Origin of the sequence: Lactiplantibacillus xiangfangensis (assembly GCF_001438845.1) — a bacterium.
GTDB lineage: Bacteria > Bacillota > Bacilli > Lactobacillales > Lactobacillaceae > Lactiplantibacillus > Lactiplantibacillus xiangfangensis.
The window spans coordinates 1-113,879 of sequence record NZ_JQCL01000029.1; the positions used below are offsets into that span (position 1 = coordinate 1).

The following is a 113,879-nucleotide window of genomic DNA, read 5'->3' on the forward strand; positions in this document are numbered from 1 at the left end:
TTGCTTGTCTACTTAAGTAGGAGTATAGCCAAATTTCTGGTTGGCTTTTCCTATTGTTATGACCGAAACGTGCGCCAAAAGGCAGTTTGCTCCGCTTAACTCGGCGCGTTATTTAATGTCCAGGTGATCTTGCCAGAATACGATCCCGGCGTTGCCGCCGCGTTCGTCTTATAAAACATTCCGGAATCAGCCGTCCAATTCTTTGTGACATCGTATTCATCGGTGTCGCTGGTCGTCTCACGGTCATCAATCAAAGCACCCGTACCGTTTAAGACCGTCGTTTTACCATCCCGTTTGAATAGTAATTCGCCCGGAAGCTTCTTACCGTCCGTGGTTGTAAAATCGCCCACACTGGCTTGTAATTGCCAGCTTGAGCCCTTACCACGTTGGTCACTGACAACAACTTCCCAGTCACCTTCCCGACCCGTTGTTTGGGACTTACCATCTAAGGTAACTGGTTTAAACGTACTGGCACCCGCAACGGTTTTGAAACCTAGTTGCCCCCCCTGAACAATAATCGTCGTTTTAATTTCTTCAGACTCGTTATCATCCATATCAGAGAACCATGCGGTCAACGTATTTTCACCAACGTTTAACTGTTCGGGCTTAATCTTGACAACAAAGTACCCGGATTCGTCATCGTCATTCATTTGGAAATCATCCAGCGGCTTCCCGTTTAAAGATGGGTGCACCGTAACTTTACTGTTGGCGAGCTGTTCTGAATCTTCAGCGATAACTAGCCCGGTCACTTTGGCTTCCTCACCCTTAGCCACCGTATAGCTTGGCTTCATGAAAGTCGCTGAAAGCTTCTGATCCACAGTAATCGTGTAATCCGGCGCATCCGCCTTGGTTTCAAACTGCTTGTTTTTAAACGTGCTCGTGGTGGTAGTCGTCCCACTGTTGATGGCCACGTCGTCAGCCTTCCCCGTTAAGGTGATCGTTGCCGTCGGATTCGTATTAGAAATGGCTTTCTCAAGGCGGTATTCGATATCTTCAGCACCAGCTTCCGGCGCATCTAAAGCCTGTTCTGTCCCGTCTGCATACTTGATTGTCGCCCCACTGAACGTCACGTACTTAGGCAACTTCAGTTGGGCGTCAATGTTATCCCAGTCCAAATGACCGCCGGTATAAGTGAGCTGGTAGTCATATTGCAACTTATGATTCGCCTTAACTTTACTGTCGGCCGTCACCGTCTTGTCCTTAGTCACATCCGTCACTTTAACATCGGCCTTAGCCGCCACTAAATTGGGCATGCTTTCAATCACGACCATGTTGCTCGTTGAATTACCACCCGTGGCTCCCATGATGCCCCAACGAACCAGGCCGTCGGCACTCTTGAACTGACTCGTGTCAATGACTTCGCTATTCGTATAGCTGGCAGCATTATCAGTCCCATCAGGATTAACATCATCAAACGTATAAGTCATCGTTTTAGCCGTAGCACTCCACTTCAAAACTAAGTGATGCCAAGCACCGTTGGACAAGTTTTTCCAAGTCATCAGGTTATTGTGATTTTGTGAGAAGTAGTACCGGGTCGACCAGATAATCCCTGTCAGGTCCCAGCTACCAACCGATTCACTTTTATATTGGCTTGCTAAGCCAGGGTATCCCGTTGCTAAATGCTGATTTTTATTTCCTTTGTCAAAGGCACCCCCATTACCAGCATCACTATACGACGTGGCCGTATTCGCATAGGTATCAAACTCTAAGGCCCAACTATTTTGAATCGCAGTATCTGCAATGGCTTGCGGATCCTGCTGCTTATTATTGGTATCCAGACCCCAAGTGCCGAGGGTCTCCCCAATGATACTCCCCGGTTTAATTTGAGCCGCGGCACTCGTGCCGCTCGGATCATTTTGTAACACGAAGGCCATGCCATCGCCGGTACTTTTAGCGGTTCCCAAGTAGAGCCACATCTTGATGGTCGCATCTTGATTTAGATCCAACCGACTGGCGTCATTCGACCAGAAACCACCAACTTGCTTTTTACTACTAATCACGTTGACGGCTTGCGTGTTCGGTGCACCACTATTAGTCGTATCCACGATCGTGGCATTATTGGCTACCCCGCTACTAAACGCACTCGGCAACGTAATGACCTTATCTAACTGGTTGATCCCAGACGGCGCCGTTGCCAAATTAGCACTAACCGTGACGTTCTGCGTGGTACCAGCCCATAAACCAGCTAACGCCAACAAACTCATCATTAACAGTTTCGGTACCTTCCGCATATTGAAAACTCCTCTCGTTAGTGATCCTGACGACGGCGATTTTTCAAGAGTAACCAGATAATGGCACTTAGTAGCGCTAAAATAACGACGCCTAACGCGACAAACCACCAGAAGTAGTTTGGCTGGGTCTGATCACCGACAGCCGTATCATTCAAGTGTTTGGCTTCTTTATCCGTAATCGTAAAGTTGCGCGTAAACTGCCACTTCCCCTTATCCGCGGTTGCGGTCAAATGGAGGGTGTACTTGCCAGCTTTGAGCTGTTTTGACCCATCGCCCATCGCAAAATTAAAGTTACTGTTGGGCGCCATGGCTAAGTTATCTTTACTCATCACCATTAATTTTTTACTAGCACCCGCGGCCGTAACGTAGCTCTTGATCTTGAGACCGTGCATAATAACGGACCGGTCGTTTTGTAAATTAGCCGTGACATAGTTGCGATAATTTAACTGCGTCGCCTTAATTTGGTGTAGCTTCATGTTTGGCTTTATTTTAATTGAATTGGACTCGCGAAGCTGAACACCTAACACGTAGGCGTACTGGTTATCGATTGCCATCCCGCTACTTTTCTCTTTAGTCGCCTTCAACTCTTGAATCACATTGATGCCACCTAAGGCAATCCCCTCAAATTTTTTCTGCGGGACCGTTAACTTCACGGTAACCCGCTTACTCGATTTGGCAGGAACGGTAACCACCTGCTTTTCAGATAATGCCGTTTTGACATTGAACGCTAAAGAAGAATCCGCCTTGGCTTTGCTCTGACTGTAGTCAATGATTCCGTTATCGTTAGTCACAGCCAGGTTTGGTGAAATCGTATAACGATGCGTCTGCTGATCACTGTTCTTGATCGTCAACACCAAGTTTTGCTTTTGCCCCGGCTTCACCTTTAAATCAAAATAAGACACCTTTTGATTAATTTGGTTAGTTGGTAATTCTGCCTTGACCGTGTAATTTAAGTTATCAGCTTGTGCGGTTACCGTTAAACCACCCAACACAACGCTTACGAGTAATACCAGTTGCCAAAACGTCTTTTTCATTTAGAATCCCCTTCCTTTCAGCAATCTGAACGAACTATGTACTGATAAACGGCCCGTGAGCATCACTCAAGTAGCCGTTTACCCTGTTGCTTTAACTCGGCGCGTTTGTCAACGACCATGCGAGGGTCCCAGTGTAATCGCCCGCCGTTAACCGTTGATTATTAATAGTCAACGTCGTTGGTTTTGACCCGCGATTTAGGACCAGTAGCCAAGTACCAAGCCCCGTCTGGCGATCCGCGACAACGACGTTATTGGCAATTCCCGGGGTTAACGTGCCCGTATTGACCATCGTTGGCGCCGCACTGGCATTACCGTCACCGGCGCGCAACTGGGCTGAACCGAGACTCAACGTTGTACTTAGCGTCTGCTGACGACTTCGTAACGGGCTGGGCGTTACTTGTAGTGTCCAGCCGCTGCCAGTACTTCGACGATCGGTGACTTGAATCATTGCGCGCTGGTTAATCGCGTTCGTTGTCACCGGACCTTGTCCAGTGGTAGTCGCATCAAACTTGAGGTTACTAATGTAATCAATCGTCAATTGTCCCCGCGAACCAGTCCCGGTAACGTTGCCCGCATCAGCGGAATCCCCGGGATAAGGTTTGCTCGGATCATCTGGATCAACTGGTGCGACCGCACCATTGTCATCGGTCGGGGTGAGCCCGACCTGCACCTGCGATCGTGAAGCCGCCTGACCAGTCGTCCTATCCAGACTATTGAGTAACAGCGTTGCTAACAATATCATTAGTAACCCACTCGCCAGTGACAGTCCCTTGACCATGGTCACACCTCAATTTCTACAGTGATGCGCTTAACTTGGGGCGTTGCTTAAAGTCCAAGTTAATTTTGCCGTGTATGCCCCAGCAGAGTTACCAGCTGGAACTAGCAGACTCACATCGTGCGCGTCATGCGTCGTTGTGAATTGTCCAATCCCTTCGCCAGCGGTTGCCGTCACGATTGACTGATTAGTGTCATTCACAACAACCTTGCCACTCGTTGGGGCTTCCGAAGCGTTCTGAGTATCATCGGCAACGGTTTTCCCGTTAGCCAAGGTCAGCTTAGCGCCCCGTAACACCTTGTCGCCGTCCATAAAATCAGTGCCAGAAACCTGAACTTTCCACCCATCATTATTCCCAGGGTTGGTCACCTTGATTGCATCGGTGACGGTAACCGCATTGTAAGTCTGGGTCGTATTACTATTTGTATGTTCACCCATATCGAAAGCGGGAACTTGGTCCAATGTAATCGCTTTATTTTCTTCGTCTTGATTTAACTGTACTTTTGCTTCGGTATCCTGCGTATTCGTATCCGCAGCTTTAGCAGCCATTGGTAAAGCTGACATTAAAGTAACTCCAGCAAGTAACGTTCCTAAATATTTCTTCATCACGGTTGCTCCTTTATTAATTGACGGTTGCGCCACCAGATTATGGTTAGAGAAGTTAACAAAATTAGTCCAGCTAGGCCGATGACCAGTAACCACCACTGCTCAGTTGCATTCATTTGTGGTAGGATTCCGCTCAAAGGTCCTGCGTTGGTACGATCACCCGCAAACGTGCCAGAAGCATTTCTGACCGTCAGTCGATACTGCCCGGGTTGGGCATCCGCCAGCCCAGTTAAGGCTAGCGGTCCTATCCAGAATATCAGTAGGCTCATTAATCCAATTCGCCATCGCAAGTGATCACCCCCTATCAGGTCCCAGAGTATAATTTTTCAACTTAACTAAAACTAAATTACTAATAGTGAATCGTTTGAGTAACCCTATCAGCAACGAGAATATAGCATGCTGATGTAAGGGCTGTCAATTGATGACAGGGCTTAACTATGTAGTGGGGGCTCCATTTTCAGACTTCTCTGAGATGTTTCTAATTTTTGGAAAAATACAAAAATATTAATATAAACTGTTCGAATCAGTTTGCTGATAAGGCTTTCAACACCCCGTTTTAAGTTCAAACCTCCAGTAACAGTTGCCCTATTTAACTAAACAAATCGCAAACATTATATTATCGTGAGATTTTAATTAGTATACTTATTAGTTAAACTTTCACATTACTATAAATAATATCAGTCTATATAAAAACGGAATAATGCCTGATAATCCCCATCATCAATCAACATTCGTTTCAATTGACTCAACACCAATTCATTGTAAAGATCCCGCTTTTGTCAATTAACTTTTACTTGTCGTCAATCCTTATATTAAAAAAGGCTGACAGATAACTAAGTCCTTCACCACTGCACCATTCGCTCATGCTTAGATATTCGGCTGTAATCAGCCTATGTTATACTGTTGATAATCACTTCAAACCTTGAAAGGGGGCCATTTCTTGCCCGCAAAAAAGACATTTGATGACGACCAAGTCATTGAACAAATCATGCATTTATTTTGGCAACAAGGGTACTACCATACCTCAATGGATGAAATTGTCGCCACGAGTGGCGTTAAAAAGCAAAGTCTGTATAACGCTTTGGGTGACAAACACACCCTCTATTTGAAGGCCCTCCAGCGCTACCATCAGCAAGCACTGACCGCTTGCGCCCAAGAAACGCAACGCTTGGAACAGGCTGGCGAACCCGCCCTCACCATTTTGGGCCACTTATTTAGCTGGGGGCTGACGTCAACTGACCACCCGGCTGGCGATTTAATGGCTAACGCCGTGGCAGAGTTTGGAACGACCGACCCCGACGTTCAGCACGCCACGACTTGGTTTTACGACGACTACCTCACCCTGATCGCCGCCGCCATTTTAAAGGGCCAGGCCAACCAACAGATCACCAACCACCAATCCAGCATGACGTTGGCCCAAAGCCTACTGGAGGCCCGCATTGGCTTACAGACACGGCTACGTCAAGGTAGTCTGCAGGACGTTGACCAACGACAACAAGTTTGGCTAGATTTTTTAAAAGCTTAATGAACACGAAATCTAAAAAACCGTAGGAACGATTCGGCGCGCTGCCGATCAAGTTCCTACGGTTTTTTGCTAAGGGTTGAAAAATCAAATTTAGAAGCGCGGTCACCGACCGCACCGAGGCTGTTCGCCGAAGCGGTAATTTTTGCTCTTTCAACCTTTAAGGCTAAACGTAGTCGTGCACCAGCCACCGCTGCGCCGCACCACTCAACAGGTTCCCGTAGTGTTGGCGGAGCGTTTGCACACCCGCGTAGCTCCCAAAATTGAACCGACTCGTTAACGTCCCACTTCTGAGCAAGGCCCGCGCAAACTGCAAGTCTGCCGGGGCGATTTGCTGGCGGTACGCTAACGTCTCATCAGCCATAATGAGTTGCCACTGATCCTTTAAAATGGCCACTGCACGCTGATAGCGCCGGTTATGGGTCAACAAAGCCTGCATGTCATCGGGATTAAGTGGTTCACTCATCTTCATCGCTTCCTAAGTTTAAATTGATGACTTGTCCAACGACCGGTTGGACGGATAAATGGTCACCTGCTTTTGCCAATAACCAGATGATATTTTTAAAGTGATGGGTATCGACGCGGTGTTCGCCACGCCCATCGGTCAAAATCAATGCTAACGTTGTCTGATTCGTTCGGTGGTTTGCCGCCAAGTCATCAAAGATACTTTGATAAACGGTTCCGCCACCACCGGAACGCATAAACCGCACGCGGTGGGGCAAATTTGCCTGGTAAGACTTTCCGGGCTGAACCACAGCGTCAAACGGTTTAATGGTAATTGTCGCGTTGACCACCCGCGTTAACGCCGCAACTTGCGCCAACAAGCGTTGGAGCGTCGCGTCACTAATCGATCCCGAATGGTCCACGTAGACTTGTAAGTCCAACTGAGTATCACTGATTTGACCCGGCAATTCCATTCGTGCGGGCTGCCGGCGGTTGAACCGTGCGTATGAAGCCTTCTTTCCAGTTGGCAACTGCCCGATTCCCCGTGCCAACACGCGGCGCCAGTCAACGGCCGGTTTTGACCGTTGCCGTTGCAATTCAGCCGCCACATGACCCGCGACCAATCCCCGGCCCACTTCATTAGTTGCCGTCCAAGCATCGCGGGTCAATTGTTGGGTGCGACTCGCCGCCAGATTCGGGTTGGTCAGCTGACCACCACTTCCCGACCAGTTCGCCGGATCATCAATTAGCGATTGAGACCGTTGCCCCGTACTACGTTGTGGCTGCTGGTTCGGGGCGTGATCCTTTGTCGAATGACCAGACGAATCCGCTGGTTGCGGTTGCGACTGTTGCTGTAACAGCCGTAGATAAGTCCCGGAATCGGCTTTAAGTGGCAAGCGGGTCTTGACGAGTGGCTGCACGTCAGCCAAACTTGTCGCACTTGCCGGTAATCCGGTCACATACTGGTTGACCGCCAAATCGGTCGCTAACGTTACCCGTTGCGGCTGGGACACTACCTGCTGGCGGTAGCGCAAGGGGTGTTGCCAAACAACGTGTAACGCCACGTGTTTCAGCCCAGCTTGCAGGCTGTCAAAGCGGTTAAATGTCTGGGCAATTTTGACCGGTTCGTACTGCAGGACCAAGCGATTTTGACGCCAGGTTAAGGCAAATGGCGCCGTCAATTCAGGGGCAACTTCGCGTGGTAGTCGCGTCAGTAGTTCCCCGTAAAATTGGTCCGCGGCCAACAGCTCAATCACGGCACGGGTCACCATCGTCGCACCGGCCCCTAAATCAGCCTGACTTGGTTGGGTCAAAATGGCCCGGCGCCAACGATCATATTCGGCTGCATTATTTAGCACCAAACCCCTCCTTACTGATTAGACCAGCTCGCCACCTGCTGCAAATACTGATACAACGCGGTCACGTACGGACTACTTTTAGCCACGTTAACCGTATATAACTGTTTGAGTAGTTCCCGATCCTGACCAATCGTTTGCACTAATGCAAACTGACCATCCTGGCTGAGCGTCTGCAGTAGCTGTAAAAAACGCCCCGCATGCTGATCAAGCGTCAGTGGGTAGGTGCTCGTTAACTGCAAGTAACTGCGTAACACGGTCGCTTTTTGCGGCTCGCTCATCGCCTGAAACTGCTTTAACATCGGCGTGGGAACGACGGCGCCTTTAGGCTGACTACCGAATAAATCGGCCGGTGTCAGGTGAATCGCCTGTTGTTCTAAAAAGGCTTCAAAGCTACGACCCAGGTCGATTCCGACGTCCCCCTGAAAAATATCTAAGGCCACCGTCGCCTGGGTTGCTGGTGGTAGTTTTTCCAACTCATACAGGTTAGCTGAGACCCGCTCCCAAGCACGTGGCGTCGCGGTAATGTCTTCCTGTTGATCCGTCTGATTCAGGCGCGTCACGTCTTCGCTGATAAACCGTTCGACTAACGGATGAATGTTGGGGCGGTCAGCCGTCGTGGCAGTCTGGTGGGCCCACTTTAGCCAATCAGCCGCGTCCGTCCGCATGATCAAGCGAACGGTTCGGTCCTTAATTGCCGCATCACCAGCAACGACACCGTACGCGCTGTCTTCAAATCCCGTCATACTGGCATCTGGGTTCTCAGCTAAGATCAGTTGGACCTGCTCCGGGAGTTTTAACGTGTTGATGGTCCGTTGTAAGACCAAATTCATTAATTCGCTCTGTACCGCTTGCGTGCCCCGGTTAAATTCATCTAAGAACCACAAAATGGGCTGGTGCGGATGCGCCTCCGCGTACTGAATGATCTCGATCAACGTATGGGCGTAGCCAAATTGGACATCGGCTAACTGGCCGTATGCTTCCGTTTGGATGAACGATTCACTGGTTAAAGGCGGCACCGGGATCGCCAAATCACCCTTTTCCGACAAACTCACTACGGTTGTAAATAACCGTGCGTGCATTTGCGCGGCCACATCACCCACCAGTGCAGACTTACCGATACCAGCCTCCCCCACAATGTTAGGGACGTTGCCCGCCCTTAAAATCACCGGAACGGCTGTCAGCAGTGCTTGATACGATAACGCCATTACTTCACCCGACCTTTCTTGTTTCACGTGAAACAATTAGGCAAGTCCTAATTGATATTTCACAATACTTTCCCCATTACCTTCTGGAATCACCCGTAATTGGGCTGGCAATTGATGTTCTAGCTCACTCACATGACTAATAATACCAATCATGCGTGACTTACCTTCAACTTGCTGTAACGTTTCCATGGCCATATCCAACGCGTCTTCATCCAATGATCCGAAGCCTTCGTCAATAAACAGTGCGTCGATTTTAATGCCCCCGGCCTGCTCCTGAATCACAGTCGCTAGGGCCAATGCTAATGACAACGCCGCAACAAAGCTTTCACCACCCGACAACGTATGCACACTACGAACTTTACCAGCATTGTCATCGTAAATGTTGATTTCCAACCCCGTCCCATTACGAAAAGTGCCTTGGGAACGGTCTAACTGGAACTGATACCGACCATTCGTCAACTGTTTCAATCGCTGATTGCCAGTTTGTAAAACTTTCTGCAAGTACGTTTGCAAGACGAAGCGTTCCAAGCTTAGTTTTTGAGAACTATTACCACTCGCCACGTTGGCTAATTGGGCCAATTCAGCTAATTGCTCCTGCTGTTTATGGGACGTTGCTAACATCGCCTGCATCTTTTCAACCACGTCCTGGTTACCTTTTAACTTGCGGTCACAATCATAGTAACGCTGTTCAACCGCCTGTTCAGTCTCAGTCGCGGCCTTCACTTGTGCCGTTAATTGTTGCAGATTGGGTTGCGGATGCTCCCCGATAGTCGTCTTTACTGTCAGCAGTTGCCCGTTCAATGTGGCAACCTGCTGATCATACGTTTCAACCGCCGCACGCAAATCTGTTAGATGACCAAGTTGAACCATCAAACCATCCAAGCGGTCGAAATCGACCGTTTTCCAAGCTGATTGCATGACGTCCGTTAATTGGGTCATTTGCTCCTGAATGGCCGCCTTCGTTGCTGCCAAATGGTCACGGGTCGTCGTTAGCCGCGCTTCCGTTGCTGACAGCCCTTCCTTGGTTTTCGCCAATTCTTGTTCGGCAGCTTGTTTAGCTTTACGATACTCATCCTGTTCTTCAGTCAAGGCCTGGAGGTGCGCGTCTAGCGTTGGTAGGTCCGGATAATCCGCTGAACGTTGCTGCTTCTTATCAGCCAACTTCGTTTCAAGTTGCAAGGCCTGATTTTTTACCGTGGTTAACGCCGTCACGGCCGCGTCATGATCAGTAGTTAAGTTTTGCGACTCGGTTTGAACCGCCTTTAGCCGTTCCTGCGCATCCTGATCCGTTTGAACGCGCTGCTGGTTGGCCTGAATATCTTGTTCCAGCTTAGTTTGTGCCTGGGCTAACTGTTCGGCCACGTCCAGCGCTTCATCGGCCGTTGCCAATTTGGTGGCTACCGCTTGACGGAAGGCCTGTTCCTCATCATCTAGTTCAGCTTGAGCCGTCTGAACTTGCTTTTCGTCAGCCTTCAGCTGATTTTCGGCCGCCGCCAAGGTTTGGGCAGCCTGCGTACTAGCTTTCTGTGCCTGCTTGACCTCTGCTTCAGTGACCGTCAATGTGTCGGTCGCCGCTGGGTGGGGGTGCGTTGTTGACCCGCAGACTGGGCATGGTTGGTCTGGCAACAATCGCTGACTTAGGATGGCGATTTGTGCACTGGCCCACTCACTATCTAATTTTTGGTACACCGCCGTCTGTTCCGCAGCTTCAGTACGCCGGGTTGCGACGACCGCTTGCTGAGCCGTAACAGCCTTACCATATTTGGCAACGGTCCGTTGCTGCTGATTGACCCGCGTTGCTTGTTGGGTCAACGCTTGTAAGGCATGGTCCCGCTGATCCAATTCGCGCTGGGCTGCTAACGCCGCGGTCAAATCAGTACCCTGTGGGCCAAGCTGTTGCTGTTCTTCAGCCAACTTGTTCAGTTGTTGTTCAAGCTTCGTAACGGCTTGCTGTTGAACTTGAACACGTTGCTGGGCCTGCTGGTAAGCCTGCTGCGTCTGCGCCAGTTGTTCGTAGATTGGTCGTTTTGCCGTCAACATGGTCAGTTGTTCTTGTCGTTGTTCAGCTAAGGGAGCCTGCGCCGTCAACTTCTGAACACGAGCCATCGCCGTATCACGGGTGGCTTTCAACCCAATCAGCTCAGTCGTTAACGTCGTAACCTGTTCAGTCTCGGTTTTACTTCGTTGCTGATTAGTCTGAAGTTGTTGGTAAATAGGCGCCGATTCTTGAGCCCAATCAAGCGTCTTAATTTGCTGACGCTGCTCATCAATCGTCTTTTTTTGTTCGTCGAGGGTCGCAAGGTGTGCGGTCAACGCGGCCCGTTCTTCATAATTTCGTTGCAAAGTCTGACCCGCAGTCTGTGCACGTTGCACTGCCGTTAGGGCTTCTTTCGCCTGATAAAATTCCTGCTTTAACGTGGCAAGTGTATCAGCCTGAGCCGCCTGTTCCGTTGCTTGGGCCTCAAGGGTCGCTTGCGGTGAGAGTGTTAATGCTTCGGTCGCATTCCGGGTTGTCCACGTCAATTGGCCCTGTAACGTTTTCAAACTTTGCGCAACCTGATTATTTTCAGCCTGTTGCCGTTTCAACTGTGATTTTAATTGCTGCGACCACCGGCTGTATAAACTCGTCCCAAAAATGTCGCGGAGCACTTTTTCCTTATCATCACTATTTGCCATCAAAAATTGACGGAACTGGCCCTGCGGCAATAACACGATTTGCGAGAACTGCTCCCGCGTCAATTGTAATAGCTCATGAATATAGTTTTGAACCGCATTGACCTTCGTGTATTCGTCAATTTCTTGCCCCGCAGCGTCAAACACCGTCAACGTTACTGCAGCGACTTGCACGTGATTTCCAGTCCCCCGTTTTTTTGCGACGGTCTGTTCTGGTGACCGCACGATCTTGTAGGTGCGGTCTTGGTGCTCAAAGGTAAACGTCACCGTTGTGAGTTCATCATCGGTCGCAAAATCAGACCGCATCTGTTTCACCTGACGATCACCACCCGAAGTACTGCCAAAGAGGGCAAAACACATGGCGTCAAAAATCGTCGTTTTTCCGGCACCCGTTTTGCCACTGATTAAGAATACGGGGAAATCGTTAAACTTTGTAAAATCAACACTTTGGTCCCGAAACGGGCCAAAATAGTCCAGTTTTAATGTTAGTGGTCGCATTCCTAATCCTCCTTATTAGCCAGTTGCAGTGCCGTTTGCGCCCACTTTTGTTGCTGGTCCGTCAACGGTGCATCGGTGGTTTGCTCAAAAAATTGGTCCATCAATTCCATGGGATCAAGGTGTGGATCAATTGTCGCCAGCTCATCGCCAGTTGCGACTGGTCCGCCCACCCGCTCTAGCTCGATCACGTTAGGGTAAACGTCCCGTAACGCCTGCATGACGTTAGGAATCACCCGTTGGTCAGTTAACTGAATTGATAGGTAATCATTCACGGCTTGCTTCTTATAAAACTCTGGTGACGTTAAGTCTTCAAACGCCCCCGTTAAGACGCGCACATCGCGTAATGGTTTGAGTGGTTTGAACGTCAATTTGAACGGATCCGTGTCAACGATCCAAACGCCCTTTTGCTGGTTAGCTTCTGAAACTGAGAACTTCAGCGGTGACCCACTATAGCGGACCCGGTCTGCGTGAAGGGCGTCCTTACCGTGCAAGTGTCCTAAGGCAACGTAGTCAAAATCAGCCAGGTCGTCGACAGGAATCGCGTTGAGGCCCCCGACCATCACTTGGGTTTCAGAATCGACGTGGCTACTGCCCGCAGCAAAAAAGTGCGCGACGAGTACGTGCTTCTTGGCCGGATCAAATTGCGCGCGCATCGCTGCCACGATTTTGACCATTGCGGCCTGAACCGTCCTAATTTTGTCATCTTTAAAGTATTGCCGTGCTTCAAACGGTTCAAAATAAGGGAGTAAGAAAAATTGGGTGTCTGGAAATTCAACCGGCGTTAACGCCTGACTGAGTTTAGTATTAAGGTAAAAATCCGTCGCTTTAAACCACGAGCTCCCGGTCCGTAACCGGGGTGCGCTATCGTGATTGCCACTAATCGCCAATAATGGGAAGTGGTGCTTGAGGTTAAGGTCAACCAGCATGTTGCCCAACTGATTGACGGACGTTTCGTTTGGCACTGAACGGTCGTACAAGTCGCCCGCGATAACAACCGCGTCCACCTGTTCGTCGACAGCGATTTTTTTAATTTGCTCGTAAGCATCCTGCTGTTCTTCCACCAGGTCAAAACCATGGAGTTTCTTGCCAATGTGCCAGTCAGCGGTATGTAAAAAACGCATGTGTGGTTCCTCCTAAAAGTTGTTTGTTTCCATTATAAAACAGTTTCCCGTTTGTTTTGCCATCCGTTCTCCCAAAGTCCCCCGTGTTTGATTGATTATTAAACTTACCGCAAATTAATGACCATGTTCGTTGACGGTAACAAAATAATTATCGTTTTAAGACTTTTGAAACTTAAAACAACTGAACAAGTCCTACAAACGTAGTTCCGTAAAACCGTAATAATTGTTTTTATCTTATTAGAATCATTATTTTTTTGAGCAAATTAAGTTTCACTAGTTAGAAAGTATTGTAAGATAACTTATGTAAGCAATTATTTTAAAAGGAGCGTGAGTACTATGCGCAAGTATTTTGCTGAGTTTCTCGGCACATTCATGTTAGTTTTCTTAGGGACCGCAACCGTTGTTATCGCAAAGGGTGACGTCCTCGCAATTGGGTTAGCCTTTGGGTTAGCCATCACCGTTTCGGCCTACGCCTTCGGGGGTATTTCCGGGGGTCACTTTAACCCCGCCGTTACAACGGCAATGTTAATCAACCGGCGGATCAACGTCGCTGACGCTGTCGGTTACGTGATTGCTCAGATTTTAGGGGCCATCGTTGCTTCCGCAGCTGTTCGTAGCTTTGTCAGTGCCCTTGGCTTGGCAACCAACGCCTTAGGCCAAACTGATTTTCCAAAAATCGGTGCCGGAATGGCCTTCTTCGTTGAAGCCTTAGCAACTTTCCTATTCTTGATGGTCATTTTAAACGTGACTAGCAATGACCACGGAAATGGCGACTTTGCTGGCTTGGTTATCGGGATTACGTTATCCTTCTTAATCATCGCCACGTTGAACTTGACTGGTGGTTCTTTGAACCCAGCCCGTTCAATCGGTCCAGCTATCTTTGCTGGTGGTAGCGCCCTGTCACACTTATGGGTCTACATTCTTGCACCAGAAGTTGGCGCCATTCTTGCCGCTTTCTGTGCACGAGTACTTGGGTCAGAAGACTAATTAGACTAAAAAGGGGTTGCGACAAGACTCAAAAAGCCAATCAGAAAATTTCTGGTTGGCTTTTTCTATTGCGATGGTCGAAACGTGGGCCAAAAGGCAGTTTGTTCCGCTTAACCCGAAAGTCGCGACTATTCCAAACCCAGGAATAATCGCGACTTTCACGTTAATGCTCGCAAACTAACCGTCTTTTGGCCCACTCTCTTCCATTTTGACCGTTTCGCCTACTTACGGCGCCAATGTTGATACCAGGAATGTAAAGTCCCGATGACGAGTCCAATAATGACAACGACTGCGGTAACGTACCCAAAAATCCCAATGTTGGTAATCCAGCTATTATCGGGGTGACTCTGAACGAGTAGCGATGATCCCACGATCAGCGCCGCCAAAATAACGGACAAAACCACCTTATTGACCATTGAATCAATACGGTCAATGAACATCTTCCGGTGCGAAAAGACAATGTTGACCCGCGTCTGGCCATTTTCAAACGTCTCCAACGCGGCTAACAACCGTGATGGCAACTTGGGGGCATCACGCACGCCTTGCAACGTTGCTAACACCCCATCTTCCAGCTCATTGCGGAGGTTAAGATGCTCCTGCATGTATTTGCGGGCAAAGGGGCGGGCCACGTCTAACATGGACAGGTTCGGATCCAAGGTCTCAACAATACCTTCGATCGTGCCGAATGCCTTCCCCAGCATGGTGACCGCCGGATTCATTTGGATATTATTGCTACGACAGACCTTGACCATTTCAAATAGTAGTCCTTGAAAGTCAATGTCGCCAAGTCCCGAGTTGTAATACTGGCCTAAAAACGGCGCCAACTCACTGAAGAAGCCCTCTTCATCGACCGCCCCGGTCCGATTTGAAATCGCCAGGATGGCTTTGCCGACCTGCCGAGTATCCTCCGTTGTCACGGCAACAATGACGTTTGCAATCCCGTTCATTAAGGACGGACTAATCTCACCCATCATCCCAAAATCCAAGTAGACTAACCGGTACGGTGGTAACCGCCGTTTACCGATCTTGCCACGCCGCTGCGGTACGGTATCGCTATAACCAATGTCACCCGGTTTTAATTCACGCAATAAAATGTTGCCCGGATGGGGATCCGCGTGAAAGAAGCCGTCTTCAAAAACTTGTTTCAAGAAGTTTTGTACCAACGTGTGGGCTAAGTACCGCCGTTCATCATCAAATTGCTGGTTGCCTTCACGGTCCGCTTTGATCATTTTCGCCATGAAGTGTTGGATACTATCCCCCGGCATATACTGATTAACGAGGACCTTTTGGGTACTGTACTTAGCGTAGACCCGCGGAACCCGAATAATATCATCTTGATTATTCAACCGATAAAACCGGGACCCGTTGCGAACTTCGATATTGGTATCCAGTTCGTTAAAGAGTGACCGCTTAATCTCGCCGACCATTTCACGAAGGTCCACAACCGATGACTCTGGAATGTAGCGCAAAAGTGGCAACGCCCGCTCAAACAGCGAAATATCCAAGGCTACTTCAGCGTCAATTCCCGGGTGCTGCACCTTCACCACGACTTTTTGACCGTTCAGTAAAGTTGCGTGATGGGTCTGGCCCATTGAAGCCGACGCAAAGGGCTGGTGCTCAAAAGTGGCAAAGATCTCATCCATCGGTTTGCCCGTCTGCCGTTCGATCGTCCGCTGCACCACGTCGTAGTCGTCAGCTTTGACGTCGTCTTGTAATTTTTTAAATTCATTCGCAAATTCTGGCTTAACAATGTCCGTTCGCGCCGACAAAATTTGCCCAATCTTAATAAAGGTCGGTCCTAATTCTTCAAAGGCCGCCCGCACCTGTTCTGGATTCTTCTGCCGAGCCAGGTTGCTTAAAACGTTGTAACGTCGCAACACGCCCACAATGGTACGAAAACGGGTGTGGCGATTCTGATTTTTCTTCCACTGGGGTTGTTCACTGGTTCCTTCATCCATTTCAGTCACAGAGCGTCCCCTCCTATCATCTATGCTAAAGCCTATTATCTAACATTCCCACCCAATTCGCACTAACTAACCGCAAGTTTTTCAAAAAGCATTGACAAACTATAACAACCGTTGTAGATTAAAGGCACATTAAAAAACGGTTAACAAACACGTTGATGAACAAAGTAAGTTAGCAAAGCACGCCTAGAGAGTGTCGGTCTGGTGAAACGACATCCTGCTTTCTTAACTGAAAATCAGTTCTGAGTGGCAGTGGCGAACGATTTAATTAGTTGCTGTTGGGTGCTCCCATTATCGAGCCCGGGTATCACGAGTGGCCGGCCACTCGCCGTACCTGTTAAGGCGGTTCGTAGCAATACGTCCGTAAAGCTAAGGTGGTAACGCGTGTTAAACGTCCTGGTTTCTGAGTCTAACTCAGAAAGCGGGACGTTTTTTTGTTTAACCCAAACCCATAAGGAGTTCTTGTATATGCTAGATAAAGTCCAAAAACGATCTTTAACCAAACGTGATTACGTCACCTTAAGTTCCATGATTTTCGCCCTCTTCTTTGGTGCGGGTAACCTGATTTTTCCCCTTCACCTCGGCCAATTAGCTGGGAGTCATTGGGGCATCGCGACCGTCGGCTTCTTAGTTACCGCCGTTTTATTGCCATTATTATCCGTATTAGCCGTCTGTGTCACAAAGTCAAAAGGGGTCTACGACATTGGTAAACCGCTTGGCGCTACCTTTGCCGTCGTCTTCATGGTGCTCATTCACTTCACCATTGGCCCATTTTTCGGAACACCCCGGACCGCGACGGTATCGTTCACCGTCGGCCTGGCACCGTTCTTCCCTGCCAAATACCAATCATTGGCGTTACTCGCTTTCTCAGCAGCCTTCTTTGGCCTCGCCTACTACCTCTCCATTGAACAGAGTAAGATCATGGCGCGGGTCGGTAAGCTACTCAATCCACTATTCTTATTACTATTAGTCGCCGTTTTTGCCGTTGCATTTAGCAGCCCCTTAGCTCACGCCGGCAACACTAGCGCCACCGCCGCTTATCAAAGCGCGGGCTTCGTTAACGGTTTTCTAGAAGGTTACAACACGATGGACGCTTTAGCCGGCCTCGCCCTAGGGGTCACCATCGTTACCGCCGTCAAATTCATGGGCCAAACTGACCCGAACAAAGCGGCTTGGGTCACTGCCCGGGCTGGATTCTTCTCCATGGCGTTTGAAGGTCTCATCTACACCTTCCTGATCTTACTTGGGGCGCAATCGTTAGGCCTATTTAAAGTTTCAGCTAACGGTGGGGTCGCCTTCGACCAAATCGTTAACCATTACATGGGTTCCGTTGGTCAAGCCATCTTAGCCGTATTAATGATCACGACTTGTTTAACCACTGCGATTGGACTCGTTGCGGCCTTCGCTCAAGACTTCCACAAACACTTTGGCTTTTTGAGCTACAAAGCATGGCTACGGATCACCTGCATGGCTTCGTTTTTAACGGCTAACGTGGGCTTGAACCAAATCATCGCGTGGTCCACACCAGTCTTGATGTTCCTCTACCCATTGGCAATGGCTCTGATCTTCTTGTCGATCTTGTCACCGCTATTCCACAAAGCAACCGTCGTTTACGTCTGGGTCGTCGTCTTTACCGTTGTCCCCGCCGTCTTCGACATGGTAGCCGCATTCCCAGCAGTTGTTAGCCAAAGCGCCTTAGGACAAGCGATGGCCCACGTACAGAGCTACTTACCACTGGCCAGCAGCGGTATGGATTGGCTTGTACCAGCCTTAGTTGGTGCCGTATTTGGCACGGCGCACTACCTCCTGTTATCACGTAAAAATAGCGTGGCTACAAACCTAGACGCACCGCTCAAGCATTAAAACTACTATTTCAAAAAGGCCTTCCAGTCTCAAAAAGCTGGGAGGCCTTTTATGCTTATGCTTCAAACTAGTTACGGTAAACTTTCACGCCGTACCCGGCAATCGCTTGGGTACCCTGTTCCGTTTGCCCCGTTAGCGCGTTCGTTAACGGCGTCGCAACGGTCACAAGCGTTGGTTCATGACTGTAGTTAATCACAAAGTAAACGTGGGTGGTGTCATTTTCCCGCACTTGAATGGCTACCTTAGTCGTCTTCTTTTGAATTGGCAATTCTGCTTGTAACTGAAGGCGCTGGACCAATTGGTGGTAGAACTTTTGCAAAAAATCCGCATCCGTTCGACAGGCCACGTAATCGGCTTGCCCGCGGCCCAATTGGTTGCAAGTAACCGCCGGCGTATCCGCATAGAAGTCTTCGCCGTAAGTCCCCAATGCCTTGGCCGTCGTCAGTTGCACCAGGTCACAGTAGTCCCGCACCGCGTACTTCTGATTAAAGATCCGCAGCGAGTTGCGCTGGCTAGGATACAAAGTATCGGTCTCCGTCACTTTTAACCCGTACGTCGTGATCAAATCTGGCATCCCGGCCCCTTGATAGGCCAAAAAGTCGCCATCCACGACCCCACTAATATAAGTCCCAACGAGGTGTCCCCCGTTTTGAACATACGCTTTGAGCTTAGCCGCGAATTCTGGTCGCATCAAAAAGTGCATGGGGTCAATGACGAGCTGATACGGTGTTAAGTCGTCGTTAACGCCGACAAGTTCTACCGGAATATCATGTTCCCAGAAGTACCGATAATGGTCCTGAATCGTCTTCCAGTAATCCTTGCTTGCGTTGGCGTAGGTACGCGCATCCGCTAACGCCCACATGTTATCGTAATCAAAGACGATTGCCACCTTAGCCACTTTCCGGTGCGTATTTACGACACCCTTCAGTTGGTTTAGCTGTGTACCGAGTTGGGCGACATCCCGAAAAGTCCGGGTCTGCGTCCCACCGCGGTTACTGATGACGGCGCCGTGAAACATTTCCGAAGCGCCGCGCGATTGATGTAACTGGAAGTACATGACCGAGTCAGCGCCGTGCGCAATTTCTTGAAGGCTTGCCATGCTGTGCATCCCGGGGCGTTTTGCATGGTTAAACTGGTGCCAGTTAACTTTGGACGGCGTGTTTTCCATGATCAAATAATTTTGATGCTTGAAACTCCGCATCGTGTCGTTCATCAGGCTTGTCTTCATCGCCAGCTGTTCCGTGGATTCATAATCATTGCCCCAGTTCGGGTAAGAATCCCACGAGACGACGTCCACATGCTGGGCAAACTTTTGATAGTCTAAGGCGTCAAAAACGTCGGATTCTGGCGGATTACCACCCATAAAATTGGTTGTCACTGGAATATCAGGGTTGACCGCCCGTAATGGGGCCACTTCCGCATCGAAGAAGTCGATCGTCTGGTCCGTCACAAACCGGCGCCAATCTAAATTCAGTCCGGTCACGTTTTGGTCACCCCGTGGTGAAGGGGCTTCAATCTGAGCCCAGTCCGTGTACTCGTGACTCCAAAAAGCGCCCCAATAAGCGTGGTTGAGTGCCTCGAGCGTCTGGTATTTAGCTTGCAACCACTTCCGAAAGGCCGCTTGGCACAAGTCACAATAGCACGCACCACTGTATTCATTAGAAATATGCCACAGGATGAGATTTTTCCGGTGACCGTACCGTTCCGCTAACTTCTGGTTCATTTGTCGGACTTTTTCCCGGTAAATTGGCGACGTGTAACAGTGATTATGGCGTTCGCCAAACTGATTACGTTGCCCATCTTCACCGACCCGGAGGACTTCCGGATAATTGGCCGCTAGCCAGCGGGGCCGGGCCCCACTAGGCGTTGCCAAAATAACGTTCATCTTCTGAGCAGCTGCCCGGTCAAACATTTCATCCAGCCACTCAAAATGATACTCACCTTCCGCGGGCTCCAGTCGGTCCCAAGCAAATACGCCTAGTGTAACCGCATTCAATTTTGCGTTTGCAAAGGCTTTAAAGTCTTGATCAATCACGTCCGGATGATCCAGCCACTGGTCAGGATTATAGTCGCCACCGTGCAAAAATGCCTTATTTTTAAAGCTCATTTCATCCACCCCTAACTTTTTCTAATAGTCTAAAAGTTGAAAAATCTAAAATTGCTATTAACACCATAACAGTAACAATCATTGCTCCTAAGTTGTCCGCTCCGTCAGACAGAATTGGGTGCTATGGGGAGACGGCTCCAGCCAAAGGACGGTCTGGAACCTCACTTCAAAGCTGATAACTCACATCTTTGAAGCGCACCGCAAGATTGGCATAAAGCTTGCCCGTCAATCTTGCCAACACAGCGCACCACCTCTGCCTGACCCCGCTCAAAATAGTCTTACTATTGTTATTTCCATCGATAATCGGAGGCTGCCACTGATGATATCGGTCGTGAAGGTGGACTTTGACCGGTGATTTTTCCGGTCTTAGGCCACGGACGGACCGGGACAATTGCGCATTTTGCAACTGTTCCGGAATCGGGGCGAGACCGCTCTTTGGCTCGGCCCGGTCCCACGACCGCATGTCATCAGTGGCAACCGGACTAGCTTTACCGGTATCTAATTTGTATTAGTCTAAACGCTGATACAACCGCGCTCAAATCTACCTTTCAACCTTTATGATTGTTCCAAAAAAATGCTCCCCTACTCGCTAAAAGTAGTTGGAGCATATTTTTTACTTTGTACTGTCGCGTTCAACTAGACTAGTGCCAAGTTCAACTCGTTGGACCGTGGTCCGGCCTTCCAGTCGGCTCATAATCAAGTCGACCGCGTCCGTTCCCATGAGTTCCGTATCGACGTTAACCGCACTTAATTCTGGGTAAACGAACGTTGCGAGCGACGTGTTATTAAAGCTAAATAGCTTAACACGCTCTGGAACTTTAATCCCCGCAGATTGGAGGGCTTTGAGCGCCCCGGCCGCCATTGGGTCATTGGCAACGAAAAAGGCTTCTGGCAACTTGTCGCCCAAGGTCGTGATGGCTTTTTTCATCATTTTGAACCCGGATTCACTCGTGTAATCGCCCTTGAAAACGACCTTCGGATTATAGGCGTGCCGGCGTTCCATCGCCGTCCGGAAACCTAGCATCCGTCGATCGACGACTTCAAGTTCGTGGTCGGTCGTCATTTCAGTGCCGTGAATAAACCCGATATCGTGAATATCACGGCCCCAGAAATAGTCGACAACTTTTTCCGTGGCCGTCCGAAAGTCCGTAACCACGCTATCAAAGCCACTGTCAAATTGATCATCATCTACAAAAACGAGGTTGTCCGTAATGGTGGCCATGTTATAGACCTGCTTTGGGCTAAACTTACCAATTGCAATGATGGCGTCAACATTGGTGTCCAGTTTTCGAACGTTGTTTTGGAAAATCCGCGTCACTTCGAACTGGTGCTGCTGACCGCGCCGTTCAATGCCCATTCGGATGGACATATAGTACAGGTCATCTTGTTCTTTGGATTCCGAATACCACTGAACGATGGCGAGTTTTTTGCGCGCAATTGGCGTTGCCCGTCGCTTGCTCTTTGAATATTGAAGCTGTTCTGCTACCTCAAAAATTCGCTGACGCGTCTCATCGCTAACGGAAAGTGACTGGTCCTTATTCAAGACCCGCGATACCGTTGCGAGTGACACACCAACTTCTTTTGCAATATCTTTTAACGTTGCCGCCATTCAATTGGCCCCCCTGATTCATAACTAGTTAGATGACGTATTTTTGACAGCGGTCACGAAGCGGTCAAACGCCGCTAGACCAGTGTCATTCCACTTGAAAACGCCCGCGTCCGCTAATACGCGTGCAAAGACGTGGCCGACTTCACGGTCCAAAATCGTCGTCACATTATCATCATTAAATTCATATTTTGCCTGCAGTGCATCCGCCCATGGCTGGTGCATCGCTACCATATGATTATGCCGACCTAGCAAGTATTTTGCAACTTCACTTAATTCGACCTTGAGCCGTGCGGGTAAAATGGCGCGCCCCATGACTTCGATCAAACCGATATTTTCTTTCTTAATGTGTTGAACATCCTGATGCGGATGAAAGATACCGTCTGGGAATTCAGAAGATGTCTGATTATCGCGTAAAACTAAGTCTAAGACGTACTGGTCGCCCACTTTACGGGCAATTGGCGTCGTCGTGTGGTGGCGCGTTGAATCCGTGTAGGCCCGCACATCCACGCTTTCATCCGAATAGTCCTTCCAAACATTATGCACCTTCGTCGCCGCGTTCACTAATGCAGTGGCGTCAGGACTGCTTAACCGTAATGTCGACATCGGCCATTTAACGATTCCGGCGGTAACGCCAGCAACGCCTAAGTCAACCGATTTGACGATTGGAGCCTTCATCATTGGAAAGACGTGGTGACCCCCTTGGTAGTGTTCATGGGACAACATTGATCCCCCAACGATGGGGAGGTCCGCATTACTGCCGACAAAGTAGTGTGGGAACTGTTTGATAATTTCTAATAAGTTAATGAACGTCTGCCGGTCAATCACCATTGGCCGGTGAACGGCATCTAAGAAAATTGAGTGTTCGTTAAAGTAAGCATACGGTGAGTACTGAAAGCCCCATGGTTCCCCGTTGACCGTCAACCGAATGATTCGGTGATTGCTCCGGGCAGGATAACCTAAACGACCCACGTAACCCTCATTTTCCATACAGAGTTGGCAGAGCGGGTAACCATTTTCCGGCTGGTTACGGGCTGCCGCAATCGCCTTAGGGTCCTTTTCCGGCTTGGACAAGTTGATAGTAATCTCAAGGTCACCAAAATCCGTCGCCGTATTGAAGACCACATTTTTCGCAATTGCCTTAGTCTTAACGTAGTCGTTTGCTTGGCTAAGCTGGTAAAAATAATTCGTGGCCGTTTCCGGACTCACTTGGTACTTATCCCAGAAAGTTTGATTGACGACCGATGGCAACGGCGTCACTAAGTCCATGAGTTGATCACTCAAGATTTCCTTAGCGGACGGTGTCTCTTCAATTTGGTTATTTTGAATTGCCGTTTGAACCAACGCCGTGACTAAGCTATCCAGGTCATTGCTAGTTGTGGTCGCACATGGACCTTCACCAACCAGTGCTAAAACGTGGTTCGTCACGTAAATCCGATCCATGGCGGTGTATGTTGACGGTGCCGCAATGACGGCATCCACAAATTGTTGTAATACTGACATTAGGCATTGCCTCCCCGATCATCGTAGCCGCGTGGATGACTAGTCTTCCAATTCCAAGCGGTCTTAATAATCTCATGCACATCATCGTATTGTGGTTGCCAGCCGAGCACCTTGCGCGCCTTATCACTGGCCGCAATCAAAGTGCTCGGGTCGCCCGCGCGCCGTGGCGCCATGACAGCCGGAATTGGCTTGCCAGTCACGGTCCGCGCGGCTTCTAACATTTGCCGATTGGAGAAACCAGTCGACGATCCCAAGTTAAAGGCATCGCTATCGTGACCCTGTTTTAAGTATTCTAAGGCTAAGATATGGGCATCCGCTAAGTCGACCACGTGGACATAGTCGCGAACATTGGTCCCATCTGGCGTTGGGTAATCGTCACCAAAGATTTGTAATTGGTCCCGTTCGCCCGCTGCCACTTGTAAAATAATTGGGACAAGGTGGGTCTCAGGATGGTGATCTTCCCCAATACTGCCGTCAGGTTTAGCACCCGCGACGTTAAAGTAACGCAGCGCGACAAACTTGATGCCGTAAGCGACGTCGGACCAGTGCATGATCTTTTCCATCGCTAATTTACTTTCACCGTAAGGGTTAGTTGGCACTTGCGGGTCAGTTTCTTTAATTGGCACCCGTTCAGGTTCACCATAAGTTGCTGCCGTGGACGAGAAGACGATCCGTTTGACGTCGTGTTTGGCCATCACTTCCAGGAGTTTGACCATCCCCGTAGTGTTGTTATCAAAATACTTCAACGGATTTTTCATTGATTCCGGAACGACGGAAAACGCCGCAAAGTGCACGACGCCTTCAACATCTTCTTGATCAAATACACCATTCATAAAATCAACGTCACGGACGTCACCCTCGTAAAACCGGGCTTGCGGATTGATAGCGGCTTGGTGTCCCGTGACTAAGTTATCGACCACGGCAACGTCGTAACCCTTGGCAATCAATCGATCAACTGCATGGGAGCCGATATACCCGGCGCCCCCTAAAACTAACACTGCCATTTCAAAATTACCTCCACGTTCAATTAATCTCTCAAATTATGCTTCTAAATTCGTTAATTCCCGGGGCCCGTCCGCAATTTCTGCAATGTAGAAATCGGCGGCGTACCCAATGGTCTCCTCGTAAACCCGGCCAACGTTTTGCTTGAAGGCGTCAACCGCATCCTTAGCCACGATGGCAATCGCGCAGCCCCCAAAACCAGCGCCAGTCATCCGTGCGCCTAAAACGCCCGGTTGTTTCCAAGCCGCTTCGGCTAAGGTATCCAATTCTTTCCCAGTAACCGCGTAATCATAATGCAGTGAGACGTGGGAAGCCGTGACTAACTGGCCAAACGTCGTCAAATCATTGACGGCAAGTGCCTTAGTAGCCCGAATGGCGCGTTGATTTTCAAACACCGCGTGGCGGGCCCGACGAATCAAAGTATCATCATTAATTAAATAGGCTGCTTGGTCAAAACCATGTTCATCTAAATCACCCAGTGAATTGATGTCCAACTTCTTCTGTAACCGGGCCAACGCTGCTTCACATTCTGAGCGCCGTTCGTTATATTTTGAATCTTGCAATTCACGCCGTTTATTCGTATTCATGATGACAATCACGTAGTTGCCCAGCTTAACTGGCGCGTACGAATAAGCCATCGTGTTCGTATCGAGTAAAATCGCTTGGTCTTTCTTTCCCATGCCGACCGCAAATTGATCCATGATGCCAGAATTAACGCCAATGTAGTCATTTTCCACTTTTTGACCTAATTTAACGAGTTCCAATTGACTCACCGTTAAATTAAACGTACTGCGTAAAATCGTTCCCATTAAGAGTTCGATCGACGCTGATGAGGATAATCCCGCACCGTCCGGCAAATTACCGTGAACAAAGAGGTCAAAACCATGTTCGAACCGCACGCCACTCTTGGCTAACTCGTACATCATGCCCTTGGGATAGTTCGTCCAACCGGCAGACTTTTGATAGTCCAAGTCGTTAACGTCAAACGTGACGATACCTTGATCAGGAATATTAGCGGAGTACATCCGAACGACGTTATCCGTCCGGGGGGCGTAAACGCCGTAAGTCCCAATGCTAATTGCACATGGGAAAACGTGCCCGCCATTATAGTCAGTGTGTTCACCAATTAAATTAATCCGACCGGGTGAAAAGAAAACCCGGCCTGATTCACGATCAAAGATAGTTTTGAATTCTTGTTGTAAGTTAGCGACTTCCATAGTTGGAACCTCCATGTTCACTTTACTAAAATTTTACTAAATTAAATGTAAGCCTTTTCAGATAGTTTGTCAATCACTTTTGAGGAAAGCATTGGTTAATCCTCAAATCCGCGGTGGGCCCAGAACCTAAGCTTCTATTTTCTGACCCGCTAATATCTGGTCACGTGATAAGTGAACTGGAAGTCAGTCAAATAATTTTTACCAGTCCTTCGAAATTGTGGTATGCTTATCACAACTATTAGGTACAGTAAGGGCCACATCTTCGGATGTGGCCCTTACTTTTTTATTCGCCTAAATGATGATAATCAAACATAATGTGTCGGGTGACTGGATGATCCGGACGAAGCGTGATATCCCCGAAGCCCGGGTGGTTGATGGCATCTGGTAACGTCTGTGCTTCAGTTGCCAACGAATTATACCGCTGGGCATCCTGGTTTGCACCGTCGACCGGGTCAGCCGTGAAAATCACGAGCCCGTTTCGATCCGAATAAATGTCGATTCGCCGTTGACCACCGGTATCTCCCACTGAAGCGACCGGCACCGTCAAACTAGGCGTGACCTCATAAGCATCGTCGAATTCAACCTTACCGTTCTCCGTTTTCAAATCTGCCAGAGCAGTTGTCAACGTGCGAGGCTGGTTAAAGTCATACGCCGTTTTCGCCACTGGTAACAGTTTCCCCGTGGGGAGCTTTTCTGCCGCGGTCTCAACCCGTTTTTCACTGTTAATTTGTAGCCATTGATGGTCAAGACTCTGTTGGCCATCCGTCACATTCCAATAGACGTGGTTAGTGGGATTAAACAGCGTGGGAGCGTCCGTTTGCGCCCCGTATTCAAGGCTAACCTGGTCTTTCTCATTCAGCGTAAATTTGATCTTTAGCGCTAAATTTCCCGGGTAATGATCGTCGCTAGCCTTCACGTGATGCGTCAACGTCACGCTGGCCGCGTCGTCACTTTGCGCTACTTGCCCCGCGTAGTTAATCTTGGTAAAGCCATGGTAACCGCCGTGTAAGGAATGATTGCCCTCATTCATGTCAACGTGGTAAGTCTGCCCGTCCAATACGAACTGCGCACCGCCGATTCGACCGGCGACCCGGCCAACGGACTGACTGATGTTAAAGACGTTATGTAAGTAATCGTCTAAAGTCTTCAAACCAATCGTCAATGGATGTTCCTGCCCATTTTCAACAACTACGAACTCTTGTAAAGTCCCGCCAAGGCTCAGAACCGCAATTCGGGTTTGATGTGAATTTGTCAGCACATAACGCATGACCTTCTCGCCATTTAACTCACCAAAAACCTCTTTTTTAATTTTCAAAATGCCGCACCTCCAAATTATATAAAGCGTTTTCATTAGTTATTATAACGTAAAATAACAAATTTTTACTAAAATATCAAAAAGCTCGTCACGAAATCGGCCATGGTAACCTTTCACGACGAGTTTTGACTGGCTTTAAATATTCATCTACCAAAAATCATCGTTTATAGACACCCGTAATATGGATTCTAACGGCCTATTTAGAATTTTGACAAAAATGTTTAGTTATCAATACTTTTAATACATTCACTAAAAAACATCACCGCTATCAGTCTAGTTAAGCAAAAGTAAGTTAGTTTAGCTTTGTGATATAAATAGAGAATTCTGTTGAATTACTTTAACCGCATTCTGTGATAATTTAAGTATTGTAAACGATTACTAAACATCGGACGGAGGCACCGAAATTATGAATCAAACATTTTTTAAAGACTACCCAATCCTATTCGGCGGCGACTACAACCCCGAACAGTGGCCAGAAGACACTTGGGAAAAGGACTTAACCATGCTAGAAAAGGCACACGTTAACTCCGCAACCATCAACGTCTTCTCGTGGGCCTTACTAGAACCTAAAGAAGGCACCTATAACTTTAGCATGTTGGACAAAATTATTGCTTTGCTTGGCCAACACCATTTTCAGATCGTCATGGCGACGTCGACCGCTGCTTTGCCCGCTTGGATGACTAAAAAGTATCTCGACGTTAACCGGGTCGACACCCACGGAATCCGCCAAGGCTTTGGTAAACGGCATAATGCCTGCCCGAACAGCCCGAATTTTCAACGGCTCGCCAAAGGATTGGTCACTCAGATCGTCAAACGCTACGCGGGTAACCCGAATATCGTTTGTTGGCACATTTCTAACGAATACGGTGGCCAGTGTTACTGTGATAACTGTGCGCAAGCTTTCCGCATTTGGCTGAAAAAGCGCTACGCTTCCCTAACTGAATTAAACAACGCGTGGGACGCCAATATGTGGAGCCACACGTTCAACGACTGGGACGAAATCGTGCCACCGGATCAACATACTGATGAGTTCGAAAATGGCGGCGCCACGCTTGGCGGCGAGTCACTCGACTACCGCCGTTTCCAATCCGACAGCCTGCTTTCCAACTTCAAGATGGAAAAAGACATCATTCGTGAGCTTGATACAGCGACTCCTATCACAACTAACTTCATGGGAACCCAGAAAGATTTGGACTACTTTAAGTGGGCTAAGGAACTCGACGTCGTTTCATGGGATAACTACCCAAGCTTTGATACTCCGGCATCCTTTACCGCAATGAACCATGACCTGATGTACGGCTTAAAGCACGCGCCGTTCATGCTCATGGAACAAACACCGAGCCAACAAAACTGGCAACCCTATAACGCGCTCAAGGACCCCGGCGAATTCCGGATGCTCAGCTTTCAAGCGATGGCGCACGGCGCTAATACCGTTCAGGTCTTCCAGTTGCGACAAGCCCGTAACGGTTGCGAATCCTTACACGGGGCAATTATTTCTCACGTTGATTCTACGGAGACCCGGGTCTTCAAGGAAGCCGGCCAAATTGGTGCCGAACTCCAAAAATTGCCAGCTGATTTATTAACGAGTCAACGGCACGCCCAAGTCGCAATTATTTTTGACTGGAACAGTTTCTGGGCACTCGACTTTGCGCTGGGTCCTAACGTTCGCTTACAATACGTTGACCAAGTGCACGCCTACTACCAGTATTTCTACAGCCACAACATCCCCGTTGAAATGATTTCACCGGAAGATGATTTTTCCGACTATCAAGTCGTGATTGCCCCGGCGCTCTTCATGTTTAAACATGGCTTAGCTGATAAAGTCAACGACTACGTTCACGCCGGTGGTAACTTTATCACCAACACTATGAGCGCAACCGTCGACGAACACGATAACGTTTATCAAGGGGGCTACTTTAAGCAGCTGGAACCAGCCCTTGGCCTTTGGTCTGAAGAGTGGGACGTCTTGCCACCCGTCAGCACCTGCCAGATCACGTTTAACGACCAGACAACGGCTAAGGCAAACATCGTCTGCAGCCTGTTACACCTCGGCACTGCAAAACCATTAGCTAGCTATGAAGCGGATAAGTTCTACAACGCAACGCACGCCGTCACTCAAAACGCGTACGGTAAGGGCCACGGTTTCTTCGTTGGGACCTACCTCGATCAAGCTGGCATGGAAGCGCTTGGTGAACAATTAATGCCGTTATTGAATCTTAAAACAAACGACCAGCCAACCGCTGACAGTCAGGGTATCGAATTAACAACCCGGAAATCAGCAAGTACCCGCTACGACTTCTTAATCAACACGACCGCTGACACCCGTACTTATCACTACGCGGCACCAGCGAACGCTAAGGATTTATTAACTGGTAAAGCTATCAATAGCGGGGTCTTAACACTAGCCCCTTACGCCGTTCAAATCATTCAGGCCAACTGAGTTTTTTCCGGCTAACACTTTAATTTGAATTACAATTGAATCTCGTTCAAAAAAAGAATACCCATTCAGAAATCAGCGTTTCTGAACGGGTATTCTTTTATGCTTATTTTCTCAGTATATGGCAAAAGTCATTTATCTATCATTACGAACACACTAGCTCGTCGCATAGCCAGAGGTTGGCGCTGATAGCATCGGTCGTGAAGGTGGTCTTAGGCCGGTGAATTCTTCCGGCCTTAAACCACGGACGGTCTGGAACAATTGCGCCGTTTGCAATTGTTCCAGGCGAGGGGCGAGACCGCTTCTCAGGCTCGACCCGGTCCCACGACCGCATGTTACCAGCGGCAACCGGACTAGGTGACTAAGAGATTCATATTTCTAAACAAGTATTTTCCTATAACTATGGTCGAAACGTGGTCCAAAAGGCAGTTTATTCCGCTTAACCCGGCATCAGCGACTGTCCCAAACCCAGGAACAATCACTGACGCCACGTTAATGCTCATAAACTAACCGCCCCTTGGTCCACTCTTAATTATTCAGCCCGCCGATAAGCCATCAACGCCGCGGTCATGCCCTTAGTTTGTGAATAGGCTTGGTGATAGACTTGGTCAATCTGTTGATAAGCCGTCACGTTTTCAGCAATCGGTTCGTAGACCTTGCCGTAATGAACGAAGGTTTGAGCGCAGTCTTCCATCGAATCAAACCAACCCAGACCAGTGGCCGCAATCATTGCCGCCCCCATGCCGGGCCCCTGTTCATTTTGTAAACTGACTACGGGGTGATTGAAGATATCGGCTTGAATTTGCAGCCAGAGCGGGCTCTTTGCGCCACCACCGATGGCGACCACCGTCTTAAACTGACTGCCGTGCTCTTCGTAGATCTGCATTAAATCTTTAAACGAGAAGATAATGCCTTCCAAAACGGCCCGCACAAAATCGTAGCGCTGGTGCGTGCCATCGATACCGATGAAGCTCCCGCGGATGTCGGCGTCGGCGTACGGTGCCCGTTCACCCACGATGTACGGGGTAAAAATTAGGCCGTTGGCGCCCACCGTTGACTTGGCAGCGCTGGCAACCATTTCCGTGAAATCAACGTCGGGCGCAAACGTCTTTTTAAACCAGCTCAACGAATAGCCGGCCGCCAAGGTGACGCCCATCGAGTAATACTTGTCAGGAAAGGCGTGGTCTTCAAACTGTAAAACACCGTGATAGTTAGTATTAGGATTATCTTCATACTTCAAGACCACGCCGGATGTCCCGATGCTAGCCATGACTTTGTCTTCGGATAAAATCCCAGCACCGACCGCACCGGCAGCGTTATCCGCAGCCCCACCATAAACCTTGGTGGTAATCGTTAACCCGGTCTGTTGGGCATACTTCGGCGTGACATTGCCCGCAAAATCCACCGACTTCATCAAAGGTGGGCAGATTCGTTCAGGAACCCCAAGTTGCTCACAAATCGTCTTGCTCCACTTGCCCGTTTTAACGTCTAACAGGACCGTCCCGGTCGCGTCAGAGTAATCCATGGCGAGTTGTCCCGTCATGCGGTAACGAACGTAATCCTTAGGCAAAACAAAACAATCCGTTTGGGCCCAAATTTCAGGTTCATTTTCTTTGACCCATAATAACTTAGGCAACGTGAAGCCTTCAAGTGGCCGGTTACCCGTGATTTCGACAAATTGATCACCCATCACCCGTTCAATTTCATGACACTGTGGCGTGGTTCGGGTATCGTTCCATAAGATTGCAGGCCGCAATACTTGGTGGTTCGCATCCAATAACACTAACCCGTGCATCTGACCCGAATAACTGATCCCTTGAATGTCTTCAGGCTTTAAATGGTCCTCACTGATTAACCGTTGAATGGCAGCCGTCGTACTGGTAACCCAGTCTTCAGGTCGTTGTTCACTATAACCCGGTTGTGGCTGTTGTAATTCATAACCAACACTTTGCTGGGCAACGACGGTCCCCGCCTTATCTACGGCCAACACTTTAACCGCGCTGGTCCCTAAATCAACACCTAATACTACTGCACTCATATTTTTCACCAACTTTTTATTTTTAAAAAAGGACCCGCGACGTTGGTCTCAGGCCCTTCTCCCATTCTCTATCTCAAAATGTCATCAATTCTCTTAACCTAATTATTTACTTAATGTATCGATAATGTAGTGGTTGATCGTATCCTTGATTTCTTCAAGGTGATCAGAACTAGTTGCTGCTAATAATTCAGATTGTGGTTTGTCGATTGCGTACTTTTCAAGGGACTTGAAGTCAGCCTTGCCGCTTTCGATATCCGCACCGATACCACTGCCGTATGAGGCGTAGCGGTTCTTCACGATATCTTCCAAGAAGCCGTCTTCCTTCATCTTCATGGCAACCCGGAGACCAGCAGCGAAGCTGTCCATCCCAACGATGTGGCCGTAGAATAAGTCGTTTGGTGCGAAGGAAGTCCGCCGTGGTTTAGCATCAAAGTTCAAGCCACCACGAGGGCCAATGCCACCGTTTTCAACGACTTCGTACATTGCAGCAGTCGTTTCGTAAAGGTTAGAAGGATATTCATCAATATCCCAGCCAATCAACTTGTCACCCTGGTTAGCATCCAATGAACCTAATAAACCGGCTTCACGGGCAACCCGAATTTCGTGTTGATAAGTATGACCAGCCAAGTTAGCGTGGTTACCTTCCAAGTTCAACTTAAAGTCTTTATCCAAACCATAAGTCTTCATGAAGGCAATCGTCGTTGCGGCATCAAAGTCATATTGATGGGTTGATGGTTCCTTTGGCTTTGGTTCAAGTAGCATCTGTGCATCGAACCCAATTTCGTTAGCGTAATCCTTCGCCATGTGGAAAAACTTAGCTGCATGTTCTTGTTCAGCCTTCATGTTCGTGTTCCAAAGTGATTCGTAACCTTCACGGCCACCCCAGAAGACATAGTTTTCAGCACCGACACGCTTCCCAATTTCCAAGCTGTGTTTCAATTGTGCAGCGGCGTAGGCGAAAATGTCTGCGGATGGTGACGTTGCGGCCCCTTCAACAAAGCGGGGGTTGGTAAACATGTTAGAGGTATTCCAAAGAACCTTCATCCCGGTCGTCTTTTGGTATTCAACGATGCGGTCAACGACTTTGTCCAGATTCTTGTTGGTTTCACGTAACGTGTCACCTTCTGGGGCTAAGTCGCGGTCGTGGAAGCACAAGTAGTCAACGCCTAATTTGTCATAAAATTCAAAAGCGGCGTCCACTTTCGCTAAAGCTAAGTCCATCGGATCGGTAATGTGATCGTATGGACGTTGCGCAGTCCCATCACCAAATGGGTCGACTAGTCGTTGATCAAAAGTGTGCCAGTAGGCAACCGCAAAACGGAGCCAGTCGCGCATCTTTTTGCCGCCGATCACTTCGTCAGGATTGTAATATTGAAAGCCTAAGCCAGATTTTTTATCTTGATGGCCGACGTATTGAATCTTGTCGACACCTTTCCAATAACTTATTTTTGTTTGCATTTCGATATCCCTCCACGTTAGTTTGTTCCAACAACCAACTTACAAGTATCATTATAAAACTTAGTTTTGCAAATGCAAGCGCTTTCTTGGTTTTGATAAAACTGCTTCATTTTCACCACTTTTAGCCACATTATTCAAAACTTTTACCCATTTAAATCAACAGCAAAACGTCCCCACTCCGGTCGAATACCGGCATGGGGACGTTTAAAGGTTATTTACTAAAGATTGAAAGTGCTAAAACTAGTTCAAGCGTTACCATAGCTGGAAATTGCCTATGATAAATGTGCCGCTAATCGGATGCCCGAAGGTTGCCACTGATTAGCTGACAGTAAAAGCAATAAGAAGATAGTTTTTAGCGCAGTCGGGTAGCCTCGAGTGCTGTGTCGGCAAGATTAGCCGGTGGTTTATCCGACTAATCTTGCGGGGCACTTCAAAGACGTGGGCTGGCGGCTTTGAAGTGAGGTTCCAGACCGTCCTTTGGCTGGGACCGTCCCCCATAGCACTACTCGAGGCTACCCGATGGAACGGCTAATTTTAGGAATAATAATTATTGCCGTTGCAACGTTGACAGCCATTTTGGGACTTTCAATCTTTAGTTATTTATTTCATTACGACGTCTTAATTTTCACTAATAGAGGCTGCGACTTCACCTTGTTGGAAACGGAGCTCGTAGTCATCCAAATTCAAAACGTGGTGCGTTATCAGTGAGCAGCCACCTAATAGCGTCACGTACTGGGTCCGTGGAATCAAGTTGATTGGAAAGTCTGTTTGGGCAATGTCTTGATAGTCGCCGCGAATCTCATCCATCAGTTCTGGTAACCCTTCGATGAGTGGCGAGTTGATGAAGACCGCCTGCGGATCGAGCATGGTGACCACGTTAAAGATGAGGCCCGCTACGACGCTGCACGCTTGCCGTAAGATTCGCTCCGTATCGCGGTCACCGGCCTCAAAGAGCTTGATAATCGCGGTGCGGTCTAAGTGTTCAAGTTGCTTGGCATTTTCAATGCGCGTGATCAGGGCATCTTCCGAACACAGGGACTCTACGGACTGACCCGCGGTGTTGGGACCGAGTAACGTCAGCGTCTTCCCAATTTCACCCCCGCGGCCGTTTTCACCCCGCGACAGTTGCTGGTCTAAAATAATGCCGGCCCCGATTCCACGGTGAATACTTAGCGTTACAAAGCTGCGGTACGGTTGGTCGGTACTAAAGTCACGGGCATAAATGGCAGATAAGTTCGCCTCGTTTTCCAATAAAACCGGAACGTGGTACTGCGTTTCAAAGACCCGAACTAAGTCGACGTCTTGCATATCGATCCACGGTGATTGCAGAATCTGATTGTCCTTAATAATCCCGTGAATTGAAAAGCAAATTCCGAGCAACCCGTTGACCGTCGTCACTTCAGACGCAATCTTAGCAAGAAAAGCCTGGCACTTTGCGACCATGACCGTAATCGGTTGGTCAACAATGTCGATCCGTTGGTACTCAATGATTGTCGTATCAATGTTGTTCGCCGTTGCGTGTAAGTGCCGATAGCCCAGGTCAAACGTGACCGTATACCCGTAATCGCGGTTAACGGTCACCATCGTTGGTTTCCGACCCCCAACGTTTGACGCCGCCCCCTGGCCAATTTCGGTCAATAGCTGTTTCGCCATCAAGGTATTATATAGCGATGAGATCGTCGACTTGTGCAACTCTAGCTCGTGTGAGATCTCAATCCGCGACGTTGCCGGATGATTAATAATTTGTTGTAAAACTAATTTTAAATTCAGATCGTGGAGTTGATCCCGATTCAAACTGCGCTGTTCCATGCCCATGACCTCACCTTTTATCTATACCATCATCATATGTATACAAAGACGACTTGTCTACATTTTTGTTAACAAGTCGTCTTTAAACTGCTTATTTACAGGGTAATGGTTGCTTGCCCGTTTGTTAACTTAGTTGAAGCAATCCCATCATTTTCATGAACGTAAACCGTTACGTCACCACTGACACCTTGTGTGTCAACGGTCACTTGATTGCCATTCCGGTGTGCCGTGACGGTGGCCACGTCATTGCCATGACCATCAACGATCTTGGCTGCGACTTCACCATCTTGCAATTGATACAAGTGAATGTCGACGTTCTGGGTGTAATCGTAGGCCGCGTGAACGGCTTTTGGATTTTGAATTAAAATTGAGTTTGGCCGTGCCAAAACTGGTAGGCTCAATTCGTCAAAGTGTTCATCGATCCATTGACCCGTTGCGGGCGCATCGTAAACTTTACCGTCTAAGATGCTGGTCCACTTGCCACCTGGCAGGTAGAAATGGGCTTGTCCACGGTCATTGAAAATCGGTGCGACTAATAACTGTGACCCAAACATGTATTGGTTACCGTTGTCGTAGACGTTCGGGTCTTCCCCAAATTCTAAGAACATTGGCCGCATCAATGGGTTCCCATAATGGGCACCGTGCGCCGCTTGGGTATACAAGTATGGCATCAATGATAACTTCAAGTCTACAAAACGCTTGGTGTTCGCAACCGCTTCGTCATCGAAGTTCCACGGTACCCGGTAAACGTTGCTGCCGTGGTAACGACTGTGTGATGACAACAGTCCAAATTGTGTCCAGCGTTTGTAAAGATCTGGTGTTGGGCGGTCATCGCCGTCTTCGAAACCACCGATATCATGGCTCCAGAACCCAAAACCAGAGAGCAAGAATGATAGCCCACCGCGCAAGGTATCACGCATTGAATTGTAGTTGGAGAGGCAATCGCCACCCCAGTGTACTGGGTAAGATTGGGAACCGGCAGTTGCAGAACGCGCAAAAACGACCGCTTCTTCCTTCCCTTTGACTTCTTCAATAGCTTCGTAAACGGCCTGGTTATATTGCAACGTGTAGTAGTTATGTTCTTGTTGCGGGTCGGACCCGTCAAAGAACTTCACGTCATCAACCGGAATCCGTTCACCAAAGTCGGTCTTGAAACAGTCGACACCCATGTCGAGGAGTTCCTTTAATTTATCTTGGTACCATTTAGTGGCGTCGGGGTTAGTAAAATCAACGAAGCCGTTCCCTGCTTGCCAGAGATCCCATTGCCAAACGTCGCCATTTTCACGTTTCAATAAGTAGCCCTTATCCTTGGCTTCCTTAAAGAGCGGTGACTTTTGCGCAACGTACGGGTTCAACCAAACGCAGACTTTAATACCGCGATCATGAATCTTCTTCAATAAGCCAGCAGGATCTGGGAACATTTCCTTATCCCAAGCAAGGGTGCACCATTCGAACCCCTTTTGCCAGAAACAGTCAAAGTGAAAGACGTCGAGTGGAATGTGATGTTCCTTCATGCCGTCGATAAATTTCAATACGGTGGCTTCACTGTAGTCCGTCGTAAACGACGTGCTGAGCCACAAGCCAAATGACCAAGCTGGTGGCAAGTTGATGGCACCCGTTAATTCGGTGTAACGGTGCAAGACTTCCTTTGGTGTTGGGCCATAGATCACGTAATATTGAAGGGATTGGCCTTCAGTACTGAACTGAACCCGGTCCACGTTTTCGGAACCCACTTCAAAGGAAACTCGTTGTGGTTCGTCCACGAAGACCCCGTAACCGCGACTACTGATGTAGAACGGCACGTTCTTATAAGCTTGTTCACTACCCGTCCCACAGTCTTGGTTCCAAGTATCGACTGACTGACCGTTCTTGACGAAGTTCCCAAACCGTTCGCCTAAACCGTAGATTTTTTCGTCGATATCCATTGCGAGTTGTTCGCGCATGTAGCTGACCTTAGTGTCATGATTAAAAATCACACCCTGTGCCTTTTGTGCGGATTCCGTAATCAATTCACCATTCGCCGTAAACTTCATGTCAAAGTCCGTCTTAAGCGGTAGAGAAACTTTTAACTGGCCACTGGTCAAAGACGCCATCTGATCATCAACTTGAATGTCCACGTCAGGATCTTGGTCATTGATCTTAAACTTAGGCCCGTGATCCTCGCTATCAAAATGTTCTAGTTTTACCCCAATCACATTTTCGATTGGTGAAGTGAACGTCATCGTTGTGGCACCCAAGTTTAACTGGTCGCCACGCGATAAGACGCGCTTAAAGGGCGCAAAAGTCGTCAGCGTTTTGCCAACTTTTTTTGCATCGTACGTTTCCATTGGTGATTCAACGTCGTATTCGTCGCGATTCATCCAATAACCATTTGTAAATTTCACTAATCGCACCTTCTTTTAACTTTATTCATCTATATTATTTATTCGCAAAAAAGATTGCTTTTCTGTTTACCGCTAACTATGATTAGTAGGTAAGTTGGTTGTTTTATTCAACTAAATCAAGTTAACGCTTACATTGTACACTCAACATCACTCATAATTCAAACCATTTTTACAAAAAACATAATAAAATTTGTAGTTAAGTATTTTGGCATTATTTTCAGCCATTATTGCTACAACGGTCAGAAATACATTATATTTTAGTTTCATTATCGTGTATTTTTGAATAACTTTACTTAATTACAAGCACGATTACTCATGCTAAAGTAGGGGCAAAGTGAGGCATCAACGTATGGCAAAGACAATGGAAAAAATGCAATTAGCACTCGATCCGGTCCTAACTAAATTCAGCAATTTGAAAATTCTCTTAATTTTAAACATGGGTCTGAACTTTATCGGTCCCCTAGTCTTGATTGGTAGCCTATTCGTTATCGTGACACAGTTTCCCTGGGTTGGTTGGCAACATTTCATCCAACCAGTTCTGCCGCAACTGAAGGTTCCAATTCAATTGATTTTCAATTACTTTTCACTCTTAGTGGCCATTAACATGAGCTTTGCAGCCACTAAATTAAATCAGTTGAGTCCGCAGACGGGCACAAGCATCGGGATCATTGCCTATTTAATGGTTAATTTGACGGCAACGGGGCATTTAAGCCGGACGGCTTTTGGACCGGCTAACTTTTTTACCGCAATCATTGTGCCCATTCTAGCCATTGAAGGACTGAACTGGTTATCTAACCACAACTTTCATCCCCAAAACACGGGGAATTTACCTCCAGCTGTACCGGCATCGTTTTTAAGTGGCCTGCCCGCACTGGGCGTTCTCCTCGTGACCGGCCTACTGCAATGGTTGTCACCCTGGTCAATCAGCACGTTAATTCAATGGATTTTTACGCCGCTGATCGTTGGGTTTAATAGTTTTCTGGGTATTATGGTCATCTTATTTTTAACGTTACTCTTATGGGGATTAGGGATTCACGGCAACAACGTCATCGGCGCGTTGCTCAGTCCATTCTTTCTACAATCGTTAGTGCTCAACGGTCTGAACGTGACTGACGGTCAGGCGGCCACTCGAATCACTGCTGATGGCTTTCTAAACTTCGGAATGAACATCGGTGGTACCGGGGCCATTCTTGCGTTAACGCTGTGCGCGTTAACCGCAAAAAGTAAGCGCTTTAAAGAATTGGGACACATGAGCTTAGCGCCGTCATGCTTCGGCATCAGTGAAGCCGTCATGTTCGGGCTCCCCGTTGTGATGAACCCAATTCTCGTAATTCCGTTCATTGGGATTCCCATGCTCTTACAGGGATTAACCTACATCTTGATGCAGGCACACGTTATCGGCATGGTCGTGGCCCAAGTTCCATGGACCACCCCAACGATTTTAAATGGATTTCTCGTGACCGGGGGCGATTGGCGCGCCGCCGTTTGGCAATTGATTGAACTACTCATTGCCATTGTGATCTACTGGCCCTTCTTCCACGCTTATGACCGTCAAACTTGGCAGGAAGAACAATTACAGGCCGTATCAAATTAAATCTGATTCAGGAGGACTTTAAAAAATGTCTCTACACCAAACCACGTTTTACTCTAACGAATTACAAATGAACACGACGGCGTACGTCATCTTACCAGAATCAAAAGTCGGTAATGACGTTCCTATTCAACCGGCGAACCACCGCCTACCCGTTATGTGGCTCTTGCACGGCCTGTTCGATGATGAATCAATGTTCTTACGCTACACATCGATTGAACGCTACGCAAGCGATACGGGTATTGCCGTCGTTATGCCCCGCGCCGAACGGAGCTTTTACACCGACATGGCCGCGGGTGGCCGCTACTGGCACTTCATTACTGAGGAGCTTCCACAACGGATGCGCTTCTTTTATCCCTTGTCACTAGCGCCTAGCGAAAACTTCGTCGCCGGAGCTTCCATGGGAGGCTACGGTGCTTATAAGTGGGCCTTTACCCATCCCGACCGTTTTGCCGCGGTCGCAGCCCTCTCCGGGGTAATGGACGTCACCGAATTTGGTCAAGAAAATCCTAATTTGGTACCCGACTGGTCCCTGATTTTTAATCAATCAGACCTTCATCAGACCCCCGCAGACCTGACTTACTTAGCCACGCACTTACCAGTAAACCAGCTCCAAGTACTCCAAACGGTTGGGACTGAAGATTTTCTTTACCAGATGAACCAGGCCATCCGTCCCGTGCTTAACACGGCGTTTGCTAATCGTTACACTTACTTTGAAGGACCCGGCAACCACGATTTCAAATTTTGGGATCACCAGTTACCAACGATTATGAATCGGTTTAAAACAATTTTGACAAATAAGGAAGGTACTAAATAATGACACAAACAATTGGTTTAATTGACGTTGGCGGTACTAGCATCAAGTTGGGCGCTTGGGCGGACCAACAAGTCCACACCTACCCAGCGATCCCAACACCCGCAACTTTAGAAGAATTCTATACCGCCCTCACCACGGCCGTTGAACAGATGAAACGCGACTACCATATTAGCGGGGTCGGTATTAGTTCTCCTGGTGCCGTTAACAAGCAGAGTGGTCAGATTGAAGGTGCGAGCGCCATTCCTTACATCCACTACTTTAATATTCATTCGGCGCTCGTAGAAAAATTTGGGCTCCCCGTCACCATCGAAAACGACGCCAACTGTGCCGCCTTAGCCGAGGTCGCAGCTGGGGCTGGTAAAGACGTTGATAATCTGATTTTCATGATTATCGGAACCGGGATTGGCGGTGCCATCATTGAACATAAACAGGTTGAACACGGTGCCCACCTCTTTGGCGGCGAACTTGGTTACATGTTAATGGACGACCAGTCGACCCTAAGTGAGCTCGGCTCACCAGTCCGGGTCGGCAAACGGTACACGAAGCGCGTTAACGACGGTAAGACTTACAGCGGTAAGGACGTTTTCGCCTTGGCTGACCAAGGAAACACCGACGCTCAAGCCGAAGTTCAAACTATGTACGCCGCCTTAGCTAAGGCCATTTACAACTTGCAATACAGCTTTGACCCTGAAAAGATCGTTTTAGGCGGGGCAGTTTCGAATAACCCCGAATTAATTCCCGGCATTCTTGCTGAAATCAAAAAGATTCGCAAAATCGTGACCATCGCCCCCTTCGATCCCGAGGTGGTGCCATGTGCCTTCACTGACGGTGCCAATTTACGTGGGGCTGCGGTTGATTTTATGAATACTTATCCAGAAAAATAATTTTTTTTGCATTTTGTAGCACGTGCCACCCGCGTTTATGAGTGCCGCATGCTATTATAAAATACGTTAGATTAAGTTTGGGGGCCTTTTTAATATGCGCTATAGCTTTCGTGTTACCGACCGATCGCTACCGTTCTTCGTAGACAGTATCGGCTATGATTGGCACCAAGAAGATATTAACCGTCCTCACGGCTACCCATACGTTCACTGGTTGCAAGGCTTGTCCGGCACCGGTGAAGTAACCGTGGGTGATCACACTTTCTCACTGGGGCCGGGACAAGGCCTCTTGATCAACCAAGGCATCCCACACGCTTACCATTCAAATGGTGGCGACTGGCAAACCGAGTTCTTTACCTTCGGCGGTGCCTTAATTGCAGAAGCCACGGCCATGCTAAGTTTTCATGATTATTTATTGATTAAAGAAGAAGACAACCAGGTGTTTGATTTTATAAAAACTCATCACTTGGAGATTGAGGACCCCGATCCACTGAAGATTTACCATTCATCCGAGTTAGTGTACAGTTTTCTACTATTGTTAAAGCGCCACATGATCACCAATCCACGTAATCAACCAATTTACCAAAACGTGATTGAACCAATTATCCAGTTGATTCACGATCGTTACAGTGAAGACCTTGAGAACAATGATTTTGCGGAGTTTTCTAATTATAGTGAACAATACATCTTGGAAGTCTTTCGTAAATTTGCGGGCACGTCGCCGCACCAGTATTTATTGCAGTACCGGATTCAGAAGGCCAAAGAACTCCTGCTGAACAACTCAAAATACTCCGTTGAACAAGTTGGTAAGATGGTTGGCTTTAACACTAACAGCCACTTCATCTCCGTCTTCAAACGTTTTGAGCACATCACACCCGGGAAGTTCCGGCATTTCTACTTTTAAAACCGTACCGATCAGCAAAGGTTAAGTAAACAACCTTTCGTTGATCGGCCTTTTTGTTTCAAATTGAAGATTGAAAATTTGAAATCAGCAGCATCAACAACTGTTGTTTCTAAATTAGCCTCCCAAATTTAATGACTACCCAGAACTTGGCGCTGACACCACCAGTAACTGAACCTATTAATAAATAACCAGTTTCTATCAATTGGACCGCTAATTCAGCAATGCTTCGTTCAAAACAAAAAAAGCGCCCGACGAAAACTCGTTAGACGCTTTAAAGACTTTATGAGATTGATCATTCTACTAGCTTATTATGCCTTCACGGGGTAGCCGTTCAAGGAGTGGGCTTGATTGGTTTTTAATGAATAACATAATAATTAATGCTTCAGATTTAAATTAGCAGTCATCTCCTAAAGCAATTCTGCTTATCATTAACCCTTGTTTGCACCAGTCATCCCTTGGACGAAGTACTTTTGCAAGAACAAGAAGATTAAGAAGATTGGAATCGTTGAGATAATAATTAAAATCATGATTACACCATAGTCAATCGAGAAATTGGTGTTCGCGGACAAGCCAGAAATCAATAGTGGCAAGGTCTTTTGATCATCACTTTGCAATACGATTAATGGCCACATGTAGTTGTTCCAGGCACCCATGAAGGAGTAAATTGCAGCAGCCGCGAAGGTTGAACGCAATTGTGGTAATACCACGCTCCAGAAGATTCTTATTTCACTGGCGCCATCGATCCGTGCTGACTCAATCGTATCGATTGGGAACGTTTCCAAGCTTTGATGGAAGAAGAAGACCAGGAACACTGACATAATCCCAGGTAAGACAACGGCCCATGCCGTGTTAACCAATCCCAATTTTGAAACCATCCGGTATAAAGGAATCATCAATACGGAGAATGGAATCATCATGGAAGCGATAAAGATTGAATAAATCCAGTTTTTACCACGTGAACGGTAAATTTGGAACCCGTAAGCCGCTAAGGAAGCCACGATAATTGAGAGTACCGTTACCTCTGTCGCAATTTTTAAACTGTTCCAAAAGTCACCAATCAGGTTCGTTTGGGTAAAGGCGTTATGCCAATTGACCATGAACTGGTCACCAATCGACATTTTCCCAGCTAAGATATCAGCTGAAGAGTTCGTACTTTCGATCACCATCCAAACAAATGGGAAGACACTGATGAAAGACATAATCAAAATAAAAACGTATTTGAGAACCGAGCTTACTTTTCTTGAGCTAGTCATCGTTCTTCGCCACCTTCATTTGAATTAATGAGAGAATCAAGATAATGAACATTACAACGTATGACATTGCAGCGGCGTAACCAAAGTTTGGCACGTACTTGAATGAAACGTTGTAAATGTACATTGCAATCGTGGTCGAGGAGTTCGCTGGCCCACCATTAGTGATGTTCATTGGTTCATCAAACAATTGCAACGTACTAATCGTTGATTGAACAGCCGTAAATAAGATAATCGGCCGTAACGCTGGTAACGTAATGTGCAGGAATTGTTGAATCTTTGAAGCACCGTCAATTTCAGCGGCTTCATAAATTTCTTCAGAAACGTTTTGTAATCCGGCTAAGAAGAAGATCATGTTATAGCCGGTCCACCGCCATAGTAATGCTAAAATAATAACAATTTTAGCCATCGTTGGATCAGTTAACCACGGAATCGGTGATGAAATAATATGCAAGCCGTTCATCAAGAACTTGTTAATTAAACCATCGCTTGAAAATAACATTTTGAACAAGATAGAATACGAAACTAAAGACGTTACGCAAGGTAGGAAGATTAATAACCGCCAAAAGCCACGTAATTTCAACATCTTAGAATTCAAAACAACCGCTAGGATAATTGCAAATAGTAACATGATTGGCACTTCAACAACTAGGAATAAGAAGGAATTTCCTAACGAACTCCAAAACGTTGTATCGTGGAACAGCCGAACAAAGTTACCAAAACCAACAAACGTACTACTATCACCAGACAGTGATGAAAAGACCAGTTTTACGGAACTGAGAATCGGGTAAATCATAAAGACTGCGAAACTCACGATCGACAGACCGATAAACCACCAACCCATCCGATTAGTTCTCTCATTTACACCATTCATACTTGATACCCTCCCAAAACGACAATCTCATTTAAGTCAATTATTGATTAGTTACTACCAACTTGTGACTTGTAAGAACTTTGAATCTTCTTGATGGTTGCGTCTAAGCTAGTCTTACCAGAGTAGTAATTGTTTAAGTTACCAGATAAGATGTTTTCAACTTCGCTAGAGTGGATACCGTATGATACAGATGGAATCTTGTTCAAGTTTTGCTTGAAGTATTGGTTGACCTTCTGATTGTAGAACGTATCGTTAGTATTCCATTCTTTGTTAGTCATAGCTGGTTTGTAAGTCGTAACGGCAGCTTGTTCCTTGAGAACTTTACCGTAGAACTTAGAATTGCCATCAAACATGGTCTTTAAGAACTTCTTAGCGGCGTTATCAGCTTTGGCATTGCCAGTGTTTAAGGCGTACCAGCTTGAGCCACCTTCGTTAGTTGAGTTAGTTGCACCCTTAACGTTTGTCAAACGAGGAACCGTTGCAATACCCCATTTGCCAGAAGACTTCTTGTCAGCTTTAAGTGATGCTGAGAACCATGCACCTTCAACAACGGCTAAGTTATTACCATTGTAAAGAGCTTTGTTACGAGCGTTAAAGTCGCTGTATCCAGTAACTAAACCGTTGTCTTTTAATGACTTAACCGTCTTCAATGATTGTTTGAAGGCCGTTGAGTTAACATCTAATTTACCAGAATCATCAAAGTACCAGCTACCAGCAGATTGTAGCATTTGGCGAACTAAGTCTGGATCTTCACCAACTAAGGCACCAGTACCTAAGATGCTCTTGCCACTACCTTTATGAACCTTTTCTGCTAACTTCATGAATTGATCCCAAGTAATGTTGTTCAAGTCTTTAGCTTTTACACCATACTTGGCGAAAACATCTTTACGATAGAATAATGCGGAAACACCGGAATCAAATGGCATACCGTAAGTCTTGCCCTTGTAATTAACGACACTCTTCTTGTATTTAGAGAAGTTACTCAAATCAACGTTTTGAGTTAAGAATGAGTTTTGATAAGAAGAAATGAGTTTTTGAGAACCGTAATCTTCAATCTTGATAATGTTTGGATAGTTTTTCTTATTACCAGCTGATAATACGGTTTGAACCTTGGTATTGTAGTCACCTTGAGTTTGAACCTTGAAAGTAACGCCTGAATTCTTATGTTCGGCGTTATACATCTTAACCGCCGTCTTCATAATTGGGACGTTAAAGTTCGGGTCATCCGCCCAAATCGTTACCGTCGTTTTACCATTTGATGATGAACCCGAGTTAGAGTTGCCACAAGCGGTCAACAACGTTGTACTTGCAAGCACCACCCCTAAACCGAGCAAAGCTTTAGTAAACTTTTTCATCACTGTTTCCTCCTTTTGTGTACCACAACTTAAATTAACAATACCCATTATGTAACCGTTTACAACTAGCGTCAACCGGATTTCTATCACATAATTTAGTAAAAATATAACGAATCTCGGTTTTTACCTGTTTTACCTTCTTTTTTACTCGAATGTCAGCAAATAACAGAACAATAAGTCGTTCATATCCTTCAAATCAAACCCCGTTGTCGTCTGGAATTTTCGCAATCGGTATTGCAGCGTATTGCGATGAACATACAATTGTTTAGCCGTATTGCTGATGTTGCCACCATTTTGGTATAGCGTCGTAATTGTCGCCCGCGCGTCCGGCATCGAGAGCAATTCGTGCTTACTACGCACAATGAGTTCGTTTTGGCTTAACTGCTTTTCAAAACAGTACTTTAATATGCTGTTAGCAATGGTAAAGATCCGCCGACTCGTGTTCTGCTGAATTTGAAACTGGAACAACTCACGTTCACGTGCAAACACCGCACTCAAGTGGTTGTCAGCCGGCCAATACTGGCCGATATATAGCTTCGACGCACAGTAAAAATCGTTATCCAACGTCTGACTGATTCCTAAGAAATCATCACTGGCAAAGATTTTGCCATCTAACTTTTCGACCGCAATCGCCGTGTCCGCACTAATTAGAAAAGCATCTAGTAATGGGTGTTCAAACATTGATTGAAAGGCCGCCAACCATTTTGCAGGTGGAATCGTTGCGTCTTGATTAATGATTTGAATTTGAATGATACGTACCATCTGCTTGGACGTTGTCGCCGGCCCCTTCTCACCTAAAAACAACTGCCGAAACCAGCGGTGCCCGTTTGCCAGTAATGTCTGGGTCGAACTTTGATCGTGGACTAACAGCTTAAGCATCGCAATTTCGCGCGGCGTTAGGCCGGTTGCGGGGAGGACCAGCCACTCGCTCCCCAGTGGAAAGTTCAAGTATTGGTCATCATCAACGGCCGTTGCTTGGAGGACCGCCTGAGGAAAAATGGTTTTGATCTGATTAATATCCATCGTGTCGAACTCCTTAACTAGTAAAACTTTTAGTAATAGTTTGTGCAAACTGACAAAATTATTTTACTTCTTTTGTTCAAGATTAGCATATCTTTGTATCCGCTTTCAAACTATAATCAGTTATGAAATTAAAACTAATGAGGACGTGAGCTAAATGGCTGAAGTAAATTTAAAGCACATTTATAAAAAATACGACGGTGCGGACGACTATTCCGTGACTGATTTTAACTTGGATATCAAGGATCGAGAATTTATCGTCTTTGTCGGACCTTCAGGTTGTGGGAAATCAACGACTTTACGGATGATTGCCGGCCTTGAAGACATCTCCAAGGGTGACTTAGTCATCAACGGGAAGAAGAGTAACAAACTTCCTCCAAAGGACCGTCAAATTGCCATGGTCTTCCAAAACTACGCCCTCTACCCACATATGACCGTTTACGGCAACATGGCCTTCGGGTTAAAAATCCAAAAGAAGGACAAAGCCGACATTGATAAGCGCGTTAAACACGCCGCTGAAATCTTAGGCTTAACCGAATACTTACAACGGAAACCAGCCGCCCTTTCAGGTGGTCAACGGCAACGGGTTGCTTTAGGTCGTGCCATTGTGCGTGACGCCCCAATCTTCTTAATGGATGAACCCCTTTCTAACTTGGATGCCAAGTTACGGGTTTCCATGCGGGCTTCCATCGCCAAGTTGCACCAAGACTTGAACACTACCACTATTTACGTGACCCATGATCAAACTGAAGCCATGACTATGGCTGATCGAATCGTCGTTATGCGTGATGGTAAGATTCAACAAGTCGGGACACCCGCTGAAGTTTACGATAAACCCGCTAACGTCTTCGTCGGTGGCTTTATTGGCGCCCCTGCCATGAACTTCTTCAACGTTACTTTAAACGACGGTAAGATTACCGATGACAAAGATGGCTTTTCACTCAAAGTTCCAGACGGTCGCCTCAAAGCTTTGGTCGCAGCCGGCTATGATGGCAAGTCCTTCATTCTCGGTATTCGTCCAGAAGACATCCATACTGAAAATGCCTTCTTAGAGACCTTCCCAGAAAACACCATTCACGCCGAAATCGTTGTTTCAGAACTCCTCGGTGCCGAATCACAACTTTACAGCAAGGTCGGTCAAACCGAATTTGTTTCTAAAGTTAACGCCCGGGACTTCGAACAACCCGGCACGAAGATGGATATGGGCTTTGACTTAAACAAAGCGCACTTCTTCGATGCTAAGTCAAAACTTGCAATCGACAACGCCATAACTAAATAATCACTCATAAGCCTAACCAAGTTTGCGGAACCCTAGATCCGCAAATTGGCTGGGCTTATTTTTTTAGGATTGAATAATTGTAAAACTCTCAAATAATTACTATACTATATAATCAGTAATATATTATAGTAATTAAAAACAAAGGAAGCGTTTCGAATGGATCCTAAATTTCTCGCCGTTATCAAAGACAGCACGCCCGCAACCATCGTCACCGTTAACGCCAATCCAGCGCACGTTGTTAACACTTGGAGTCATTACATCAAGGTCGTTGACGACCACACCCTCCTGATTCCTTCAGCTGGTATGCATTCAATCGAAAATGATTTTCCAACCGATAATCACCTCACGATTACCGTCGGGAGCTACAAAGTTCCTGGTACAACCGGGACTGGTTGTGGCTTCCACATTCACGGTACCGGCCAGTTTAAAACTGACGGCGCCTACTACGATGAAATGAAAGCCAAGTTCGATTGGATTCGCGCCGTACTGCTCGTAACCATCGACGACATCGAACAAAAAATCTAGCCAAATAAAAATTCTTGCTCCCGCAAATCAGCGGTAGCAAGAATTTTTTTAGCCTTTAAAGATTAATGCGTCGCAACGGCTGCCGATTTCTTTTCTGGTAGGCCATCTAAGAAGTTGTTAAAGCATTGCTTCAAGAAATGTACACTACCATCATCGTTCAGATGATCATGTTCATCGAACTTCGTCCCAGCTTGTGGCAACATAAATTCGTTTCCTGGCATCACTTGTGCATCAACACCTGGTGAATCCAAAATTTGACGTAAGTTCATTTGGGCACGAACCGTTCCTTGAATCCCAAGGGAAGTCCCCACGATCATGACCGGCTTCTCCTTGAATGAATGTTCAGCACTTGAAAGCCATTCAATGGCACTCTTCAACGCAGCGGGTACGGAGTGATCGTATTCAGGAACCCCGATGACAACCCCATCTGCAGCTTCAATCTTAGCAGCTAACGTCTTAACACTAGCTGGTTCTTGATCGATGTCGTCTTCATTGAAAAGTGGTAAATCTTTAATTTCACAAATTTCAAAGTTAACTTCAGTTTCAAATAAATCTTTCATCGCAAAGAGTAATTTCCGGTTGTATGACTTGGAAGCGTTCGTCCCAACAACGGCAACGATGTTAGCTTCGTCATCACCAGCAGCCGTTTGCTTCTTCGCATTTTCGCTAGCTGCGGCACCGGCAACATACCCGGAAGAAATGCCCCAGGTATTCATCATACTTGGCATTGAATCGTGACCATTGGCACCACCGATGACTTCACCAGCACCAAAGTAGTTGGCAACGGGTGCGTCCTTAGTGGTCAATAATTGTAAGTTATCAGCGTTGACACTGTAACCACCTAACGTCGTTGCAAAACGGTCCCGTTGTTCAATTACGTAGAAGGTATCGCCTTCAAATTCGTGTAAGTACTTCGGATCACGGCCAAATTCTTGGTCATGGCCGTCCTTAACGAAGCCTTGGTAACGTTTGATCGTTGCTGCTAAAGCAGCGCCGTCAATGCCAGCTTCCTTGGCAACCGTGCTCAAATCACCCTTAACAAAGATTGGGCGCTTCGTTGGGTCAGCAAAGAACTTCTTAATTTCTTCTGCTGTAAAGTCATGTAAGACCAGTAAGTCGTAAACTTTCTTCCAAGTCCGTTCGTCCATAACTAAGTAGGCGACTTTGTCGTCTTGTTTTAGAATGGCGTTCCGGAAAGCGGTGTAAACGTTCGATTCGTTAACGATCCGTTCACCCTTACTGTTGACGTAAAGGGCACCCATATCAGTGGCTTCCTTGGAAGCGTAAGTCGTTAACTTAGCCACGCCGGGTTCAACTTCAACACCGTGTGGATAGATCTTGTACCAGCCGAGGTCGTGGGTCTCTAAGTTCAATGCATCGTTGAACTGGTAAGCATCACCAGTTGACGTCATTGGACCGTAGTAATCGATCCCATTGCTTTCGTCGCCGCGCATCTTTTGGTTAGCACCGTGACCACCGGTAGCTAAAACAACGGACTTTGCTTTGATCTTAAGAGTCGAATCGTGTTGCTTAGCAACCACACCATTTAAGCTATGTTGACGATTAAAGGTGAGTTCTTCAACCCGTGCGTCTAACAGAATTTGCCCACCGGCAGCAGTGAAGGCTTTAGAAACCTTTTGAATAAATTCAAAGCTGCTGGCACTTGGTAATTCGATTTGACGATTGATTGAGTGTTCTGGGGTCTGAGTTTGCGCCTTTTGATAGTGCAAATCAGCGAACTTGCTAACAAAGTCGATGGCAGAACCAATGTTATGGACCATTAAGTCAGTTAAAGCGGGATAATTGGTATCGCCACTTTCACGACTAACATCCTGGGCTAACATTTCAGGTGTGTCATGGTTGTTATCAAAGATTTGTGCGGCGACGTTTGAGCCCGTCCCAACAACATTGGAACCGTTCAAAATGGTGGCGCCACCCATATAACCGTTCTTTTCAACTAAGATGACTTTTTGTCCCATCGCTAAAGCGCGACAGCCGGCAACTAATCCAGCTTCACCACCACCGATGACTAAAACATCGGTTTTATAGTTCTTGGTTTCCGCCGTTTCCTTCTTCTTTGGTGTTGGGACAACGTTAATGCCGGCACCTTCAACCGCTTTGTCAGCGGAAGTTAATAAAGCTTTGGTCATGACGGTCGCACCACTAATGGTGTCAACGTTAAATGACTGTTCAGTAATAATATTATGTTTTAATTTATCAATGACTTGGTTAAAAATCCCAGACGTTTCGGAATGCTTCAAAATCTTTAGATCTTTAATCTTATTATCTTTTAAATCAACTTCATAGTTGATAATTCCGTTATGGCCCATTGCTTGGCCTTTTACTTGTTTACTACTCAATATAAAACACTCCTTTGCGTCGCGGCTTTAAGCCACTCGTAACCGTTACTTGTTGTTTTCGATCAATAAAAATAGCTTCAGTTCCGGGCAACTCTTCAATTAAAGCTGCACCGGCCTTCGGACCTTTGAAATAGGTGACCGTGGAAAGTACCTCGGCCAACTCAGACTGGTCAGTAACCACCGTAACTTGATCCAATTGATTCTCAACCGGATAACCGGTTTGTGGATCCAGAATATGGTGATAGCGGTGACCGTTAACTTCAAAGTACCGTTCAAATATTCCGGAAGTAACCACGGTTTTGGCGGGCATTTCGACTTGTAACCCGGGATAGCCACGCGGTGCGGCCGGGGCCTGGACGCCGACCTGCCACCGTTCATCCGCCGTTAGCGGATTGGCACCTAACAACTTGACGTTGCCACCCAGGTTAACAATCGCGCTTGTTATCCCAGCCTGTTGCAGCTGAGTCACAATTTGATCAGCGAAGTAACCCTTCGCAATGGCACCAAGGTCCAGCTGCATGCCAGCTTGTTTCAGAAAAACGCTATGCTGTGTAGCGTTTAGTTCCACCTGATCGAGATTCATCAGTTGCAACCGTTCCTGAATCGCTGGTGCACTTGGGACTTGATGACCACCAAAACCAATCTTCCAAAGTTTAACTAAGGGTCCAATCAACACGTTAAAGCTATCAGCGTGCTGACGGGAATAATTCAATGCATCATGAATCAACTCAAAGCATTGCGGACTCACCGTTACGGCCTTTTTTCCAGCGGCCTGATTAACGGCACTTAGCTCCGAATCCTGCCGATTAACCGAGAAGATTCGATCCATCTGTTCTAAGTAGTCGTAGACGGCTTCAATCGCCGTCTGACGTGGTTCAAATAAGGTCAGGGAAATCACGGTCCCCATCATTGTAAATTGTGAAACGAACTTTTTCTGGGGTACCGCCATCTGCCTGACCTCCATGTGACATGTTTAATTAACTAAGTTTCAAATCTTCGAGTTCTGGACGTAAGTGGTCCAAGGCGATTTGGCCTGGTGCGGAAGCCGCACCGACCGTCGCGAATGATAAGCATGAGCCAAAGACTTCGCCGGCTAACCGTGAAACCTTCCCAAGGTCACCCATGGACATCGTAATCACAGGTTGACTCAAGGTCTTACGAGCTTCGTTGGTTGCGGTTAATAACGTTAAGACGTCATCAGCTGACTGCGGCATAACGGCCATTTTAGCAACATCCGCACCGAAGTCAACCATGCTTGTCAAACGACCAACGATATCTTTCTTCGAAGGTGTTTTGTCAAAATCATGGTTACTCATGATCACAACAACATTGTTGTCATGAGCCTTAGCGACTAAGCCTTTAACGTCTGCTTCATCATGGTAACGTTCTACATCCAAAGCATCCGTAAATTTGCCTGCTAAGACATTTTCACAAACTTTAAAGTAGTCGGCATCGCTTAATTCAAGCGCGCCACCCTCACCGTGTGTCCGGAAAGTAGTCAATAACGCGATTGAGCCAAGGGCACTCCGTAACCACTGACCAGTTTGTTGTAGTTGTTTAGCATCGGTGACGCCTTCAAAGAAGTCAATCCGCCATTCAACAACGTCTGGTGCGGCCATCTTAATGGGATCAACTGCGGCTAAAATGTCTGCGGTCGTCTTCCCAGTAATCGGAACGGCTAACTTTGGCCGGCCACTACCTAAACTGATATTACGTAATTTAACAACTGGTTGTGTCATTACTTGACAGCTCCCTTCTGACTAGGCTTGCCAAACAAGTGGTAGTAACGAACGGTAATCAATACGGCTAAGACAAATCCAATTAACGCAATAATAACGTCGAATAAGAAGATGTTAGCGATATTGGTAGACATCATCCCGGTAAACAGTGGAATCGTGAAGGAAGCAATCGAACCGGCCGTGTAAAATACCCCGGTAATCGTCCCTTTGCCTGCTGGGAAGAAGGTTGACATGATGGTCAAACCAAGTTGTAGAACCCCACCAGCGGCTGAGAAACCAACGACAAACGACATGATGGAACACATAATTGCTGTTGGGAACATGTACATTAATAATAGTGAAATAAATGAAATCAACGTGTAAACGCCTAAGAATTGAATTTCTTTAACGGCGCGTTTAGCCAACGCAGCGGTAACTAACACACAGACAATTGAACCGATACTGTAGTAACTAATTAACGCGTGTGACCCGGCATCACCCATTCCGGCGACCTTAGTCCCGTATTGGCTGAGCCATTGACTAACTAGGTAGAAAGTTGCTTGTGCAACGTAACCATAGAGTACGAATAACGTCCCATCAAACCAGACGTTACCTTTGGAAACTGGAACATCTTCTTTTTCTGCTTCTTTTTCTTCAACCTTAGCGTCTTGGTTAGCAACTGGGAACTTGCCAGCGAAGAGCATGAAAAGTAAGTTGACGATTAAGACAACGATACATAAGATGAATGACCAGCCGTACCAGAAATCGCCGGCAACTAAGAAACTGACGAACAGTGGTAAACCAAATTGGCCTAAAGAAACGAACGCTTTAATAATAACGTTTGCGGATCCTTTAGATTCGGGGAACATTTCCATCAAGGCTGGATACGTCCCGGAATCCAAGAAGGAGTTTGCAATCCCCGCTAGAATCCCAAAAATATAAGCTACCGTGATCGAAGTGCTGACCAATATCCCACCGAAGAACAGCAGGTACGTGATCACCCCTAAAACAACGAACGGCTTCCGACCAAATTTATCAGATAACCACCCGGAAACGAGCAATACGATCAAACGCCCGATCCCAAGGGAAGAAATGACGATGGCCACACCACCAACAGTGGTATTCCAGTGTTTAGCTAGCGCCTCCATGTTTTGCGCTAAGATGATAACGCCCATCCCGTGAATAAAGTAGTTTAGATATAAGCTTATCGCGGTAGGCATATACTTATTTTTCATATTAAACCCTCATTATTTTTTGTCATCGAACAAGATTTGGCGAATGTAATCAACTGGCATATCTTCGCCAGTCCAAAGCTTGAAAGCAGCCGCACCTTGAGCGAGCATCATGCCTAAGCCGTTAAAGACGTGCTTAACACCGGCTTTTTTAGCAACCCGCATCAACTTAGTTTCACGTGGGGCGTAAACCGTATCGAAGACAACTAAATCAGGGTTGTTGAACCAAGTTGGGTCATCAACTAAGGTCTTGTCTTCCAAAGGCTTCATCCCAACACCGGTTGAATCAGTGTAAATAAATGAGCTTTGAATTTCTTTCTTAAAGTCGTCACGATCTTCTAGTTCATGTAAGGTTGCGTGGCAATCAGTCTTTTCGTTGATTAAGGCAACGTTGCGTTTAGCGTTTTCCCATTCAGCATCATGTACGTTAAAGATTGACATTTCCTTAACGCCATCCAAAGCAGCTTGAACAGCAATGGCAGTCCCAGCACCACCGGCACCAGCTAAGGTCATCTTTTGGCCACGAATGTTAATTCCTTCGTCATCCAAAGACTTCATAAAGCCAATCCCATCAGTCGTGTAACCGGTTAAAATTCCGTCGTCGTTAACAACCGTGTTAACAGCGCCGACCATTTCAGCAGCTGGGTCTAATTTATCTAGTAAAGGAATAACCTTTTGCTTGTTTGGCATTGAAATGTTTGAGCCGCGCATATCCAAGGTCCGGATCGATTCAATAGCAGAAGGTAATTTGTCGTTGCCCACTTCAAATGCTAAGTATGCGTAATTCAAACCTAATTTTGCAAAAGCGTTGTTGTGCATGGTTGGTGACATCGAGTGCCGAATAGGATAAGCCATCAAACCAATTAATAAAGTATGTCCGTCAATACGTTCTGTCATGTTAATCCACTCCTAAAATATTTTTTATTTGGTGATTTGTTACTCAATTCACTTGTTATCTTAGCAAAATGCTTTAATATAATAAATATGAATGAGTCGTTAAATCGATTGAATTTCTTTATGAATGGAAGGGGTATCATTGATATGAATCTTAGGCATTTAGAATTTTTCAAAGAATTAGCCCGTACTCAACACATGGCAAAAGCGGCCGAGAATCTTGGTATATCCCAACCTTCGCTCAGTTATGCAATTAAAAAGCTGGAAAAAGAGATTGGCGTTCCATTATTCGAACCAGACGGCCGCAATATCAAATTAACACCGATTGGATCGGTCTATTTGAAGTATATTGTCGCCAGTTTAAACGATTTATCACAAGGTAACGAGCTCGTCCAACAATTAATGAACCCTGACAGAGGTCACATTAACTTGGGCTTCACATACACCATGGGACAACAGCTCGTCCCCGAATTAATTACCGAATTTCAAATTGATTCGCAAAATCAAGCCATTACCTTTGACCTTGGTCAGGGAAATTCTCTCAACTTACTAAAGGACCTCGCCGATGAAAAATACGACTTAGTTTTTGCCTCTAACGTCGACAAACTAGGCGAACAGCCCACGTCGAACCTATTTGACTTCATTCCTATCGTTCAACAAGCGATTGTTGCCGTTTTACCGCCCAATCACCCGTTAGCGCAAAAAGAAGCTGTCACAATTCAGGACCTGGCACCCTACCCAATGTTGTTGTTTTCCAAAAACAGTGGGCTACGGCCGTTGATTGATCAAATTTTAGACGCCGCCAACGTCAAGCCGAAAGTGGCTTACGAAATTGAAGAAGACCACACCATGGTGGGCTTCGTTCACTTTAATTTGGGCGTTGCCATCATGCCACACTTGCCCCTGCTAGACCAAAATAGCGTCGTTGTGAAGCCGCTAGCCAACCAGCCGTTACAACATCAAATTTACTTGATTGTTAAACGGAACCACTTCCTGACGCCATCGGTCCACCGGTTTCAAGAATTTAGTCGCAGCTATTGCTGGAAACATTACACGAGTCAGGAAAAGTTACTTTAATGTTTCAACGTTAGAAGTTGACAAATTTCAAACGTACATGCTAATCTGTTGATAAATAAATTAAGGGTGGTGTGCCGATGTCGGCCGTTTGTTAAGGTAAGAGATACTGCGAAAAGTTGGTTTAAAACCAGCTTAGTTTCGTGTACCCTTATGCTTGGCAAGAAACGACGGCTGACAACGGTCACCGGATCGCTTTTTGTGGTGCAGTGGGTAACTGCGCCTTTTTTGTCCAACCAACAAGGGTACTGACTTGTGAAAGGATTATAAAATTGACAATTAATTTAACAACGTATGGCCTAACTAACTATTTTGAAGACCTCGCTCAGGCAACCCCCGAGCTGACCCTAGCTCGCATCATCTCCCAACATCGGGATTTGTACCAAGTCGTTAGCGAACAAGGTCAGCAACTGGCGCAAGTCAGTGGCAAACTCAACTATCAACTAACGGACCCGACCAGCTATCCGGCGGTTGGGGACTGGGTCTTAATGACGGCCACGTCAACAACGGATCAGGCCGTCATTGACCAAGTTTTGCCACGGCAGAGCTTACTGGCCCGCTCAGCGGCTGGGACCGGCCGTCAGGGACAGGCCATTGCCGCTAATTTGACCACGATCTTTATTTGCATGGCGTTAAATGGCGACTTCAACGTCCGCCGACTAGAACGCTACCTGACCATGGCTTGGGATAGTGGCGCCACCCCAGTCGTGGTACTGACCAAGGTGGATTTGTGCCCCGTTTTAGACGCTAAGATGGCCCTGTTAGCCGACAGCACAATGGGCGTCGACGTTATTAGTTGTTCCGCTAAGACGGGGGCCGGTTTCGATGCGGTCAACGCCTACCTGCTACCTGGCAAAACGGTGGCGTTCATCGGTTCCTCAGGTGTCGGCAAATCAACTTTAATCAACCATTTGCTAGGCACCGAAGCCCTGCTGACAAAAACGATTCGTGAAGACGATGCCAAGGGCCGCCATGCGACCACGGCACGCCAATTAATCGTCTTGCCGCAAGGTGGGTTAGTGATCGATACACCGGGAATGCGCGAATTACAACTTCTGAGTGGTAACTTTGACCAAAGCTTTGCCGACGTCACGGCGTTAGCAAAGAATTGTAAGTTTCGCGATTGCCAGCACCAAGGGGAACCCGGATGTGCCGTCCAAGCGGCGATTGCAACTGGTGAACTCTCAGCAGACCGCTTAGCCAGCTACCAGAAATTGCAACAAGAACTCGCCTATCAAGGTTTAACGGCCCGTGAGCGTGAAAATGCCAAAATCGAGCGACTGTTTGGTGGTAAAAGTGCCATGAAACAAGTCGTTAAGCAGGTTCGGCAGAAGAATAAGCGCCGGTAAACAGAGTGGACCAGAAGGCGAAGAGCTTGTGAGCATTAACGTGGAATCAGGGATTATTCCGGGGTTTGGAATGGGCCCTGATTCCGGGTTAAGCGGAACAAGCTGCCTTTTGGGGCACGTTTCGACTAGCAAGATGCCATAAAAATAGAGGATCAGAAATCGGTTACCAATGATTTCTGATCCTCTATTTGAGTTATATTTGAGTTATATTTGAGTTATATTTGACTATTACTTTTCTTCTAACAAGCTAATCCGTCACTGGATCTTCCTGATTTCCTAAGGAGATAACGATCAAGCTACAGATAACCCCAACGACCGCGATGGCAACGTCGAACCACATAATTTCACGAATGCCAATCGCTGAGATCCAGGCGGTAAACACCGGAATCGTGAAGGACGATAGCCCACTCGCCGTGTAGTAAATCCCGGTAATGCGACCCTTGGCCCGTGGGAAAACGTCACTCATAATCGTTAAGCCTAATTGCATGACCCCACCAGCAGCGGAACAGCCGATAACAAACGAACTGACTAGGGCAACGCCCCAAGTTGGAACCATCGTCAAGACAAGCAGTGCCACTAAGGAAACACAAGTATCCGCAAGCATAAACCAGACTGGCTTAATAAACCGCTCAACTAGCAGTGCCGTCACAACGACCCCTAAAATCGACCCAACACTGTAGATGCTGACCAGCATCCGCGCGTGAACCAAGTCGAGGTGAATAACGCTGGTACCGTACTTCGTTAACCATTGACTGACTAAGTAAAAAGTTGACATTGAAATGTAACCAAAAATCGTTAAAACGACACCCAAGATCATCTTCTTGACCGTCATCTTAGTTTTCCCACCAGTCGCCGTCTTTTTTTCGGCCGGCTTCGTCGATAACTTAGGGAAGGTCCGGTTACGTAGAAAGATAAAGTTGAAGACCATCAAAACGACGCATAAAACAAAGGCCCAGCCATACCAGAGGCTGAAATGATCTAATCCGGCAACTAAAATTGGCAGTAATAATTCACCAATTGAAGCAAACGCCTTGATCATAATGTTAGCCGTTGCTTGCCGGTTAGGGTAAAGCTCCATCAACGCCGGGTAAGTCCCGGAATCTAGGAATGAGTTCGCCATTCCCGCTAAAATTCCAAAGAAATACGCCGTGATGATGTTTGGCGATATGATAATTCCTACAAAAAATAATGTATAAGTTAAAATTCCTAATTGAACAAAAAATTTGCGACCCCACCGGTCAGAAAAAGTACCGGCTAAGTATAGCACTAACAAGCGCCCAATCCCCAACGATGAAATGACCAGTGAAACACCAGCGTCATTGACGTGCCATTGGCGTCCAAGCACCGTCATGTTTTGCGCCAGGATCACAATAGCCATCCCGTGAACGAGATAGTCAAGGTACAAACAAATTGTCGTTTTAATTCGTTCTGTCGAAGTCAAATGAGTCACCCGTGCTTTGCTTTAATTTGAATTGAGTAACAAAACACTATTTGCTCATGTATTAACAACCATCATAAAAGTAAACGGTTACATTTGTCAAGGGTAGGAACGAATTTCCATCGTTTTCTGAAAAATCAGTGTCTTGTTTCACAAGTGGTTCTACTAAAAAAAGATTCGGACTATTTTTGCCCGAACCTTTTACGTTTCATCCAATTACCACTATTTAGGGTTCTCTGTTATCTAAACAACTATGCGAATGACTATTGATTACTATCCATCTTCTTAAAACGCCGATTAAGCTCGGCCTGATTAGCCTCACTGTAAAACGGATCTTTGACTTCAAATGGTAATCCACCTTCAGCAATACTCTTCTTAATAAAGATATTAATGGCCGTTGATAGGCTGAGCCCTAACTCATCAAAAATTGCCTCAACCCTCTTTTTATCCGCTGAAGCAACTTTGACAGAAATTGAGTCTTTCATTTTTTCAGTATCTGACATCATTCTCACCCCACTAGGATAGCAACATAAAACGCATATATGAATTAGATTAAACCACTTTCAATTAACGCTTATTTTTGTCTTTTAAAGAACCACGGAAATCCTACGCTCGCCAGCGCCAAGAGCAGCACACCTGCGATTGACCGGTGATTATTCTGTTCATCAGTCTGTGGTAAGGACGCCCCTGCCTTAACAGCGGCCTGCGCAGGTTGCACCGGCTTAATCGCTTGATGCTGTAACTGGGTTGGGCTAGTTTGGTAACTAGCCTTAACTTTAACCGTATCTCCCGTTGGTCGTTGCGTTGGATTCTGCTTCGCGTGTTCTGCAGATGGCCGGTTTTCAGGCTTTACCGAGGTCGGCTGTTGGCCAGGATTGGCTGGCGTTGTCGGCTTCGGTTGTTGACCTGGATTTTCCGGTGTTGGTTCTGGATTTGGAACCGGATCTGGCTTCGGTTCAGGTGCTGGCTCTGGATCCGGTTCTGGTTCAGGTACTGGTTCCGGATTTGGCTCTGGCGTCGGCTCCGGATTTGGTTTCTGACCGTTGTTATCGTCACCGCCATCACCGGGTTGTTGTTTGGCTTTAAGCACCACTCGGGTTTGAGCAGTGTGCACCGTTCCCAACTGATCCGTGAATTGATACGTCACAAGATAAGTTCCCGGTTGATTTAACAAGACTGGGTTATCAATCTGAAGTTTGCCAGCATCAACAGCAGTCCCATCAATGTCCGTCGCTTGTAAGACATTGTCCGTAGCGTTCCACGCATCGCCAACCGTGAGTTGAACATCCTCATTTTTGAGGGTTAGAGCGGCTTGATTTTCTAAAACGGTCACCGCCGTAGTTGCCGTGTGTAACTTACTTTGACGGTCTGTGAACCGGTACGTGACCAAATAGTGCCCTGGCTTCGTCGAATCAACATTACTATTGATAATCACTTGGCTAGGATCAACCGCACTACCGTCAATGTCGGTCACATTGGCAAGGTTATCGGTGGCCTCCCAAGTAGTGCCCGCATAAACTTTAACAGTATCTTTTTTTACCGTTAAACCAGCCTGACTAGCTTTTACCGTCACTAGTGTGGTTGCTGTGTGCGTCTGACCAAACAAATCGACAAACCGGTATGTCACGGGATAATCGCCCGCCTTGGCAGTATTGACCTGACCATCTATTTGTAGCAATTGCGCCCAGTTTTCAGCTAAAACGGGCTCACCGTCTGAATCGGTCAGCGCGCTGACATTGTCGAGTGGCGACCATTCATCATGCTCGTAAATGGTAATATGGTCCGATTTAAGTTGCAAACCAGCATGGTTAACACCCGCAACAACGGTAACAATCGCCCGTTGACTGTGCGTTCCGTGACCATCACTGAAACTATAACTAACTTGGTATTGACCTGGTCGTTTTAGATTTGAGACAACGTGGCCCGCATCGTCCGTCATAGTAACTGTCATCTCTTCTGGAGCGACCGTTTTACCAGTATCATCGACAGTCGCAGCCACGTTAGTTTGTGGATCCCAATGGTCATCGGTTGAAACATTGAGGTTGTCCTGCTTCAGAGTTAACCCATTGACGACAACGGTGACCGTCTTTTGAACCGTGTCCCCAAATAGATCTGTAAACAGGTACGTCACCGTATAATTTCCGGGAATACTACTATCGACAGTATTACTGGTGGTAACGTTGCTAAAATCAACGGCACTTCCATCCGCATTAGTCACCCCTTGTAGATGAGCCATTGCCTGAAAAGTATCATTTAGTTCCAGCACGATGTTATCCACTTGGATATTGTCCTGGTTGGCTAAAATCGTTAACGCTACGGGACCAGAAGTGCGTATAACGTTATCACTACCAGGATAACTGTAAGTAACCGTGTAGCGACCGGCTTTTGTTGGATCGATATTATTCACAATAGCGTTACTTGTTGCATCACGTAGCGTTACGGTCATCTTATCAAGCCCAAGTGCTTGGTTATCATCATCAACGGCTTGATCAAAATTGTCGGCTGGCTTCCACTCCGCATTGGGGTGCGCAATCATCGTAACATCCTTGCCGACAATTGTTTGCCAAGTCCACGTCCCCGCTACCGCTTGATCATTACCATACCTGGCCATTAAAGCTGGTGCCGTTAACCTCTCGCCAGTATCAGCATTCACCCATAATCCCGTAATAGTATTGGCAGACTGAAGACCAGCGGCAAACAAGTCAGCTTTCATATCATCAACACTTTTATACCCGAATCCCTTGGCTATATCTGCCAACGTAATATCCGCAATTCCTGGAGTGCTTGGATCTAGTACCATAACATCGCTAACTTCATTCATCGGCCAATCCATTTTCAATCGAGTATTCGCACCTAGAACTAAAACCTGCGGATTAACCATGTTGTCCTGTGGATCAGACAGAATTGAAGATATGTTAAACCACCTAAATGTTCTTAATCCAAAGCCATTAGAACCATGCACTTTATTGACAATGTTTCGCGTATCAAAATTCGCAAGATTCAAGTATTTAAGGGCCCCATCACCCAAAAACATTTCATACACACTCTTAAGGTTAGGGGTCTCAAAGTTGCGTAAATCTAAGCGTCCGAGTTTTATATCATTGTTGAACATGTATGACATATCAACAACATTTTTGGTATCAAAATGGCTTAAATCTAAACGCTCAAGTTGCGTATCATTGCTGAACATGTATGACATATCAACAACATTTTTGGTATCAAAATGGCTTAAATCTAAACGCTCAAGTTGCGTATCATTGCTGAACATGTATGACATATCAACAACATTTTTTGTGTTGAAACTAGAAACATCTAATTCAGTTAAGGCACCATCTTCTGAAAACATCCCCAACATGTTCGTTACTTGTGAAGTATCAAATTTAGAATTATCATTTGCAAAATTAACAGTCGTTAAGTGCTTATTATTAGCAAACATCTTTGACATATCTTTAACATGACTTGTATCAAAATGACTTAGGTCGATGGTCGTAAAATAATCTTTTGCCTTCAAAGCATTCGGATTAACATTCTCAAACATCGATGCCATGTTGGTTACATTACTAGTATCAAAGTTAGCAATATCGCTAGTAGAAAAATTATCGGCCCGGGAAAACATCCCTGACATATCCTTGACATTCTTAGTGTTAAACCCGCTCAAATCCATTGCAGATAAATCTGAAAAATAAAACATATTGGACATGTTCGTCACATTATCAGTTGTGATCTTCTCAAAATGCTTAATCGGTTCAGTAAAATATGTCCCTCGAAACATGCCGGACATGTTAGTCACTTTTTTAGTGTTAAAGCTTGCAAGATCTATCGGTGTGTGATCATTATGAAACATGTCTGACATGTCGGTCACTGAACGTGTATCCAATTTGGAAATGTTTAATGAGGTTAAATCCGACATAGTGTGAAACATTGACGCCATCGAAGTTACATTAGAAGTATCAAAGTTTGACAAATCTAATGTTTTTAACAACGAACATTGGTTAAACATGTATGACATGTCGGTTACATTAGAAGTATTAAAACTCGATACATCAATCGCTGTTGCGCCAGAACAATTATCAAACATGTGTGCCATGCTAACAACATTGGAGGTATCGAGGCCCGACAAATCAATCGTCTCACCACCAGCGTTTTCAAACATCCCAGTTAGGTCCGTTACGTTATCCATATCAAGTTTCGAAAAAGTGAATACTTCATTGTGTAATCGAACACCATCAAACATGTGTGCCATTGTTTTGACTTCACTAGTAGCTAAGTTAAATGTTACTTTGTCATTATCTTCGTTAGAAGCCCAGATAGATGCTTTAGAAAACATCCCAGTCATATTGGTCGTATTACTCGTGTCTAAATTAGTCCCGTCAGCCAAAATATTACCGTTAAATCTTAATCCCGAGAATAGATAACTCGCATCTTCTCCCACGACAACAGGACCGTTAAGCTGTAATGTCAGTTGCGGCTTTGAACCATCAACCTGATAGTTATTCCAGTCCAGTCCCTTCCAATCCGTCACTTTGCCATCAGCATCCGCTGTAACTCCAGTATCAGCCAACGTTCCGGGACCAATCGTCAGGATTTTATTAACCGTATCAACCGACCATTTACTAGTCCCAAGTGTCCCCGAAGTATGGTCGTTAACTGCCGCGACTGGAGCTACCGGTGCCACCATCCTAAGACGATAGCTCGCTAGTTGCGCTTGGCTAACTGTTTTAACCCTTGCCATGGATTTAACAATTACTGGTCGTGCCGCACTACTATCTTTAACAGCTGAGCTGGCTTCTGATACTGCTTGAGAACTGCCAACCTGACTTAGAGCGCCTGTCTGAGACTGTTCAGATTTAGCTTCACTACCGGCCTGACTTTCATTGACCACACTACTGGCAGGAGTCCCCGTTTCAGAGGCTGGCTGACTAACCGCTCTCGCCGCACTAGCTTGCGATTTATGGGACGCCGCTGCCGAAGAACTTGCTACACTTATCGTTGACTGTGCCGCACTACTCCCCTCACTAGTAGGGCCAGTCGTGACCTTCGTATTTACACTAGCAGTCACATGGGCAGTTGGTGCTACCGTATCCGCTTGAACGACTTGATTATTGATCTGCCAAGTCAGTAACGCCGCCCCGGCCATTAACCAAAAACGACCGGTTACTTTTCCCACATGGACTTCGGTCAATTGACCGTTTTTTACCATCTTCAACCCAACCCACTCCTCCAGTAATATAATTTGTTAATTAACTTTACATAACTACATCAATAGTGTACGCCATTCTCCATTTATATGAAAGCGGTAACTAAAAAACTAGCTACCGAAAATCCGCAGACTCCCAGTAGCTAGTTTCAACTAATTAACGCTATTTCAATGTAACTGATGCAACAGGACTTGACGCCGTCACAGGTCCCGCCGCCGCAACGTCCAACTGGTCCACAAGATCCATGTTGGTCACGACGACAATGACGGTCGTGCTCTTACCGGCCGCTTTAACCGCAGCTAAGTCCATTTGAACCAATGGTTGACCCGCCGTCACCTGATCACCGACTTGGACTTGCACGTCGAAGGGTGCACCCTTTAGCTCCACCGTGTCTAATCCCAGGTGTAACATCAGTTCCAAGCCGTCCTTAGTCGTCAACATCACAGCGTGTTTAGTATCCGCAACGGTCTTAATTTCACCATCAGCGGGCGCCGTAATCGTGCCGTCCGTGGGATCGATGGCAAAGCCGTCACCCATCATCTTTTGTGAAAAAACCGGGTCGGCAACTGCCGTAATGGGCATCAACTGGCCACTCGCAACGGCGTTTAACGCCACCGCCGTCTTCTTTTTCTTAAATCCAAACAAACTATCAACTCCTAATTAAAATGTTTTCGAATCGCGTCACGCGACAAGACCAATTGCTCGATATGATGGTCATAATCATTCGCTATAAACGTGTAGTATAACAGGTCAATAACGTATAATTGCGCCATCAATGAAGTCGTCGCCGCGGCGCGCGCAGTCTGACCTTCCTCACTGTCATCGTTAACGAGAATGATGGTCGCTAGCTTGCCCAACGTACTGCCGGGGTTTCGGGTCAAAACGATGATTGGAACGCCCATCGAATGGGCCAGTCGCGCTAATTCTAAACTTTCGGCCTTTTCTCCCGAATTGGAAACCAAGAACAGGACGGCCGTTTCACGTTGCGTGGTTAAACCCACCGCTAATAAGTGTGTATCTTGTGAGTGAATGACCGCCTTACCAACGCGAATAAATTTCTGTTCAAAGTCCGTCGCCGCCACGTTGGAAGCACCCAGACCATAAACGTACACGTTATCCTTCTCAGCAATCAGCTGACTAGCTTTCACCAAACTAGCGTCGTCTAAACTGGCATTCGTTTCTTCAATGGTATGCGTAAGTCGCAGTGCCAGCTTTGATTTAACGGCGGTTAGGTCGTCTTGCGGATTGATTTCATCATATAAACTCTGATCAACGTTACATTCCGCCGACAACTGTAGTTTCAACGCGGGATAACCGCCATCTGGAATCAGCGTCTTCCCAAAACGAGCAACCGTCGCGGTACTGACATCCGCAGCTGCGGCGAGCTCGGCGGTGCTCATCTGGATCACGGCGTGCGTGTGATTCAGAATATAGCGGCCAATTTTCTGTTCAGCATTCGAAAAACTGGCTAGTTTCTCGTGAATGGTAAATAAAACACTAGTCATCTAAATTCCTCCTAAACCTCGCACGCATCGTTTATGCTTAAGCAGCGATTGCGTGACCTTCTTTATCCTTCGGCATTCTAGCACTGGCTGGTACCCCAAAGAAGTACGTCGCTACAAAGCCACCCGCGTACGCAGCGAGTAAGCCTAAAACGTAGCCCATCCAGTGACCATTATTAATTAATGGAATCAAAGCGACCCCGGAAGGTCCAATGGCAATGGCACCAATGTTGCCTAAGCCACCGATGACAGCACCACCAATCCCACCACCGATACATGCGGTAATGAATGGCCGGCCGAGTGGTAAAGTCACCCCGTAAATTAACGGTTCACCAATACCTAGAATCCCAACGGGTAACGCCCCTTTAATCATGTTCGTTAATTGATGATTATTCCGGCAACGAATCCAAAGTGCTACGGCGGCACCGACTTGACCAGCACCCGCCATTGCTAAGATTGGCAGTAATGGGGTCATGCCTAATTTGTTGATCATTTCGATATGGATTGGCGTCAAAATCTGATGTAACCCAAACATAACCATCGGTAAGAAGAACAGACCTAAAACGAAACCAGAGAAGGCCCCACCAACGTTCAAGACCCATTCAACGCCGCCAACTAAGCCAGTTGAAATAACTCCGGCAATTGGCATAACGATAAAGATCGTGAAGACCCCAACAACTAGTAACGCAATCGTTGGCGTCACAATAATATCAATTGAATCTGGAATTACCTTGTGTAACCATTTTTCAACAATTGAGAGTACCCAAACGGCAAAGATCACACCAATGATCCCACCTTGGCCAGCTGATAATGCTTGGCCGTTAAAAATGTTGTGAATCGGCGCTTGTGGGGTGACCCCAGTCAGCAAGGTGACCGCACCGATGACCCCACCTAAACCAGCGGTGGCGCCAAAGACGGTCGCACTGTTGATCCCAACATAGATGACTAAGTAGTAGAACAAGCCACTGTTTATGACTTTCAAGACACTAATAAAGTCGACCCAGCTCTTACCAATATCGCCGGCAACCAGCATGTTTGACAGGATCGCAGCAATCCCGGAAATTAAACCAGCCCCAACGAACACTGGAATTAATGGAATGAAAATACTAGAAATTGCACTTAAAATTTTGCGCATTGGGGTCTGTTTAATTTTTGCCTTCTGTTCGGCGTGAACTTGCTTGGCCTTGGCTTCAACCATTTCCTTGTCGCGCTGGTGTTCGGACTTTTCATCCCCACCAGTTTGCGTCGTAAAGGTGCTTGGATCTGGGAACGGTTCGCCTAAACCAACACCGACTTCTTTGACCATTTCGTCAGCGACTTTATCAACGGTTCCGGGCCCGACAATGACTTGGAGCGTGTCTTCTTGGACAACACCCATGACCCCATCGATTGCCTTTAAACCGTCCATATCAACCAGTGATTCGTCCCGAATCGTCATCCGTACCCGGGTCATACAATGAATCAACTTTTCGATGTTTTGTGGGCCGCCAACGTGATCATAAATCGCGTGAGCAATCCGAACATATTTATCTTCAGCCATGATAAATCCCTCCTATTTCACTGCTTGACGAACAAATCCTTTTGCCCGTTTCAAGCGTTTTGCGGCTTCATCTTTACGCATATCCGTTAGTACCATTACGATGGCAAGTTTGACGTCTTGGTCAGCTTCAGTAAAAGCTTTTTCCGCCGTCGCTTGCGAACAATCCGTTGCTTGTACGATGATTCGTTTGGCCCGCTCAACGAGCTTTTCATTGGTGGGTTTAACGTCCACCATGAGGTTCTTATAGACCTTACCGATGCCGACCATCGAGACCGTCGAGAGCATGTTTAAAATCAATTTTTGCGCCGTTCCAGACTTGAGTCGGGTCGATCCCGTCAAGACTTCGGGGCCCACGTCCACCTCAATGGCCGTCTCGGCGTGCCCACTGATTACAGCGGACGTGTTGCAAGCCAGACTCACCGTGGCCGCCCCAACCTGCTTGGCATAGTCGAGACCGCCCACAACGTAAGGGGTCCGGCCACTCGCAGCGATGCCGACAACCGTATCATGCGCCGTTAATTTCAATGCCACTAGGTCTTTTTGTCCCAGTTCAACGGAATCTTCGGCGCCTTCAACTGCGACCGTCATGGCGGACATCCCGCCAGCAATCAGGCCTTGGACCATTTCGGGGTCGGTTCCAAAGGTTGGCACACACTCAGCAGCGTCCAAAACGCCTAAGCGCCCACTAGTTCCGGCACCCATATAAATCAAGCGACCACCCGCTTGAAAGTTTTTGACGATCACTTTTACAGCGCTTTCAATTTGTGGTAACACCTTTTCAATCGCCACGGGAACCTTTTGATCCTCCTGGTTCATCAGGCTCAAAACTTCTTTAACGGATAACGTGTCGAGCGCCATCGTCTTTTGATTCCGCGTTTCCGTCGTTAAATTCTCTAAATTCAATTGCCTTCACCCTCTCTGATAAACTGGACTGCTTGTCCGCTACCAATTTCCGGTAACAGCGCCAAGTCTGCATCGGCGACCTGACCCACGACGTTAACGGCTTCGTTAGCGGGGAGCGCCGTCTTTACAATTTGAAGCTCACCCACGTAACGGCCATAGCGATCGTTGTCGATCGTGACAGCACCAACTTTGCGCGCAACCGTGTTTGCGGGAGCTAACTGATGAATCTGCTGGCGACCTTCGACTAACCGAACTACGTCGCGAGCGACGTCCGGACGATTGTGCCAAACGGGGCCTACCAAGGCATCAGTCATCGTGTAAACGGATAATTGCAAAATATGATCGTTAAAATACCGTTTAAATTGGTCACACCGCGCGGGACTCAAAACTGAGTCCCCTACGTACACTTTGTCGACGGCTAGGTGCCGTTGCAAGTTTAACGTTGCGGCTAGTGGTTGTGCTTTACGGTCAGCTTCTAACGTTGGTAAGCCCGCGTGTAGCGGCCCCCGTAAATCGGTATCGCCCGCAACAAACGCCATCGTGGTAAACCCTTGAGCCTTTAACCACTGATTTTTGGCCAAGACCCAGTCAGCATCTAGCCCTGTTTCCGGTCGCGGATAATAGTTGTGCCAAGCTTCTAAGTGGTCAAAGTCTGCGTTTGCGGCCGTTAAGGCTTGAACGTCTTCGGGACTAATCGTACTAGCATTTAATGCGATTGGCATTTGACGGGATAAACGGGCAATTGCGGCCATCTCTAAGCCATCATCAATCCGTAGGGCTGTCAAACCAAGCTTAGTTAGGGCCGCGGTATCATTGATATCGATACCCATTCGTTGCATGCCGGCGGCCGAAACGTCCGCTGTTAGTTGCAAATTCAACTCATGACAGGCTTTTCCCAACGCACGCACCCGCGTCAAATATTGTTGCGGATCATCTTCGGGAATATGCATCGACGTAAAGACGCCGGTAAAACCGGCTGATTTCATCATTTCCATCTGTGCGATCCGTGTCGCAGTTAGCGGCTGATTCAAGTACACAGAAAAACCTAACATTCCTTATTCGCCTCCGTTTTGTTAACGCTTACATTTATATTTTAAATATAGCATCGTTGTAACTAAATTACAATATCTCAATTAAAAACTATTGAATTAATGTAATTATGTTTCTTTTATAGAATTAATTTTCAATAAAAACTGGAATGCTTTCTTAAACGTTTCATACTATTAGTTGCCAATAAAACATCATTTATATTCTAGCCACTGCGCCGATATTGAACCTGTGAAATCTCTGTCTTCTTAAAAATCCGACTAAAATAAGTTTCACCGCCAAACAATCGACTGAGTGGTAAAGCCACTGGAAATAATTCTTATACAAGTAAAAAAAAGAAATATATGATATAATCTCAGTATGAAAAAGATAGAATTTCAGTCATATAAGCGTCCCAACGGTCATGATGAATTTTTAGAATGGATTAAATCTTTGCCCATCAAAGATCGAGCTAAATTATTGCAAACTCTTTCAAAAATTGAAACTAACGGTCTATTAGTTGCTCAGAGACTAAAATGGGTTAAAAAAATTGATGTGAACCTATATGAAGTCAGGAGCAAGGCTGGATCAAATATTCAACGTGCTTTATATTTTCATATCACTCGCGGTGATTACCTCATCACACACGGCTTTACTAAGAAAACACAAAAAACACCGGTTCGTGAAATACAACATGCAAAGGAACTCAGAAAGGAATGGTATCGAGACCATGAAAATTGACAGTCTAATTGATGAAGAACTTAAAAATCCTGAGTTTGCAGCAGCATACCGTGATGAAGGAGAATTGTTAGATACTGCAATCACTTTATATCATGCACGCGAAGCGGCTGGATTAACTCAAATCGAATTAGCAGAACGGGCCTCGACTACTCAAGCGACCATTGCGCGAATTGAACGTGGTGACAACGTTTCTTTCGCTAAGTATGCTCAAATTGCGCATGCACTTGGCAAACGAGTTAAGGTTAGTTTTGAATGACACTGCTCTAAAAAAATCAGCGGTGGTGAATCTGAAGATTCACCACCGCTGATTTTTAATACTTATGTTTTTACAATTTAGCTTAAATCAAGCTTGCTCAAATCGAGTTCTTTTTTGACAGGCTTTTTCGGTTTTTCCAAACCATTATTCTTAATCACGTCTTGGTACCAGTAAAACGACTTCTTCGGGTAACGTTTCATTGTCCCCTTACCCTGATCATCAAGATCAACGTAAATAAAGCCGTACCGCTTGCTCATTTCACCGGTTGAAGCACTCACAAGGTCAATGCAGCCCCATGGTGTGTAACCCATCACGTCGACCCCGTCATCAATCGCGCCAGCCAATGCCTGGACGTGTTGCTTCAAGTAGTCAATCCGGTAATCATCTTCGACATAGTGATTCTTATCTGGCTTATCAATCGCGCCCAGACCATTTTCAACAACGAATAACGGCTTTTGATAACGGTCGTAGAGTTGATCCAATGCGATCCGTAAACCGGTTGGGTCAATTTGCCAACCCCAATCACTGGCCTTTAAAAACGGGTTCTTCACGCCACCCATTAAATTACCAGCAACAGTCTCAGTGTTTTTCCCGGTCGTTTCAACGGCCGTAGACATGTAGTAACTGAAGCCGATGTAATCGACTGGGTATTGCTTCAATAAAGCCAAATCACCATCAGTCGTTTCCAAGTCTTCAAACTTCAAACCATATTCAGCCAATAACCGCTTCGTATACGCTGGATAAGCGCCACGAACTTGGACATCGGCACAGAAGAAGTTTAAGTCCTGGTTATGATGCAGGTTCGCCAATTGGTTCACCGGGTTTGCGTCGTAACTATAGCTCGTTGCGTAAAGGATCATGCAACCAACTTGGATGTCAGGACGCAATTCGTGCGCAATTTTAACGGCTTCAGCGCTAGCAACGAACTGGTTATGCCAAGCTTGGAAAACGTTCTTCTTATCGTTGGCGCCAGTCGATGGAACTAGTCCCTGGCCCATAACAGGAAAATGAGCGGCACTATTGATTTCATTGAAAGTCATCCAATACTTTACTCTGTCAGCGTACCGAGTCAAAACAGTCCGGGCAAAGTTTTCATAAAATTCAATCAAGTAGTGGTTTTTCCAACCACCGTAGCGTTTAGCTAAGTTTAATGGTAATTCGTAATGTGAAATCGTAATCACTGGTTCGATGTGATGGTCTAAACATTCGTTGATCACATCATCGTAAAACTTCAAACCAGCTTCATTAGGACGCGGTTCATCACCGTTAGGAAAAATCCGCGACCACGCAATTGAGAAACGGTAACATTTAAAACCCATTTCAGCAAAAAGCGCAATATCTTCCTTATAATGATGATAAAAGTCGATTCCTTCATGGTTCGGATAAGTATATTTATTTTCGTCAATGGTCCAATCAAAGTCGGGTTGACTGACGATTTTAAAGCGATCCTTACCGCCAGGAAGTGCGTCGGCGATTGATAAACCGCGACCGCCTTCCTCGTAGCCACCTTCTAGTTGATTAGCAGCAGTAGCGCCGCCCCATAAAAAGCCTTCTGGAAATTTTGACATCTAATCAGCACCCTTTCTGGCCTATCAGGGATAATGATAGCCCTTACATTACAGTATAACTAACTTCGGTTATCAATATCAACTTGATTTGTTTGCCGAAACACATAAAAATCTTCTATGAGAAGTTTTGGTTAACAATCGTAACGGCACGATGCCAAATCTTTAAATCTGCCTGTCGTTGTTCAGTCGCCATTCTCGGTTGGTAACTTTGGTAGGAAACGTCCTGCTGATAAGTTGTCGCGGTATATAAGCCTAAAGCCATTCCGGCAGCATAGACGGCACCGAAGCCACTCAACTCTTCAAAATTAGGCAGTAACAGTTTGGCATCGGTAATATCTGCCTGAAACTGCATCAAATATTGATTTTTAGTGACACCGCCATCAACCTTTAAGACGGTCTGCTGGCAACCAATATCGCCTAACATTTGTTGGATAACATCGTTGATTTGAAACACAATACTGTTCAAGGCAGCTTTGACAAATTCAGGTTTACGCGTTGTTCGCGTCATGCCCCATACCACCGCTTGGGCTTTATCATTCCAATAGGGCGCACCTAATCCTGAAAAAGCTGGTACCAAACAGGTTTGATCTTGCGGATTAGCAGCCATTGCCAGCGTCCCAGTTTCCGCGGCGTCATCAATCAAATCAAGGTCTTCTTGCAACCACTTCACAACGGCACCCGAATAGTTCACATTACCTTCGAGAACGTAGGCGGCTTCACCTTTAAAACGCCATCCTACCGACGTCATCAATCCATTTTTAGACCGAACGGGGCGCTTCCCAATATTCATCATAATTGACGATCCCGTGCCATAAGTTGCTTTGACATCACCAAACTCTACACAATGTTGTCCAAAAAGCGCTGCTTGTGAATCCCCTAAAACACCGTGGATGGGTACGGCGTGTGGCAACCGGCCGCTTACATCCGTCATCCCAAACAAAGCATCGGAGTCAACCACCGTACCTAAGCTTGCCATTGGAACATCAAAAATATCACAGAGTTCCTGGTCCCAATTCAGTGTTTCTATATTTAGAAGTTGGGTCCGACAAGCATTAGAAGGCTCGGTTTTAAAGCTTTTTCCAGCGGTTAACTGGTAAATCAGCCAACTGTCCATCGTCCCTAAACACAGCTCATCCTGGTTCGCAGCGGCCTTAACAGCGGGTTCATTTTGCAATAGCCACGCAAACTTAGCCGCCGTAAAGTATGGTGACAGTGGCATGCCGGATTTCGCTTGTACCGCTGCACCCACACCACGTTTCACAAGCTGGTCACATAACGCAGTCGCACGGGCGCATTGCCACACGACCGTTTTTGCTAACGGACTGCCATCCTTACGTGACCAAGCCGCGGCACTTTCGCGCTGATTCGTGATACCAATTCCGACAATCTCATCACCATTGGCACTTACCAACTGTTGGGCTTGGGTGACCAGCGACAGGACGTTTTCCCAGATTTCAGTTAAGTCATGGCTGACCCATCCCTGGTCATTAATTAATTGTCGATGATTTTTAGAAAATCGCCGGTATAATCGACCGGCACTGTCAAACAAAAGGACCTTCGTCCCCTGTGTGCTTTGGTCAATGCCTAACATTAGTTGTGCCATGGTTATACCTCCAAATCAGGACAGCATGTTAACGGCTTGCTTAGCCACATCCGCACCATCGATACCATAATACTTAAAGACTTCAGCTTGCGTTCCGGCAATCGCTGGTTCATCAGGGAAGCCCACAATTTTCAGCTTAGTATTCCCGTTAGCCGCGACCCGTTCCGCAACCGCAGTCCCAATACCGTTGATAACACTGTGTTCTTCAATCGTAATCAAGGCCGGATAGTCCGAACAAAGTTGATCAATCAAGGTAGTATCAAGTGGTTTCACACTGACTAGGTCCACCACTGTCGCGGATACACCTACTTTAGCCAATTCGTCAGCCGTATCAAGCGCAGTTTGAACCGTTTCACCAGCCGCAATCAAGGCAATATCCTTACCTTGGCGAATAACGTTAGCTTTACCAGGCTTGACGAAGGCTTCTGCTTCATTTGTGTAAATATCAGGCAATTGTTTTTTCCCGATTCGAACGTAGGCTGGAACGTCAGAATGCGCTAAATATTTAAAAAGCGCAGCCGTTTGATATTGATCGCTAGGCATATAAACTTCTAGGTTTGGTAAGGCCCGAGTAATAGCTAAATCTTGTAACGAGTGGTGCGTGCTACCCAAAACACTGTAGGAATTCCCGCCACTAATACCGATTAATTTAACGTTAGCGTTCGAATACGTGACGTCCACTTTAACTTGTTCAATGCTCCGCATCGTTAAGAAGGATGCTGGTGATACGGCAAAGGTCCGTTTGCCGCTGTGTGCTAGTCCAGCACTAATCGTCACTAAGTCCTGTTCGGCAATTCCGACTTCGACAATTTGCTTTGGCAAAGCAGTCGCAAAGGGAACAAGGGACCCTGATCCACGTGAATCACTGGTTAAAACGACCAAGTCCGCATTTTGCTTAGCTTCATCAGTCAATACGCGACACATCACCGTGCCAGCCTTTTCTCCCATATTAATCATTTTGCGACCTCCTTAAGTTGTCGATCAAAGTCATCCAACGCTTCTTGATACTGTTCAGCCGTAGGTACTTTGTGATGCCATTCTGCCTTGTTCTCAGCAAACTTAACACCGGAGCCCTTCGTCGTATCAGCTAAAACTAAAGTTGGTTTACCCATCTGTGGCTCTGCTTCTAAAGCATCCACAAGCGCCTGCATGTCATTGCCGGGAACTTCAAGAACGTGCCAACCAAACGCTTCATATTTCGCCTTAAGTGGTTCGCTATTCATGACGTCCACCGTTTTACCCGTAATTTGTAACCCATTGTGGTCGATAATGGCCGTTAAATTATCAAGTTTAAAATTGCTGGCTGCCATTGCGGCTTCCCAGACAGAACCTTCCGCCTGCTCACCGTCACCCATTAAAGTATAAGTATGGTAGCTTTGACCGTTCATCTTAGCAGCCTTGGCAATCCCGACGCTCAATGCCAGCCCATGGCCAAGTGAGCCCGTGTTCATTTCAACACCCTTAACATGGTTATTAGGGTGACCCATGTAAGGCGATTTAAATTGAGAATAAGTCTTTAGGTCAGATTTTGGGAAATAGCCGCGGTCTGCTAAAACGTTCCACAATATTTCAACCGCGTGGCCCTTCGATTGAATGTAACGATCGCGGTTGGGATCCGTGAAAGTCGCCGCGGTCTGATTCATGACTCTGTAATATAATGCGACCAAAATATCGGTACATGATAGGTCAGAGCCCGTATGCCCCGTTTTTGCTGCGTAAATCATCTTCCAAGTTGCTTTTCTAAGTTCGATTGCCTTTTGCTGTAATGCTTGGATATCCAATATGATTCATTCCTTTCTAAAATCCCGTTAGTCCGTAATGATCGAATCCGTGTCTCCACGCAGATAAGCATGCACATCATCTTCAATTGGGTCATAAAAATCGGGGCTAACACCTAAATACTTGCAAGCTTCATATAAAACCGGCACAACGTCATCCCGGACAGCAGCCATGTGGTGAATATACGGGCCGTAAACCAACTTAGCTTCAAAACGGTTTAGGTTAGCAAATTCTAGCCATAGGTAAGTCCCCTGCTCATATGGTCCTTCTATTGACTTCGCGTTACCCATTAACATTGAATATTTGCCGTGGTCGCCGTCAAAGCGGCATAGTGTATAGTGGCCGGCCTGAGCTTCAAAACCAACGGAACCTGGATAATCAAAGACAAAGTGTGATTGTGGCAAAACTGGTTTATTTTTGGCTGTCGAGTATGGGAAAACGCCTAAATGTTGTAGTAATTCGCCATTCTCATTTTCAGGGTGGCGGCAATTGACGTCCGCAAAGACTGCGCGGTGTTCGCCCATAGTTGCGGCTTCTACCAATAGTTCAGAAATGACACCATGAATATCAGTTTCACAGGTTACTGGGAGACCTTCATCTTGCAGTAATGATTCACTGGCATAGGGTAAAATACCAATTTCATCTTGTAAGGCTGTCCAGCACTGAATCGCACCAGCATTGCAGCCATATTGCTGACAAAGTCGTTTGAGGGCCGTTTTTAGTGCCGCAACCATTTGCAGGTCCTTATCGCTAATTTGGATCGTTGCAATTGCCTTTAAATGAGCCATCGTTGTGTTGATTTCATCATCGTTTGCTTTAATTAAGGCGTGAATTTCTTCAACTAACTCCGTCATTGGAATTGGTGATAGCGAAATGTTGAACTTTTCGAGCAATTCGCCTTCATTTACCATCGTTGACCAAAAATCAAATGGCCGGGGACCAACTTGTAAAATTCGTGTGTTCTTGAAAGTCTTCACAACGTTGCAAACTTTAATAAAGTCGCGAACACCACGTTCAAAGGCTGGATCTTCTAGGTCACAGTTCTTGATATAAGTGAATGGCACGTTAAAGCGCCGTAGCACTTTTCCGATGGCGAATAGGCCACATTGGGTGTCGCGTAAACGCGATCCATCCGCAGCGGGGGCTTCATCTTTTGGCCCCCAGAGCAAGACTGGGACGTCAAACTGCTTAGCGAGTCGTGCGCATTCATATTCAGTACCAAAATTTTCATTGGCTAAGAACAAACCATCAATATGTGCATCTTTGAATTTTTTAGTAATTTTAGTCATGCCAGCGTCGTCATAGAGTAGACCATCATCATTAACATCTTTAATATCAATATAATTAACGTTCATTGCGTCTAATTTTTGCCGCGTATAATCAGCAAATTCAATTGCAGCATCCGCAGAAAAGATATTCCGCCGGGTTGGCGCAAAACCTAAAGTAATTTTGTCTGTCATAAGAATCCTCCTAAAATTATGTAACCGCTTAACTGAACTTATGTTATTATTTTAAATGAACGTTAGCAATATTTTTCGAAAATAACATTTTAATTTTAGTTCAGCGCTAGTTTAAACAAAGGATGATTAAATATGACAAACAAAATAAAAATGGATGATATAGCAAGGATTGCACACGTATCACGGTCTGCTGTTTCGTTGGCACTCAATGGAAAAGAAGGTATCAGTGATGAAACCCGCCAAAAAATTTTTGCGGTTATTAATGAGTATAATTACAAGCCATTACGTAAAAACAAAAAAAGCGAGCATCAAGAGCTCGCTAACGTTAATTTAATTGCCGTCAAAACAAGTGGCTTAGTTGGAAATAACTTTCGCTCCTTGCCTTTTTTTGATAGCTTAATTTCGGCATTGTCTACCAGAATCAGTAACAGTGGCGGTTCACTAAAAATAAACACTATCGATGTAAACACTTTAGAAAGATCATTGGATACTTTGCCTGCAAACAGCGGCTCGGCTGGCACAATTGTTCTTGCAACCGATTTGCAAGAAAACCAAGTTCGGTTAATTCAGGAAAAGCTTAGTAATGTCGTTTTTATTGATACGTACTATCGCAATATTTTAGCTGACTTTGTCACTATGGATAATTATCAAGGCGCATACGAAGCTGGTCTTTATATGTTGAAAAAAGGCTATAAAAAAATTGGCTACGTCGCTTCAGATAAATTAGTTGCCAATTTTACTATGCGCAGACAAGGATTTACCGATGCACTTGCAACTCATCATTTGGAAGTTAACAATCAAAATTTTTATATGATATCACCGACCGAACTCGATCCTAAAGGGTTAAACATACATCAAATAATGGGGAAAAATACACCTGAAGCCGTTTTTTGTGAGGACGATTATATCGCAACCAGATTAATCAAAAGTTGTTTAAACGCTGGTATCAAGATTCCAGAAGATCTTGGAATCATGGGATTTGATGATATTTATGAAGGCACCCTTCTCACTCCAGAATTAACGACCATTCACGTTCCAATTGAACAAATTACCAATCAGGCAATCAGACAACTGCAAGGTCAGGTCTTTGATAAAAACTGGGCACATCAAAAAACGCTGATTGCAACCAAATTAATCAGTCGCCAATCTCTATAGCATTTTTAATTTTAGTCTTATTCTAGCAAATTAGTGTTGAACTAGTAGCTAACGCATGCTAAATTAAAGCCACGGACAAGAAAGCGTATTCAATAAATGCTAGTACTAATTGTCCGTGGCAATCACTTCTATTGATAACATAAGCGAAGTGGTTATAGCTGAAATGTAAGCGTTATCAATACACTTTACAATATTGGAGGGAGTCTAAACATGACTAATTGTGAGCGTTGGCAGTCTTATGAACTAACCCTTGATGGGCCTACAAATGGCAACCCATTCATGGATGTTGAGTTCGCTGCAATTTTCAATTATGGAACCGATCATATCCACGTACGAGGATTTTACGATGGTAACGGTAAATACAAAGTCCGTTTCATGCCAAAATCCGTTGGAATCTGGAATGTAAAAACTATATCTAATGTTGATGAGTTGAACGACTATCAAACATCCTTCACTTGTACACCTGCCCAAGATAATAACCATGGTCCAGTCCAAGTTTCCGGTAAAACCCATTTTACCTACGAAGATGGCACACCATATTTACCTTTTGGAACAACCGCATATGCCTGGGTATTTCAAGATTCGAAAACCCAGGAAAAAACTTTATCTACTTTGAAAGAAAATAGTTTTAATAAAATTAGAATGACAGCGTTTCCGAAATATTACAATTACAATACTCAGGAACCTGCTCAGTACCCATTTGCAGGTTCTCCAACCCATACTACCGGTATCTTTAATGATGATTCGTGGCAAGTGGACCCACAAAAAACAGGTTTTGATTATTCAACATTCAATCCAAGTTACTTTCAACATCTTGAACAACGAATTAAAGACCTTGATGCCCTTGGGATTCAAGCAGATTTAATTTTATTCCATCCCTATGATAGTTGGGGATTTGCTCGCATGGGACAGGCTATGGATAAGCACTATATCCAATATATCGTTGCCCGTCTAGCAAGTTATAAAAACATTTGGTGGTCCTTAGCTAATGAATACGATTTAATGGCTCAGCTTGGACAAAAGCCCTTATCCGCCTGGGATTTCATTGGAAAAACCGTCCATCAAGAAGACCCTAGTGGCCACCTACTATCGATTCATAACTTTTATGATCCGCCAGTTCACAAAGGTACGACTAAAAACTGGTTTGACTACACTAAGCCTTGGATTACCCACCTAAGTATTCAGTCCGATAACGTCTTTTTTGTTCCAAAATGGCTCGATGATTTTCAAAAGCCAATCATCTTTGATGAATGTAGATATGAAGGAAATATTGAATTCGGTTGGGGCGATAATAGTGCAAAAGGAATGGTCGATAGCTTTTACCGAATTGTTTTACGTGGTGGCTACGCAACTCACGGGGAAACTTATATCGACAAACCAAATACTACTCGACCAATCTGGTGGGCACATGGTGGTATTTTACGCGGAGAAAGTCAGAAACGAATTACCTATTTAAAGCAATTACTTGCAACAAACGGATTTAATTACGTTAACCCCATGGCCGTCCAAGGTCCTCACTGGGAACTAGCTGTTGGTGAATCACCAGATAAACAGCATGTCTTTGCTTATATCGGTGATAATCAGCCTGAATTTGAGATCTTTGACTTCTTACCTAAAGATAATATTTATTCAGCACAAGTAATCGATACATGGAATATGACTAGCACCAAACTCAATGAACGCATAGATAAAAACCACTATTTCCATATTCCACGCAAACCTTACCAAGCAATTCTATTAACTAAAATCAATTAGCGTTTATTAGTGTGCTAATATTGAAATCTTTTCATAAAGATAAATATTCAATTCAGAAAGAAGAGAACTTAATATCATGCAAAAAGAGGATATTAAAACTGGCCCAAACAAAGTTATCATTCCTTTGCTTCGTCTCTTACCAGCTCTAGCAATTGGCCCAGCAACATGGCTGGGATCTTATATCGTAGCATCATCGTTATTCATTCCAGCAATGCTTCAACGCTTGGATAGCGCAAATAAAATTAGTTTAGTTGCCTTATTCTCCACTAGTGCAATGGTTCTATGCGCAATTGCCAATATGGTTGCTGGCTACTTGTCCGATCGAACACATTCCCGGTTTGGTGCTAGAACGCCATGGATTGTTGGTGGCGCAACCGTCTTTGCATTAGGAATGATTCTGGCATCATTCTCAACAAGTGTTATTTGGCTATTTATTACCTGGATGGTTACTGCCGTCGCGCTACAATTTATTGTCGCACCAATGGTCGCCTGGATTGACTTTGCCGAAGAAAAACATCAAGGCACTGCCTCAAGTGCTTATGGTGGTGTGGGTATGGCTTTTGGTAATAATGGATTTGCCGTTATCGGCGCCCTATTCCTAGGCCGTTTGAAATTAGGCTTCATTATTTTTGGCTTGATCTGCTTTGTCGGATCACTACTTGCTGCGATTCTCGTTCGAGAACCTTCTAACATTGGACAAGAGCTTCCTAAAACTAAGACTAAAAAAGAACATTTTAAGCTCAAGGATTTGTTCCCAGGTTGGTCAACTGGTGGTAACTACTATCTAACCTTACTTGTAAAAATGTTCTTAGGAATTGGTAACTTTTTGATTTCCGGATACCTTCTATATATTATGGAAGATTTCTTCCACAAGGGGACTGGTGCAGCTTCCTCATCAATTCAACTTATTAATATGATTATGTTTGTTTTTGCACTGGTCTTAGGCCTCGTTGCTGGTCCACTATCTGACAAGTTTAAGCTAGTTAAGTGGCCCGTTGCACTATCTTCAATTTTTGTCGGTCTAGGTGCATTGAGTATCATTCTCTTACGAAGCGAATTTAGCTTAATTTTATACGCTATCTTAGCTGGATTTGGTATGGGTCTTTGGAATTCATTAGATAACCGATTAAATTTGATGGTTTTGCCGGACAAGAATCGAGTAGCCTTTTTCCTAGGTGTTTATAACCTTGCAAACTCACTACCGCAAGCAATCGCTCCAATCTTTGCAGCAATTTTAATTCCAATCAGTGGTTATCCAGCAGTATTCTTAGGTGCCTTTATCTTTGCAGCACTCGGTGGGATTTTGATTTTATTTGTTAAAGATGTGAAATAGGATAAAATATCTATTTAAAAGAATACATTTATAACTATATGGTAGAAACATTCATATAGGCAAAGGAATCAGTTCAATTGGACTGATTCCTTTTCGGCTCCACATCTCCCTCCATAACAAATCTAAGCCAGGAAAATAATTACCAACAAAAACGATTTTACTCCCCCACTACTTCCTTCTCCTACATAAAAAATTCATGATACAATAAAATTTATATAAACGATTCCCAATCAATTCTAGAAAGGACCCCCTTATGACATACAAAAACGTTCTATTTGATGTTGATAATACATTGATTGATTCAGCAACGATTGCTGCTAACGTCCTACACAAAATCATCGCCGAATACGGTCATGATGTTTCCGCCGCAACCGTCAGAGGATTAGTCGGGCTTCCCACAGACAAAATATTGCAACATTTAAATGTTAATCACATTGAAGAAATCAGCCAGAAGTTTACCGTCGCTATTGGTACGCATAAAAACGAACTAGATTTTTTTGCAGGCATTCAACCACTGTTATCTGAATTAAAAAGCGCTGGTTTGAACACGGGAATCGTCACTTCCCGAACAGCTGCTGAAGTTGACAGTGATCTTGGTGCATTCCCTGAAATTACGACCTCTAACATTATCGTTACTGCCGACAAAACTACGGAACACAAACCTAGCGGCGCCCCACTAGAATATGCCGTCCGTCAGCACCACTTAGTTAAAGCTGAAACAATTTATGTTGGTGATACCATCTACGATATGCAAGCGGCACAAAACGCCCAAATGGCCTTTGCCAGCGCTACTTGGGGTGCGTTACCAACAACAGATTTCTCTGCAGCTACGTTACGCCCACAACAGCCCAGCGACCTTTTGGAAATGTTAACGGCATAAATGAAAAGGCGTTCTACCAGTAAACGTATGTCTACTAGTAGAACGCCTTTTCTTAGCAAATTCACAAGGAGTTTATATATCGTCTCAAATAAAATACTGTTGATTACAACAACTCTAGTTTAGCGGTGTCCATTTCCAATTGGAGACTTCTGGCAAGTCGTCACCTTCAGCGCGAATGTAATCGTGATGTTTGTCCAATTCACTGTTCATTTCTTGAATTAGATGTGCACCCTTAACCGCGTATTCTGGTGAAGCTAATAATGCAGCCTTAACTAAGTGGAAACGATCGAGTTCATTACGTACACGCATATCAAATGGTGTTGTAATGTCTCCTTCTTCACGGTAACCATGGACGTGTAAGTTATGGTTATGACGATCGAAGAAGATAGTCTTTACTAAATCATCGTAAGCGTGGTATGCAAAGATAACAGGCTTATCTTTAGTAAAGAAGGCATCGAATTCAGCATCGGATAACCCGCGTGGATCGTCCTTCTTTAACTTCAAGAGATCAACAACATTAATGAAACGGATCTTCATTTCAGGGAAGGCAGCGTGCAAGATTGATACGGCAGCCAAGCTTTCAGTCGTTGGTTCTGAACCAGCAGTTGCAAAGACAACGTCAGGTTCTTCACCATTGTCAGTACTTGCCCAATCAACAACGCCCAAGCCATCACGAACTAAGTGTTTAGCTTCTGTCATGGTAAACCATTGTGGACGTGGGTGCTTGCTTGCAATAATCAAGTTAATAAGCTGTTTACTTTGAATTGCCTTATCAAAGACAGCAATTAAAGAGTTGGCATCAGCTGGAAGGTATGCACGCACATATTCGGTCTTCTTTTCAGCTAAGTGTGAAATAATACCTGGATCTTGGTGTGAATACCCATTGTGATCTTGTTGGAATGCAGTTGACGCTGCAATCACGTTCAATGAAGGAACATCGGCCCGCCATGGGGTTTCTTCATGGGAGTTCCGTAACCACTTGAAGTGTTGGGTCAACATAGAGTCCACGACCCGTAAGAAGGATTCGTAACTTGCGAAGAAACCATAGCGTCCAGTTAAGTTGTATGCTTCTAACATCCCTTCATCCATGTGTTCGGATAACATGGAGTCAATAATCCGACCTTCTGGTGCTAATAAAGCATCATTTGGTTCATGAATTGGTTCCATCCATTGACGACGGGTATCTTCAAAGGCAGCGCCTAATTTGTTTGATAAGGTTTCATCAGGACCCCAACCACGGAAGTTCTTATTATCCTTATTTAAAACAATTAAGTCACGAATATACTTACCCAATTCGGTCATGTCAGAGCCATCGTCTTTACCATGGTCCTTATTATCCAATGCATAATCATCAATGTTTGGTGTGATTAAGTCTTTGGTTAATTTCCCACCATTTGTGACAGGGTTAGCTGCCATACGTGCTTGGCCTTTAGGAATAATTGCAGCAATTTCAGGCTTCAAAGTACCATTTTCATCAAATAATTCTTCTGGTTTGTATGATTTGAGCCAAGCAACTAGCTTATCAGCATGTTCCATGTGATTACGATCAACAGGAATTGGAATTTGGTGAGCACGGAAAGAACCTTCAATTGGTTCACCGTCCCAAGTCTTAGGACCAGTCCAGCCTTTAGGTGCACGGAATACAATCATTGGCCACTTTGGACGAGATTCATCGTTGTTATCCTTAGCATTCTTACGAATTGCATGGATTTCTTCAATGACTTTATCCAACTCTTCTGCCATAATCTTGTGCATCTTAGCAGGGTCAGTACCTTCAACAAAATGCGGATCCCAACCTAAGCCCTTGAAGTAATCTTCAAGTTCTTCATGTGATTCACGTGATAGCACTGTTGGATTAGAAATCTTGAAACCGTTTAAGTTTAAGATTGGTAATACAGTCCCATCATTGATTGGGTTCAAGAACTTGTTAACTTGCCAAGAGGTTGCCAATGGGCCAGTTTCAGATTCACCATCACCAACAACGGTAGCAGCAATTAAACCTGGATTATCAAGAACGGCACCAGCGCCATGTAAGATAGAGTAGCCAAGTTCGCCACCTTCATGAATTGAACCAGGAGTTTTGGGATCAGCATGTGAAGCAACCCCACCTGGGAAGGAGAACTGTTTAAACAACTTCTTCATCCCTGCAGTATCTTGGGTAATCTTCGGATAAGTTGCTGTATAGGTACCATCTAAGTACGAATTAGAAACCATCACTTGGCCACCATGACCGGGACCTTCGATATAAAACATATCCAAACCGTACTTATTGATTGCACGGTTTAGATGGGCATAGATGAAGTTTTGCCCTGCAATTGTCCCCCAATGACCAATCGGATGAACTTTAACATCCGAAGCCTTTAAAGGTTCCTTCAATAGCGGATTGTTTAACAAATAGAGTTGACCAACTGAAATGTAGTTGGCTGCCCGCCAATACGCATCAACACGTTTCAAATATTCGTCAGACGAATAATCAACTGTCATATTTTTCCCTGATTCAATCATTTTTTTCATCCCTTCAATATCAGATATTCTTTACTGCATTTTTTAATAATTCAACTTGCTTTTTAGGTACCTCAGCATCGTAAACAAAGGAACCAGCCACAAAAACATTTGCTCCTGCTTTATAGCAGTCAACTAGTGTCTTATCATTGATTCCCCCATCAACTTCAATATCAAAGGAATACTTATTTTGATCCTTAATTTCCTTCAACTTCTGAATCTTTTTGACCATATCATGAATAAATGTTTGACCACCAAAACCTGGGTTAACTGTCATTACAAGAACTTGATCCACTAAAGGTAATACTGGCTCAATTTCAGCTAACGGTGTCCCTGGGTTTAGAACAATCCCAGCCTTAACATTGTTATCATGAATTAGTTGTAACGCTCGATAGATATGGCGAGTACTTTCAACGTGAATTGTTAAAATATCCCCACCGGCCTTAGCAAAGTCTTCAATGTACTGTTCAGGATTCTCAATCATCAAATGGCAATCTAAGACTAAATTTGTATTCTTTCGAATGTCAGCAACAACACTTGGACCAAAAGTGATATTTGGTACAAAGTGTCCATCCATAACATCAACATGTAAATACTCTACGCCAGCTTTTTCAACTAGTTCGATATCATGTTTTAAGTTACAGAAATCAGCACTCAAAATTGAAGGTGCAATTTTCATCATTGATCACTCCTGAAAATTTAAATAATATAGAACATCCCACCAACTAGCCCAATTGCCATTAAAATAAGAACAACTGTCGTTGGTTTGAATTTACGTTTCAACAAATAGTATGCAAGTAAGGTAATTCCTAAAGGTAATAGGCCTAAAATCAATTTGTCTAAGATCCCAGATTGAACTTTAAGGACTTCTTTACCTAAGTCTAGCTTTAATGGTGTAGAAACTTTAACAAATGACGCTGAAAGTGCACCGATAACTATTGGTCCCAAACATTGCGCATACGTCATAACAGTCGGTAAAAGTGACCCCTTTAAAACTTTCGCGATCCCTTCTTTACCTAAAGTGTAACCTTGCATCCATGAAAGGTAACCAATACCCCAAATAATGCTTAAATGCAGTAAGGCAAAGAGGATTGGCCCCATAAAGACATTACCTTTAGCACCAAAAGTAACCGTAAAGGAAAGTAAAATTGGAATTAACGTCCCTTGCCATAAAGTATCACCAATACCAGCTAACGGTCCCATAAGACCAGTCTTTAAGCCATTAATAGTTCCACCAGTAATAGGGGCACCATTCGACTTCTCTTCTTCCATGGCAATGGTCATACCCAAGATGGCACCACCAAAGTGAGGTTCAGTGTTAAAGAATTCCATGTGACGCTGAAGTGCTTCTTTCATTTGTTCTTCATCGTCACCGTACAAATGCTTCAAAATAGGGGAAAGAGCGTGAATAACCCCAGTTGCTTGCAACCGTTCATAGTTGTAGTTGGCATGTGAGAAGAAAGTCCAACGCCAGAAAGCTCGAACAACTTCTTTTTTTGATAGTTTCTTTTTTGCTGGTTCGTTTTCTACTGTTTCATTTTCTACTGGGCGTTCACTCATGCTCGTTCACTCCCTTTTTTCATAGATAGTCTAGTGTAGACATAGGCGATAATTGCAGCAAAGACGGCGATTGGTAAAATATCCATCTTAGAGTATTCAACAACCATGAAACCAAGTAAGAAGAACACTAACGTACCTTTAGCGGTCATAGCTCGTAAGTTCATTGCAATACCTAAGGCTGGGAGTAAACCACCGATAACTGTCAAAACATGTAATGGAGTACCACTTAGTCCGCTAATAATACTCTTAACAGGACCAGCCCCATAATAAGCTGCTAACATTGCTGGAACAACTGAGAAAATGAACATTGTGATCTGAGGTGGCCAGACATGCAAGAAATTAATTCGGTTAATATTACCTTCATCCGCTGCCTTATCTGCCATATGAACAAAAGTAATATCAACGGTCATATGCAAGACCCAAATCATCGTACCAATCAAACTAATCGGAACTGCCAACGTAATCGCAACAGTTGGTGAAACTCCTGAAGCCATCCCTAATGCAGTTCCTAGAGTACCAGCTAAAGCTGTATCCATTGGAACCGCACCACCAGCACCAATCCATGCTAAGAATGGCAATTGAATGGCAGCACCATAAATAGTCCCCGTCACCGGATCACCCATAATTAATCCAACTAATGCACCATTGACTAACGGACGCATAATGGTATGAGTACCAGCTAAAGAAACCCATGGGGTCCCCATTTGTCCGAGATAATAAACTACCCCGATTAAAAATGCTTGCCAGAGATGTATTGTCATAATAAACTCTCCTTTACACTAACTAAGTAGTCCTGATACGTCAGTAGATTTATCACTTGGCACAATCTGTACTTTCATAGAAGTTCCTGCATCAATTATTTTTCCAAAAATTACTTTTTCATCTTCTGATGCAGAGATATTTTTGTAGAACTTACTTCTATTTTTAGCGGCACCCATGCCACCAACAACAATTTCATCAAGCTTGACGCCCTTTTCAATCAGTGCGTAATAAACTGCAGGTGTTTTGGCTAGCAATAATAGCTTTTCATCATCATTATCATTAATTAAAAATTCTGCGGCATCATCAATACCAAAAATATCTAACTTAACACCCTCGGGAACAGACATTTCCATAACTGTTTTAAGAAAATCATCTTTAGCAGTTTCTTCATCAATAATTACAATATGATTACCACCAGTATATTGAAGCCAAGCAGTCATAACCTGGCCGTGGATTAAGCGATCATCAATACGTGCTAATACTACTTCTGACATTTAAATCACTCCATTTCTACTTTTCTTTGCTAAATTTTGCAAAGAAATCAATTATACCTTCAGTCCCAGTTTGCAATGCATCCGCTTTCATTTCTTTCAAACTGGAACCTAACATTCGATCATTCAGTGCTTGAATTAACATTGGTAAATTAACGCCTGTAAGTAACTCATACGAAACACCGTCTAATTTTCTTCCTGCTAATGCAGCTTGATTATACGGACTAGCACCAAATAAGTCGGCGAGGATTAAGACACCGTCACCATCGTTTACCTTATCGACACCTTCTGCTAATTTCTCACCGAAAGTGGTAATGTCATCACCATGGTTCAGACCAATCGTAAACACATTTTCTTGTTCTCCAATGATGAGTGATGCGGCATCCAATAAACCATCTGCTAATTTTCCATGTGTTGCAATTACAATTCCAACCATAATGTATTCCTACCTTCTACCACTTAAATTCGAGCATTGCTTTGTTCCAAGCCTTTTCTTTCAAAATAGCGTTAAATGCGTCGGTCAAATCTGCCGCACTTGAAATACTTGTTTTATGAGCAGGCAACAACGTCCGTAACGTTTCACGATATTCTGCACTTTCACTCATCGCATTAATAACAACTTTAAAATCAGCTGGTGTTGAACGACTAGTACCGTACATCTTCAAACCTTTTTCAAGGACATCACGTGTATCGATTGGTACTAAGTCTTCTGTAACGCCCATCAATACGAAACTCCCTGTGCGCTTAATGACTTTAATTCCTTCATTAATAGCAACTGAACTGAATCTGCCACCGGTCGCTTCGAAAATTACATCAAACTGTTCATCAGCTGCATCAAAATCATATTCCGTACTCATTTCTTGAGTAGCAAAATCAAACTTGCTCAAACGATCCTTCATTGCACCAAATACTGTTAGGTTTTCTTTGCTAATTCCCCATACATAATGCAATACAGCCGCTGCCATAAATCCAACTGGGCCATCGCCAAATAATGCAACCTTAACATTTGGCTTCTTCAAAATATCAGCAACATGACTAGATGCATGGTAGCCAACCGTACTTACTTCGGCTAAGACGGCAATTTCATCAGGAACATTGTCAGGAATTGGAATAAGACAACTCTCTGGATGAACTAAATCGCTTTGCGCAATCCCATCATGACCACTACTAATAAACGCTGCATCTTTACTGTAATTATCAGGAATAGTTTCGGTCTTCTTAGTTCCTCTAAGAATGTAACCTGGAACGTTAGGTGCAATGACAACTCGTTGACCTACTTTAAAGTCATCACTCATGCTCTCCTTAACAGTCCCAATACCTTCATGCAAAAGAGCCATTGGCAACTTCTTCTTCAACGCTTCTGGGCGACGTTGTCCACCAAAGTACCGATCATCCGCGTGACAAACACTTGCCATAACTGGTTGAACATCAACCCAGCCATCTTTCAAATCTCTTTCAATGTGTTCTTCTTTAATATCGCCTGGTGCAACCAACCGATAAGTCTTCGACATAATCTTTTTAACAGTACCTAATTCACTCATAATAGTGCCTCCTGATGTTATGTAATCGCTTACAAGAACCAGTATAATACTTTGCAAATATTTTGCAATATCTTTTTTTATTTGTTTTTATGGTAAAATAGCTAAAAAGAAAAGATATATTTTGATAAAAGCAAGAAAAATGCAATATCAGTAAGTTTTTACAAACGCCTTATCAAAGGCAACTATTTGCTTAACCAATTTTTTTGTCCGTATAATTATTATGGGATTAGAAGTATACTTTCAAAACTATATCGTAGGAAAGATGTGAAGAAATCATGGGGCCATATGAGCGTCGAGATACTATTTTAGAGAAGATTAAAAAGGAACACTCAGTAAGAATTACTCAGCTAAGTGATGAATTAGGGGTGACACGTGAAACAATTCGTCAGGACTTGTATTATCTTGATGAACAAGGGGTAATTAAGAAGGTCCACGGAGGCGCTGTTGATCGTACAGTGGTAGAAGATGAGTACGAAAAACGCGCAACACAGCACCGTAAAGAGAAGATGGCAATTGCCAGAAAAGCCATTAAACATGTTGAGCAGAACATGACCATTTTTATCGACTACGGGACAACAACGTTTTTTATTGCCAAAGCACTCAGCCAGAGCAATCTTGATATCACAGTAGTCACAGAATCACTACCAGTTGCCTCAACCCTGGCACCAATCCCTGGAAAGAAAGTAATCTTATTGGGTGGGGATCTGCGGAAAACAGAACGTTCATTATCTGGTGCGTTGACTATGCAAGCATTGAGCGACATTTACATGGATATTGGTTTCTTTGGATGTGGTGGAATTTCGTTAAATTCCGGCATTACTAATCACGATTTTAGTGAAGTCACAGTCTCAAAAAAGAGCATGTCCCATTGCCACAAAACAATCCTTGTTGCCGATGACTCAAAGCTTAACCTAACCACGACCTATAAAACTGCTAACTTTGATACCATCGATTGTTTTATCACCAATGGCCAGCTACCAGAGCCTTTTGCAAAGGCCTTCAAGGTACACAATGTGGCTGTTGAAATATAATAATCCTTCATCTTGTGATTTTATTCACTACTTTGCTGAGCTAACATAACATTCAACCCGCTTCTTGTTTTACAATGTAAATTCTGCAAAACATTTTGCAAAGTTTTGTTATTTAGCTAAACGGCAAGTCATTTAATTTTACTATCATCATCGTTTTCTCACTATATTCTTTTTGAATTTTCATGATTCAACACTAATTTCCCATTCATATTCAATTGATATGGAAAATTGGCCATCCAAAAAAGCGCTATGAATTCATTATGAACTCATAGCGCTTTTTGAATATCAAAGTCACTCCAGTTATCTGTTTATTCTAAAGAAACCTAGCCTCAAAGAACCTAGCCTCAAAGAACCTACAGCCTGGTCTTCTATCACACACATGACATAATACAGGCAAAACTCCAACACCATTTTGGATGTAACAGAAGTGTGTATACATTATGCAGCAGTTAAAGAACGCAACAAGTACCTATCCTTAATCGAGTACCACCTTCAAATAATTTCTAAAAAAAGGATGAACCTAAGATCATGTCACTCTAACCAATCCGACAAAATTACAGAGACTGATTATGCTTTTGTACTTGCAGCTATTTTAAACTTCAGGCCCAAAAAAGGAAATCAATTCAAAAATGAATTGATTTCCTTACGAAGTACTTCACTAATAGTTAGTTACGAATCTTACACTCGTAGTTATCCTAAACAACTATCTAGCAATAATTTGAATCGTGCTACCCACTTTAAAGTCTGGATAATCACCTTCGGAAGTGTACAGCGATCCTGCTAGTTTAGCATCAGTGGCACCCGTGAAGCTAATTGCGGTGTGGCCTAAGCGACCTAAGTTGGTTTGAACTTCATTACCAACCGCCGTAATCGTGTATTCACTGTCATCGACTTTCAAAATCATCCCACTGACAATCTGTTCCTTAATTGGTTCCACTTTAACGATGAAGCAAGATGGCCGTAAAGCATCCGGTGCCTCATCCCCAAATAAAATTGCCATTTTGATTGACTTAAAATCTTCTGATTCTGCCCCAACTTCAACAACCTTCGTTGAATAAACCGTTCTTTCTTTTGTCATCATTCAGACCACCTTCAAATTCTTTCCTCTATTTATTTCGAATACAAACCAAAACTTGCAATCCAAGCAACGAATACCCGTGGCACACCATTAATAAACCGACTGTATAAGACTGATGGTACCCCGACTTCAACGGTCTTAGAATCAGCTTCAGCCAATCCTAAACCAACGGGGATAAAGTCACAACCGTTTTGGGTGTTAATGGCAAACAGTGCTGGTAAAGCGTACTGTGGTGGGATATTACCCTTACCAATTTCAACACCAATCAAAGTCCCAATAACTTGGCCAATAACGGCTCCGGGTCCTAATAATGGTGATAAGAATGGTAGTGAACAGATGAAACCTAAGATCATCAGGCCCCAAACATTCCCAGCCAATGGTTCCATGACACTTGCAAAGGCCTTACCAATCCCAGAACCATTAATAATACCAATAATCAGTGCAACGAAAGCCATGAAAGGAATAATCGTGTTGATAACGGTCTGGACCGCATCTTTTGCGGCTTGGTTAAAGGTTGCAACGACTCGCCCAGCGCCAATCCCGATTTTAGTTAAGATACCAGGATTTTTAGTTTGTGCCGTTAAGGTCTTAGAATTATCAAACTTAGAGCCGTCATCCGTCGTTTCTTCAGCAACTTCGGCAGCGCTTTCATTTTCGTTTGCCTTTTCAGCTTCAACGTCACTATCTTCTGCCAACGTGATTTGGTCCAAATCAACGTTAGAAACATAGTTTCCTTCGTTCATGAATTGGGCTAACGGGCCACTCTTCCCAGTAGGTAAAACGTTAATTGTTTTGATACCCTTCTTAGGGTAGATCCCACAACGTAGCGTCCCACCACAGTCAACAATCGCTAATGCCGTTTCTTCATCTGGAATGGAAGTCTTAAAACCATCAACTGCTTGCATTCCAGTTAACTTAGCAATCTTATCAACGATTGCAGGTTTGTTCCCACCTGTAATGTATATAAACTTATGCTTTTCAGCCGTTGGGGTAATGGTCAGCGGGCCGCCCCAACCACCAGAACCTTTAACAACTTTAATACTCCGATATTCTTTTGTCATTGTCATGACCCTCGCTCTCTTTTAACTAGCCGGCGAATTCAACTTTCTTAGAAAGTGAAATTCCTTGTTGCTTGCAAACGTACGCCGTCGTAAAGTCGGTAATCCAACCACCGATAAAGTTCATGACGATCCCGACTAGCATGTACCGAATGGCTAAATCCATCGTATTTAATCCTAATTTTTGGACCCCTTGTGCAATCCCTAACCAGATAAAGTATTCTGACGGGTTAATATGTGGAAAGACCCCGTTACTAGTGTGACAGAATTGCGCAATCGCCGCGTACCAGCTTGGCTTGTAGTATTCAGGTAAGAACCGACCCATGGAGTGGGCCATTGGGTTCCCGAGCATAAACGCTGAGACGAATGGCAAAATCAAATAACGTGTCACTGGATTCTTTGCTGAAGCTTTGGCGAGTGCCGCCATCTTCTTTTCCCCAACAAAGGCAATAATTGCGTTCATTAAGACTAACAGTAAGAGGACAACTGGAATAATGGAAGTCATCCAACCAACCAGTGTTTTACCCCCACTTTGGAAGAGGCCCATAAACCCTGAAGCTAAATCTGTAACTACTTTCATAATATCGATGCTCCTTTTAATTCATTTGTTTTTTCCGTCGGTTACCAATGGCTTTGTAGTAGATTGACTTAAGCTTGTCGACCATCGGTAAACTCCAAATCTTAACTGATCCATCGAAATCTTCTGGCTTCAACTTATTAACTTTATAGTTGATGTAATTCTTGTAAGCATCTAATAAGCAAACCCGCGTCAACTTATCAAACTGCTTTAATTGATCGTACGACGCCGCAATTTCGGCAAGGTTTTGATTACGAAGCGCTTTCACTTCTTTGAACTTTGCAAAGATGGTCACGCCCTTCATCATCTGTGCTTCCGCAATTGTGCCGTCATCTTTAACAGCAACTAGAATCAACGTCCCTGCACGCAACTTTTTAGGATTTTTCCCAATGGCAACGGGGGCTAAGACCCGTAACTGATGGAACGTTTTTGAAAAATTCTTGATTTGTTTTAAACCCAAGACCCCTTGGAATAGGAAGGCGCCTACTAAAATAATTCCGAAGTAAATTAACATTAAATCGCCTCCATTAACTGAATCAAGCCACGATTGTCATCATAATTCTTTAAATTATTGAATATATTGCTATTAGCAGCAATGCTTCTAATTAAGTCATACACTTGCGATAAGATGCGGCTGAGTTCGGCATCTAACTTATTGGGAATTGCGACTAGAAAGACCACGTTGACCTTTTGATTATCAAAGACAACCGGTTTTTCGAACAATCCCACGGTGACCAAGATGCGGTTCAACCCGGATTTATCAATCACGTGGGGTAACGCGACCCCATCACCGAAAATACTGCTGGAAAGCTCTTCCCGTTTCGCCCAATCGGTAAGGAACTCGTGGGTTAACTGACCACAATCAATTTCTTGATTGATCAGCTGCTTGACCCCGGCAGTATACGTCGACTTACCAGTAAAATGCGTCACATCGAACTTACATAATCCCCGCTTAACCGCTTCATCAACTAACGAAATCTGCAATCGCTCTCGTAAGGTGCCTTGATTGAACACGGAATTTAAGCGGATGATCGGCGCATGTTGAATTAGGACATTGCCGGTTAAAAAACTATTGGAAAAAATTAGTAAATACTTTTCAGGACTTTTTTCTAGATCACTTTCAGAATTAAAAATGTCAATCTGTAAATCATCGTTTAGCAGCTCTTTCAGTTGTTCGGTGATAAATTTCTTCATACTATTACTAATTGGTTTAACTAATGCCACCCGGTGGATCACTGGTGCTGACATGTATTCTTCTAATTCCATTTGGAAATAGACGGTCAAGTAGCCCACTTCTTGGGTCCTAATTTTGACGTTCAGCTTTTGCGCAATCGATGAAAGGCTCAACTGCGCCAGTTCAGTTGAAACGGGATACTTGTTAAGCATGTCCACTGAAATGAAGCCTTCAGTTTTAACACCGAAGATGGCACGATTAATCAAGAATAACAGGTGATAACGTAATTCCATCAACAACCGTTTGAAGTCTAAATTAACATCAAACTTTTGCTTAATAATTGGAAAGACAACTTGCATCAGGTGGTCAACATCCGTTAAAGCTAACTTAACCAGCTCATCGTCATCGGCGTTGAGCTTCTTGATGTTAAACGGGTACGAAATGAAATCCCATTCTCCTGGACTGAGTGAACTACTGATCATTTCCGTAATCAACTCACGTAAAGATGCCGTCGCGTCATCCGAAAGTAACTGATGGTAATGCGGGACCCGCGCGTCAATTTGAATTTCATATTTGCGTAACCACTTAATGACGGCGATATTGCGTTTAATTGCCATGACCGTATCAGTGTTGAAGTCCAGTTGCTGGATCAAATTGGTTAATTTCACATCCGTTGGACTATCCCAAGTTGCTTCCAATTCATAATACTTGCCAACCAAGTTCCGCGTAATAACGGCGTATTTGTAGTCTGAATCGGCTTTCAAATGCATCCCGCGGTTGGTTTTAGTTTCAATCTTGACATCGTAGAACGCCAGGGCCGTTTTTAAAGCCCGTAAATCTTTGTTAATAGTTCCGCGACTGACGACTAAAGCATCTGCCAAGTCATCCACGATCACGTACCCATTAATGTTTTTCAACAGTTCCTTTAAGATGGTTGCCTGACGTTTGGCGGGATCGTTAAAGTCGAGATCCTGCTTTAAAAAATTCGTTTGTAATTTAGCAATGGCGGAATAATCTTTAATTACTAAATAGAATTTTGATTGATTAATATTAATTTTGGCAACGCCATCTAAATAATCATTAATTTCCCGAATGTTTTTGGTAATGGTCACTCTTGAAATTGAAAAATGGGTCTGAAGTTCTCGTAACGTTAGCGCATCATTATTAATAAAAAAGTTCAACATTTCAAAATTCTGTCTATCCATTATTCCACCTATCCCCTTTTAAACGCTGGGGCTAGCCGCGACTCTTACCACCTGCGATGTTGATCGTGACACCAGTAATGTAACTTGCGCGGTCTGATAGTAAGTAGTTCACTGCATCAGCTACTTCAGAAAGCTTACCGCTACGACCCAATGGTGTTGTCGTCGTGCTCTTGTAGCCAGCCCGAATATCTTCAACTGTCTTATGACGTGTGTAAGCCAATGATTGTTCATATGACAAAGTCCGTAAACCAGTTGCTTCCATGATGCCAGGTGCAACCCCAACAACGCGGATGTTATGTTCCCCGAGTTCTTTAGCCCATGAACGAGTGAATCCGTTGATGGCACCCTTAGTTGCTGAGTAAACGCTTTGGCCTTGTGACCCTTCCAAACCAGCTTCGGAAGACATGTTAACGATGACCCCACGCTTTTGCTTTTCAAATTGATGCGTTACTGCTTGAGACATTAGGAAGACACTCTTAACGTTGACAGCGAACATCTTTTCAAAGTTACCTTCAGTAAATTCATACTGCCCATGAGGATCATCAGCATCGGCTAATAACCGTGGTAAGTTGATACCAGCGTTGTTAACTAATCCATCAATGTGGCCTTGTTCTTCGACAACTTGGTCAACTAAAGCATCAACGGCTTTTTGATCAGTAACGTCGGTTTCAACGAAGTGCAAATTAGCGTTCTTTAATTCGCCTTCCTTTAAATCAGCATTGTAAACAACCGCACCATTGTTTAATAATTCAGTGACAATGGCATTCCCAATACCTGAAGATCCACCAGTGACAACGTATACTCGTTTTGAAATATTAATCCATGACTCACTCATTAAAAATCGCTCCTTATTTGTTCATTTCCTTTTCTTCATAAACAAATATACATGAAAGCGCGTTCATGGTTAATTCACATATTTTTCAACAACTTTTTAAATTGGTATACTAATTATCAATCGATACGCTTTATTAATACGGCCAGGGCCCCTGTTCCTGCTATGTATCGGTACGTTCATACGATTCATAAGAATTATTTTAATTCCAGAAAATCATTCTATTTTTTCGCAACAAAAAAAAGTTCCTAGATATCTATTATCCAGGAACTTTACAATATTAAGCAAACGACTTAGCTATGAAAATTTGATTTCAGTCCCAAATACATCCGTTTTACCAGCGGCTAACGTGTTAACTGCCTTCTTATCTTGGAGCTGTTCGGGGTCGCCGTAAACGTCTGGGAGTCCATTGAATGGTTCAACACAGACGAAATCAGCATTCTTCTTTTCAGGTGACCAGATGGCAAAGTATGGGAAATCGTTAAGGTTCAACTCAACCGCGTGCTTAGCTTCGGCGCTGACCAATTGAACATGTTTCAGACCCTTCGCGGAAAAGACAATCAAGCCGGCATCCAACTTGTCATGATTCAAGGCGTATTCACCATTAGTCAACTTGACCATGTGCGTTTTACCACTCAATAGTGGCGCAGGGTCAACTTCCTGATTTTCCAATTCAGTTACGGCTGGATCAAACTTCAACCGGTAGTTAGCAAAGTCGCCGGTCGTATTGAATCCAGGATGAAGGCCTAATGAGTAGTACATCGTCTTCTGGTCTAGGTTTTCAACGTTAAATTCAACCTTAAGCGCGCTATCGTCTAATTGATAACTAATCGTGACTTGGTAATCAAACGGGAATTTGGCCTTAGTATCAGCATTGGCAGCACTCTTCAGGACAACTGCATCCTGACTTTGGCTAACAATCTCAAAAGTTTGGTCGCGTAAGAAGCCGTGTTGGGTTAACCCATACTTGTTGCCATCAAAATAATAAGTGTTTTGATTAATTTGACCAATGATAGGGAATAAAACGGGCGCGTGGCGACCCCAGTACTTTCCAGTGGTATCGTTCCAAATATAATCAAATCCATCATCAGTCCGAGTCACACTTTGAATTTCAGCTCCTAGTAAACTGATCACAGCACTAATTTTTTTATTTTTTAATTCGACAGTTGCCATTATTAAAACCCCTCCAACTTTATGACCGCTGTAAAAAAGCGGTTTCAATTCTACAACCTCAGTATGGACCTGTTTATTTCAGTTTCAAGGGGTTTTCATTAATTTTTTTGTATTAGGAATACTGACAAGACGCTAATCACCAGCGATTTTCACGATACCAATTTTACGATTTCTTTCACGATTATTGCATCGACAGTCATACATTGGCATATACCAATGTTGTAAATTTTCTCGTTTAATTATATTATCCTATAACTTATTTTTTCGAGTTCATGTCCCCACCTATCTACTCATAACAGCAATTATTTAGGCCTAAATATCTTCACCAACAATAGCTAAAGGACACACCAATCTTAAACCTTGGTATGTCCTTCATAAATTAACCGTTATAGACTTTTTCCGCCAATAATAAGGCACCAACAATTCCAGCTTGGTCACCTAACTCAGCGTGGACAATGTATTGTTCTAGCGGAGGAACGTCAACATAATTTTTAAGTTGATGCTCAAAACTCTTCCGAATTAGTGGAAACAATTGCGCTTGATTAGAAACGCCACCGCCCAGAACGATTTTCTCCGGCGCGTATAATAACGTATAGGTCATACAAGCCTGAGCTAAGTAATAGGCTTCCTGCTGCCACAGATCATCATCGCTAGCAATTTTCTTAGCTTTGACACCTGCCCGTGCTTCAATCGCAGGTCCCGCTGCTAAGCCTTCCAAACAGTCACCGTGGACCGCACAGCTTCCTTTATAATTATCTTCATAATATCGGCGAACCGGAATATGACCAGTTTCTGGATGACTACGTGCTTGATAAAACTGATTATTATTGATCATACCACCGCCAATTCCGGTACCAACAGTACTGTAGAACAGGTGCTGACTACTTTTTCCAGCCCCCAAACAATATTCACCCCAGGCGGCCACGTTAACATCCGTTGTCCAATACATCGGCACATTCAGCGCCTGCTTAAGAACGTTCAAAAAGTTAAAGTTTCGCCATCCCACTTTGGGTGTTTCGGTAATATACCCATAGTTGAGCGACTGAGGATCAATATCAATTGGGCCAAAGCAGCCAATGCCAATCGCACTTACTGGGTTGTCCTGAAAGAATTCAACGACTTTTGGCATCGTTACTGCTGGGGCTTCAGTATCAATGCGGATTTGCTTAATGATCCGTTGGTGTTCATCACTAATCGCAACGACAAACTTAGTTCCGCCTGCTTCAATTCCGCCATATCTCAAAATCTATTCCTCCTTTACCGGCATAACCCAGTCATACTTATTAATAATCTGAGCAACTCCATCTTCATCATTTGTGGGCGCGACTTGCCACGCAACGGACTTCAATTTAGCCAATCCATTTGCCATTGCGACACCATACTTAGCCCGTTGGATCAATTCATAATCATTCTCGTAATCGCCAAATACCAATGCATGGTCGGCTTGCCACTTATACACTTTACCGAGTTGCTGAAAACCACTGTATTTAGAAATTCCACGACGCGTTGCTTCTAAGAATTCACGGTCCGACTGTACAACGTTCAAAGCCATACCTTGCATTGCTGCCTTCATCACCCAAAGTTTCTTTTGATCAACGATGTGCATCCCGACTTTTAAAACCTTTATTGGCCGATCATCCATTAACAGTTGCAATTGCGCAAGCGAGTGGCATCTAATTTCTGTCAGCGTTTCATTATACTTATCCACCCGGTCATCGTTTACTTGCACCGAAAAGTTGATCCATTTAGTGGGCGTTGAAAAGTTAACGTTAATCCCCAATTGCTGGGCCAATCGCGTCACTTCAATCACATCTTGATTATTGATCAATTCCATCGCAAGCACTTTACCGTGTTGATTTGCAACAATCGCACCATTAAAACCAATCTTAAATGTGTCCAGATGCAACACGTCCTGACTAAAAAGCGCTAATGATTCAATTGGACGTCCAGATGCCAATACAACTGCGATACCATTTTGGTTCAAGGACTGAAGCGCACTAACATTGGCTGGCGAGATACGCCCGTTGGAATCTAGCAAAGTCCCATCTAGATCAAAACAAGCAGCAACAATCTTATTTTGCACTTTTACTCATCCTCTTCATCAACAACTGGCACGTATTCGTTCATTAAAATAATTTGTTGTTGGGCCTCCGTAATTAATTTTTGTAATTGCGGGTCATCAAGAATCTGACCAGGTGCGGCTAGTGCGACGCCTAAAATTAGTGGAAGATTCATACCAGTAATAATCTTAACGTTTGCCCACTCACGATATTTATAAAACGCTTGATTAACGCTTCCTGGTAAAAGATCCGTAAAAACAATCACCTGATCAGTATCACGATACTGATTCATTAATTTATCAACCGTTGGGATTAACGGTTCATTATCCGTATAAGCACACAGCACATCGACATCTTGAGCCTGCCCGGATAAGAATTGCAGGGTTTCTTTCATGCCACGTGCTAACCCAACGTGCGAGGCAATTATGATTTGTCTTTTCATGAAATATCCGCTCCTTACTTTGGTACAGTTAAAATGCCAAAGAAGGCACAAACTAGGGACAGCGCAATCACTAAGAAAATACATTTTGTTGGCGTCCATTTTTTGTTATCCAGCAACTTATAAATTGCAAACGTCACAACTAGTGGTAGCAATGCGGGCATAATCTTATCTAACATATCAGCCTGAACATGCGTCACAACTTTCCCAGTCTTCATTTGCAAGCCAGTCTCAAGCTTAATAACCGTTGGAATTAATGACCCAACTACGGTAATCCCTAAAACAGAAGCGGCGTCTGTCAAACGACTTAGTTGATCCCCAAAACGTTCAACAATCGCAATCCCTGAATTGTAACCACCATAGAACAATGGGCGTTTGACCCCGAATAACATAATCATGGCCCAGACAAAACCAATTAATGGAGGTGCGACTAAATTACCAGACAGTGCTAGCGAACCAGTAATTGACCCAATAATCGTGTTCATCATGACGTTAAATACAGAGTCACCAATACCTGCAAAGGGTCCCATTAAGGATGTTTTTAACGACTGAACTGGTTCCAACGCCTTAGTCCCATCTTTTTCTTCCATGGCTAGTGAAGCCCCAATCAGTGATTCAGCCATGATTGGCGTGGTATTGAAGTACTTAAATTGATTCTTTAAAGATGCTTTATATTCCTTGTTATCCTTGTAAATCGTACGTAACGCTGGACTTAACGCGTACACTAAAGATGGCGCTTCCATTGATGCGTAGTTAAATAGGCTATTTGCGACAATGGTATACCGCCAGAAGACTTTTTCCTTATCACGCTTCGTTAATTTGACTGGTTCATTCATCGTAATCATCTCCCTGATTAGAATTATCGGCGGTTGCCGCTGCAGCATTTTGCTTCTTTGAATCAACATAGGTCTTGAAAGCAAAGGCTGCACCTAGAATAGAAATTGCTAAAACTGGTAATTGTAAGTAGGCAGCAGCTAAAAAACCAATCGCCAAGTAGTTAAAGTAACGCTTAATTGGCATGTAGTGTAACAAGATCGCAATCCCGACAACTGGAAGCATTGCCCCCGCAATTGATAAACCACTCATGAACCACTTTGGGAAGAACGCTAAAATCGCTTTAACAACGTCAGTACCCATGAACGCTACAATGCCAGTTGGAATCGCAATTTCCAAGCCATACATAATAGGACCAAGGTATAAGAAACGATTCATCTGCTGGAACTTCTCTTCGTCAGCCAAGTGTTCAGCGTGTGAGGCAACGAAGTTCATCAATGTCTTTACTAAAATATCTAATTGAATGGCTAATAATCCAACTGGAATACCAATGGCAATGGCCGTATTTAATCCAGTTCCAGAACGAATGGCAATGTACGATCCAATCAAACCAGCTAGGCCATAATTTGGTACCGAGGAACCACCAATTGAAACGGCTCCTAACCCCATTAACGTGAAGGTCCCGCTAATCGTAATGGCTTCTGTCCAATTTCCTGTAATCGCACCAACAACTAACGGCGTTAAAACGTTGATAACTTGAAAACCAACGGTATCAATTCCCCAAATAAATGCAAATAATGTTATTAAGCAATTTTGTAGTACAACTGGCATTATGTTTCACCCTTTCTATTTTACCTTGTCGTAATAACGCTCAATCGGTTCTTCTGGATCATTAGGAATATACTGAAGTACGACTGGGACCCCCTTTGATTGGATGGTCTTTAATTTCTGAACGTCGTCTGGTCCCATTGCCACGTAACTTGAAACCTTCGTTTTACCTTCGCCCATAAAGATAATACCGACGTCGACTTTAGGAATCTCAACGCCTGCATCAATCAACTTAATCAGCGTTGCCGGATCTTTAACTAGCACAAACACTCGTTGAGTATCATAGTTACCGTTCTTAAAATTATGAATAGCCTTATCCGTGTCAATAATCGACATCCCGGTCCCCGACGGCTTAGCCATCCGCATCGTCGCCTTAAGACTTTCATCCTTGCTGATCTCATCATCAATAACCATGTAGCGTTTGGGACTTAATTTACCGAACCAGTCCGTAACAACCACCCCATGAATTAATCGTGAATCAACCCTTGCTAATACAACTGGCATAAACAACTACTTCCTTTCCATAACTGTCTGCGTTGAAATGGCTTCTAGACTAAGATCACCATCACCGCCAATAATTTCAATATGGTTCACTTTGCCTGGTTTCATTTGTAACGTAATATTTGTATAACCGTCAAAAGTATGCCGGCTCCCCGTATACGGACAATTGACTAGTGACCAGTCTTGGCCATTTACAACAATTCGAACTTTTGCCAAACTTGCCGCAGTCGCGTAATAGAGACCCAAAGTGACTTTTCCAGTATCAAAGCCATCGACATTGTCAAATCCAACTTGTGCCCCAATCCGTTGAAATCCAACCAAGATTGCTGAAAAGTCAGACCGTGGTTCTTTAACCAAATCAAGTCCAGCGGTTTGATCAGCATTTTGACTTGAAATGACTTGCATTTTACGTGGGGTTTCAAAGCCATCTTGGGCAACTGGTAACCCACCGTTACGCGTTTGGCAAACCATTTTGATTGTTCCATCGTCATTGAACACTAACTCATCACAACAAATAGAACGCAATTCATTAATATGTGACAGCGCATTATTATGATAAAAGGCATACCATTTATTCTTAAATTCAACGACAGATCCGTGGGTCGTTTCACATCCTACAGGTAACATGTAGTAACCCCGATAAGTCCACGGTCCCATCGGCGAATCACTCGTGGCATAGCACATATGGTTCGCCCCACGATGATTATCAGAGTACGTAAAGTAATATTGACCCTGACGTTTAAACACCCAAGCTGCCTCATGAAAATCATCTAAACCATCAACAACTTGCATTGGTGCAGCCAGCGAAGTCATATCATCATTAAGTTGACCTTGATAAGCATGTGCGCCACCACCATAGTAAATGTACGATTTACCATCTTCATCCGTGAACACGGCTGGATCAATGAGGGCGTGTCCGCCTAGTCCTTCGATTGGACCTAAGTCCTTAAACTGACTAGTCGGTGCATCACTAACCGCAACGCCCACTTTCCAAGTGTCATTCCAAGGTTTAGCGCTCGGGTGTGGGTAATAAAAGTAATAGTGGCCGTTATGATAAGCCGCATCTGGCGCCCACATGAACCCATCAATTCCCCAGTCAAGCTGTTGAGAATTTAAGATTTCACCTTCGTCTACCCAGTTCACTAAATCACTCGTTGAAAAAACATGATAATGATCCATGTAATCCATGTTCAACGGTGCCTGCGATTGGTCTACATCCCTTGAAGCATACACGTACAAGCGACCATCTTTCCAAACGTGAGCCGCTGGATCAGCAGCAAATAAGGACGTTATAAAAGGATTGCGTGTGTAATGCCTTTTTTGTCGCGCCAATGCAACGGTTACTAATTCTGTCATTTTTTCGATTGCTCCTTCCAAAGCGTCGTATGAATTTCATATGGTTGTAAGGTTAGTCGTTCTGGCTCTTTTGACTTTGCATTTTCGAGTAAGTCACTCGCAAACGCTTGATAATTAGCTAAATCATTGTTCATTTGAACGGCCTTATCAGTCAAATTATATGAGCGAGTAACAACACCTTCACCATCTTCTTGAACTTTTACTGCGGTTGTTTTGACTGCACCCGTGGCTACCTTCATCCAAGTTGCATTCATTTCTAGCTTACCATTCTGCCATTCAGGGAACACCGTTGAAAATGGCACCTGACTAGCAAAAGCGTGGTGGAAGGTTTCCAGTCGGCCCTGTTCGGTAGCACCGTGAAATTCCAATCCAATTTTAGTTGTTTGCGGGCCTTGGCATTGCGCACCAGGAGTTGGGAAGTATCCCCAGTCCCCCATCTCACCGATACACCGCAAAACGGTCATGGCAATTTGGCCACCATCACGAGCCACTTCATACTCATTCAAGCCATAGTTTGAAACTGTTAATCCACGCGTCTTATCATGAACGTTAACAAATGCGTGGGTATGTTGCGGATTTTCAGGATTTTTCCACTTAGCGCTTACCTGATTTGGCCGCTTTACAACTTCAAAAATACTGTCAGCATAATGATTCTTTACATTTAGGTCCGTTGGGAATAGGACGCGTAAACGGTGATCCTTGACCTGATTATCGTAATTCAGGTTGATCTGTAATCTTGGGCTGTCTTTTAACAAAACCAGCTCAATCTTCAAATCCAACGATTGTGTCTGCTTAACTCGCTTGGCAGTTCGTTTTCGATAGTCAATGTGAGCCTGCTGTTCATAAGCCAGTTGTTCATTCATTGATTCTGGCAATTCGAGATGAATCGTCAAAGCTAGCGATTGCTGATAATCGTTGTTTACTAGCGAAGTAACGTCATTCTTGAAATTGCTCGAAACATAGACGGGGTCATCGGATGCCCTATAAACGTATTCATTTCCAACATCCCCAGTATCTTCAAATTGCATTAAATGATGGTACGTATGCCCACTAATTTTATCTAAGACAGTTAACCGGCCATCCTGCTCAACCGTAACCTTTAGATAATCATTCTCGATTTCGCGTTCATTCTTTTTCGTTAAATGCGCATCGCTAGTCTTAGCTTGTGGAACAAGTCGTAGCGTCATCCATGACAGCGGTTTCATTTTTGCTAAATAAACACGTATTCTTGCAACCCGTTTGATAATTGCTTGTCGGAATTGGTCCTTTGGTAACCGAAATCCAAATTTAACATTCACGTCAAGTACAGTACTTGGAACGATTTTTCCGTCTGCATCCTTGACCTGATAATGGATCACTGGTTTTTGCTTCAATTCATCAAAAATCGCCTTGGGATCATCTTTATTTGGATTAAAAACAACCTGTTCCAGTGGCACTTCGACAACGGTCGTATCCGTTTTTTCAGAAGTTGCCGTATTGAACACAACAAATGGGTGAGCACCTTGTTCATGAGCCATTTCGTTAGTATTGATATTCTGACTTAGTTCATCCAGTGATTCTTTTGCGACGTATTTAGCGACCTGTTCTGATTTCATGTAACGCGTCTGCATTTCTTGACTGACCTCATCCACTGAACAGGCACAAATGCTGTCATGAGGATGGTTTTGAAGTAATGTTTTCCAAGCGTACGTCAATTGATCATGTGGGTACGGTTTTCCAAGTTGAACATTTGCCAGCGTCGCTAACGGTTCCGCAACCTTTTCAAGTTCTACCGAAACTTCAGTATTTCGTTGCTTGATTGGCACTCTGTTAGACGCCGTATTGGCTAACGTTGTCCAACCGTTTGTTTCTTGGGAAGTCAATTCCCCAGTAACTTGATCCAAATTTTTTGGTAAATCTTTTCGCAACTGATCCAAGTACATATTGTAGTTAGCGTGAATAAACTCAATATCTGGATACAACTCGTTGGCTACCCGAATCGCTTTCGAAAGATCCATCTGAACGGGTTCATGGTCACTACCATTCAAAAATAGTAAGTCATCAGTTGAGGCATACCGTCCCGTGCTGGCTAATTTCTTATCCCAGAAAGCTTTAGCGGCAACCTTTTCTGTTGGAATTTCCTTACCATTGTCATACCAATTAGCAAAGAGAATCCCTAGTACTTTAGAACCATCCGGACCGACCCAATTCATCTCTGAGAACTTAGATGAAAAGTCATCACTACTACTAGTTGCATTCGCAAATCCAGTGGGCTTTACACCACGTCCAAACATCGCATTATCTAATCCAGCTTGCCGTAATAGTTGTGGTGTTTGACCCATGTTGCCAAATGTATCTGGGAAGTACCCGACCTTTGCCATGTGGTTCGTCCACTTTTGAGCTTCGCGGTGGCCAATCAGCATATCCCGTGCGTTTGACTCATTTGAAATTAAGAAATCATCTTGCAAGATATAAAACGGACCAACTTGTAGTTTTCCTGAACTAGTCAACTGCTTGATGATTGATCTATTTTCCGGTCGTACTTGCAAATAATCATCTAAAACAATTGTTTGACCATCTAAATGAAAGAAATGGTAGTCTGGATCGGTTTTAAAAAGCTTAATTAAGTTATCAATTAATTCAATCAACCGCATATGGTGCTGCTCATAGGGCATGTACCATTCTCGATCCCAATGGCTGTGCGGAACAATATAAACTCTCTTCATGTATTTCAACGCCCCTTATACTTATTATATTTTCTGAACAAACATACAATACCACCATTTATTATTTTTGTCTATACAATAAATACAAACAGTCAAAATCAATACCAAATAGAAATTGAGTTATCCGCTTCCATCTGTTTTGGAGAGAACCAGCCATCCTAATTGATTATTGGCCGTAATATGGTATGATAAATATAACATTTGAAGATTGTCAGGTACTTATTATGGAAAATGACACGAAAAAAACGCTCTATATGCAAATTGCACAACAACTTGAACAACAGATTGCCTCAAATCAATTGCATCCCGGCGATCAAATCCCAACCGAGAACGAATTGGTGAAACAATTTAACGTCAGTAGAATGACCGCCCGCAACGCTCTGGATCTTCTTGTTAGTAAGCACCTCATCGAACGATTTCCTGGGCGCGGGTCCTTTGTCTTAAACACTGAAGATACTTCTAATCCAACTGGCAATGGTTCTAAAACTATTGGTGCAATTTTCCCCAAAATTGCACCGGCTTTTGGGGTAGAACTATTATCTGAACTCAGTAAAACTGCAGATTCAAACAACTTTAGCTTGCTCTATACCGAAACTCAAAATAACTCTTTTGCTGATGAAGCCCGTGCCATTCAACGGATGCGCCAATCAGCGCAAGGTATCATCGTATGGCCAATTCCCGGAAAAGTCATTGGTAATGAAATTCTCAAATTAATTATCGATGATTATCCCGTCGTTTTGCTGGATCGCTATATCAAAGACGTTAATGCGAGTTATATTGTCACTAATAACCAGACGGCTACCACGCAGGCACTTGAATACTTAGTCGGCCTTGGTCATCGTCATATTTGTTTAGTTCCTAAAGAAAACGTGACCGACACTTCTATTCAGGATCGTCTAAATTCGGCTAAACGGTTCTTGGAAACCAACGCCGAAACTGACTGGACAATGTTACTTACAAAGGGAATTGATTACCGCGATTCCGTGACCGTTTCAAAGGAAAAGGAAAAATTCAAAAAGAACATTAAAGAAACCTTGGCGCAGCAACCAGATATTACGGCCTTCTTCGTAACTGAGTACTACCCCGCAACGTTACTTTACGAGTCATTAGTCGAATTAGGGTACCGGGTACCCGAAGATTTCTCCATTGTTTGCTATGACTCACCGACGTTTTACGGTGAAAATGCGATTCACTATACGCACGTTCAACAAAATGAGGCCAACATCGCCAAACATGCATTTTCTATGTTGAATCGTCTGATTACTGGAAAAGATAAAAATGCAGCTATCCAACAATTGGAAGCTGCAGATCTGGTTGTCGGCGAAACGACCGGTCCCGTACGCAAGCAAAAATAATGACCGTCCTGCTTGCCAAATCATAGTTCGAACCGTAAGCTTTTGAAGTCAAAAAATCCAGACTCGAAAAAGCCCTTAAGATTGAATTTAGTACTCAATCTTAAGGGCTTTTTCATCATCAATTCACTTAAATTCTTTTACCCAACTAATTTCTTCACGCTCTCAAAGAGTTGCCGCACATCTTCAGGACGGGTCATCCCGGTGTCCTTATCGATAATTGAGGAGTAGATATGTGGAATAATGTGTTTCACACCAGCATCCAACGCGATTTGAAGGATTTCTTCAAAGTTATCTAAATCGATACCACCAGTGGGTTCCAAGCTAAAGTTGTTTTCAGCACAGGCCTTAGCAACCGCTCTGAATTCGTCTTCGTGGGCCAACCCCTTCATTGGGAAGAACTTGATTGACGTCCCGCCCATATCTTTCAACAACGCGATCGCCGTTTCAATGGAAACTTCACCAGCCGGCGTCTGTGAGCTGAGGGCCCCCGTTGCAATGTTGACCTTCCCGACAGTTCCGGTAGGTGATACCAAACCGTTAACGACCGTATCATCTTGGCCTAACAATGCCCGACTGGTCCCAACACCCGTAAAGACTTGGTTAACGTGTTGTGGTTGAATCACTTTTGAAACCCGACTCACCATTTGGCTTTGCTTAGGGTCGCCCGCGCCAAGGCCTACCGAAACGGCATTATCAATCTGGGACTGATACTTCAGCATATCTTCGATAGCCAGTTGATCATTCGCATAGTTTTTCGTCAAAACGCCCAGAATAATGTGTTCGCTCGCTGCCTCATAACAATCAACTGCATTTTGAACGGAACCCGCTAAAACGTTTAAAGCAACCCGGTCTTTGTAATAGTTTGGTGTTTTTTGCATGGTATAGCTCTCCTTTTAGTTAATCTAAAATTTCGTGTAATCGTTGCGTAATAGCCGTCATTTCAGCCGCATCAACGGCCCGAATATCAAACTCAATAATGCCCACGTTCGCCCGGTATTCACGGGTATAAATCGCGGGATTACCCGCCTTTAATTCGGCCGTGACTTGTTTGGCATTCTTAGGTGAATCCGGTTTAATGACCACGCTTGCCCGGTAGATGTCCCGGCCAGCACCGTCTTGCACCTGTTTTGCGTCAACGTAAGGCACCTGGTTCAACCCCGTCAGAAATGGCGTTAAGCGGGCTTTCATCTGGTCTCCGCTTTCAGGCCCTTCCGCTAAGTAGTCTTCAATCGCCTTGGTGAGTCCGAGAATATTTTCCTTGCCGATCTTCATGGCCCGGCCCAAACCAACGGACTGTAGTCGAACCCATTCAATGTACTGCCGTTTCCCAAAAATTAACGCTGACGCGGGCCCCGCCAAAGCTTTGGCACCGGAGAAAATAATGATATCCACACCCATTTCGATGTATTTTTGCATATCTTCTTCCGCAGCGGCGTCCAAAATCAATGGCAACGCGTGGTGGTGCGCAACTGTCAACGCTTCTTCGACGGTCAACATACTCTTTTGCACGGCGTGGTGACTCTTAACGTATAAAACTCCGACCGTCTTATCGGTAATTACCATATCGAGGTGTTCCGGGCTACACATGTTGGCATAACCGGCTTCCACGACTTGGCCCCCACCGACGTTGATCATGACTTCTTCCGGGGTCCCGTAATCCACGTTTTGGCCCTTAGGAATCACGATTTCCCGTTTGGTATAGCGCGCATCGTAAGGGTGGTAGGCGTGGTACTTGCTCCCCGCACCAATCAACGCCGCCACGGCCTCCGCAATTCCCGCCGAAGCGGAGTTGATCACGATGGCATCTTCCGCCCCTAATAATTGGGCTAAATGGTCACCCGTCTTCTTAACCAGGTCCGCCATTTCAAAGAAGTGTTCATCCCCAAACTTTTGCGCGTCAATCACGGGTTGCGCTAACTTGGAAACACCTAAAATGGTCATCTTACCGCTTGCATTAATCACTTGCTTCAAATGGTACTTGTCATATACCGTCATTCCTTAGCCCCCACTTCATAGACTTGGCCCGCCACGACCGCACAACACGGTTTAATCGTCGTCGTGGTCGTGCGTTGATTACCATTCGAGTCCGTCAACGTTTTGTCCGTCTGAGCAACACTGAAAATAGTCAGATCACCATCCGCACCCACTGCCAATTCGCCCTTATGTGCTAGGTTGAAATTATCAGCCGGCGCCACCGTCACCATCCGAATTACCGTTGGCAAATCGAAGCCTAGCAGCATTAACTTATCAAGGGTGGTGGCCATGTCATAGACGGGCCCGTTTTCCCGGTTACGGTGATAAATATCCGTACTGATCGATTGGGGCACCAGTCCGTTAGCGAACGCCGTGGCCGCCGTTTCAAAATTAAAGCTGTCGGTTCCGTGACCAACGTCGAAAATCACACCGCGGTCATAGGCTTCACGCACAAACGGTTTGACCGTACCATTTTCGTCCAAGATGCCATTCGGTTTGCCATTATATGCGTGGGTCAACACGTCGTCCTTCGTCATCAAGGCTAAAATAGCCTCCAGTTCAGGTGGGTTAGCCCCAACGTGGACCATCACTGGCAAAGTACGCTCAATTTGGCGTTGGTAGTCTTTTGCCTTAATCAACGGCTGAACCCCGTTATCCACGACCACTGAATGACTTTCACGGGCTTTGATTCCAACGATAAAGTCTGGGTACTTGTCTACAGCCTGCTTGAAAGGTTCCCATTGAACGCGACTCATATCACCCAATTCATCTTGAGCCAAGATTCCCGTTTTAGAAATGTTGATCATGGCATACACGTTCGTCCGCTTAGCACGCGTCCGTTCGTAAAAATCACCAATGTTATCGGCACCCGTAGACCCCGCATCAATAACGGTTGTGACCCCACTTTGAACGCCGTCCGCATCCGCATCGTCATAGTACAGCGTCAATTGATCGTAGCAGTGCACGTGATCATCGATCCAGCCCGCTGAAACGTAGGCACCCTTCACGTCCATCACCCGCGTTGCTTCAACGTTGGTCAACTTTTCACCAATAGCGGTAATTTGACCCGCGGTAATTGTCAGTTCCAAGGGGTCGTCATTAACGCTCCGACCATTTTTTACGTATAAATCAACCATCAGTCCTACTCCTTTACAGTTTAACCGGGAAGAAGAATCCTAAAATCATGGCGCCGATAATCGCGCCACCGGCAATCGGCTTTTTCCAAGCATAGAAGATTGCCGCACCAGCCGTCGCACCGATTCCAATTGGAATGGACGCCGTGACCGCACTCAAGATGATCAGTGGGCCTAAGAAGCGCCCCGTATCGTTCCCGGCACCCATCATGACGTCAGCCCCAAAAGTTGCTTTGGATTGACCTAACGTGAAGTGCCGCACGGCGTAGATAATGGCCCCAATAATGAGACCAATCACCAAACCAGTCAGCAACGCTAACGGAAAGTTTTTAACCGGCGCTTCAATGCCCATGCTGAGCAAGATTGCAGGAATCCCGATTCCGACCCCCGTCAAGATTGAGCCACCTAAGTCTAGGATTCCGACTAAGGACCCTTCCAAAATCCGGGCAAATAAGAAACTCGCCCCAAACGCCGCGGCCGCACCGTACGAACCACCGGTCATCCCGGCTTTCAACATGGCAACAATGGCCACTTCGTTGAAGGCCCCAACGCCGTAGTTGTAATACATCGAAGTCCCGGCAAAGACCCCGGCGGACATGATCCCCACGATTAGCGGAAACGACCAGTCTGCGTACCAAAAGCTATGTGCGTGTTCTAAATCCTTAATATCTTGATCCATTTAGTCCGCTCCTCTCTTAACCGCCAATCGCGTTATGCCAGCTTTGAAGCCACTGCGGTGCGCGCATGCCGAATTCTTTTAATAGTTGAATATCGAAACTCCGGAAAAAGGCACTCAAGACGAACAGTAAGATGACCGCCGCAAGCATGATGCGCGTAATCCGGGTCCACCCAATCTCTTCAACACCCTTACCGATTAAAATCCCAAGGACGACCCCGGGAACGGCGTTACCCATAATGAGGGCCGCCATCCCACCAAAGACCGTACCGAACAACCCAGAACGCCGACCCGCATCAATCGCCGCGAGCCAAAAGATAATCGGCATCACCATGTTGATCAGGACCGTTGCCGCTGGGACTAACACTTTGACCGCCGTCACTTGTAACGACGCCGGAATCGAGGACGAGGTAACGTTTAAGAAGGTCACCACAACGACCCCAATTAAGGCACTCATAATCCCCATTTTCTTAGGATTATGCATCGTTTCGGCTAAATTCTTATTCTTAATCAGTAAAATCGCCGCCGACCAGTTAGGAATAACCCGGTGCGTGACATCTTGTGTAAACGCTCCGGCACCAACCGTTGAGGCCCAAGCGTTAAAGAAGAACCCCAGTCCAAATGAAAAGTGTGACGCGGGATCACCTTGAGCCGCATTCATTTCACCCAAGGTCCGAAACGCGCCCAGCGCTTGGACCGTTGGTGCGTTAAACATTCTGGCAGCACCAATCCCGGCTGCAAAGCCGACCAAACCACCAATAATAATTGACTCGATTAAAATAACAACAAAGTGCACATTATTTGCCCCCTTTCAAAACATCTACGGGTTTCCAAGTTGCATTCTTCGCTTTTTCTTCGAAGGGTACCTGCGTTAGATCAATGGCATTGATTGCGACCAACACGTCGATGGTGGCGTGGTAAGTCGTGCGCGTCCGCGGAAAGAAAAACAGCAAGAAGCGTTAACGATAAGTCTCCGACTGTAAGCTAACCGGAGTCACTTGAAGCGGTGTAATTTGGAGCGTAACGGCATCTTCGTTCTCGACGACTTGCTTTTGAATTTGACTCAATGCTTGCGCAAACGCCTTTTGTTTCGTTTCACCCTTACCGGTAACGCGCACCGTCCGTTCGCGCGTCGTGTTGATTGCGGTTGTCATGATTGAGGCCCTCCCTTCTACGACCAGTTGTTACTGGTTATATTTTTTCTCGAACGCTTCCGTAAGTGCCTTGCCTAACTCTGGCTTATCCATAAAACCAAACCCAAGGACCGTTTTGCCTTCTTCAATGGCTGTAATGCCTTCTTGAATCGAGCGCATCCCGTGACGTTCTGGATAGCCGTACTTAGTGCTGGCCGTAATGGCACCCGCACCACCGCTACCGCAGAAAGAAATCCCCATATCGGCTTGTTCCTGGTTCATGACGTCACCTAAACGCATATCAGCGCCCATGCCGGGAACAACAACCGCCGTACCGCCAGCTTCTTCGACACCAGCCGCAACCTTTTGGCCCTTACCCATCCGATCTGCAATCACAACTTTAATCATGTTTGTTACCTCCTATGAGTTTTGTAGCGCAGTTTCAAAGTGAATTGAAACGACGTATTTTTCTGAATCCGACAAATTTCCAAGGTGATTGACGAGTTGCCCCGCAATGTTTAAAGCAACTGGGGAAACGCCCGCAAACATTTCGGGTTCAACAGCGGGAAGCTGTTCTCCCGTAATGGAGCGATCCACCATTTCACTAACGTGGTTAATTAAAATAACTAACTGTAACTCGGTAGGTTCAATCTCGGCTTGACGCATGAGCTTAAAGACATAAGCCAACGCATCCGCCGTTTCGGCTTGATGGTGCGCCTCTCGTAATACTTTTTGGACATCTTCCGTGAGCCATGGTTCATCCATGCCACTCATCCTCCTTTTTGGGACAGTTCATGTACGCGGGTATATTGCAACAACGCGCCAATTTCTGGTGCATTAATACTGAGCTGATTTTCTAAAAAGATCCGCTTGATCGTTTGGACATCTTTGGTTTTTGACGACGTGACCTTTAAGGTTGAATCGTAACTGTGATGATAATAGATCCGGTGAACGGCCATCATGACGTGAATCATAAAGGCTTCTTGATACCCCACTGGAATGCGCTGTCCGAAGTAACGCCTAAGCGCTTGATATATCACCGATCCGTTAAGCATGAGGGTGCGGGTTTCTTCTTCAGCGTCACTCTCCTTGCCCACATTGGGACGAAACGGTGTCAGGCTACTCGTCGTCACCTTTAACACTTTGGCCACCGCCGACCGAATCCGTTCGATATCGTTGTGACTAGGCAACGGGTTAACCTGGACGACTGGAAGCTCTCCCGCAGTAATGGGAAAAATACTAATCACCAAATCTGGGCGAAGGGCCGCAACCTGCTGATCAACCGTCGTGATGGAGGCAAAACCAGCGATTTCAATATTGGAAACGTGCCGCTCAATTTCTCGTTTGATCAAGCCGGTTACGCCAAGCCCCGTCGAGCAAACGTACAGGACCCGCGCATACCTAGTCGTTTGATGGCTTTCGAGGGAAACCATGAAGTGCAGGGTGACAAAGGTCACGAATGAGTCACTCACAACAGCAGGATTGGATGAAATACTATCGCGTAGGACCTCTTGGACCGCTTCAAACAACGGTAAGTTGCGCTTCTTAAGGTCCGCCACAAAGGGGTTGTATTCATTAGTAAATTTGTACTTATTACTTAATTTGGTTAATAGGTGTGAAAATAGATTCACTTTGAGCTGGCCGTCCGTATCAAAGGGGTACTGGAGTTGCTGACTGACTTGCTTGATAATCTGATTTGTTAAGGCGGCGATGTTCTGGTCGTCAAACCGGGGATTCACCCCTCGTAACAAGTAGTCGTACTCGTCTTGTAGAACGGGAAAATCGTAATGGTGCACGACTTTAGTAAAGAGGACGTATGGAAGCTTTTGCTGCTCCGTTTGTGCAACATCTAAGGGGGTGTAGCTGTTGATTGGGTGGTTCATGCTCAGACGAATCGTGCAAATGACCATCCGGACAAGCATGGTCAGAATGTCCTCGAGGTCGAAGTCTGCGTGTGCCGGGGCGTGCTGAACCTCCAGTTCGTTCACAACGACGTTGAAGACGGTTTGAAGCTCTGGTACCGCTGGAAATTGAATCTTCTGGACGTCTTTTAAGGGATCCGTGGAAGTGAGCATCGGCGCCTCAAACGTATGCAAGATTCGGTTTAAGATGGCTTCCAACGCTGAACGAATATTGAGTTCCGTTCCGGCGATGCGGTAGCCATAATAATTTTTACGTTCGAGAATTAACTGAAATTGCTGTAAAAATTGATCCACCCGGTCAAGGTCCGCGACGACCGTGTTTTTGCTGATATCAATTTTATTTTCAATCTGTTGCGTCGTCATAAATCCCGGGTTAATTGCTAATAACAGAACGATTTGGGCCACGCGTTCCTGCGGTGTACAAGGCAAATTCTCAACTTGATTAGTCATTAAGCGCTGCTTAAGCATGGCGCGCGCTGCCGGACTCGCTTCAAGCCAAATGCCAATCCGCGGCTTGGACCGGTAGTAGTCACCGTAGTGTGCAAACCAGTCCTGAATCCCACGGAGGTCATTTTTGACAGTGCGTACACTGACGTTGACGTCGTCGGCCAACATTTGAGTCGTCACGGCCTGTTCCACTGTAATTAGCTTAGTGACAATGGTCATCTGGCGGTTGGACAGTTGCACGATTTCACCCCATCCCTTCAATTATTGCAACCCCTTACATGATTCATGATACTGATTTTATACAGCATAACAATACCAAATCAATGCACGATAATTAGTGCAATTTATAAATCCACTTTTCCAAATTCATTATCATTGTAATTTCAAGCCACCGATTGAACAAACATTGCCACGTATAAATTATTTAATACATGTCGAATAATAATTTTAATTGATATAAAAGAAGGCGCCATTGCGCTCTATCGCTGGAGCGATCCCCCTTAGCACAACATGTAACGTGACGAAACGACTAATTTAGGGATAACGAGTATGACTGTTTCAGTAGGCCTTTTAACTAAAGGAAGAAATTCGGAAATGATTGCTAGTTAATTGATATAGTCACGTTAGACCCGATAAATTTGTTAATCTTCCTGCTTTCTGTCGTACAGGATTTCATCTGCCGTGGCGACCGGTTCAAGTGGCCCTGAACTTCATTTATCATGAACAACCTCCAGCTAGGTTGAGGTTACTATCACACTTAACTAGTTTAGTTTAAGCACTCTTAGCGTAGCCGGCAGAATCAGCGGGCTGTGTCGGCAATGTTAGCTGGCGTTTTTTGCCAGGTGACATTGCGGGGCGACTTGAAAGACTCGTCCTTTGAGGCTTTCAAGCGAGGCAGAAGACCGTCCTTTGTCTGTAGTCGACCCCATGGCCCACTGACTCTGCTGGCGCAGCGCCGAAAAATGCTGAGTTTCTAACGATAAGCAGTACTTTGTAACGCGCTTAGGTTAACAAGCCAGAAATGCTCACTAGCAGAGCACGCAGAAAAAGCGCCGGTAGGGATTCCTCATTAGGAACCCCTACCGGCGCTATGGTCTTGTCATGATTGATTTTGATGTAAAAAAAAAGAACCAGCCTCAGCTGATTCTAACTTTGCATGGCAACGTCCTACCCTC

Annotated in this window: 94 protein-coding genes, 1 pseudogene and 1 other annotated feature; of the genes and pseudogenes, 21 read left to right on the top strand and 74 right to left on the bottom strand. The window is 45.1% G+C overall.

Translation table 11 applies throughout. From position 1 onward, the window contains the following. Positions 1–95: 95 nt before the first annotated feature. From IV64_RS02485 to IV64_RS02505, 5 genes are all read right to left on the bottom strand, one after another. Complete coding sequence (locus IV64_RS02485) at positions 96–2,231, bottom strand: lectin-like domain-containing protein (protein ID WP_057705590.1); 2,136 nt, start codon at positions 2,229–2,231, stop codon at positions 96–98. A gap of 17 nt (positions 2,232–2,248) precedes the next feature. Further along, positions 2,249–3,265: a WxLIP family cell surface protein gene (locus IV64_RS02490; RefSeq protein ID WP_057705591.1), complete on the bottom strand. Its 1,017-nt coding sequence runs from the start codon at positions 3,263–3,265 to the stop codon at positions 2,249–2,251. Between the two features lie 91 nt (positions 3,266–3,356). Beyond that, positions 3,357–4,043, bottom strand: a complete 687-nt coding sequence (locus IV64_RS02495) for a WxL domain-containing protein (protein WP_057705592.1) — start codon at positions 4,041–4,043, stop codon at positions 3,357–3,359. A 30-nt stretch (positions 4,044–4,073) separates the two neighbouring features. After that, positions 4,074–4,646 carry a WxL domain-containing protein gene (locus IV64_RS02500; protein ID WP_057705593.1) on the bottom strand — a complete coding sequence of 191 codons (573 nt, stop codon included), beginning with the start codon at positions 4,644–4,646 and terminating at the stop codon, positions 4,074–4,076. Next, a complete protein-coding gene (locus IV64_RS02505; RefSeq protein ID WP_237757304.1) occupies positions 4,646–4,936 on the bottom strand; it encodes a cell surface protein in 291 nt (96 codons plus the stop codon). The genes IV64_RS02500 and IV64_RS02505 overlap by 1 nt, the downstream gene beginning before the upstream one ends. Between IV64_RS02505 and IV64_RS14840 the strand changes: the two genes are divergently transcribed. Then, complete coding sequence (locus IV64_RS14840; RefSeq protein WP_404411836.1) at positions 4,937–4,981, top strand: hypothetical protein; 45 nt, start codon at positions 4,937–4,939, stop codon at positions 4,979–4,981. A 605-nt stretch (positions 4,982–5,586) separates the two neighbouring features. Beyond that, entirely contained in the window at positions 5,587–6,171 is a 585-nt protein-coding gene (locus IV64_RS02510) for a TetR/AcrR family transcriptional regulator (RefSeq protein WP_057705594.1), read from the top strand. A 163-nt stretch (positions 6,172–6,334) separates the two neighbouring features. On the opposite strand, the gene IV64_RS02515 is transcribed toward IV64_RS02510, so the two are convergent. From IV64_RS02515 to IV64_RS02535, 5 genes are read right to left on the bottom strand one after another with little or no spacing between them, the layout of a single operon-like run. Beyond that, a complete protein-coding gene (locus IV64_RS02515) occupies positions 6,335–6,634 on the bottom strand; it encodes a hypothetical protein (RefSeq protein ID WP_057705595.1) in 300 nt (99 codons plus the stop codon). Then, positions 6,627–7,970 carry a vWA domain-containing protein gene (locus IV64_RS02520; protein WP_057705596.1) on the bottom strand — a complete coding sequence of 448 codons (1,344 nt, stop codon included), beginning with the start codon at positions 7,968–7,970 and terminating at the stop codon, positions 6,627–6,629. Before IV64_RS02520 ends, IV64_RS02515 begins: the two co-directional genes overlap by 8 nt. Positions 7,971–7,981: 11 nt before the next feature. Beyond that, a complete protein-coding gene (locus tag IV64_RS02525) occupies positions 7,982–9,175 on the bottom strand; it encodes an ATP-binding protein (RefSeq protein WP_057705597.1) in 1,194 nt (397 codons plus the stop codon). A gap of 36 nt (positions 9,176–9,211) precedes the next feature. Beyond that, a complete protein-coding gene (locus IV64_RS02530; RefSeq protein WP_057705598.1) occupies positions 9,212–12,346 on the bottom strand; it encodes an AAA family ATPase in 3,135 nt (1,044 codons plus the stop codon). 2 nt (positions 12,347–12,348) lie between these two features. Beyond that, the gene (locus tag IV64_RS02535; RefSeq protein WP_057705599.1) at positions 12,349–13,467 is read right to left on the bottom strand and encodes an exonuclease SbcCD subunit D; all 1,119 of its coding nucleotides are present in this window, start codon (positions 13,465–13,467) and stop codon (positions 12,349–12,351) included. Between the two features lie 327 nt (positions 13,468–13,794). Here IV64_RS02535 and IV64_RS02540 point away from each other — a divergent pair, with 327 nt between their 5' ends. Further along, positions 13,795–14,454 (top strand): MIP/aquaporin family protein, encoded by a 660-nt coding sequence (locus tag IV64_RS02540; RefSeq protein WP_272946836.1) that lies wholly within the window; start codon positions 13,795–13,797, stop codon positions 14,452–14,454. A gap of 221 nt (positions 14,455–14,675) precedes the next feature. Here the strand turns inward: IV64_RS02540 and IV64_RS02545 are convergent, their stop codons facing one another. Further along, positions 14,676–16,412: an ABC1 kinase family protein gene (locus IV64_RS02545; protein WP_057705678.1), complete on the bottom strand. Its 1,737-nt coding sequence runs from the start codon at positions 16,410–16,412 to the stop codon at positions 14,676–14,678. Between the two features lie 152 nt (positions 16,413–16,564). Then, positions 16,565–16,820, top strand: a binding site (T-box leader). A gap of 66 nt (positions 16,821–16,886) precedes the next feature. Between IV64_RS02545 and brnQ the strand changes: the two genes are divergently transcribed. After that, positions 16,887–18,281, top strand: coding sequence for a branched-chain amino acid transport system II carrier protein (gene brnQ / locus IV64_RS02550; protein WP_057705601.1), 1,395 nt, complete (start codon positions 16,887–16,889; stop codon positions 18,279–18,281). Positions 18,282–18,348: 67 nt separating this feature from the next. Here brnQ and IV64_RS02555 read toward each other — a convergent pair whose 3' ends face one another. The 6 genes from IV64_RS02555 to IV64_RS02580 all read right to left on the bottom strand — a co-directional run bounded on the left by IV64_RS02555 (position 18,349) and on the right by IV64_RS02580 (position 27,031). Then, on the bottom strand, positions 18,349–20,388 hold the full coding sequence (locus tag IV64_RS02555; protein ID WP_057705602.1) for a beta-galactosidase: 2,040 nt from the start codon (positions 20,386–20,388) through the stop codon (positions 18,349–18,351). A gap of 613 nt (positions 20,389–21,001) precedes the next feature. Continuing rightward, on the bottom strand, positions 21,002–21,997 hold the full coding sequence (locus IV64_RS02560; protein WP_057705603.1) for a LacI family DNA-binding transcriptional regulator: 996 nt from the start codon (positions 21,995–21,997) through the stop codon (positions 21,002–21,004). 24 nt (positions 21,998–22,021) lie between these two features. After that, positions 22,022–23,497: a UDP-glucose--hexose-1-phosphate uridylyltransferase gene (locus IV64_RS02565; protein ID WP_057705604.1), complete on the bottom strand. Its 1,476-nt coding sequence runs from the start codon at positions 23,495–23,497 to the stop codon at positions 22,022–22,024. Further along, positions 23,497–24,501 (bottom strand): UDP-glucose 4-epimerase GalE, encoded by a 1,005-nt coding sequence (gene galE / locus IV64_RS02570; RefSeq protein ID WP_057705605.1) that lies wholly within the window; start codon positions 24,499–24,501, stop codon positions 23,497–23,499. Before galE ends, IV64_RS02565 begins: the two co-directional genes overlap by 1 nt. A 36-nt stretch (positions 24,502–24,537) precedes the next feature. After that, positions 24,538–25,716 (bottom strand): galactokinase, encoded by a 1,179-nt coding sequence (locus IV64_RS02575; RefSeq protein WP_057705606.1) that lies wholly within the window; start codon positions 25,714–25,716, stop codon positions 24,538–24,540. A 283-nt stretch (positions 25,717–25,999) separates the two neighbouring features. Beyond that, complete coding sequence (locus IV64_RS02580) at positions 26,000–27,031, bottom strand: aldose epimerase family protein (protein ID WP_057705607.1); 1,032 nt, start codon at positions 27,029–27,031, stop codon at positions 26,000–26,002. 406 nt (positions 27,032–27,437) lie between these two features. Between IV64_RS02580 and IV64_RS02585 the strand changes: the two genes are divergently transcribed. Then, positions 27,438–29,471: a beta-galactosidase gene (locus IV64_RS02585; protein ID WP_057705608.1), complete on the top strand. Its 2,034-nt coding sequence runs from the start codon at positions 27,438–27,440 to the stop codon at positions 29,469–29,471. Between the two features lie 529 nt (positions 29,472–30,000). Here the strand turns inward: IV64_RS02585 and xylB are convergent. The 4 genes from xylB to yicI form a co-directional block, all read right to left on the bottom strand. Then, on the bottom strand, positions 30,001–31,506 hold the full coding sequence (xylB, locus tag IV64_RS02590) for a xylulokinase (RefSeq protein ID WP_057705609.1): 1,506 nt from the start codon (positions 31,504–31,506) through the stop codon (positions 30,001–30,003). A gap of 102 nt (positions 31,507–31,608) precedes the next feature. Next, positions 31,609–32,964: a xylose isomerase gene (gene xylA, locus IV64_RS02595; protein WP_057705610.1), complete on the bottom strand. Its 1,356-nt coding sequence runs from the start codon at positions 32,962–32,964 to the stop codon at positions 31,609–31,611. A 618-nt stretch (positions 32,965–33,582) separates the two neighbouring features. Then, positions 33,583–34,773 (bottom strand): ROK family protein, encoded by a 1,191-nt coding sequence (locus IV64_RS02600; RefSeq protein ID WP_057705679.1) that lies wholly within the window; start codon positions 34,771–34,773, stop codon positions 33,583–33,585. Positions 34,774–34,868: 95 nt separating this feature from the next. Continuing rightward, the gene (yicI, locus tag IV64_RS02605; RefSeq protein ID WP_057705611.1) at positions 34,869–37,157 is read right to left on the bottom strand and encodes an alpha-xylosidase; all 2,289 of its coding nucleotides are present in this window, start codon (positions 37,155–37,157) and stop codon (positions 34,869–34,871) included. A gap of 349 nt (positions 37,158–37,506) precedes the next feature. On the opposite strand from yicI, the gene IV64_RS02610 reads away from it, so the two are divergent. The 4 genes from IV64_RS02610 to IV64_RS02625 all read left to right on the top strand — a co-directional run bounded on the left by IV64_RS02610 (position 37,507) and on the right by IV64_RS02625 (position 41,350). After that, the gene (locus IV64_RS02610; protein WP_057705612.1) at positions 37,507–38,751 is read left to right on the top strand and encodes a PTS sugar transporter subunit IIC; all 1,245 of its coding nucleotides are present in this window, start codon (positions 37,507–37,509) and stop codon (positions 38,749–38,751) included. 25 nt (positions 38,752–38,776) lie between these two features. Then, a complete protein-coding gene (locus IV64_RS02615; protein WP_057705613.1) occupies positions 38,777–39,565 on the top strand; it encodes an alpha/beta hydrolase in 789 nt (262 codons plus the stop codon). Next, a complete protein-coding gene (locus IV64_RS02620; RefSeq protein WP_057705614.1) occupies positions 39,565–40,449 on the top strand; it encodes an ROK family protein in 885 nt (294 codons plus the stop codon). The genes IV64_RS02615 and IV64_RS02620 overlap by 1 nt, the downstream gene beginning before the upstream one ends. 94 nt (positions 40,450–40,543) lie before the next feature. Then, positions 40,544–41,350, top strand: a complete 807-nt coding sequence (locus IV64_RS02625; RefSeq protein ID WP_057705615.1) for an AraC family transcriptional regulator — start codon at positions 40,544–40,546, stop codon at positions 41,348–41,350. A 428-nt stretch (positions 41,351–41,778) separates the two neighbouring features. On the opposite strand, the gene IV64_RS02630 is transcribed toward IV64_RS02625, so the two are convergent. The 4 genes from IV64_RS02630 to IV64_RS02645 form a co-directional block, all read right to left on the bottom strand. Beyond that, positions 41,779–42,603, bottom strand: a complete 825-nt coding sequence (locus tag IV64_RS02630) for a carbohydrate ABC transporter permease (RefSeq protein WP_057705616.1) — start codon at positions 42,601–42,603, stop codon at positions 41,779–41,781. Then, positions 42,596–43,474 carry a carbohydrate ABC transporter permease gene (locus IV64_RS02635; RefSeq protein WP_057705617.1) on the bottom strand — a complete coding sequence of 293 codons (879 nt, stop codon included), beginning with the start codon at positions 43,472–43,474 and terminating at the stop codon, positions 42,596–42,598. The genes IV64_RS02630 and IV64_RS02635 overlap by 8 nt, the downstream gene beginning before the upstream one ends. 47 nt (positions 43,475–43,521) lie before the next feature. Then, complete coding sequence (locus tag IV64_RS02640) at positions 43,522–44,829, bottom strand: ABC transporter substrate-binding protein (RefSeq protein ID WP_057705618.1); 1,308 nt, start codon at positions 44,827–44,829, stop codon at positions 43,522–43,524. A 144-nt stretch (positions 44,830–44,973) separates the two neighbouring features. Continuing rightward, a complete protein-coding gene (locus tag IV64_RS02645) occupies positions 44,974–45,852 on the bottom strand; it encodes a helix-turn-helix domain-containing protein (protein ID WP_057705619.1) in 879 nt (292 codons plus the stop codon). Positions 45,853–46,006: 154 nt separating this feature from the next. Here IV64_RS02645 and IV64_RS02650 point away from each other — a divergent pair, with 154 nt between their 5' ends. Together IV64_RS02650 and IV64_RS02655 are read left to right on the top strand one after the other, a co-directional pair. Beyond that, positions 46,007–47,128, top strand: coding sequence for an ABC transporter ATP-binding protein (locus tag IV64_RS02650; protein ID WP_057705620.1), 1,122 nt, complete (start codon positions 46,007–46,009; stop codon positions 47,126–47,128). Between the two features lie 156 nt (positions 47,129–47,284). Next, on the top strand, positions 47,285–47,653 hold the full coding sequence (locus IV64_RS02655; protein ID WP_057705621.1) for a pyridoxamine 5'-phosphate oxidase family protein: 369 nt from the start codon (positions 47,285–47,287) through the stop codon (positions 47,651–47,653). A 62-nt stretch (positions 47,654–47,715) separates the two neighbouring features. On the opposite strand, the gene IV64_RS02660 is transcribed toward IV64_RS02655, so the two are convergent. Genes IV64_RS02660 through IV64_RS02680 form a run of 5 tightly spaced genes read right to left on the bottom strand, consistent with a single transcriptional unit; the run spans position 47,716 to position 53,860 of the window. Then, on the bottom strand, positions 47,716–50,013 hold the full coding sequence (locus IV64_RS02660) for an FAD-dependent oxidoreductase (RefSeq protein WP_057705622.1): 2,298 nt from the start codon (positions 50,011–50,013) through the stop codon (positions 47,716–47,718). Next, entirely contained in the window at positions 50,006–50,962 is a 957-nt protein-coding gene (locus IV64_RS02665) for an FAD:protein FMN transferase (RefSeq protein ID WP_057705623.1), read from the bottom strand. Before IV64_RS02665 ends, IV64_RS02660 begins: the two co-directional genes overlap by 8 nt. Positions 50,963–50,990: 28 nt before the next feature. Beyond that, positions 50,991–51,752, bottom strand: a complete 762-nt coding sequence (aroD, locus tag IV64_RS02670; protein ID WP_057705624.1) for a type I 3-dehydroquinate dehydratase — start codon at positions 51,750–51,752, stop codon at positions 50,991–50,993. Continuing rightward, the gene (locus IV64_RS02675; RefSeq protein ID WP_057705625.1) at positions 51,752–52,966 is read right to left on the bottom strand and encodes an MFS transporter; all 1,215 of its coding nucleotides are present in this window, start codon (positions 52,964–52,966) and stop codon (positions 51,752–51,754) included. The genes aroD and IV64_RS02675 overlap by 1 nt, the downstream gene beginning before the upstream one ends. A gap of 12 nt (positions 52,967–52,978) precedes the next feature. Continuing rightward, a complete protein-coding gene (locus IV64_RS02680; RefSeq protein WP_057705626.1) occupies positions 52,979–53,860 on the bottom strand; it encodes a shikimate dehydrogenase in 882 nt (293 codons plus the stop codon). A 144-nt stretch (positions 53,861–54,004) separates the two neighbouring features. Here IV64_RS02680 and IV64_RS02685 point away from each other — a divergent pair, with 144 nt between their 5' ends. Together IV64_RS02685 and rsgA are read left to right on the top strand one after the other, a co-directional pair. Further along, the gene (locus IV64_RS02685) at positions 54,005–54,934 is read left to right on the top strand and encodes a LysR family transcriptional regulator (RefSeq protein WP_057705627.1); all 930 of its coding nucleotides are present in this window, start codon (positions 54,005–54,007) and stop codon (positions 54,932–54,934) included. A 269-nt stretch (positions 54,935–55,203) separates the two neighbouring features. Then, entirely contained in the window at positions 55,204–56,280 is a 1,077-nt protein-coding gene (rsgA, locus tag IV64_RS02690) for a ribosome small subunit-dependent GTPase A (protein WP_057705628.1), read from the top strand. A 247-nt stretch (positions 56,281–56,527) separates the two neighbouring features. Here rsgA and IV64_RS02695 read toward each other — a convergent pair whose 3' ends face one another. The 8 genes from IV64_RS02695 to IV64_RS02730 form a co-directional block, all read right to left on the bottom strand. Further along, positions 56,528–57,721, bottom strand: coding sequence for an MFS transporter (locus tag IV64_RS02695; RefSeq protein WP_057705629.1), 1,194 nt, complete (start codon positions 57,719–57,721; stop codon positions 56,528–56,530). A gap of 260 nt (positions 57,722–57,981) precedes the next feature. Then, the gene (locus IV64_RS02700; RefSeq protein WP_057705630.1) at positions 57,982–58,221 is read right to left on the bottom strand and encodes a type II toxin-antitoxin system RelB/DinJ family antitoxin; all 240 of its coding nucleotides are present in this window, start codon (positions 58,219–58,221) and stop codon (positions 57,982–57,984) included. Between the two features lie 71 nt (positions 58,222–58,292). After that, positions 58,293–62,918, bottom strand: a complete 4,626-nt coding sequence (locus tag IV64_RS02705) for a BspA family leucine-rich repeat surface protein (protein ID WP_237757305.1) — start codon at positions 62,916–62,918, stop codon at positions 58,293–58,295. Positions 62,919–63,078: 160 nt separating this feature from the next. Beyond that, on the bottom strand, positions 63,079–63,561 hold the full coding sequence (locus tag IV64_RS02710) for a PTS sugar transporter subunit IIA (RefSeq protein WP_057705632.1): 483 nt from the start codon (positions 63,559–63,561) through the stop codon (positions 63,079–63,081). 11 nt (positions 63,562–63,572) lie between these two features. Next, on the bottom strand, positions 63,573–64,421 hold the full coding sequence (locus tag IV64_RS02715; RefSeq protein ID WP_057705633.1) for a MurR/RpiR family transcriptional regulator: 849 nt from the start codon (positions 64,419–64,421) through the stop codon (positions 63,573–63,575). 37 nt (positions 64,422–64,458) lie between these two features. Then, on the bottom strand, positions 64,459–65,958 hold the full coding sequence (locus IV64_RS02720; protein WP_057705634.1) for a PTS transporter subunit EIIC: 1,500 nt from the start codon (positions 65,956–65,958) through the stop codon (positions 64,459–64,461). Positions 65,959–65,970: 12 nt separating this feature from the next. After that, on the bottom strand, positions 65,971–66,861 hold the full coding sequence (murQ, locus tag IV64_RS02725) for an N-acetylmuramic acid 6-phosphate etherase (protein WP_083491545.1): 891 nt from the start codon (positions 66,859–66,861) through the stop codon (positions 65,971–65,973). Then, the gene (locus tag IV64_RS02730; RefSeq protein WP_057705635.1) at positions 66,858–67,913 is read right to left on the bottom strand and encodes a DUF871 domain-containing protein; all 1,056 of its coding nucleotides are present in this window, start codon (positions 67,911–67,913) and stop codon (positions 66,858–66,860) included. Before IV64_RS02730 ends, murQ begins: the two co-directional genes overlap by 4 nt. A gap of 355 nt (positions 67,914–68,268) precedes the next feature. Between IV64_RS02730 and IV64_RS02735 the strand changes: the two genes are divergently transcribed. Both IV64_RS02735 and IV64_RS02740 read left to right on the top strand, forming a co-directional pair. Next, complete coding sequence (locus tag IV64_RS02735; protein ID WP_057705636.1) at positions 68,269–68,628, top strand: type II toxin-antitoxin system RelE/ParE family toxin; 360 nt, start codon at positions 68,269–68,271, stop codon at positions 68,626–68,628. Continuing rightward, complete coding sequence (locus IV64_RS02740; protein WP_057705637.1) at positions 68,618–68,884, top strand: helix-turn-helix domain-containing protein; 267 nt, start codon at positions 68,618–68,620, stop codon at positions 68,882–68,884. Before IV64_RS02735 ends, IV64_RS02740 begins: the two co-directional genes overlap by 11 nt. A gap of 77 nt (positions 68,885–68,961) precedes the next feature. On the opposite strand, the gene IV64_RS02745 is transcribed toward IV64_RS02740, so the two are convergent. The 5 genes from IV64_RS02745 to IV64_RS02765 all read right to left on the bottom strand — a co-directional run bounded on the left by IV64_RS02745 (position 68,962) and on the right by IV64_RS02765 (position 75,294). Beyond that, positions 68,962–70,452 (bottom strand): glycoside hydrolase family 1 protein, encoded by a 1,491-nt coding sequence (locus IV64_RS02745; protein WP_057705638.1) that lies wholly within the window; start codon positions 70,450–70,452, stop codon positions 68,962–68,964. A gap of 115 nt (positions 70,453–70,567) precedes the next feature. After that, the gene (locus IV64_RS02750) at positions 70,568–72,055 is read right to left on the bottom strand and encodes an FGGY-family carbohydrate kinase (protein WP_057705639.1); all 1,488 of its coding nucleotides are present in this window, start codon (positions 72,053–72,055) and stop codon (positions 70,568–70,570) included. Between the two features lie 15 nt (positions 72,056–72,070). Then, on the bottom strand, positions 72,071–73,012 hold the full coding sequence (locus IV64_RS02755; RefSeq protein ID WP_083491546.1) for a transketolase family protein: 942 nt from the start codon (positions 73,010–73,012) through the stop codon (positions 72,071–72,073). Then, entirely contained in the window at positions 73,009–73,836 is an 828-nt protein-coding gene (locus tag IV64_RS02760; protein WP_057705640.1) for a transketolase, read from the bottom strand. Before IV64_RS02760 ends, IV64_RS02755 begins: the two co-directional genes overlap by 4 nt. A gap of 27 nt (positions 73,837–73,863) precedes the next feature. Continuing rightward, positions 73,864–75,294, bottom strand: a complete 1,431-nt coding sequence (locus IV64_RS02765; protein ID WP_057705641.1) for an L-fucose/L-arabinose isomerase family protein — start codon at positions 75,292–75,294, stop codon at positions 73,864–73,866. A gap of 132 nt (positions 75,295–75,426) precedes the next feature. On the opposite strand from IV64_RS02765, the gene IV64_RS02770 reads away from it, so the two are divergent. The 4 genes from IV64_RS02770 to IV64_RS02785 all read left to right on the top strand — a co-directional run bounded on the left by IV64_RS02770 (position 75,427) and on the right by IV64_RS02785 (position 80,417). Next, positions 75,427–76,449: a LacI family DNA-binding transcriptional regulator gene (locus IV64_RS02770; protein ID WP_057705642.1), complete on the top strand. Its 1,023-nt coding sequence runs from the start codon at positions 75,427–75,429 to the stop codon at positions 76,447–76,449. A 210-nt stretch (positions 76,450–76,659) separates the two neighbouring features. Beyond that, positions 76,660–78,204 (top strand): DUF5060 domain-containing protein, encoded by a 1,545-nt coding sequence (locus tag IV64_RS02775; RefSeq protein ID WP_057705643.1) that lies wholly within the window; start codon positions 76,660–76,662, stop codon positions 78,202–78,204. Between the two features lie 76 nt (positions 78,205–78,280). Beyond that, positions 78,281–79,537: an MFS transporter gene (locus IV64_RS02780; protein ID WP_057705644.1), complete on the top strand. Its 1,257-nt coding sequence runs from the start codon at positions 78,281–78,283 to the stop codon at positions 79,535–79,537. 253 nt (positions 79,538–79,790) lie between these two features. Further along, positions 79,791–80,417 (top strand): HAD family hydrolase, encoded by a 627-nt coding sequence (locus IV64_RS02785; protein ID WP_057705645.1) that lies wholly within the window; start codon positions 79,791–79,793, stop codon positions 80,415–80,417. Positions 80,418–80,531: 114 nt separating this feature from the next. Here IV64_RS02785 and IV64_RS02790 read toward each other — a convergent pair whose 3' ends face one another. Genes IV64_RS02790 through IV64_RS02820 form a run of 7 tightly spaced genes read right to left on the bottom strand, consistent with a single transcriptional unit; the run spans position 80,532 to position 87,273 of the window. Continuing rightward, the gene (locus IV64_RS02790; RefSeq protein ID WP_083491552.1) at positions 80,532–82,901 is read right to left on the bottom strand and encodes a phosphoketolase family protein; all 2,370 of its coding nucleotides are present in this window, start codon (positions 82,899–82,901) and stop codon (positions 80,532–80,534) included. A gap of 40 nt (positions 82,902–82,941) precedes the next feature. Further along, positions 82,942–83,598 (bottom strand): ribulose-phosphate 3-epimerase, encoded by a 657-nt coding sequence (gene rpe, locus IV64_RS02795; protein WP_057705647.1) that lies wholly within the window; start codon positions 83,596–83,598, stop codon positions 82,942–82,944. Between the two features lie 20 nt (positions 83,599–83,618). Continuing rightward, positions 83,619–84,479: a PTS system mannose/fructose/sorbose family transporter subunit IID gene (locus IV64_RS02800; protein WP_057705648.1), complete on the bottom strand. Its 861-nt coding sequence runs from the start codon at positions 84,477–84,479 to the stop codon at positions 83,619–83,621. After that, a complete protein-coding gene (locus IV64_RS02805; protein WP_057705649.1) occupies positions 84,476–85,240 on the bottom strand; it encodes a PTS mannose/fructose/sorbose/N-acetylgalactosamine transporter subunit IIC in 765 nt (254 codons plus the stop codon). Before IV64_RS02805 ends, IV64_RS02800 begins: the two co-directional genes overlap by 4 nt. A gap of 18 nt (positions 85,241–85,258) precedes the next feature. Further along, entirely contained in the window at positions 85,259–85,735 is a 477-nt protein-coding gene (locus tag IV64_RS02810; protein WP_057705650.1) for a PTS sugar transporter subunit IIB, read from the bottom strand. A gap of 16 nt (positions 85,736–85,751) precedes the next feature. Then, positions 85,752–86,168 carry a PTS sugar transporter subunit IIA gene (locus IV64_RS02815; RefSeq protein ID WP_057705651.1) on the bottom strand — a complete coding sequence of 139 codons (417 nt, stop codon included), beginning with the start codon at positions 86,166–86,168 and terminating at the stop codon, positions 85,752–85,754. A 16-nt stretch (positions 86,169–86,184) separates the two neighbouring features. Then, positions 86,185–87,273: an alcohol dehydrogenase catalytic domain-containing protein gene (locus IV64_RS02820; protein WP_057705652.1), complete on the bottom strand. Its 1,089-nt coding sequence runs from the start codon at positions 87,271–87,273 to the stop codon at positions 86,185–86,187. 275 nt (positions 87,274–87,548) lie between these two features. On the opposite strand from IV64_RS02820, the gene IV64_RS02825 reads away from it, so the two are divergent. Then, positions 87,549–88,304: a DeoR/GlpR family DNA-binding transcription regulator gene (locus IV64_RS02825; protein WP_057705653.1), complete on the top strand. Its 756-nt coding sequence runs from the start codon at positions 87,549–87,551 to the stop codon at positions 88,302–88,304. Between the two features lie 703 nt (positions 88,305–89,007). Here the strand turns inward: IV64_RS02825 and IV64_RS02830 are convergent. The 15 genes from IV64_RS02830 to IV64_RS02900 form a co-directional block, all read right to left on the bottom strand. Beyond that, positions 89,008–89,385 (bottom strand): PTS glucitol/sorbitol transporter subunit IIA, encoded by a 378-nt coding sequence (locus tag IV64_RS02830; protein ID WP_057705654.1) that lies wholly within the window; start codon positions 89,383–89,385, stop codon positions 89,008–89,010. A 29-nt stretch (positions 89,386–89,414) separates the two neighbouring features. Next, entirely contained in the window at positions 89,415–90,443 is a 1,029-nt protein-coding gene (srlE, locus tag IV64_RS02835) for a PTS glucitol/sorbitol transporter subunit IIB (protein ID WP_057705682.1), read from the bottom strand. 25 nt (positions 90,444–90,468) lie between these two features. Further along, positions 90,469–91,020, bottom strand: coding sequence for a PTS glucitol/sorbitol transporter subunit IIC (gene srlA / locus IV64_RS02840; RefSeq protein ID WP_057705655.1), 552 nt, complete (start codon positions 91,018–91,020; stop codon positions 90,469–90,471). A gap of 16 nt (positions 91,021–91,036) precedes the next feature. After that, a complete protein-coding gene (locus IV64_RS02845; RefSeq protein WP_057705656.1) occupies positions 91,037–91,531 on the bottom strand; it encodes a transcriptional regulator GutM in 495 nt (164 codons plus the stop codon). After that, the gene (locus IV64_RS02850) at positions 91,531–93,396 is read right to left on the bottom strand and encodes a BglG family transcription antiterminator (RefSeq protein ID WP_057705657.1); all 1,866 of its coding nucleotides are present in this window, start codon (positions 93,394–93,396) and stop codon (positions 91,531–91,533) included. Before IV64_RS02850 ends, IV64_RS02845 begins: the two co-directional genes overlap by 1 nt. 31 nt (positions 93,397–93,427) lie before the next feature. Further along, positions 93,428–94,231: an SDR family oxidoreductase gene (locus IV64_RS02855; protein ID WP_057705658.1), complete on the bottom strand. Its 804-nt coding sequence runs from the start codon at positions 94,229–94,231 to the stop codon at positions 93,428–93,430. Between the two features lie 294 nt (positions 94,232–94,525). Continuing rightward, positions 94,526–95,401 carry an aldose 1-epimerase family protein gene (locus IV64_RS02860; protein ID WP_057705659.1) on the bottom strand — a complete coding sequence of 292 codons (876 nt, stop codon included), beginning with the start codon at positions 95,399–95,401 and terminating at the stop codon, positions 94,526–94,528. A gap of 379 nt (positions 95,402–95,780) precedes the next feature. Continuing rightward, positions 95,781–96,644: an ROK family protein gene (locus IV64_RS02865; protein ID WP_057705660.1), complete on the bottom strand. Its 864-nt coding sequence runs from the start codon at positions 96,642–96,644 to the stop codon at positions 95,781–95,783. Between the two features lie 3 nt (positions 96,645–96,647). Beyond that, the gene (locus IV64_RS02870) at positions 96,648–97,484 is read right to left on the bottom strand and encodes a Cof-type HAD-IIB family hydrolase (RefSeq protein WP_057705661.1); all 837 of its coding nucleotides are present in this window, start codon (positions 97,482–97,484) and stop codon (positions 96,648–96,650) included. A 2-nt stretch (positions 97,485–97,486) separates the two neighbouring features. Further along, positions 97,487–97,903, bottom strand: a complete 417-nt coding sequence (locus IV64_RS02875; RefSeq protein WP_057705662.1) for a PTS sugar transporter subunit IIA — start codon at positions 97,901–97,903, stop codon at positions 97,487–97,489. 14 nt (positions 97,904–97,917) lie between these two features. Next, complete coding sequence (locus tag IV64_RS02880) at positions 97,918–98,745, bottom strand: PTS system mannose/fructose/sorbose family transporter subunit IID (protein ID WP_057705663.1); 828 nt, start codon at positions 98,743–98,745, stop codon at positions 97,918–97,920. Continuing rightward, complete coding sequence (locus IV64_RS02885; RefSeq protein ID WP_057705664.1) at positions 98,729–99,505, bottom strand: PTS mannose/fructose/sorbose/N-acetylgalactosamine transporter subunit IIC; 777 nt, start codon at positions 99,503–99,505, stop codon at positions 98,729–98,731. The genes IV64_RS02880 and IV64_RS02885 overlap by 17 nt, the downstream gene beginning before the upstream one ends. Before the next feature lie 15 nt (positions 99,506–99,520). Further along, a complete protein-coding gene (locus IV64_RS02890) occupies positions 99,521–100,006 on the bottom strand; it encodes a PTS sugar transporter subunit IIB (RefSeq protein WP_057705665.1) in 486 nt (161 codons plus the stop codon). A 6-nt stretch (positions 100,007–100,012) separates the two neighbouring features. Then, on the bottom strand, positions 100,013–101,359 hold the full coding sequence (locus IV64_RS02895) for a family 43 glycosylhydrolase (RefSeq protein WP_083491549.1): 1,347 nt from the start codon (positions 101,357–101,359) through the stop codon (positions 100,013–100,015). Further along, the gene (locus IV64_RS02900) at positions 101,356–104,064 is read right to left on the bottom strand and encodes an alpha-mannosidase (protein ID WP_057705666.1); all 2,709 of its coding nucleotides are present in this window, start codon (positions 104,062–104,064) and stop codon (positions 101,356–101,358) included. Before IV64_RS02900 ends, IV64_RS02895 begins: the two co-directional genes overlap by 4 nt. A gap of 224 nt (positions 104,065–104,288) precedes the next feature. On the opposite strand from IV64_RS02900, the gene IV64_RS02905 reads away from it, so the two are divergent. Beyond that, positions 104,289–105,419: a GntR family transcriptional regulator gene (locus tag IV64_RS02905; protein WP_057705667.1), complete on the top strand. Its 1,131-nt coding sequence runs from the start codon at positions 104,289–104,291 to the stop codon at positions 105,417–105,419. A 137-nt stretch (positions 105,420–105,556) separates the two neighbouring features. Here IV64_RS02905 and dagF read toward each other — a convergent pair whose 3' ends face one another. The 9 genes and pseudogenes from dagF to IV64_RS02950 form a co-directional block, all read right to left on the bottom strand. Beyond that, positions 105,557–106,297: a 2-dehydro-3-deoxy-phosphogluconate aldolase gene (dagF, locus tag IV64_RS02910; protein ID WP_057705668.1), complete on the bottom strand. Its 741-nt coding sequence runs from the start codon at positions 106,295–106,297 to the stop codon at positions 105,557–105,559. Positions 106,298–106,316: 19 nt separating this feature from the next. Beyond that, positions 106,317–107,414: a DgaE family pyridoxal phosphate-dependent ammonia lyase gene (locus tag IV64_RS02915; RefSeq protein ID WP_057705669.1), complete on the bottom strand. Its 1,098-nt coding sequence runs from the start codon at positions 107,412–107,414 to the stop codon at positions 106,317–106,319. Continuing rightward, entirely contained in the window at positions 107,411–108,529 is a 1,119-nt protein-coding gene (locus IV64_RS02920) for an amidohydrolase/deacetylase family metallohydrolase (protein WP_057705670.1), read from the bottom strand. The genes IV64_RS02915 and IV64_RS02920 overlap by 4 nt, the downstream gene beginning before the upstream one ends. Positions 108,530–108,542: 13 nt before the next feature. Then, complete coding sequence (locus IV64_RS02925) at positions 108,543–109,205, bottom strand: DUF4310 family protein (protein ID WP_057705671.1); 663 nt, start codon at positions 109,203–109,205, stop codon at positions 108,543–108,545. A 16-nt stretch (positions 109,206–109,221) separates the two neighbouring features. After that, the gene (locus IV64_RS02930; RefSeq protein WP_057705672.1) at positions 109,222–109,998 is read right to left on the bottom strand and encodes a DUF4311 domain-containing protein; all 777 of its coding nucleotides are present in this window, start codon (positions 109,996–109,998) and stop codon (positions 109,222–109,224) included. Position 109,999: 1 nt separating this feature from the next. Further along, positions 110,000–110,356 (bottom strand): annotated as a pseudogene (locus IV64_RS14780) (DUF4312 family protein). A 30-nt stretch (positions 110,357–110,386) separates the two neighbouring features. Continuing rightward, positions 110,387–110,743: an SFCGS family glycine-rich protein gene (locus IV64_RS02940; protein WP_057705674.1), complete on the bottom strand. Its 357-nt coding sequence runs from the start codon at positions 110,741–110,743 to the stop codon at positions 110,387–110,389. Between the two features lie 12 nt (positions 110,744–110,755). Then, complete coding sequence (locus IV64_RS02945; protein ID WP_057705675.1) at positions 110,756–111,100, bottom strand: transcriptional regulator; 345 nt, start codon at positions 111,098–111,100, stop codon at positions 110,756–110,758. Between the two features lie 5 nt (positions 111,101–111,105). Further along, a complete protein-coding gene (locus IV64_RS02950; RefSeq protein ID WP_057705676.1) occupies positions 111,106–112,965 on the bottom strand; it encodes a BglG family transcription antiterminator in 1,860 nt (619 codons plus the stop codon). Positions 112,966–113,879 lie beyond the last annotated feature (914 nt).

Coding starts and splice junctions, on each gene's coding strand:
- IV64_RS02765 (WP_057705641.1), bottom strand. CDS start 75,294: ATGACAGACAAAATTACTTTAGGTTTTGCGCCAACCCGGCGGAATATC.
- IV64_RS02750 (WP_057705639.1), bottom strand. CDS start 72,055: ATGGCACAACTAATGTTAGGCATTGACCAAAGCACACAGGGGACGAAG.
- IV64_RS02485 (WP_057705590.1), bottom strand. CDS start 2,231: ATGCGGAAGGTACCGAAACTGTTAATGATGAGTTTGTTGGCGTTAGCT.
- IV64_RS02720 (WP_057705634.1), bottom strand. CDS start 65,958: ATGGCTGAAGATAAATATGTTCGGATTGCTCACGCGATTTATGATCAC.
- IV64_RS02900 (WP_057705666.1), bottom strand. CDS start 104,064: ATGAAGAGAGTTTATATTGTTCCGCACAGCCATTGGGATCGAGAATGG.
- IV64_RS02940 (WP_057705674.1), bottom strand. CDS start 110,743: ATGATTAAAGTTGTGATTGCAGATCGGATGGGTAAGGGCCAAAAGGTT.
- IV64_RS02790 (WP_083491552.1), bottom strand. CDS start 82,901: ATGACAGTTGATTATTCGTCTGACGAATATTTGAAACGTGTTGATGCG.
- IV64_RS02530 (WP_057705598.1), bottom strand. CDS start 12,346: ATGCGACCACTAACATTAAAACTGGACTATTTTGGCCCGTTTCGGGAC.
- IV64_RS02525 (WP_057705597.1), bottom strand. CDS start 9,175: ATGGCGTTATCGTATCAAGCACTGCTGACAGCCGTTCCGGTGATTTTA.
- IV64_RS02650 (WP_057705620.1), top strand. CDS start 46,007: ATGGCTGAAGTAAATTTAAAGCACATTTATAAAAAATACGACGGTGCG.
- IV64_RS02620 (WP_057705614.1), top strand. CDS start 39,565: ATGACACAAACAATTGGTTTAATTGACGTTGGCGGTACTAGCATCAAG.
- IV64_RS02700 (WP_057705630.1), bottom strand. CDS start 58,221: ATGTCAGATACTGAAAAAATGAAAGACTCAATTTCTGTCAAAGTTGCT.
- IV64_RS02735 (WP_057705636.1), top strand. CDS start 68,269: ATGAAAAAGATAGAATTTCAGTCATATAAGCGTCCCAACGGTCATGAT.
- IV64_RS02500 (WP_057705593.1), bottom strand. CDS start 4,646: ATGAAGAAATATTTAGGAACGTTACTTGCTGGAGTTACTTTAATGTCA.
- IV64_RS02585 (WP_057705608.1), top strand. CDS start 27,438: ATGAATCAAACATTTTTTAAAGACTACCCAATCCTATTCGGCGGCGAC.
- IV64_RS02915 (WP_057705669.1), bottom strand. CDS start 107,414: ATGACGGTATATGACAAGTACCATTTGAAGCAAGTGATTAATGCAAGC.
- IV64_RS02800 (WP_057705648.1), bottom strand. CDS start 84,479: ATGAGTGAACGCCCAGTAGAAAATGAAACAGTAGAAAACGAACCAGCA.
- IV64_RS02755 (WP_083491546.1), bottom strand. CDS start 73,012: ATGATTAATATGGGAGAAAAGGCTGGCACGGTGATGTGTCGCGTATTG.
- IV64_RS02665 (WP_057705623.1), bottom strand. CDS start 50,962: ATGGCGGTACCCCAGAAAAAGTTCGTTTCACAATTTACAATGATGGGG.
- IV64_RS02875 (WP_057705662.1), bottom strand. CDS start 97,903: ATGAAAAGACAAATCATAATTGCCTCGCACGTTGGGTTAGCACGTGGC.
- IV64_RS02555 (WP_057705602.1), bottom strand. CDS start 20,388: ATGAGCTTTAAAAATAAGGCATTTTTGCACGGTGGCGACTATAATCCT.
- IV64_RS02600 (WP_057705679.1), bottom strand. CDS start 34,773: ATGGAACAGCGCAGTTTGAATCGGGATCAACTCCACGATCTGAATTTA.
- IV64_RS02565 (WP_057705604.1), bottom strand. CDS start 23,497: ATGTCAGTATTACAACAATTTGTGGATGCCGTCATTGCGGCACCGTCA.
- IV64_RS02705 (WP_237757305.1), bottom strand. CDS start 62,918: ATGGTAAAAAACGGTCAATTGACCGAAGTCCATGTGGGAAAAGTAACC.
- IV64_RS02545 (WP_057705678.1), bottom strand. CDS start 16,412: ATGGATGAAGGAACCAGTGAACAACCCCAGTGGAAGAAAAATCAGAAT.
- IV64_RS02610 (WP_057705612.1), top strand. CDS start 37,507: ATGGCAAAGACAATGGAAAAAATGCAATTAGCACTCGATCCGGTCCTA.
- IV64_RS02820 (WP_057705652.1), bottom strand. CDS start 87,273: ATGAGTGAATTAGGTACTGTTAAAAAGATTATGTCGAAGACTTATCGG.
- aroD (WP_057705624.1), bottom strand. CDS start 51,752: ATGACACAACCAGTTGTTAAATTACGTAATATCAGTTTAGGTAGTGGC.
- IV64_RS02895 (WP_083491549.1), bottom strand. CDS start 101,359: ATGACAGAATTAGTAACCGTTGCATTGGCGCGACAAAAAAGGCATTAC.
- IV64_RS02770 (WP_057705642.1), top strand. CDS start 75,427: ATGACAAACAAAATAAAAATGGATGATATAGCAAGGATTGCACACGTA.
- IV64_RS02825 (WP_057705653.1), top strand. CDS start 87,549: ATGGGGCCATATGAGCGTCGAGATACTATTTTAGAGAAGATTAAAAAG.
- galE (WP_057705605.1), bottom strand. CDS start 24,501: ATGGCAGTGTTAGTTTTAGGGGGCGCCGGGTATATCGGCTCCCATGCA.
- IV64_RS02560 (WP_057705603.1), bottom strand. CDS start 21,997: ATGGCGGCAACGTTAAAAGATATTGCAAAAGAAGTTGGTGTGTCACTC.
- IV64_RS02845 (WP_057705656.1), bottom strand. CDS start 91,531: ATGTTAATTTACTTCGGAATTATTTTAGTAGGCGCCTTCCTATTCCAA.
- IV64_RS02890 (WP_057705665.1), bottom strand. CDS start 100,006: ATGCCAGTTGTATTAGCAAGGGTTGATTCACGATTAATTCATGGGGTG.
- IV64_RS02905 (WP_057705667.1), top strand. CDS start 104,289: ATGGAAAATGACACGAAAAAAACGCTCTATATGCAAATTGCACAACAA.
- IV64_RS02885 (WP_057705664.1), bottom strand. CDS start 99,505: ATGCCAGTTGTACTACAAAATTGCTTAATAACATTATTTGCATTTATT.
- IV64_RS02640 (WP_057705618.1), bottom strand. CDS start 44,829: ATGAAAAAGTTTACTAAAGCTTTGCTCGGTTTAGGGGTGGTGCTTGCA.
- IV64_RS02860 (WP_057705659.1), bottom strand. CDS start 95,401: ATGGCAACTGTCGAATTAAAAAATAAAAAAATTAGTGCTGTGATCAGT.
- IV64_RS02630 (WP_057705616.1), bottom strand. CDS start 42,603: ATGACTAGCTCAAGAAAAGTAAGCTCGGTTCTCAAATACGTTTTTATT.
- IV64_RS02615 (WP_057705613.1), top strand. CDS start 38,777: ATGTCTCTACACCAAACCACGTTTTACTCTAACGAATTACAAATGAAC.
- IV64_RS02740 (WP_057705637.1), top strand. CDS start 68,618: ATGAAAATTGACAGTCTAATTGATGAAGAACTTAAAAATCCTGAGTTT.
- rpe (WP_057705647.1), bottom strand. CDS start 83,598: ATGAAAATTGCACCTTCAATTTTGAGTGCTGATTTCTGTAACTTAAAA.
- IV64_RS02490 (WP_057705591.1), bottom strand. CDS start 3,265: ATGAAAAAGACGTTTTGGCAACTGGTATTACTCGTAAGCGTTGTGTTG.
- srlA (WP_057705655.1), bottom strand. CDS start 91,020: ATGAAAGTAGTTACAGATTTAGCTTCAGGGTTTATGGGCCTCTTCCAA.
- IV64_RS02920 (WP_057705670.1), bottom strand. CDS start 108,529: ATGGTTGATTTATACGTAAAAAATGGTCGGAGCGTTAATGACGACCCC.
- IV64_RS02685 (WP_057705627.1), top strand. CDS start 54,005: ATGAATCTTAGGCATTTAGAATTTTTCAAAGAATTAGCCCGTACTCAA.
- IV64_RS02495 (WP_057705592.1), bottom strand. CDS start 4,043: ATGGTCAAGGGACTGTCACTGGCGAGTGGGTTACTAATGATATTGTTA.
- xylA (WP_057705610.1), bottom strand. CDS start 32,964: ATGCAAACAAAAATAAGTTATTGGAAAGGTGTCGACAAGATTCAATAC.
- IV64_RS02780 (WP_057705644.1), top strand. CDS start 78,281: ATGCAAAAAGAGGATATTAAAACTGGCCCAAACAAAGTTATCATTCCT.
- xylB (WP_057705609.1), bottom strand. CDS start 31,506: ATGAGTGCAGTAGTATTAGGTGTTGATTTAGGGACCAGCGCGGTTAAA.
- IV64_RS02715 (WP_057705633.1), bottom strand. CDS start 64,421: ATGACTAGTGTTTTATTTACCATTCACGAGAAACTAGCCAGTTTTTCG.
- IV64_RS02730 (WP_057705635.1), bottom strand. CDS start 67,913: ATGTTAGGTTTTTCTGTGTACTTGAATCAGCCGCTAACTGCGACACGG.
- IV64_RS02850 (WP_057705657.1), bottom strand. CDS start 93,396: ATGGATAGACAGAATTTTGAAATGTTGAACTTTTTTATTAATAATGAT.
- IV64_RS02805 (WP_057705649.1), bottom strand. CDS start 85,240: ATGACAATACATCTCTGGCAAGCATTTTTAATCGGGGTAGTTTATTAT.
- IV64_RS02815 (WP_057705651.1), bottom strand. CDS start 86,168: ATGGTTGGAATTGTAATTGCAACACATGGAAAATTAGCAGATGGTTTA.
- IV64_RS02655 (WP_057705621.1), top strand. CDS start 47,285: ATGGATCCTAAATTTCTCGCCGTTATCAAAGACAGCACGCCCGCAACC.
- IV64_RS02810 (WP_057705650.1), bottom strand. CDS start 85,735: ATGTCAGAAGTAGTATTAGCACGTATTGATGATCGCTTAATCCACGGC.
- IV64_RS02745 (WP_057705638.1), bottom strand. CDS start 70,452: ATGTCAAAATTTCCAGAAGGCTTTTTATGGGGCGGCGCTACTGCTGCT.
- dagF (WP_057705668.1), bottom strand. CDS start 106,297: ATGCAAAAAACACCAAACTATTACAAAGACCGGGTTGCTTTAAACGTT.
- IV64_RS02535 (WP_057705599.1), bottom strand. CDS start 13,467: ATGCGTTTTTTACATACCGCTGACTGGCACATTGGCAAGAAACTCCAT.
- IV64_RS02775 (WP_057705643.1), top strand. CDS start 76,660: ATGACTAATTGTGAGCGTTGGCAGTCTTATGAACTAACCCTTGATGGG.
- IV64_RS02785 (WP_057705645.1), top strand. CDS start 79,791: ATGACATACAAAAACGTTCTATTTGATGTTGATAATACATTGATTGAT.
- IV64_RS02675 (WP_057705625.1), bottom strand. CDS start 52,966: ATGAAAAATAAGTATATGCCTACCGCGATAAGCTTATATCTAAACTAC.
- IV64_RS02625 (WP_057705615.1), top strand. CDS start 40,544: ATGCGCTATAGCTTTCGTGTTACCGACCGATCGCTACCGTTCTTCGTA.
- IV64_RS02575 (WP_057705606.1), bottom strand. CDS start 25,716: ATGGAAGTCGCTAACTTACAACAAGAATTCAAAACTATCTTTGATCGT.
- IV64_RS02515 (WP_057705595.1), bottom strand. CDS start 6,634: ATGAGTGAACCACTTAATCCCGATGACATGCAGGCTTTGTTGACCCAT.
- IV64_RS02680 (WP_057705626.1), bottom strand. CDS start 53,860: ATGACAGAACGTATTGACGGACATACTTTATTAATTGGTTTGATGGCT.
- srlE (WP_057705682.1), bottom strand. CDS start 90,443: ATGACAAAAGAATATCGGAGTATTAAAGTTGTTAAAGGTTCTGGTGGT.
- IV64_RS02855 (WP_057705658.1), bottom strand. CDS start 94,231: ATGAGTGAGTCATGGATTAATATTTCAAAACGAGTATACGTTGTCACT.
- IV64_RS02645 (WP_057705619.1), bottom strand. CDS start 45,852: ATGGATATTAATCAGATCAAAACCATTTTTCCTCAGGCGGTCCTCCAA.
- brnQ (WP_057705601.1), top strand. CDS start 16,887: ATGCTAGATAAAGTCCAAAAACGATCTTTAACCAAACGTGATTACGTC.
- IV64_RS02880 (WP_057705663.1), bottom strand. CDS start 98,745: ATGATTACGATGAATGAACCAGTCAAATTAACGAAGCGTGATAAGGAA.
- IV64_RS02830 (WP_057705654.1), bottom strand. CDS start 89,385: ATGATGACAAAAGAAAGAACGGTTTATTCAACGAAGGTTGTTGAAGTT.
- IV64_RS02925 (WP_057705671.1), bottom strand. CDS start 109,205: ATGGATCAAGATATTAAGGATTTAGAACACGCACATAGCTTTTGGTAC.
- IV64_RS02945 (WP_057705675.1), bottom strand. CDS start 111,100: ATGGATGAACCATGGCTCACGGAAGATGTCCAAAAAGTATTACGAGAG.
- IV64_RS02635 (WP_057705617.1), bottom strand. CDS start 43,474: ATGAATGGTGTAAATGAGAGAACTAATCGGATGGGTTGGTGGTTTATC.